Origin of the sequence: Streptomyces sp. WZ.A104 (genome assembly GCF_002382885.1) — a bacterium.
Lineage (GTDB): Bacteria > Actinomycetota > Actinomycetes > Streptomycetales > Streptomycetaceae > Streptomyces.
In genome coordinates this window covers 1-115,343 of the sequence record NZ_NWVL01000009.1, presented here as the reverse complement: position 1 = coordinate 115,343, position 115,343 = coordinate 1, and the positions used below count along the sequence as shown (strand labels likewise).

The window sequence follows — 115,343 nt, the reverse complement described above, 5'->3', positions numbered from 1 at the left end:
GCTCGCCGCTATCGGCATCACCCGCGACGCCGCCCGGGCGCGGATCGGCCCGCGTGACTCCCGCCGGCTGACCACCACCCCGCGCTTCGATACCGACGTCGCCCATGCCCGCTCGTACACGGCTCGGCACGGGCACCTCGCCACACGCTCGAGAGAGGAACACGAAGGGTTCTCGATCGGACGCTGGCTGGCCGAACACCGCCAACGCGCCCGTAAAAGAACCGGAACATCACCTCAAGCCCGGGTCCTGACCAGCCTGGACCCGTGGTGGAACCCACCCTGGCCGATGCGGTGGCAATACGCCTACCACCGCGCCCGCACCCACCCCGATACCTCACGCGCCACACGATGGATCACCGCCCAGCGCCGGGCGTGGCCGCTCCTGCACCCTGGCCAGCAGCAGCTCTTGTCCGACATCGGCATCAGCGCGGGCAGCTAGCTCTCGTTCAGCGGGGGCGCTCCTGTTCGCTGTGGTAAGCGCGAGCTAGGAGTCCAGCGAACGCAGCGGCCCTCTCGACGCTGTATCGGCCACCTCGGACCTGGAGAAGCAACGCCCGGCCTACCTGCTCGGGATTGAACCCGTTGCTCGCCAGCTCTTGAACGATCTCCTCGATGGACGGTGGTGCCTGCCGGTGGGCACGCTCGCTCACCGCACCAGGTGCAGTCCCGGCTAGGACGGGCCTTTGATCGGCAGATACAGCAGCCTGTACCGGAGCTTCGAAGAGGAGTTGCTGCTCTCTCGGGACGTCTGCAGCCCGCCGGCCTCGCGGTGGTCGCACGTCCCCCGGGAGCAGGTTCTCATCCAGTGGCCTGAGGTCCGGCCTTGCGCGGACAAGGACGCTTTGACCGAAAGGCAAAGCGCCCCACACATAGGTGGCCTGGTTGCCTGCTGTCGGTTTGTCCGCAGGTGTAAGGGCTCCCAGACCGGCCAATGCTGGCCCCGTTGGCGTGTGGCCCACGAGGTCGAGCGTTGCCTTGGGCGGACTCCACCGTAGAAGGTCTGGATAGGCGAACGTGGCGGCTTCGCGTCCTCGGGAGATATCCCACATGCGGCGTGCTTCGAGGTCGATGGTGTCAGCGTCTTGTACGGCACCGGGTGGAGGAGCTGCCGTGACAGCGCCGAGGAGAGCGCCGGCCATCGTGGCGATGGTGTCTGTGTCCGAACCGAGGGTGTTGGCGGCGAGGAGCAGCGCAACTTCTGGGGAACTGGCGTGAGCGTGGGCGAGCGCCGCAGCGAGCACAGTGGTGACTGTGCCTGACCCGCGCGTGGAACCGTCGAAGCCGCCCAGACGCTCCACCAGGGCCGCGTATGCCTCTGCGGTAAGAGGTGCTGCGGCGTCGACAGCTTCGAAGGCTGTGCGACATTCGTCCGCGACAGTGACGGCAGCTGACGCAAAGTCGATGCCAGCGGCGTCGGTCCAGGTAGGCAGCCAGAGGTACGCGAGTTCGTCGTCCTTTGCAATGACGTCCGGTACCTGCTCCAGCCAGTCGACCGCGGGGCGCCACTGCTTGGGTCCGGGGATCTCTTTGGTGTCCAGGGTGTGGGCCAGCAGGACAGCGTGCAGGACTGCGCCGAGAATGCCTCGCGGGTGCCCGTGGGTGCTGACTGCGTTGCGCACGACGTCGCGGGTGATGCTGTCCCAGTTGGCGAGGTCCCGCGCGGACCAGACGTGGGGCTGGATACGCATGGCTGCCCCGTTGCCGCCGATGTCGACGTATCGGGCGGCTTTGGTGGCGAAAATGTTCTGCGACCACTTGGCCTCGACCCGCATCAAACCGGTGGCTGCCGCTTTGGTCCCGCGGCCGGCGCCAAGGGCATAAGCCTGCCAGGCAACGACTTCAATCTTCGCGAACGCCTCGGCATCGAACTCCCCGTCCCCGCGGATGGCACGTGAGGTGGCCAGGCGCAGCTGGGTGTCGTCGGAATACGCGCCTGCCGGAAGGGGCATGTCGCGCCCGTAGCGTCCTCCGATGCGTCTCTTCCAGGGAACGGTGGTGGTGACCTCGTCCTGTCCGATGCGGCGGCGTACACCAGCGGCATCGGTCAGTTCGGTGATAAAGCCGAGTGCGTCTCCGTACGCAGCCCACTGGGCCGAGGCGCGTACTGCCTCCCATTGCATGGCGCTCACCGTAGTCCTTACCTGCCGAACGTGACCTGGTCGACGATGATGTCGACCTCATCATGTCCGCTGACACTGACAATGGCCTCAGCCTTCGCTGCGTCCTCGTCAGTGAGGACGAAAATGCGTTGCAGGTATCGGGTGGAGACGGCCTGCGGGTAGAGCACCTCGGCTTGAGGGTTCGTGGGCAGGTGAGGCTCGCGGTTGCCACGTGGCGGCGTGTTCTTGCCGAAGCCATAGGGGACGCGGTCGGCGAAGAGAGCTTCGGCCCCAGGCAGTCCTTCCACTGGCGTGATGCCTTCGTATCCCATGTTGCTTGGTGAGAACAGGACGCCTGGGTGCGTCATGATGACGGGATCGAAGCTGAGGACTGCCCAGAAGAGATCTTCGTTGGCCCACCACTTCTGGCTGCTGGTCCGTAGGAAGCTGTGGTTGGGTTCGCTGATGCTGAGGTTCACGTACCGCCAGTATTTCGGGTCTTCGCGGCGCCACTTGGCGTTCTCGTGATAAATGCTCTCTAGGTACTCATCTGTGGACAGAAGCGCCCGCGCCTTGCATTTTCGTTGCAGAAGCATGCCCAGCAAACCCCTGTTTGTCGTGAAGTGAACGACCTCCCTGATCTTGCGCTCCTGGACGAGGACGCTGATGCCGTGATCCTGTCCTTGGCCACCCGGTATAGCCGGGATCGGCTCCGCCGCGGTCATACGGCCTTCACCTCGTAGGTGTCCGGGTCCATGCAAGCGATGAGGTCGCTTGCCTCGGATGGCTTGTAGGTGATGGTCAACGTCTTGCGGGCGCGTCCGGCGGACATGGCCAGCAAGCGCAGGTGGGCGTCTCGTTCGCTGTCGCCGGGTTCGGTGGCGTGGGGCATGACTTCGCTGTTGAGACCGACGATGATCACGTGGTCGAACTCCAGCCCCTTGGCAGAGTGCATGGTCGACAGTGCAACGTTCACCGGCCCCGTCGGCCACTCGGCGTTGCGGGTGAGTTCGACGTAGGCCAGTCCGGCGGCGTTCAAACGGTTCTTGACCTCGCCGAACCAGCCCTTGGCATGGAGGATGGCGACGGATTCGTCGTTGTCAGGTCCAAGGCCGTTGAGAAACTGCACAACATGGTCCATCTGCTGGCTGAAGGTGCCCTGGACCAGCAAGGGCTTGTCGCCCTCCTCTTTGCAGGAGGTCAGATCGGGGATCGCGGCGTCGTCCGTTGTCTCTACGTCTTCGAGCAGCGGGGCGGCGAAGGCGGCGATCTGCCGAGTGTTGCGGAAGTTTTTGGACAACAGCTTGCTGTTGTGCGAGCCCACGCTCAGGCCGACTTCGCTCCAGGTGAAGCGCTGCGGATAGATGCGCTGAGCAGCGTCGAGGACGAAGGTGAGTGTGTATTCGTCGGTGAGGTGGTTGAGTACGGCCCGGACCTGGTTGGCGGAGAAGTCCTGAGCTTCGTCGACCACGACCACGTGGTAGGGGTCGTCGGCGCGCTTGGCCGCCATGGCATTCGCCAGGTCGGACCAGTCCCAGGCCTGCTGCTGCTTCTTCCACTCCTGGAAGGGGTGGATCACTTCTTCCAGCAGCCGACGTCGCAGCGGGGCCGGCATCCGCGGAGAGCGGCCACGACCCTGACGTTCGCACTCGATGTACTCGTCCAGGCGGTCGGGCATGAAGCGGCCCAGGACATAGTCCACCTCGGAACGCACGAAGTCGGCGGGCAACGGCAGAGGCTCGGCTAGAACCTCCAGCTTCCGACTGCTCTCCCGGTCCTGGAGGATCCGCTCATAGGCCACGCGGTCGGTGGCCCACTTTGCGAATGTGGAGATCGTCAGCTCGACGTCATTGCCCTTGAGCTGTTCCCGGGTGAGTTCCTCGATGTAGCCGCGCAACGTCCGGTTGTACGTGAGAACTAGGACACGGACGGGGCCGCTGATGAAACCGTCACGACGACGCCGCTGCCAGAAACCGACGGTGAACTTCAGCCGGTAGAGGGCGGTCGTGGTCTTGCCGCTGCCTGCGGCACCCCGTACGACGAACACCCCTGGCTTGTGATTGTTGATCACCGTGAGTTGCTCGCTCGTCGGCTGCTTCGGCCTGAGAACCTTCATCAGCGCGGTCCCTCCCCAAGAATCGCTTCCCCACACCTGATGCCATGTTAGAAGCACACGCTGCTGGCCGGGTTGAGGATCGGACAGGCAGTCTGTCGCACAAACTCGGACAGTGACACCATCAGTCACCCATTTGGGTGACGGACGTCAAGCGCGCGCCCAGGCGTCCGCCGGACTAATCACCCGGGTCTGCTGCAGCCCCCGGCGGATCCGGTTTCGCTTCGTCTGCTGCACATCTGTGAAAACGTGCGCCCCGGGCGGCAAGCACGAGACCGTGGTGGAGTGATCCTTCCTCCCGGCCTCCTACATACCGCTCCCCTGCACGGAGAGACGACGTCGTCGCTGATCTGCCGCATCGCCGGCCGCTACGGGCTCGAAGCGACGGCGTTGCGGTCCTGCTGGAAGTGGCGCAGCCACCAGCCTCGGCACGACGGAGGGGGCGCGCGGGCAGACGCCGAGGTGCTGTTAAACACGGCGGGGCGGCAGCTCCTGGCAGGCCTGTGCGGCGTCGAGGACGGTGTGCTGGCGCGGGCGTTGCCGTCCTGGGGGCGGGAGGATGCCAGGCTGCCGGCCGCGGATGCCGGGGAGCCGGTGGCGGCGTGGCGGATCGGTGGTGCGGTTGCCGGGCCGGTCGCGTTCGGCTGTCGTCTGTGCACGGCCCGGCGTACGGGGACGGCTGGGCGGGCGGTGCTGTACGCCCCGCGGTGGAACCGTGTGTGTGTCCGGCACGGGCAGTGGCTCCTGGACGCGGACGCCGACCAGCCTCACGAGCATCTGGACGTGCGGCGTCTGCCGGAGGTGGTCGCGGCGCAGCGGCGGTGGGCGGGGGTGGCGCGGCGGGCGGTGCGGGCGGGGGCCGAGCCGGAGAGGGTGTTCGCGCTGGCGCACGCGGTGGTGGCCCGGTGGTGGGAGCAGGCCCTGCATTGGGAGCGGGAGAAGGTCTGGCCGCGGCGGTTGCTTCAGGTCGCGGGCGGTGATGCCGGGGGTGATCTGGAGTGGTGGCGGATCGTGGGGCGGGACGCGGTCGTCTTTCCCGAGGTAGTGGCGGTCGCCGACGCGTTGCTGGATCCGGGCATGGGCGAGCTGGTGTGGGTGGACAGCGGTGCCGGGCAGCCGCGAGTGCTGTCCGTCGACGGGTTGTTCTGCCGTCGGCTCGGTGAGCGGGTGGGGCGGGGTTGGCTGGGGCCGTTGGCTGCGGCGGACCATGGCGGTCCGCTGATCGCGTGGATGGGCAGCGTGATCCGGCTGCGCCGTGGGGCCGGTGGGCCTCCCGGATATGACAACGACCCCTGGTGGCTGCGCCGGGAGCATCAGCCGGTGACGATGGCGGGGCAGTTGCGGGTGCTGGGCAAGGAGAAGAAGGCACCCGGTTCGGGGACGATGTGGCGGGCGGTGGTGCCGGCCGAGCAGCGGATGCGGATCGGCAGTCTCATCGGCAGTGCCGAGGAGCAGTTGCTGCAGCTGCGCGGCGTGCAGAGCGGGCCGACCGCCGAGGTCGCCCGGCAGCTGCTGCAGGGCCTCGGTCGCAGTGCCGGTCTGGTCGAGGCGGCCTGGAAGCGGACCGCGGTGGCGGCGGTGAACGGCGGGGTGCCGTTGGAGGAGGTGGCCCGGTGGGCGGATATGTCCCCCGGGACGCTGAGGAGGATGCTGACGGCGGGCGGGCAGGAAGAGGACGGCTGAGAGCAAGGTGGGACCGGGCGCATCACCTGTTAGCTGATACAGCACTCGTTTGTGGCAGAAACCCTGAAAACGACGATGCTTGTCGGCGGGAGCGGCTTGGCTGACGCGGGTGATCAGCACAGGAGAGGCCGCCCGTCCCGGGGGCCGGGCAGGGCGAGTGGCCGTGGATCGTCGCAGTGGGTTCGAGGCGGTGTTCCTCGATCCGGTGGGGCAGCCGGTTCAGCAGCGGTGGGCGGATGCCGCCATGACCGTGGGATTCGAGGAGTTGCCGCCGGTGTCGGCGTTCCCGGTGATCCCGGGGCGCCGCTGGGGGCCGGGTCTGTGGTGGTCGGCGACCACCGGGCGGCACGTGGCCGCGGGTTCGAACGCGATGCGTACCCAGCTGATGGTCCTGGACCGCGACCCCGATGTGACCGGGCTCGCGGGGCGTCCGGTACGCGTGTTGTGGCGCGAGGAGCGGGGCCGGGTGCGTTCCTGGGTGCCGCAGCTGTTCGCCCGGTACCGCGACGGCACGGGTCTGCTGGCCGACTGCCCCAGCCACCCGGAGGCCGGCGGCGACCGCGCCGTGAAGGCCGCCGAAGCGGTGAGCGCGGCGTGTGAGGAGATCGGCTGGACCTACCGGCGTCTTGCGCCGCTCGACGACGTCCGGGCCGCCAATCTGAAATGGCTGGCCGGCTACCGCCACCCCCGCAACGCCGGCCGCCCCAGCCTGACGCCCGCGGTGGTGGAGGCGTTCGCGCGGCCGCGGCCGCTGATCGAGGGCGTCGAAGCGGCCGGCGACCCGATCGAGGTCCTGCCGGTGGTCTTCCACGCCCTGTGGCACGGACGGGTGACAGCAGACCTGGAAGCGCCGCTGCACGAACGTGTCCTGGTCGGTCCTGCGGGCTGGAATGGCCCGGGTCCGGGCACTGTTGGAGGGGTCCGGTGACCGCGCGGCGCAACGCCCGGCCATCGGTGAAGGTCGGGGCGCAGGTCCGGTTCCGCGGTGTGAAGTGGCAGGTGGTCGCCCTGTCCGGGCAGACCATTCACCTCGTCGGCCCGGACGGCGGTGGCGAGGCGGTGCTCGCCGGGTACCTGTTCGCCGATCCCGGCTTCAGCGTCATCGGGGCCGACGTGCCGCAGGCGGCCCCGCAGTGGGGGCTGTTCGAGACCGCCCCCGCCGCGGCACGTGAGAAGGCTCTGGCCTGGCAGCGGCACGTGCGGGAAGTCGAATGCGGCCTTGCCGACGGGCCCGGCAGTGCTGGAGCGGTGCGTGAGCAGTACGACCCAGAGCGGCGCACGCTGGCCGAGCGGGAACAGGCCAAGGCCGAGGAGCTGACCGCGCTCGGCTTCGGCCGGGTGTCGCGCACCACGGTGCAGCGCATGCGGCTCGCTTATCGCAAGCAGGGCCTGTGGGGGCTCCTGGACCACCGCACCACTCGTGCCTCCAGCCCTACCGGGCGGTCCGACGAACGGGTCGTCGCCGCCGTCCATGAAGCGCTGCGCCGCCGGCGCGGGCGCTCCAAAGGCACCATCAACGGCCTGTTCCCGCTCATCAACCAGATCCTCGAAGATCAGCACGGCCCCGGTGCGGTGCCCGTGCCGTCCCAGGCGACGCTGTACCGGCTCGTCACCACGCTCGCCCGCCCCGGCGAACTGCCCAGCGGTCCGGTCCGCCAGGTGCCCGCGAGTGTCGAGGGGCGGGCCTTCGCCCCCGCTACGGCGCTGCGGCCGGGTGAGCAGGTCCAGATCGACACCACCCGCCTGGATGTTCTGGCCCTCTTCGACGACGGGCGCCTGGCCCGGCCCGAGCTGACCATCGCCGTCGACGTCGCCACCCGCGCCATCCTGGCCGCCGTGCTGTGCCCCAGCGCGACCAAGGCCGTGGACGCGGCCCTGCTGCTCGCGGAGATGGCGGTCCCGCACCCGGCCAGGCCGACCTGGCCGGACATCCTGCGCATGGATCACGCCCGCGCGCTCCCCCACCAGCGGCTGGTCACGCTGGACGGGCGTCTGGCCGGTGCGGCGGCCCGGCCGGTCGTGCTGCCCGAGACGATCGTCGTCGACCGGGGCAAAGTCTTCGTCTCCGCCGCGTTCACCGCCGCCTGCGAGAGCCTCGGCATCAGTGTCCAGCCGGCCCCGCCCCGCGCCCCCACCGCGAAGGGCATCGTCGAGCGCACCTTCGGCTCCATCAACGCCCTGTTCTGCCAGCACCTGCCCGGCTACACCGGATCCGACGTCACCCGCCGCGGCCCCGACACCGAGAAAGACGCCTGCTACAGCGTCACCCAGCTCCAGGACCTCCTCGATGAGTGGCTGGTGCACTACCACCACCGGCCCCACGAAGGGCTGCGCCACCCGATGATGCCCAGGAAGGCAATCACACCGAACCAGATGTGGGCTGTCCTCGTCGCGGTCGCTGGGTACGTGCCCGTTCCGCTGACCGGGCGCGACTACCTCGAACTGCTCCCCGTGCGCTGGCAGGCCATCACCCCCGGCGGCATCACCATCCACCACCGCACCTACGACGCGGACCTCCTCGCCCCACACCGCGGCCAGGCCTCCCCCGTCGCCGGACGCGGCGGGAAATGGGAGATCCACTACAACCCCCACGACGTGCGCCAGATCTGGGTCCGCCTTCCCGACGGTGAACTCACCGAGATTCCGTGGATCCACCGCGACCACGTCCACCGGCCCTTCGACGAACGCACCTGGCAGCACATCCGCACCCAGGCCGTTGACGGCAACCACGGTGACGCCGAGCAGCACGAAGCCGGCCTCGCCGACGCCCTCGACCAGCTCATGCGCCGCGTCCACAGCGGCCACGCCACCACAACGGAGCAGGCACTTCTGGCCCGCACCGCTCGCCTCCCTCTCCCTGCAGCCCGCGATGGGGACCCCGGCACCGAAGCACCCGCCGGCAGCCCGGCGCAGCAAGGCGACGAAGGCAACGACGACAGCATCGACGACCTCGACAACCTGCCCGACGACAACCTCAGCCCCGCCCCGGCCACCGGATTCGGGCTCTACAACGCACACGAGGAAGCCGCCACATGGTGACCCCCAGCCCGCCAAGCGCGAGCAGCACACCAGCCGGCGCCGGCGACAGCGGCGGAGCCGAGCTGTCCTGGCCGCTGACCACCTGGCAGGGCTGGCACCGCTTCACCACCACCGCCCCGCCCGCCCCTCCCCGGCCAGGTGACCCGCCCCGCAGCACGGAGGAACGCCTGGCCTACCACTCCAGCTTCGTCACCATCCGCACCCCCGCCATCCACACCCTGGCCACCCAGGTCCGCACCCTGATGATCCTCGGACGCCACCAGCAGACCACCGCACGGCCCTCCCTCATCGTCACCGGACCCGCCGCCGCAGGGAAAACCACCGCGCTCCTGAACGTCGGGCGTACCTGCCACCTCGCCCACACCCGCAAAAACCCGCCGCCACCGGGATCAGCACACGCCGCGGTACCCGTCGCGTATGTTCTGGTCCCGCCCGGCGCGACCGCGAAAACCCTCATCACCGAGTTCGCCCGCTACCTCGGCATCCCCGTGGCCACGCGCATGACCCAGACCCAGATCACCGAAGCCGTCTGCCACACCTACACACAGGCCGGTGTCCAGCTGGTGATGATCGACGAGATCCACCGCCTCAACCCCCGCACCACCACCGGCGCCCAAACCGCCGACCTTCTGAAAGACCTCAGCGAACGCCTGCCCGCGACATTCGTCTACGCCGGCATCAACGTCACCGACACCCCCCTGTTCACCGGCGTGCGAGGAGCCCAACTCGCCGGGCGCGCCACCCTCGTCGACTGCGGCCCCCTCTCCGCCCGCCACGGCAAGCGTGAACCCTTCCGCGAGTGCATCACCGATATCGAGAACGCCCTCGACCTCCAGCAGCACAAACCCGGCACCCTCCCACGCCACGCCCCCTACCTCCACCAGCGCACCGCAGGCCGCATCGGATCCCTCACCCGACTCATCCGCCAAGCCGCCATCAGCGACGGCACCGAACGCATCACCAAAACCACCCTCGACACCATCCGCCTCGACCACCTCGCCGAAACCCACCACCGCCCCCGCCGAGGCCGATAGGCACACCTGCCAGGCAGACAAAACAGCGCTGACCAGCACAAACACCAACTGGGCCTTTACACGCTAGAACTAACTACAACAGCCCCATCCCCGCTCAGCACAGAACACATAACCCCAGCTCAGGTACCCCAACCCACCTGTCCGGGCCGCCAATTCCACCTCTCAGCGAACCAGCAACACCCCAGACCAGCTACCTCGCTGTACACCAACAAACCCCCCTCCCAGCGTTACCACGTGGCGCACCGCTGTGGTACGCCGCTCACCAGCCCGTCCACAGGAGGTGGTTGATCAGCAGAGCCGGAACGGCCGACGCGACCAGCCAGTACCGCACCCTCCGGCGGGGGAGCAGCGCCGCAGCGGGCAGCAGCCACAGCAGGAACGGCTGCCAGATGCGTTCGGTCTCCGCCTTGCTCATGCCGGAGAGATCCGCGGCGAGCAGTGCCGCCAGCGCCGCCAGCACGAGCAACGCCAGTCGTCCTTCCGGGGAGGCTGTCGCGGGGCCGCTTCGCAGTGCCCGTACGGCACCGGGAGCGGCCACCGCGCTCCGGCGCAGCCCGGCGACGGCGGCGAGCCCGGCCGCGAGGGTCGCGCAGGCCAGGTTGGCCCAGACCCAGTAGCCGTACGGGCGGACACCGCCCGCGCCCTGGTAGTAGCGCTCGACCAGCAGGTGGTAGGCGGTCCACCAGTTGAACCCGGCGAACGTGAAGGCCACCGGGACCACCAGTGCGCCGAGCAGGAACAGCGGCACCGGGCGGGCGGTCCGGGTGAGCACCAGCACGGCCAGCAGCACAGCCGCCATCAGCCCCAGCCCGTAACTGAGGTAGCAGGTCCACCCGAACAGCAGACCCCCGCCGAGTGCCGCCACGGCCGGAAAGCGGACCCGGCCGGTGGCGGCCAGGGCGAGCAGCGCCACCGACCAGGCGGCGACCGCCGTGAAGTAGCCGTCGGCCGACACGCCCGCCCAGACGGCCGCCGGGGCGAGGACGAGGAAGGGCGCGGCGCGGCGGGCCAGGCGCTCGTCGGCCAGCACGCGCACGGTGATCAGGACGGCCAGCGCCGCCGAACTGCCCACCACGACACACCAGAGCGCCGCCCAGGCGCCGCCACCGAGACCGATGCGGTCCAGCCACACGAAGGTCAGCGTCGCGCCCGGCGGGTGCCCGGCGACATGGGCGGGCCAGTTGCCGGGCTCACCGATCACGATGTGGTTCGTGAAGTCGCGCAGGGTGGCGGGGATGTCCTCGAAGCGGTCGATGACCCGCAGATACTCGTGCTTCGTGGTGAGCCGCTTCGCGACGCCCCGGTGCCAGCCGTCGATCAGCGCCATCGAGAAGACCCAGGCCATCGACCCGCCCCAGGCCACCGCCAGCAGCCCGCGCCAGGGCAGCCGGGCGGCGAGCGGCGGGCCGTAGGAGACCACCAGGACCGCCATGATCAGGGCGGCCGGAGTGCCCGGACCCAGATGAGGGTCCCAGGAGGCCAGCAGCGGCGGCCACTGGGCGCGCAGACTCCCGTCCCGGTTCTGGATGACATGGCCGACGACCACCGCGGCCGCGATCAGCAGCACGCCCGCGGTGGCGGCGATCAGGTCCGACCGCCCCGCGCGCCGGGCGCGGTCGTGGTTGCGGTCCGGCGGTACGGGCGGGCCGTGCCCCGTGCCGCCGGCGGTGTCCGTGGGGGTGGCGTCCTCGGTCTTCACACTGGCACGCTATGCACACCGGGCGGCAATCGGGTGGTCCGGCAGGGCCGCGTCACCGAACCGTCAGATTCCTCCCGCCGGGATACCGGTTCCCCTCCTGGCCGCGGCCTCGGTCCTCGCTCCAGGCCGCGACGTCACATTTCCCCAGGTCTCCAGGGCCGCAACGTCACATTCCCCCAGGCATCCAGGCCCGCGACGCCAGAATTTCGTCAGGCATCCAGGCCGCGACGTCAGAATTTCGTCAGCAGCCACATCCGCCCGTCGACGGTGTTCCCCGCCTAGCGTCGGCCTCATGCCCGAACGCCGCCGGATGATCCGCTCCCTCCCCCGCCCCCTCCGTGCCCCGCGTACGCCCGCCGACCCGGGATTCTGGCGCAGCCCCGTGCGCGGGGTGCGCTTCACCGCCGTGCTCGGCGTCGTCCTGCTCGCCGGACTCACGCTGCTGTTCGTCACCGGTCTGCTCTCGTACGCCGCCTACAACCCGGACCTGAACCGGGTCAACGACAAGACCCCGGGCAAGGGGTGGCTCGGCTTCTACCTGTTCTCCTGGCCGACCGGCCCGCACTGGCTCTACCGGCTGACCCAGGGCCTGCACGTCACCGTCGGCATCGTGCTCGTGCCCGTCCTGCTCGCCAAGCTGTGGTCGGTGATTCCCCGGCTCTTCGCGCTGCCGCCCGCCCGTTCCGTGGGCCACGCCCTGGAACGGATCTCGCTGCTGCTGCTCGTGGGCGGAGCGCTGTTCGAATTCCTCACCGGGCTGCTCAACATCCAGCTGGACTACGTCTTCCCCGGGTCCTTCTATCCCCTGCACCTCTACGGGGCCTGGGTCTTCCTCGCCGGCTTCGTCACCCATGTGGCCCTCAAACTGCCCCAGGCCGTACGGGTGTTGCGCAACGGCATCCCGCGCGGCGAACCGGACACCCTCGCCGCCCCCGACCCGCTGCCGGCCACCCTGTCCCGGCGCGGCGCGCTGGCCATGGTGGGGGCCGGTTCGCTCCTTCTGCTGGTCACCTCGGCCGGTCGCAGCTCCGACGGGCCGCTGCGCAGCATCGCGCTCCTCACCCCGCGCGGCGGCACCGACCCGGGGCCGGGCCCGAACGCCTTCCAGATCAACAAGACCGCCGCCGCCATAGGGATCACGCCCGCGGACACCGGTGAGCGCTGGCGGCTGACGGTACGGGGGCCGGCCGGGGAGTTCCGCTTCTCCCGGGCCGAACTGCTGGCCATGGAACAGCACAGTGCGGCGCTCCCGATCGCCTGTGTGGAGGGCTGGTCGACCTCGGACCAGCTCTGGCGCGGGGTGCGGCTCTACGACCTGGCGGTGCTCGCCGGCTACCCGGACCGGCCGCCGGGCGTCTTCGTCGAGTCGCTCCAGCGCAGCGGCTCCTTCCGCAAGGCAGCGCTGCGCGACAACCAGGTCCGCGACGGCCGCTCGCTGCTCGCACTGGAGGTGAACGGCGCGCCGCTGTCACCCGACCACGGCTACCCGGCCCGGATCATCGTCCCCGCCGCGCCCGGGGTGCTGAACACCAAGTGGGTCCAGACCCTGACGTTCGGAGAGCTGTGATGTCCACCCGAGCCGTACCGCCCCTGTCCGCAGCACCCCGCCGCCCGCGTTTCTCGCCGCGCCGGCTCTACGGCGAGGGCCCGCTCCATCTGCTCCTGCTCGCCGCCACGTTCTGCCTGGCCGGCTACGCGGGCGTACGGCTGCTGGACGGGGACACCGTCGGCGTGCTGCTCTGGTTCGCGGGGTCGGCCGTTCTGCACGACCTGGTGCTGCTGCCGGTGTACGCCGGGGCCGACCGTGCGCTGTGCGCCGCGCTCGGCCCCCGGCGGGCCCTGGTGAACTTCGTGCGGGTGCCGGCGTTCCTCTCCGGGCTGCTCCTGCTGATCTGGTTCCCGCTGATCACCCGGCGGACCGAACGGCGGTACGAGGCCGCGGCCGGCACCAGCCCGGACGTCTACTTCGGCAACTGGCTGCTGATCACCGGCGCGCTGTTCGCGCTCTCCGCGCTCTGGCTGCTCGTCCGGGCGCTCCGCTCCCGTACGGGCCGGCGCAACGAGACGAAGGTCCGCCCCTGCGCACCCCACTGATCGGCCGTACGCCAGCCGCCCGCGCGGGCGTGCCGCAGCAGCGCCGGCGTCCCGATCCGCGCCCAGGGGAACAGCTCGGCGGCGCCGTCGTGCCCGGCTGCGTGGGCGGCCCTTCCGTCCGGTCCGCCCCGGCCGTCGTCGAGACGGACCCGGACCCGTTCGTCCACGTCGAGGGGGGCGGTCTCGGCGATCAGCAGCCCGCCGGCGCCGAGCAGACCGGCCGCCCGGTCCAGCAGGGCGGCCGGGTCGCCCCCGATGCCGATATTGCCGTCGAGGAGCAGGAGGGTGCCCCAACGGCCTTCCCCGGGCAGCGGTTCGAACACGCTGCGGAGCAGTGCCGCGCCGCCAAGACCGCGCGTACGGGCCACCGCCGCCTCGCTGACGTCGATGCCCAGCGCCCGGTGTCCGAGTGAGGCCAGCTCGGCGACCAGCCGCCCCGGCCCGCAGCCGATGTCCAGCACCGGCCCCTCGCACCGGTGCAGGGCGGACAGGTCGGCGGAGCCCGCCCCCGAGCACCAGCGCTCCACGTCCAGGGGCAGCAGCCAGCCGTCGCTGCGGCGCAGGAACAACGGACCCCGGCCGGTGCGCAGGGCGTTGGCGTACGGGTCGGCACCCCAGGGGGCGGCGTGGTTCACGCCCGACCGGGCCGGCGGGTCGGAGGCGTAGGCGCCGCCGGCGGTCGCCTCGTGCGTGTCGGGCACCTCGTACGTCTCATGTGCCCTGTGCGCCTCGTGCGCCCTGTGCGTGTCGGGGGCTTCGGCGGAGTCGGCGGGGGCCGGTGCGGTGAACCCGGACGAGGGCACGGTCGTACTCATCGCGCCCCCGCCCCGGTCAGCCGGCCGAGCGCTGCGGCGAACCGGCCGCCCGGCGCGGCCGACGCGACCCGGTGGGCGTCGGCCGCGGTGTCCACGTCGGTCAGGACCGGCAGATCGCGCACCACGAGCCCCGCCTCCACCAGCCTGCGCCGCTGCACCGCACCGGTCTCCGGGACGGACATCGGCACCCCGCGCAACAGGTCGGGATCGGGTTCCGCCAGGCCCAGGGCCCAGAAGCCGCCGTCCTCGGCCGGACCGAACCAGGCCCCGGTGCCCTCCCAGGCGTCCGGCCCGAGAGCGGGGGCGAGCAGCACGGCCGTGATCTGCGGCGTGTCCATGCCGACCAGGAGGGCCGGCCCCGTACACCCGCCGAAGGCCGCCGCGAGCCGCTCGTCGAGGCCGCCCGCGCTCTGCGGCACCACCTCGAACCCCGGCGGCAACCAGGGGCCCGGCCGCCCGTCGAGGACCAGGACGCGCCGCCGGGCGGGGAGGGCGAGCACGGCCTCCAGGGTGTCCGCGAGGGATGCGGCGGCCAGCTCGGCGGCCTCGGCGGGGGAAAAGGGCGGGCAGAGCCGGGTCTTGACCCGCCCGGCCACCGGTTCCTTCGCGATGACCAGCAACTCCGTGGGCCCGGGCGCGCTCGACGAACGAACCCTGTCTCCGGACATGCCCACCGGACGGTCCCTGCCCTCGGACGCGCTGGTCGAACGACCTCCGACTCCGGACGCGCTCATCGGGCAGTCCCTGTCTCCGCGCGTACGGCCCGGCCGGGCGCACGGTCCGCCGGTGGCTCCCGCAGGACGCCCCGCATGTCGCGCACCGCCTGCCAGGTCCCGCGCCAGGTGCCGGTCACCTTCGACCTGCCGGTGCGCGGCCGGTAGGGGACGTCGCTCTCGGTGACCCGCAGCCCGGCGTCGGAGGCCCGGACCACCATCTGGAGCGGATAGCCGCTGCGCCGGTCGGTGAGGTCCAGGGCGAGCAGGTCGCTGCGGCGGGCAGCCCGCAGCGGGCCGAGGTCGTGCAGGCGCAGGCCGGTGCGGCGGCGCAGCATCCGGGCCAGCGCCAGATTGCCCGCGCGGGCGTGCGGCGGCCAGGCGCCCCGGCCCTCGGGGCGGCGGCGGCCGAGCAGCAGATCGCACTCACCGTCCGCGATCCGCCGCACGAAGCCGGTCAGCAGCGCCGGGTCCAGCGAGCCGTCGCAGTCGCAGAAGCAGACGAACTCGGCCTCAGCGGCAAGCAGCCCGGCGTGACAGGCCGCGCCGAACCCCCGCCGTTCCTCCGTGACGACGCTCGCGCCGAGGGAGCGGGCGAGTTCGGCCGAACCGTCGGTCGAACCGTTGTCGACCACGATCGCGCGCCAGCCGTCGGGAATACGGTCGAGCACCCAGGGCAGTGCGGCCGCCTCGTCGAGACAGGGCAGAACGATGTCGGCCTTCGGGAGGCCGGTGTGCGGGGCGGGCGGGAACGGAACAGCGGCAGAAGAATCAGTCACCCGCCTCACTCTACGGAGACAACCCGGGCATTTCAGGCATCAGGTTCTTACGAATCATAGACATCGGGCGGATAAGGCTGACCGGCCCCCGACGCGCCGGGAGGCGGTTGCCACAACGGAGGCCATGAAGAACACCCCGCCCGCCCAGCACCCGCAGCCCACCCCTGAGACGACACGCGGCCGGGTCCTCGTCGCGGACAACGACCCAACCGTCACCGAGGTCGTCATCGGCTACCTGCACCACACCCACTACGCCATCGAGCAGGCCGGTGACAGACCCGCCGCACCACGACAGTTCGCAGACTGCCGACCCGACCTCATCACCCCGGACCTGACACTCCCCACCATCGACGGAATCAAGGTCCACCACCGGACGCACGCGTCCGGGCCGGTCCCCGTCATCATGCTCACCGCCCGCGGCGAAGAGGAGGACCGCATCCTCGGCCTGGAGACCGGCGCCGACGACTACGGCACCAAGCCGTTCAGCCCGCGCGAACTGGTCCTGCGGGTCGATTCCGTGCTGCGCCGCGCGCGGGCCGCCGCCCCGGCGGACGAGCCGGGCCCGCTGTCCGGTGCCGGGCTGAGCCTCGACCCGGCGGCCCGGCAGGCCTACCGCGACGGGCGCGGACTCGCCCTGACACTGCGGGAGTTCGACCTGCCCGCCTTTCTGCTCCGGCACCCCGGGAAGGCGTTCGGGCGGGAGGAGCTGATGCGGGGAGGTCTGGGGGTGGGACTTCGGTGATCTGTCCACGGTCACCGTTCATATCCGCAGGCTGCGCGGCGAGGTCGAGAAGGATCCGGCCAGCCCCCGGCTGATCCGCACCGTGTGGGGCGTGGGGTACCGCCTGGACCTGGAAGCGGGCGGACACGGAAGGGGGCCGCACCCAAGCGGGCCCCGACGGCCCGGAGACCAGCCCCGCTACCACCCCCGTCGAGCCGCCCGGGGGGCGGTCGCTGTAAACGACGTCCTGCTCATCGCGCTCTTCGCCTTTCTCGGAGCGGCGGCCGCCGGGCTCCTCTGAGCGGGCGTCCCGCGTCTCCTGCACCACCGTTCGCTGGTGGTCTCGCTGAGCATCGTCGCCGGGATGACCGTCACGGCGATGCCCGCCGGAACGCTGACGGTCGCCTACGCGATGCTCCTCTCGTCCCATGAGCTCCACGTCGTCACGACCGTCGCCGCCATGGCCGCCCCGGTCTCCCCGGCCACCGCCATCCTGCCGGGCCGCTGGGTGGCCGCCCAGAGCCGTGAACTGACCCTTGCCACACGGTCGTCCGGGGACGGCGCTACCGTCGCCGCGCCCGCCGGGCAGCCCACCGCCGAGCCGGCCGGGCTTGCCCGCGAACCGGCCGCCACCAGTGCCGAACCGGACAGCTCCCGGGTGCGCGAACGTGCTCTGGAGGCCGCGCGGCGCGCACTCGTCGCGTGGATCTCGCACGATCTGCGTACCCCGCCCGAAAGCCCCGCAGCCGACACGGCACACCACTCGGACGGGGGCGTCGTGCTGTCGGTGACCGACGGCTGCGGCGGCGTCCCGGAGGAGAACCTGCCACAGGTCTTCGACACCGGCCGGCGCGGCAGTCACGCCCGCACCCCGCCGGCCTGGGCAGGCCTCGGTCACACCATCGTGCGCAACATCGTCGAGGCACACGCCGTACGGGCCGGGGTGCGCAACGTACAGGGCGGCTGCCGCTTCTCGGTCACGCTCCCGACAGCGTGACGGCACCTTCCTCCCGGCGGCCCCCCGAACCGCGCAGCGGGGCCGCCGCGAAGTCCGCCATCCCCTCGGCGAAGGACACCCGGGGCCGCCAGCCCAGCTCCTCGCGCAGCGCCCGCGAGTCCGCCGTGACATGGCGTACGTCGCCGAGGCGGTACTCCCCGGTCACCACCGGGTCCGGCCCGCCGTGCGCGCCGGCCAGCGCGGCGGCCATCTCGCCGATGGTGTGCGGCTCGCCGCTGCCGGTGTTGTACGCGGCGAAGGACGCGGGCCGCCGCCCCTTCACCGCCGCCAGGGCCACCGCGTTCGCCGCCGCCACATCATGGACATGGACGAAGTCGCGCCGCTGGCCCCCGTCCTCGTAGACCCGGGGGGCCTCACCGCGGGCCAGGGCCGAGCGGAAGAACGAGGCGACACCGGCGTACGGGGTGTCGCGCGGCATCCCCGGCCCGTACACGTTGTGGTAGCGCAGGGACACCGCCCGGCCGCCCGTCGCCCGTGCCCAGGCGGCGGCCAGATGTTCCTGCGCCAGCTTGGTCGACGCGTACACATTGCGCGGGTCCACGGGCGCGTCCTCGGCCACCAGGCCCGGTGAAAGCACCGCTGCGCAGTCCGGACAGCGCGGCTCGAACCTCCCCGCCCGCAGATCGGCCTCCGCGCGCGGTCCGGGGCGGACCGTGCCGTGGCGCGGGCAGTCGTAGCGGCCCTCGCCGTAGACCACCATCGACCCGGCCAGCACCAGGTCGCGCACCCCGGCCGCGGCCATCTCCGCCAGCAGCACCGCCGTACCGAGGTCGTTGCACCCGACGTACAGCGGGGCGTCCGCGAAGTCCTTCCCGAGCCCGACCATGGCCGCCTGATGGCACACCGCGTCCACCCCCGCCAGCGCGTCCGCCACCGCCTCCCGGTCCCGGACGTCCCCGACGACCACCCGCTCGCCCGGCAGCTGCGGGGGCGTGCCGCCGGGGTGGGCCGAGGGCAGCAGGGCGTCCAGCACCACACTCTCGTGCCCGGCCGCGCCGAGGGCGGTGACGACATGTGACCCGATGAACCCGGCTCCGCCGGTGACCAGTACGCGCATGACCGCCACGCTAGGGCCCCGCGATCCCCCGGGCCGGGCACGGCACGCACACGTCACGGGTCCGTAAGGACGTGCGCGACGGGCCGGTCAGCGCAAATGCCAACCGGGGGCCGCGTCGAGCCGCACGAAGAGGAGGTACATGGTGGGCGGCGCGTCCCTCAGGTTCGTCAAGCGTCGGTGAGCAGGGGGTCATACGGGGTGTTCGTGCGTCGGCCTGACATGAAGGAGAGGAAGTCGCCCACGAAGGCGCTGCGGCCGTAGGTGGCGTCGGTGGTGGTGAGGTCGCGGTGGAAGGCGGTGCGGAAGAGCGTCCGGTGTTCGTCCGCGTCGATGGTGCCGCTGCCGTCCTTGTCGGTGACGTCGAAGAGGACCTCGGCGACGCGGATGAGCGCGGGCCCGGCGAGGGAGGGGACCGCGGAGGCGTACTCGTCGGCGCTGACGCGGCCGTCGCCGTCGGTGTCGAGGGCGGCCTGGAGCTCGCGCCACCAGGCGGCGAAGGCGTCGTAGAGCCGAGTTTCCTCAGGTTCGTCCAGGTCGAGGCGGGTGGCCAGTTCGCGTGCCATGGCGGCTAGGTCGGGCCAGTCGAGGTGGCCGTCGCCTGTCTGGTCCAGTACCTGGCGGAAGAACTCCTCTGCCGAGCGCCGGCCCTCTGCCGTGGCCGTCGACGGGGCCGGGACGGGGCCGGGTCCGGTGTCGCCGCCCAGTGGGGTGAGGAGGCGGAGCAGGGCCGAGGCCCGCTTCATGCGGGTGCGCAGCGCGGCCACGGTCCGGGCGCGGGGGTCGTCGCTTTCGGGGGAGAGGGAGAGGGTCTCGATGATGGTTTCGGCGTTGATCCAGCCCTCGGGCAGGAAACGGGTGAGCCCGGCGGTGAGGTAGGCGCCCTGCATGAGGGTCGAGGTGCCGGGCATCTCGGGCAGGCCGGCCTTGCGCCGGTAGGGCTCGGGGAGCGAGGCGACGGTGATCGCGCCGAGGAGCGGACCGACGACAGCCCGGCCGGCCGCCCACAGGGTCGGCATGCCGTCGAGCAGTGCCGGGGCGGGCAGGTGGTCGAAGAGCCTGTAGAGGATGACGCGGGCTGCCTCGGTGTTCTCCAGCTCGTCCTCGACGACCCGGTCGTAGTACCGCCAGAAGTCGTTCAGCTCCTCCGGTAGCGCCCCGGCGTCGCCGTCGAGCGCGGCGAGGAACGCACGGTACTCGGCGTACATGCGCTCCATCGTGTCCTGGTCGAGCGGCTGGCCGCTGAGTCGGCACATGGTGACGGCGCTCTCGAAGAGGGTGGCGACCACCCACGCACGGGCCGCACGGTCCATCGCGTCGTAGGCGCGGCCGCGGGGGTCGGAGCCGCTCATGCGGGCGTGCAGCCTGTTGAGCCGGGCGGCCTCGCGTTCGCGTACTGCCGGGTCGGCGTCGAACATGCGCAGCATGCTGAGGAAGGTGTTGCGCAGTCGGCGCCAGGGGTGGGTGATGAAGGTGGAGTTGTCGGCGAGGGCGGCGCCGATCTGCGGGTGGGCGGCCTCCAGCACGGTGGCGCGGATCATGGCCAGTGCCCAGCGCGGGTCGTCGAAGAAGGCACGGAACTGCGACTCCGGCCCGAACAAGGGTGTTTCTCCGGTTGTTGTGGTGGTTCCGGTCGTCATGACGGGTGTCCGTTCGTCTGGGGCGGCACGCCGCCGAAGCGGCGTTCACGGCGCCGGTAGGTGTGCAAGCAGGCAAGGAAGTCCGCCGCCCGGAAGTCGGGCCAGAGGGCTTGAGGGAAGACCCACTCGGCGTAGGCGACCTGCCAGAGCATGAAGTTGGAAATGCGCTGCTCGCCGGAGGTGCGGATGGCCAGGTCCACGTCGGGGGTGTCGGGAAATGGCAGGTGGTCCGCGAAGAGCCGCTCGCTCACCTCGTCGGCCGGCGTCCCGCTGCGAATCAGCGACCGGGCGGCCTCCACGATGTCCCGGCGTCCCCCGTGGTCGAAGGCGACGGTCAGCGTCATCCCCCGGCTGTCGGCGGTAAGCGTCGCCAGATCCTCGAAGTCCTGCGCGAGCTCAGGGGGGATGCGCGGGTCCGCAGCTCCCAGGAAGCGGCAGCGGATACCGCGGGCGAGCAGCAGTGGCGCGTGCTTGCGCACAACCCGACGCACCAGGCGCATCAGGTAGTCCACCTCGGAATCAGGACGGCTCCAGTTCTCGGTGGAGAAGGCGTACAGGCTGAGCCACTGCACGCCGGAGGCCCGGGCCGCCTCGATGATGTCGATGACGGTGGTCTCCGCAGCCCGATGGCCCGCCGTCCGGGGAAGCGAACGCGACTGTGCCCAGCGGCCATTGCCGTCCATCACGCAGGCCACGTGCCGCGGCACCGCACGTACCGGCCCGTCGGCTCGCCACAGCTCGTCGCTGTCCTGTCGCCCACTCACCCGGTCCCCCGTCACGGCGCATGCGCGGTGGATGCTGTGGCTCGTCACGCCCAGCTCCGTCTCGCCCTGAGCAGCACGGTCGTACCGTGCTCGGTCACACCCACTGTGAATCGCCCCCTGCACACGCCCCACCGGCGCGTCCCTCTCCAGGAGTCTGGCGGAATGGAAGGGGCCTGATCGATTGAACTGGGGCGCGTCACCCTTGGCTCATCTGCACGATTCTCTTTGGCATCGGCGCACTGGACGGGCTATGGGCAGCGCCGGTTCTTCCTACTCGGCCATTTCCAGATGTCCGGACCCGAACCCTGCCGCCCTCGCCTGGTGACACGCTTGTGGTTGACCGACTCACCTCTCGGGAATCCCGTATATCCGACATCAGAGGTTAAGGCCCGCTTGACGCGCACGGTCCACCTCGGCCATCCCATCGCCTCTCGTGCCTGCCCCCAGGAAGCTCCGCCGTGCGCCCGGGCACCAGGCTTCGGCGGCGTGGACCTCCCGATCGGAGAGCACCGCGTACCCTGCGGCTTCCAGGGTGATCCCGACGTCGGCGACGGCCAGGCGGTGCAATTGGCCTCGGCCATCAGCCGCACCCGCCGTGCAGCCTCGATCCGTCCATCCCAGCATGCGTACGCGGCCTGGTGAAGCGTCAACGTGCTGTACCGGGTGGCCAGTCTCAGCAGGTGCTCGTCCTCCTCGGTCCGCTGCCAGCCGTCGCCCCGGATCTCACCCGTGGCGTGCTTCCGCCGGCGGCGCTCCGCCCGTTCTTGATACACCCCCGGCAACCTGCCCCCATCTCCACTGCCTTGCCCTCTCCCTGTAGTTGGAGCGCCGCCACGCGAGTGCGGACGGCATGGGAGGGAGCGTGACCTGCGAAGCGGACACCGGCGGCGCAGTACGTCATGCACCGCCTGGCGGAGCACCGAGCGGCGGAACGCCCGGTGGAGCCGATGGGCAGTGAGCCGTTCAGGACTGTGGACCCAACCGCGCCAACTTGTCTCCGCCTGAGCCTGCCCAAACAGCGCTGGGCCCGCGATCAGGCCGAACTCGCCGCCGAGACCCGCCGCTCCTCCCGCCGACGCCAGCGTCAGCCGCACATCGTCCGCGGCTACTTCGGAGGCCCGCACGTCCGTTACGCCCTGGACGAGAACCCCCATAGGTTTCTGACTCAATAGACGGCTGCCTCACCGAGACCGGCGTGACCATCAGACCCGCCCGATCAGCAGCACGACATTCCGAGTTCGACTCGGTAATGGCCCCGTTCGGGACGAACTGTGGGGCTTCTCGCCCCACAGGTATCGCACCGGCACCGGAGGGGAAGGCCAGGTAGGCGGTCGCACGAAGCTCGCGGTTGGGCTTGCAGAGCGGACCGTCGGCTGTCGGTTGTAGCTATGCCGAGAACAAGGGGATCGCAGGGCCGGCATTGCTGCGTCGGCCCGCCATCAGGCAGGGCTGACCAGCGCCACGAGGTGCTGCCGGGAAGCGTGCCGCAGTCCACGATCACGTTCACCGTCTTTCTCAGAGGTGTGCCGGGGGTATCTCAATGAGTCCCTGACCGCGTATGGCAAGGTATGCCGACGACTCACGCCGGCCGGGCTCCGCGCGGGACTCCGCCCCGGCTGTTCTCCGGGCACCGGGACCCTGCGGCGCAAGGGGAGCCGGACAGCCGCAAGCCATACGGGACAGTTCCGTACGGTTCACGCCCGACCTATCAGGAGTACGCACGTGAACGGCAAGCGCCGCCGACTTCTTCTGGCCGCCATCGACCCCATGATCGAGCCCGGGGAGCAGGTTGAGGTGACGACCATCGTGAACCTGAGTTCCGTCACCGTGCGCCGGACGGCAGCGTTCGCGGCAGCCTCGGCCATCCTGAGCGGCGGTGGAATGGCCGTGATCCCGGCGCCGACCCCCATGTACCTGGCGATGACCGACCGCCGCATCTTCATCTTCCGGGCGAACCCGACGTTTGCCCGGCCCGAAGAACACCTGATGACGATCCCGCGCGCCGGTCTCGTCCGCTCGGAGATCAAGGAGCGGGTGCTCAACTCATCCTTCATCATCTCCTCGGCGGACAGCGAGCAAGGACTGAAGATCATCTTCCCGCTGGTCGGCCGCAAGGAGCGGAACGTGATAGCGGCCGCCTTGCCCCTGGCCGACTGACTGCCCGGGACAGGGCGGGAGCGGAGTGACTGCCAGGACCATGTGGACAGGACCGCTCGCCACCGCACCCTTCCATGTCCGGGCAGGGGCCGCTGCGACGGGCTCGATTGAGGTCAGTGCCATGGGCTCAATACCCATTCCCCCACCGCGGAAGTGTCACAGGACAGCACAGCCTCGGTGGTCCGTGGGGGGGCATGCCTGGGTGCGAACGACGGAACGCGACGCCAGATGATCAAGGTTACTGACACCGAAGATCGACCTGGAGCCGCGTCCGCGTGCCATCTTCTCTGACCGCCTTCCTCACGCGCCACCGCGAGGACGCTGCCGCACCCTGCCCGCCCACGAACCCCGGTGAACTGGCCACGCCGACGGCCTCTGCACGGGCTGACCATGGGACGCACCACATACGCGCCCGGGACTGCAAACACGGTCCCGGGTGCGTCGTACATGAACGTGCGCCGGGCACACCCATCGGCTTGTGACCTGCGCCGGAGCGGCATCGCCTCGCCCCTCCCGCCACCTCCATCGCTCCGATCGGCTGTTGGAAGCCCTATCCCAACCAAACGTGATCCGTTGATTTCTGCTGGTCAGGCATGGTGTGGCTCGGAATGAGAGTGACCTCCGGCGTCCTGTTTCCGCTCCGCGAGCGAGGGGTGCGCGATGGCGTCGGTGCTGGGAATGCTAGAGGAGGGGGAGACAGCGGCCCGTGTGCGGGTGGTAGGGCGACGGGAGGAAGTCACCCGGTTGGCTGAGGTGTTGGAGGCCGCCGAGATCGAGCTGGACTGGCGGGTGACCGCGCGGGAGGAACTGGTCGAGGCCCTGGCAGCCTCGGCTGCCGAGACCACCGCCGGGACCGAGGTCGAGGAGAATGCGGTGCTGTCGCTCGCGCCCGTGCCGGGATCGACAGTGCCGCCCTGGCGGGAAGGGCTGCCGGTGACGGTTTCGGCACCGGACTATCAGCGCATTCTGGGTGTGCTGGAACGGCAGCGATCCACGGGTCACGGACCGCTTCGGGCCAAGGAGATCGCGGTGGAGCTGGGCCTTGACGCGACGCCCGCGAAGGTCGAGGGGCTGCGGTCGAAGGCCTCGCGCCTGGCGGAGCGCGGGTGGCTCCTCCTGGAGGCGTCGGGGGCGTTCGGTGCCGTCCGGCGGGCCATGGCCGCCCGAGACGCCGGTTCATCCGCGTGGCCATCGACCACCGGATCATCGCCTCGCTGGTGGCGGGCAGGGTCTCGTAGGTCCGGGCCAGACGGCGGGAGTTCATCAACCACGCGAACGTGCGCTCTGTCACCCACCGTCTCGGCAGCACCACGAACCCAGCCGTGTCGTCGGTGCGCTTGACGATCTCCAAGGTCAGGGCGAGTTTGTCCCGGCACCAGCCGAGGAGAGAGCCGGTGCAGCCGCTGTCGGCCCACACGAGGGTGATGTCGCGGTGCAGATGGCGAAGCCGCATCAGCAGGCCCGCCGCGGCGTCCCGGTCACCGATGTTCGCAGCCGTGACCGCGACGGCCAGGAGCAGGCACACTTGGCCGGCGATCCGGGCGAAGGTGACTGGTCTTGCCGTCGGCGTCCTGGCATTGGCTGCCTTGGCGGTGGCCGAAGTGCGCTACGCCGCGGCGCCGCTCGTGCCGCCGCACTTGGTGCGTATGCGGCCCATCTGGGCGGGCAATGCGGTGATGCTGCTGGCCGTGGCCTGCTTCATCCCCATGTGGTACTTCCTCTCCCTCTACATGCCAGACGAGCTGCACTACGGGGCGCCGGCCACCGGCGTCGCCTTCCTGCCCCACACCTTGGTGGGCATCGCCGGCGCCCGCCTCGCCCCCGCCGTGATGCGCCGCACCGGGCCCCGGGCTCTGATCGTGCTGGCCGAGCTGCCCTCCGCGTCGGGGTTCGTGTGGCAGATCCAGACGCCGCCGTGAAGGTCGGAGTGGAGCTGGGCTAGGCCGCGGACTCCGAGCTCGCGCAGCAGGGCGTCGACTGTGAGCACCTGGACGTCGATGCCGGTGTGGTCTCCAGGGGCGACCTGGAGCTCTCCCATCTGATGACTCCCGCAAGGTCAAGCACTCGTTCATCGACACCCCGGATGGATGGACCTTCCCGAGGACGAGATGTGCTCGAAGGAGCAGGGCAGATCAGTGCCGACACGTTCCGACCACCAGGGTGCCCGTAGGCCGAGGTCCTGCGCGTCTCCGTTCCTGCGCCCTACTCCGGTGAAGGATCGGGGTAAGTGCCGAAGGTCCACAGGTTGCCCTCCGGGTCCCGCACCGTGCACACGTACGCCGCCGCACCCGACCCGAACCGGGTCTCATGCGGCGCTTCGACGACCTCGCCGCCGACGCCGACCACCCGCCGGTACACCGCGTCCACGTCATCGCTCACCACGTAGACCGCGCTGGTTCCCGCCCGCATCCGCCCGTGCACGCTGTCCGTGTGCCGGGTCGAACCGAACACCAACGCACCACCGCCAGTCCAGCGCAGCTCCGCGTGCCCGATTCCGCCGTACTCGTCCGGCACGGCGACCACCTGCTCGAACCCCAGCACATCGACCAGGAAGCGCAGCGCCGCCTTCGTGTCGTCGTAGTGCAGGACCGGCCATACAGAGGACAGGGAGGCATCGCGCGACATGCCGCTCATCGTAGACGTCTGGCTAACCTCGCTGTTTCAGTTGAGGCTGTTGGGTGGCTGAGCAGGGTTGCTTGGTGGGGTTTCGGTCGGTGGGCATGGCGGAGCCCCGGCGCGGTGGTCAGTTTCGGGACTGCTGCACGGATAGGTGAGACCTGACCTGGCTTGCTGAGAGGCGGCCTGGAGGATGTCGCAGTGCCCAAGCCGTATCCGAGGGAGTTCCGCGAGGACGTCGTGCGGGTCGCGCGTAACCGTGAGCCCGGCGTCACGCTGGAACAGATCGCCGCCGTTTTCGGCGTCCACCCGATCACGCTGCCGAAGTGGCTGTGCCGCGCCGACACCGACGAGGGCGCCAGGCCGGCAGCGGCGTCGGGTGAGTCGGCCGAGCTGGCCGAGGCCCGCAAGCCCGTCCGGCTGCTGGAGCAGGAGAACGAAGTCCTCAGGAGCGCTGCGGGGTATCTGTCACAGGCGAACCCGCCGACAGAATGACGAAGCGGTGCGTCGCCGGTGAGGCGATGGCCGAGCGGACCGCCTGGCGGATCTGCCGGGACAACCGCTGGTGGAGCGCGTTCGGCAAGCGCGAAGGCCGTGGGAAGAACGCCAAGGCCGGGCCGCCTGTCCATGACGACCAGGTGAGGCGGGACTTCGCCGCATCCGGGCCGAACCGGCTGTGGCTGACCGACATCACCGAGGACGCAACCGGCGAGGGCGAGCTGTATCTGTGCGCGGTCAAGGACATGTACTCCGGACGCATCGTGGGCTATTGCATCGACGCCCGGATGAACTCGCCCAGTTCCGCTCACCGAAGTTCGTGTCCGTTCTCGCACGTCACGACCTGGTCGGCTCCATGGGCCGGGTCGGTGCGGCCGGAGACAACGCCGGCATGGAGAGCTTCTTCGAGCTGCTGCAGAGGAACGTCCTCGACCGCCGCACCTGGGCCACCCGCCAGGAACTGCGGATCGCGATCGTCACCTGGATCGAGCACACCCACCACCGACGCCGACGTCAGAGACGCCTGGCCGAATTGACCCCAGTCGAGTACGAGACCATCATGACCCCACCCGCAGCTCTGGCTGCATAAACCCCACCGTCACCCGATCATGCAGCAGTCCCGTCTGGCGCGCCCCTCAGAAGTGACACCACCACTGGGCGGTGCGCATCGTGCAGGCGCGGGTCGCAATTCTGGCGTGCGTTGTGCCCTTGGCGTACTCGTGCTGGTCATGGGCGGCAGTCTGAGGCATGGATCGTCTGGCAGGTGCGGGTTCTGCGACTTCTCGCCCGCCGTCTCGGGTTGCGCTCGTACGCTCTGGCGTATGGCGGACCCCGAGCTGCGTGAACGGATCACCACGCGCCGCGCGGAATGCGGGGCACGGAAGCTGCTGGGCTATTGCGGGAGCAGAAGCTGTTGGTCGGACCGCTGCGGGAGCAGCGGCCCGACCGGTTAATCGGTTGCGGACCTTCGGTATAGCGTGTGTGATCCCGGCTATGACGATTGTGCTGGGTACGCCCACTGTCGACGGGGTACGCGAGGCCATGGCTGCGCTGCGGGAGTGGCAGTACGACGAAGCGCCGATGCAGTTGCATTCCGGGGACCTCGGCTGGAACTACCGGTTCGGAGCGGCCGAGACGGCCGCGGTGGTCCGGACCTGGAGTCGGGGCGGGCGGATTCTCGCGGTCGGGATGCTCGACTCGCCGACGCTGGTGCGGATGACGGTCGCTCCGGACGCTTTCCAGGATGAGGAGTTGGCGCGGCGGCTTGTCGAGGACTTCTCGCTGCCTGAGCGCGGCGTGCTGCCGGAAGGAGCGGTGTCCGTCGAAGCTCCGCTGGGACTGCTGGTCCACGATTTGCTGAGCAAGGAGGGCTGGGGCGTCGACGAGCCGTGGACGCCGCTCTACCGCGACCTCACCCAGCCGGTGGAGGACCCCGGCGTGCGTATCAAGTCGATCGGCCCGGAGCAGGCGCAGGACCTCGCTGACGTCCTGCGGTCGGCGTTCAACACCTCGCGGCCTACGCGTGAGTACTGGCACTCGATGTCAGCGGGACCGTTCTACGCAGACGCCCGCTGCCTGGGCGCCTATGACGACCAGGGAAGCGTGGCGGCGGTGGTGACGGTGTGGTCGGCCGGCCCGGGGAAGCCGGGGCTGGTCGAGCCGATGGGCGTCCACGAGGACCTCCGCGGTCGCGGCTACGGCCGGGCGATCACCTTGGCCGGGGCGGCCGCGCTGCAGGAGATGGGCTCGTCGAGCGTACGTGTATGCACGCCGAGTTCCAATGTCGGCGGCGTCGCCACGTACAAGGCAGCCGGGTTCGAGGTGTGGCCGGAGGTGCGGGACCGGATCCGGACGGCCTGACGCCGGGGCTGCTCACTTGGGCGGCAGCCTGGGGCATAGACCGTCTGGCAGGTGCGGGTTTCCGGATTCTCATCCGCCCTCTCGAATTGCGGTTGTACGACCCGGCGCACGGCGGACCCCGAGGTGCCTGAGCGGATCACCACGCGCCGCGCAGGGCTGGATGAACTCGAAGAGCAGCCGGCCAAGCAGCCGTCCGAGGTGCGGGCCGAACGGGACAAGCCGGCCGTGGCGGTGCGGGGGTGGCAGTGCGGGCGTGGCAGCGGATGAGCGAGCAGACCGTGCGCCCGTAAGCGCCGGAGCCGAGAGCGCGTGAGGGTATCCGGCGTTCCCCCGGCGGCAGTTGAGTTCGGTGTGAAGAAGAACAACGAAACCGTCGAGGCCCTGACGGCCTTGTCTACACCGCCCGCCTGACCACTGTCGAGCGCCACCTTGAACTATCTCTCAGCTTGCTGGCCGCGGTTCGCGCCTCGCGCCTGTACCGCACGCTCAAGAAGATCGCCCGAACGGGCGGCGGCACCGGACTGCTGGACGGCTCGCTGATACGCACCCGCCGCCGCACCGGAGACGCGAACCGGAAGAGCTACTCCGGTACGAGCACATGCCCAGGGACTGCTCGGATCGCACTCACCGATGATCGTGGCCCACTGCTCTGGCTCTGCGCAGCCCGACCGGGGCACACCTCGGAAATCACCGCCTGTCGGCACGACGACCTCACCGCACATCTTCGCGCGACCGGCCTCGGCGCCATCGTCGACCTGGGCTTCATCGGCCTCGACTACAACGACGACCCGGACGCCGACCGGCCGTGATCACCGGCCACGAGGCCGCCCGCAACCGGTCCCTGACCACCGGCCAGAAGCTATCGAGCACCGGGTCGGCCGCAGTCCGATCCCCGGGCAAGCACGGCTTCGCCCACCTTTAGAACTGGCGCGTCCTCACCCAGCTCCGCACCGACCCGAAGTCGGCGACCGCCCTGGTCAGAGCCTGCTGGTGCTGACCAACCATGAACTGGCCACGGCTTCGGTGATGCCGTGGGCGGAACCGCCCTCCAACTTCACCGGGACTCGGACGCATCGTCGAACGCACTCGTCACCAACCCCCCTTCGCCTCTGCACCGTGGACTCGCTGCACCCAGCCGACGCCAGTCACCAGCCCCAGACGTCGTATGTGACATCCACTCCCACCCGCAGGAGTGACCCGCGCTGTCGCCCCTCTCGCAAACGACCGTCTATGAGAGCGGCCTCTACCGGATCGTCAAGCAGGGTCTCCTTCAGGGCGACTGCGGTCCCCGCAGCCCTTGGAGGAGCAGGTCGATCAATCGGCGGGGGTCGTAGCGGGGGTCGCTGTCGTGCCCGATGCAGAGGTTGCCGATGCCGCGCATCAGTTCGTAGGCGTGCGTGCCGGGATTGATCTCGTCGGCGTCGGCTGCGGCATCGAGCAGTTGCGTGCAGACGGGCACCAGGCGGTCGAGGAAGTAGGCGTGGAGCGCGTCGAAGCCGCCGCTGTCCGATTGCAGCGCACCCGCGAGTCCGTGCTTGGTGACCAGGAAGTCGACGAAGAGGTCGACCCATTGGCGGAGCGCCGCAAGCGGGGAGTCGGCGCTGGCGAGCAGATTCGGACCGGCCTCGGCACAGGCCTCGACCTGGTGGCGGTAGACGGCGATGACGAGATCCGCGCGCGTCGGAAAGTGACGGTAGATCGTTCCCATCCCGACGCCCGCTCTGGCGGCGATCTCCCGGATGGGCGCGTCGACGCCGGAGCTGACGAACACCTCGGCGGCGGCTTCGAGCAGCGTCTGCTGGTTGCGCACCGCGTCGGCCCGCTTGCTGCGCGCCGACACCCCCCTGGACTGGCCTGTAGTGGGCACCATGTTCTCCTTCCTGCCGCCATTGACAATACGGAACACTGTTCCGTATATTAAACGGAACGATGCTCCGCTTAAGGATAGCCGAAAGCAGGGCACCCCTGCCCCCCCCCCCCCCCCCCCCCCCCCCCCCCCCCCCCCCCCCCCCCCCCGCCTCGCCCGCTGCCCGGCTGCATGAGCCGACGCGGCAGAGGCCATCGAAGGGAATATGCGCGTTATGAGTGAATCGACTTACATGGCCGACACATTCAGCTCGCCCACCCCAGTCCTCTCGGTCAGTCCGGTCGCACTGCCGGCCCCCGGCCGAGCCGTGGACCTTCAAGTGCGCGTCTCCGCCCCGGTAACCGGGACCGAGCTGCCAGTCATCCTCCTCTCGCACGGCCTCGGCTTCTCGAACAGTCTCTCCTCGCTGAACGGCTATGCCCCCCTCGCCAACTTCTGGGCGGCACACGGCTTTGTCGTCATCCAGCCCACCCACCTGGACTCCAGGACACTGAGCCTCAATCCCGACACCCCTGGCGCTCCCCCGCACTGGCGCTCACGGGCCGATGACATGACGCGCATCCTCGACCAACTCGACGTGATCGAGGCCGCCGTCCCCCAGCTAGCCGGGCGCCTGGACCGGAGCAAGGTCGCCGTGGCCGGGCATTCGATGGGTGGGCACACCGCGAGCCTGCTCCTGGGCACCCGGCTCATCGATCCCCACGACGGAACGGAAGTGAACCTGGTCGAGCCCCGGATCAAGGCGGGTGTGCTGCTGGCCGCGCCCGGCCGGGGCGGCGACGCCCTCACCGAGTTCACGGTCGAGAACTACTCGTTCTTCCTGACCACGGACTTCTCCGAGATGACCACGCCCGCGCTCGTGGTCGCCGGCGACAAGGACGACTCCGCTTTCCTGACGGTCCAGGGCCCGGACTGGCATGCCGATCCCTACGTCCTGGCCCCGGGCCCCAAGTCCCTGCTCACCCTGTTCGACGCGGAGCACGGTCTCGGCGGGGTCTCCGGATACGACGTCGCCGAGACCACGGACGAGAACCCCGAGCGAGTCGCCGCGATCGGACGGCTCACCTGGGCCTACCTCCGCACCCAGCTCTATCCCGCGGACTCCGCCTGGCAGGCGGCGCGTGACGCACTGACGGCCGACCCCAACCCGCTCGGACGAATCGAATCCAAGTAAAGCCAACACCACCCTCGCGACGCTGCCAGGGCCCGGGGCCGCCGGTCAGCTGATGCCCCCCGGCGGGCCTGGGCCCTCTCCGTGATCAAGCCGCCTGGCCGCAGTTGTCCGTGCCGGGCGGACCGTCGCACGATCTCGGCGATGTCCGGGGCGTTGTGGAAGATCACCGCGTTCGCGAGCAACACGTTGAATTTCGCGGCCCTCTCCTGCTCGAAGGGGTCGTTGTCGGTGATGACACCGCCGTCGCCGGACCCGATCCGCTGGGAGAAGCCGTTGAACGCCTTGGCCTTGTTGGTCGCTGCGGCCACCCGTCGCTGTAGCGGGGCGTCGGAGAGGTAGCGCAGCAGCTGAACGGTTCGGATGACGCGGCCGACCTCGCGCAAGGCGGTATAGGTGGCGTTCTCGCGGGAGCCCGCGCGCAGGCGACGCAGCAGCAGGGTGGAGGAGATGGCGCCCTCCCGTACGGAGATCGCCACCCGCGTCAGCTGCCGGAACTGGGACTCCATCGGGTCGAAGTCGATGACGTTGCGGCCGCTCTCGCCGCACACGGCATCGATAGGGGCGTACTCGGTCTGCTTCGCAGGCCGGTAGAGGCTGAGGTCCTTCCAGTTCCTGGTCCTGGGCATCAGGTCGAAGCCCGGCAGGTGGGCCAGCGCGAAGACCGGGCACGACTGCTCCTGCGTATCCGCGTACACGGTGCTCGGCTTCAGCTCGGAGGTGTTCTTGAGCAGGCCCTCGATGATGTAGACGGCCTCCCGTACCCGCACGGGATGAAGTGCGTGAACAGCGCCATGTACGTGTCCGAGATGCCGTGGTGGGCGATGCCGCCCGGCTTGCCGTGGCGCATGGGCGTCTCGGACAGCAGGTTGTTGAGGTAGGTGTCCATGCGCGTGCCGTCCGACGCGACCGTCGAGCCGTCGCCCCGCGCCTGGGCCCCTTGGCATCATCTGCGGCCAGACCGGCATCGGCGCCTGGCGCAGCGGGCAGAACGAGTACACACGCAACACCATGCGAGGCTTCCAGCTCTGGTGCTCGGCCAGCAATCTCACCTGGCCCTTCCGGCTGCCCCCAGTCCAGACCCGCCGGGCCAACCCCGATGCCGCAGCCCGCACGGCTGGAGCTGATCGAGCACTTCCTCACCGACCCGGACGGCCCCGCCACGGCCGTAGGTGTGGTTGACGCGCATCGCCCCGGCCCGGCCTGGAGCGAGGGTCGGGTGACATCGGCAGCGGGCCTGGACCGAGGTCTCCTCGTCGCTGGAGATCACGTACTCGTCCGGGCCGAGGGGTTCACCCTCGTAGGGGCGGACGTAGAGGTCAAGGATGCGCTGGGCCTTGGCGCGGAAGTCCCGGTCCCGGATGAAGATCCAGGACTGGTACTGCCAGGGCTTGAGCGCGTCCTGGCGAAGCCAGCGGCGCACGGTGGACGCCGAGACGGTGTCGGTGACGCCGCGCGCGGTCGGTTCGGCGGCCAGGTCCGGGCACGACCAGCGCGCCAGCGGCACCCCGGTCTCGGCCGGGAGCTGGCAGGCCAGGGCCCTGGCCTCGGTGACCTGCACGGGCGGCAAAGTGGGCCGGGCGCCCGCTGCGCCTGCGGTCGGTCAGGGCCGGCAGACCGCCCCCGGCGAACCGGCCCCGCCAGGTGCGCACAGTGTCCACGTGCACTCCCACCTCGGCAGCAATCCGCGCGTTGGACCTGCCCCGGGCCGCCAGGAGCACGATCTGCGACCGGACCCTGCTCTGGTGCGGAGTCTTGTGTCCGTAGGCCGCCTTCTTCAACCGGTGCCGCTCGGCGGCAGTCAGGGCTATGCGGCGGGCGACAGGAACTGGCACAGCAGACAGGCCGATCAGCAGAAGTGGATCACAGCGCCATGGGGATCTTGCTCATGCGGCTTCCTGGTGGAGTGCGCCCAAAGCGGTGAGTTCGTCCTCGGACAGGCTCAGGGAGCCGACAGTCACGTTCTGGGCGAGGTGGTCGAGGTCGCCCGTGCCGGGGATGGCCAGGACGTGAGGGCCCTGGTGGAGGGTCCACGCGAGCCGGATCTGGGCCGTGCTCACGCCGTGGGCGCGGGCGATGGCGACCACCTGCGAGTTGGTGTCGGTGGTCGCGCCGCCTTCGCGTCCGGTGCCGGCGATCGAATAGAACGGCACGAACGCGATGCGCTGTTCGCCGCAGAGGTTCAGGAACTCCTTCTGCTCGGGTGATGCGCCGATGCCGTACATGTTCTGGACGCAGACCACGGGCGCGATGGCCCGGGCCTCGGCGAGGTGGTGGGGGCGGATGTTGGACAGGCCCAGGTGACGGATGAGTCCGGCCTCGCGCAGTTCGGCGAGTGCGCCGAAGCGTTCGGCGATCGAGTCGGTGCCGACGATGCGCAGGTTCACCACGTCGAGGTGGTCGCGGCCGAGCTGGCGCAGGTTCTCCTCGACCTGGCCGCGCAGTTGCTCGGGAGTGGCGTGCGCCACCCACTGGCCCGCAGGGTCGCGGCCCGGTCCGACCTTGGTGGTGATGACGAGGTCGTCTCCGTAGGGGGCCAAGGCGCGGTTGATCAGCTCGTTGGCGGAGCGCAGCGGCGAGAAGTAGAACGCGGCGGTGTCGATGTGGTTCACGCCGAGCTCGACCGCACGGCGCAGCACATGGATCGCCTGGTCACGGTCGCGGGAGACGGCGTTGGGCGCGAACGCCTCGCCGTGCTGGGGCAAACGCATCGCGCCGAAACCGATTCGGTGGACCGTCAGGTCGCCGAGTTTCCAGGTGCCCGATGTCGCTGCGGTGATCGTCTGTGAGGTCATGGCGGGATGATCTCCACTCGGTAGGCTGGCCCGCCACTCATTCACACATACCTGAATCCATTGAGGAGTGGTCGTCCTGGCAGAGTTGGCGTTCTCGACGAGCGATCTGGCGCAGGTGCGGTTCGCCGTCTCGCCGATGTGGGAGATCGCGCCCAGCTTCCGGCTGCTGACATCCACCGCCGCACATCCAGTCCACCGGGCCTGGGCCGACCAAGTACGCCCGCGCCTGGTGGCCGCCGGGCTGGACCGGGGCTGGCTGGCCGAGTTGATCCCGCCCACCGGCGGATACATCCCCGACTTCCTCAACCCGGCCCCCGCCGGACCGGCCCCCAGGCCGGCGGCAGAGTGGGATGCGATCCTCGCCTCACCCGCCGACCGGGTACGCCAGGACCTCGACCACCTGGCCCGCCACCAGGGGTATCTCGGCCCCCGGCTACGGACGCTGCGGGCAGACCCGCAGACCCGCCTGGCCAAGGTCACAGAAGAGATCGAAACGTACTGGGAACTGGCACTCGCCCCCTACTGGGCGCGAATCCAGGCGGTGTTGGACACAGACATCTTCCACCGGGCCCGCATGATCGCCGAGCACGGCGCGGGCCGTCTCTTCAACGACCTGCACACCTCCGTGAGCTGGGACGACAACGGGCTGCAGCTGGCCCGCCGAAAGCAGCCGCTGACCCGTAACACGGCAGGTGCAGGACTGCTGTTGATCCCCTCGGCCTTCACTGGTCCAGGACTGCGCACCCGGACGACGCCTCCGGACCCGCCTCAGCTCGCCTATCCAGCGCGCGGTGTGGGCTCACTGTGGAAGACGCGGCCCGCGCCCCGGGCCGACGCTCTCGCCGCCGTACTGGGCCGCTCGCGGACTCTGCTGCTGATCGAACTGGAGACCCCGGCCTCCACCACGCAGTTGGCCCACCGCACCGGGCTGTCCCCGGCCGGGGTATCCCAATACCTAACCGCGCTACGCAACGCGGGCCTGGTCAGCGCCCACCGCGCGGGCCGCTCCGTCCTCTACGCCCGCACCACCACCGCCGAGACTCTCCTTCAAACCGCCTCGGACTGAGGCTCCGAAAGTCGACCCCCGAAGGACTTCCGGGGCCGCCCCCTAGGTTCCCGGCCGGGGGTTCCGGTGCGCTGCGGGGCGGTCTCGCCTCCTTCGCCACCGAGGTGGCCGTGCTGCCCTGCGCGGTTCCTTCCGGGGCCTGGCTGGACTGGGCGGATGGCGTCGTTCCGAACCACTCCTGTGACACGTCTCCGGCCGCCGACAGGTCACAAATGCCCTGGGTATCGGCTCCGGCACCCACAGAGCCGAGCTGATGCGGTATGAGTCGCCTGCGCGCGCAACACATCAGCCAGATCCCCGTCGCCCCGCGGACCAGTCGGGTCACCCGCCGGTTGCGCGGTTCGACGGCGGGGGCCGATGTGTTCGCAGGGCCCGGGTCCGATCGTCGTACAACCCTGGGTCTTTCTTGATCGTCTTACCACTGCCGGTGGCGTACCAGCCACCAGCGGGAGTGCACAGTGCCCAGTTACTGGAGAGCCATGAGACCCGTCACCATCCACCCCTTCGTACGCCTCGGCGCCAGTGTCGTCGCCACCGCCGGAATCCTGCTGGCAGGCTTGTCCGCACCGGCGTCCGCCGCGGAGTCCGACCAGCTGTGGATCGAGGCGCCGTACGAGACCAGCCTGCAGACAGGCGCCGAGACCGGCACCCCGGTCGATGTCGGCCTCTACCACGACAACGACAACTTCACCGTCACGGACGGGCGTCTCACCGTCGACGTCTCCGGCATCGCCGACGTGGGCGAGGTGACCTGGCCCGAGAACTGCGTACCGAGCGGGACGACCGCCGTGTGCACTGTCGCTCAGGTGCCCACGATCGGTCCGGAGTACAGCCCTCAGGTACGGCTCGATGTCCGTGCCGCCGACGGTGTCGAAGCGGGTGCCCAGGGCCGTATCACCTACGCCGCGACCGCGATGGGCGGGCCGGAGGGATCGTTGGAAGCGCCCCTGGACTCCTTCGAGACGACGCTCACCGTTACCTCCGGCCCGGATCTCGTCCTGGGCGGGGTCACCTCCATCGAGAACACCGCGCCGGGCACCGTCCACACGGTCCCGCTCACGGTGACCAACAAGGGCAAGGAGCCCGCCCAGGGCTTCACCCTCGACATGACCGCCTCGTACGGGCTCGGATTCGGCTCCCGCCACGACGCGTGCGCCTACACGCAGACGGGCGGTGACTACGCCCCCATGGCCCGCGCCCAGTGCGCCTTCGACCAGGTGCTCCAGCCCGGTGACACCGTCACCCTGCCCCAGCCGCTGAAGATCTCCGTCGCGGGCCACGCGCTCAAGGAGCGCCTCGACATCAGCGTCCAGCCCGGAGGCGGTGCCCCCGACGCCGACGAACAGGACAACTACGAGTCCCTCACCGTGAACGTGCCCAACACCGCCGACTTCGCCGTGCGCGGCTCCCGGGTCAGCGGTGCCGCCGGGGACACCGTCAAGGCCGCCCTCACCTTCCGTAACAAGGGGCCGGGCTGGGTCGGCAACCTCGGTTCCGGTGACTCGGTCGCCCTCGTCGACTTCACGGTTCCCGAAGGCGTCACCGTCACCCGCGCGCCCACAGCGTGCCAGCCCCGCACGGAGGCCGGCGGTTCCCGGACGGACCGCGTCGGCGCTCCCCGCTACATCTGCGAAATGCCGTACTGGGTGCTGGAGAACACCGTCCGCACCTTCCGCTTCGATCTCCGCATCGACACCGTCATCCCCGACGCCAAGGGCCGCGTGAGCCTCCAGCCGGTGATCACGGGCACCGGCTTCCCGCACGATCCCAAGCCCGGCAACAACAAGGGCTGGGTGACCGTCAACCCGACCCCCACCGCGTAGCAGCCGATACCCGATGAGGGAACCCCCGCCCCACCCCACCCCGGAACGCCCACCTGGGCCTCCAGTCCGCCGGACGGGTGGGGTGGGGTGGGGTGGGGTGGAGGTCCGGGAGGGGCGGCGGGGCGTCCCGTCGCTCAGCTGCGGGGAGCAGCTGAACATCGTCAGCCCGGCACCGCTCAGGCTCCCCCGGAGGCCGGGCCAGAGATCCAAGCGCACCATGGAAGTGAGACCCGCGGAAGGCCGATCATGGACCCGGCACAGCGACGCTGGGGTGGCGAGCCCGAACCCGAACCGCCTACCCCCCACTGGGAACAAGGCGCTCGTCCAGGCGGCCCGGCACCTCCGGCAGCAGCCCCGCCCAGCCGGAGGAAGCACCGCGTCTTCTTCTGGTGCTTCCTGGCCGTCCAGATCCTCTTCATCGTCTGGATCGTCACCGGTATCGCCGCGGTCAGCGGAACACCGGCCGAATGCCAAGGACTCACCGGCAACGACCTGCAACTCTGCAAGGACGCCCGTGACGTCGGTGCCGCCATCGGCGTCGGGTTCATCGTCGGACTCTGGGTAGCCGTGGACTTCATCCTCGCCCTCACCTACTCCATCCACCGGCTGACCCGCCGGTAGCCCCACGCCACCGGCTCGCCGCAAGGCAGCACGGGCAGCCCCTTCCGCAGTCGTACGCAGGCCCCATCGCACCGCGGCCCGATGTGGCCTGCCCCTGCCCTGCCCTGCCCTGCCCTGCCCCTGTCCTGTCCTGTCCTGCCCTGACCTGCAGAGGCTGACGTCCCTGATCGCGTCGCGCACCGCCACCACCCGCACGACCGCCCGGCACGGACGGCACGTACGGTACGGCAGGTGAACCAACCGCCCGACTCCCTGGCCGGCCCCTCTTCAGACGTCCCTGCCCGGACCTCGACAACCCGCGTGTTCCTCGCACTCGCCCCGCCCGACGACGCGAAGGACGAACTGGCACAGGCCTTGCGCCCGGCCTACGACGCCTACCCCCGCATGCGGTGGAACCGCATCGAGGACTGGCACATCACCCTGGCCTTCCTCGGCGAGATCCCCGTCACCACCGTCCCGCCCCTCATGCCTCCGCTCGCCCGGCTCGCCGCACAGCACCAGCCGCTGCAACTCGCGATGCACGGCGGAGGCCACTTCGACCAGCGGGTCCTGTGGAGCGGGGTCACCGGGAAACTCGAAGGGCTCCACCGGCTCGCCGACGACGTACGCACGACTGTCAGGGACTGTGGCGTCCGGTTCCCCGAGCGGCCGCTCCGGCCCCACCTCACCCTCGCCCGCTCCCGTCGGGGCGACCACACCACCGCCGCCGAGGCCGCCGCCACGCTCACCTCGTTCTCCGGCCACACCTGGCAGGCCCGGCACCTCCATCTGGTCGGGAGCAACACCGGCCGGGGCCCCGGCCCCATCCACTACCGGACCATCACCACCTGGGACCTCGGCCACAGCGTCTGACACTCAGTAGGTGTCGGCGGCCTTCCCAAGAGTCGCCGTGAGGCGGCCCAGTACCTCCTGCAGTCCGAGCACCTCCTCCACGGACAGGCCGGTGGCGGCGAGCACGCCTCGGGGCACGGACAGGGCCCGGTCGCGCAGTTGCGTGCCGTCTTCGGTCAGGTCGATCAGGACGGAGCGTTCGTCCTCACGGCTGCGTTCGCGCCGGACCAGTCCGGCCGCCTCCAGTCGCTTCAGCAGCGGCGAGAGCGTCCCGGAATCCAGGTGCAGCCGCTCCCCGATGGCCTTGACCGGCTGCGGGCCGTCCTCCCACAGGACCAGCATCACCAGGTACTGCGAGTAGGTGAGGCCGAGGTCCTTCAGCGCCTGCCGGTAGAAGCCGCCGAACGCACGTGACGCGGCATGCAGCGAGAAGCAGACCTGGTGGTCCAGCCGCAGCAGTTCCGCGTCGGGGACCGCCGAGAGGTCGGGGACGGCGGAGGGGTCGGGAGGCGAGGCCTTCGCGGTGGCGGGCGCCTTCGGGGCAGCGGTCATGAAACCAGCGTACCGCCGACCATGTCATTTGATTGCACGCAATTTAGTTGTGTGCAATCTTTATGGCGGCAGCCGCGACCACCCCGGTCGCAGCCCCAGAGAAGGGTCACCCATGGACGCGTTGTACACCGCCGCCGCCACCGCCAACGGCCGCGAGGGCCGGGCCGTGAGCTCGGACGGCCAGATCGACCTGCCCCTCGCCCTGCCCCCGGCCCTCGGCGGCAACGGCAAGGGCACCAACCCCGAGCAGCTCTTCGCCGCCGGCTACGCGGCCTGTTTCGCCAGCGCGATGGCGGCGGTCGGCCGCGAGCTGAAGGTCGACACCAAGGACGCCTCCGTGACCGCCGAGGTCTCCATCGGCAAGGACGGCGACGGCTTCGGCCTCTCGGTCGTCATGCGCGTGGAGCTGCCGGACTCCCTCGCGGGCGAGGCCGGCCGGAAGCTGGTCGAGGCCACCCACGCCTACTGCCCCTACTCCAAGGCCACGCGGGGCAACATCGACGTCGAGCTGGTCATCGAGTAGCCGTAACCGTCAGGCGGGCCAGCACCGCGGCCACGGCGCGGTGCACGGCCTTGCGAGCGTCGTCGTCGGCCGGGTCGAGCGTCTCGAAACCGTGACGCCCCCGCGGTACGTCGATGACCTCGACGTTCGCCCCGCAGCGCTCGGCCTCCTTGAGGAACTCCTCGACCGTCGCGGCGATCGCGGCGCTCTCGCGTCCCGCTCGGACCAGCACCACCGGCAGCTGCCCGGCGTGGGCCACCGCCCGGACCGGATGGAAGCGGGGCTCCGCCAGCCCCCAGCCCGGCAGCGGCGACAGGATCGGATAGTTCGCCGCCACGCAGCGCAGCCATGCCGGACGCGCCGTCAGCCAGTCCGCGACCAGCGGGCCCCCGCCGGAGAAGAACCACAGGGCGACCCGGTCCGCGTCCACCCGCGGGTCGGCCCGCACGCGCTCCACCGCGTCGGCCACGTCCGCGGCCGCCCGCTCGTAGTCGGTCACCGCGTGCAGGCGGTGGTCGAGCGTCACACCCACGGCTCCCAGCCCGGCGACGTGGCGTGCGTACCCCTTCAGGGTCGGCCAGTCCCGAGGGGTGGGCCGCGCCTCGGCGGGCACCGGGCCGCCGTGCACGAACAGCACGGCCGGGTGTGGCCCCGGGCCGTCCGGCAGGTAGAGGTCGGTGTTCCCGGTCCGTTCGCGGGGGCGTTCGGGTACGTCGAGGAGGAACGGGCGCAGATGGGCGGGCGGGCCGGCCGCATCGGCGGAGCTCAGCCGGTGGCCCCCGCCCGCCGCCGCCTCCGTGAGGACCTCGGCCAGCCGCGTCGGGCAGGACAGCATCGGCCAGTGTCCCGTGGGGAGTTCGAAGAAGGTCACCCGCGGCTCGGCCAGCGCCTGGAGGGCCGGTTCGCCGACGTCCACCATCATCTGGAGCATCTCGATTCCCGGTCCGTTGCCGGTGCACAGCACGCCGGTCACGGGCACCGCTGCCACGGCTCCGGTGAGCCTCATCGGCTGGAGGAGCGTGCCCAGCGGCTGCGGCGCCGCGAGGGCGGTGAGCCCGTCGAGCGCCGCTTCGGAGAGCCCCGCGGTGCTCCCCCAGCGGGACCAGTCGTCCCGGGCCGGGGGCGGCAGCTCACCGGTCGTTCGCCCTCCGGCCCCGGCCAGCTCCTCGCGCAGGCGCCCGTCGGGTACGGCGGCCAGCGCCGGGACGCCGTCCTGCGGCATCCCCGCGTCCAGGTGGACGATCCGGGCGATCGACCGCGGGCGCCGGTCTGCCGCGCCCAGCACGGGATGGATGCCGTAGTCGTGACCGACGAGGACGATCTCCCGGCCCGGCTCCGCTCCCTCCCGCGCCTCCGTATCCGCAGCCTCCCCCTTCGCTTCCACTGAGTCGATCACCGCCAGCACGTCCGCGACATGGGTCTCCAGGTCGACGACCGCGCCGGGATCCTCGGGGCGCCTGCCCAGTCCGGTAAGCGCCACCGTGTGCACCTCGGCGCCGTCCGCGGCCAGTCGCGCGGCTGTGTCCCGCCATACGTACGGGCCGGTGAAAGCCCCTGCCACCAGAATGAATACGGCCATGGCCCCTCCTCGTCACGCTGTCTCCCGCATACCGGCCCGATCTCCGGCAGCGCTCGCCGGTACCGTAGGAACTCCCCCTGAGGGAGGTTCAAGTGTTCTCGTCGTACGACGGCCTGTGCACCATCGGTGAACTGGCCGAGCACGCGGGCGTCAGCGTCAAGACCGTCCGCTTCTATTCGGACAGCGGACTGCTGCCGGAGGCGTCCCGCAGTGCGGGCGGGCACCGCAGGTACGCTCCGGAGGCCGTGGAGCGGCTGAGCATGATCCGCTCCCTGCGCGGCCTCGACCTGGCGCTTCCCGACGTGCGCCGCATCCTTGACGGACAGCAGGATGAACAGGACGGGGCGGGGGGCGTTCTGGAGGACGCCGTGGCCGGTCGGCTGCGTGCCCTGGGCTCCGAGCTCGCGGCGTTGCGCTGGCGGGTGGCCGCACTCCGGCTGGTGCAGGAGTGCCCGGCCGCCGAGCGGGCCGCCCGGCTGCGGCTGGTGGGGGCGGTCGCAGCCCCGCCGAGCACCGCGTCCCTGGCCCGTTTCTGGCGTGCGTGGCTGCCGCCCCGGATGCCCGCCCGGTCCGTCAGCGCGTTCCTGGAGGCGGCGGTGCCGCAGCCGCCCGAGGACCCCCGGCCGGCGCAGGTCCTCGCCTTCGCCCGGCTGCACGCCTTCGTGACCCGTCCGTGCGGGGACCGCGGCAGCGGCCCCTGCCAGCCCCGGGCACACCGCGGCGCGGGGGCCCGTGCGTCGGCGCTGCTGTACGCGGGGCTGGCCGAGGCGTACGGGCTGGCGGGCGGGGAGATGCGGCGGGGTGCCAAGCCCGCGCCCGGTGAGGCGCTGGACGGTTTCGTGGACGCGTACGCGAGCACGTACGGCACCCACGACAGTCCGGGCTTCCGCCGCGTTCTGGCGGGCCGGCTCGCGGCCGATCCGCGCATCGACCGGTACTGGGAGCTGACCGCCGAGGTGATCAGTACTCCCGGCGGCCGTCCCGAACCGACTTCGGGGTCCGCGCACGCCTGGCTGCTCGACGCCCTGGACGTACAGGTGAGGGAGACGGCCGGGTAGTGCGGACGCGCATCGGCGGAGCGTCGGGCTCCGGCGTCCCCTCCGCCGCACAAGGCCCTCATCCGTTCATCCGTACCAGGGGCCCTCCGCCGTACGCGACCCTTATCCGTTCATCCGCACAAGGGCGCCTCCGCCGTATGCGGCCCTCAGCCGCCATCCGCGCAAAGGCCCTCAGCCTCACAGGGACTCTCAGCCGCCGAGGGGGGGTCAGGCCGGCCAGGCGGAGCGGCCCGAGAGCAGCGAACGTGCGGCTTCCTCGGTGGCGTCCCGGTCGAAGTGCTCGGTCCGCCAGGTGGTCGAGCGCATACTCCCCCGGTCCCGGTAGGAGCGCATGATCCTCCCGTGGTCCTTGCGGGCCACGAAGGCGTAGAGGTCCCGTTCGGCCCGCCACACGGAGACGGAGCCCGAGCGCGGGCGCAGCAGATGGGGGTCCGCCCACAGCCAGAGGCCGACCGCGCCTTCGAGGTCCTGCCAGACCTGCCGCAGGGCGATTCCCGCGACAGTGACGCCCGGCGCCGTCCACGGGCGGTGCGGGGTGAATTCGGTGACGCTCACGACGGCCTCGCCGTCCGCTGAGCCCCCGGACGCGGGCTCCCCTGCCGGGCCGGGCTTCCATGGCGTGAACCAGATGGTGGCCGACATGGCGTTCCCCTCGTGAGTGGCCGGCTGCGGCTCTTATAAAAGCACGTCCGTTCGTGCTAACATATCACGCTCCTGATGCCGACCGAGGAGTTCCGAGCATGGCTCGCACCGAGGCACTTGCCAGCACCGCGCTCAACATCGCCTCCCGAGTCTCGGGACGGCTTGCGGGCGCGGGCGCCTACGCCCTTTTCCACATGCCGCTCGCCCGGAGCAGGATGCGGACGAGTGAACGGGAGCTGTTCGGCACGGCGGAGACCACACGGCTGAAGGTCAGCGGCAAGTCAGCGGTGGTCTACCGCTGGGGCGACGGCGAGAGGCCCGTGCTCCTGGTGCACGGCTGGCAGTCGCGCGGCTCGCGGTTCGCCGACTTCATTCCCGGGCTTCTGGAACGCGGCTACAGCGTCATCACCTTCGACGCGCCCGGTCACGGCGACGCGAGCGGCCGCAGCACCACCATCCTGGAGTACCGCCACATTCTCACCGAACTCCACAAGCAGTACGGTGAGTTCGAGGCCGTGGTCGCGCACTCGCTCGGCGCCCTGGGCTCGATCTTCTCCTTGGCGCACGGGGTGAAGGCGAAGCGGATCGCCACCATCAGCGGGGTCTGCGACTTCGAGTATCTGATCGAGGAGTTCTGTGCCGCCGTCCCCCTGCGCCCCCAGCTCAAGGCGCTGCTGCGCGAGCGTGTCGGGGAGAACCTCTTCTCCGTCCTGCCGGTCGAGGAGCGGCCGTTCTCCGCGGTGAACGCGGTCACGGCCCTGGACATGCCCCTCCTGGTCGTGCACGACGAGGACGACCCCAGGATCCTGGTGGAACAGGGGCACCGGCTCGCCGGTGCGTTCGGCGATCAGGCTCGGCTCGTCGTGACGAGTACCCTCGGGCACCGTCGGATCCTGGGCGACCCCGATGTCGTCCGGACCGTCCTGGACTTCGTCGCGCAAGGGCCGGACCGGGCCGCCGAGGCGGGCACCGAGGCTGCCGCGACCTCCTGAGGCGCCCTGGGCGGCGCGTGCCGGACCTCACGGCACCCGCTTCTCGCGTCTCCCGTTCTTCCCCTTCTCCCGTCTCCCCAGCCCTACGCGCGGCTGGACCCCGGAGGGCTCGGCCTCCGGGGTCCAGCCGCGCGTCGTCACCTGTGTTCGTCGAGGAACTCCAGGATGTGCCCGAACACGTCCAGCGCGGCGCCCCGTCCGATGAACGCGTCGAGGTGGCCGTAGCCGGGGATCTCCGTGTACCGCACGTCCAGTTGCGGCTGACGGGCCGTGAGGACCTGGTGGCAGAGCTTCTGGGAGTCCAGCCACATGCCGTTCTCGCTGCCGGAGATCAGCAGCACGGGGCAGTCGATCCGGTCGGCGTGGTCCAGGGCGTTCTCGGGCAGTGCCCGGTAGCGGTCGTCGTTCTGGTGCCAGCGCACCATGCTGCGGGCCAGGGCGACCCGTCGCAGATGCGGCAGGATCCACAGCGGGGCCGGGCCGAGGAGCTGGGCCAGCCGGTCGTGCGTGGTGTCGTGCAGATTGTCGTGCACGTACAGCGAAGCACCCACGCCCCAGGCTGAGTTGCACAGGATCTGGCAGGTGGGATCGGGGCAGTCGGCGCCTCTGGACGCCAAGGCGAACAGCGGCGTGTAGCGCGACCAGAATCCGACCTTGCGGAAGTCCACCGGGATGTGGTCGAAGCGGGACCGGAGCAGTTCACCTGCCATCGTCATCTTCAGCGACGTCCGGCCGGCCAGCTTGGGCGTCAGGAACACCCCTTGCGCCACCACGCCCGCGAGACCCGGCACCAGCCCGGCGGCCATGCTCATCGACAGCGAGAGCGCGCCGATGCAGTGGGCAACGGCGAACAGCGGCCGACCGCCGATCTCCCGGCGGATGTGCCTGACCGCGGCGGGGATGTCGTAGAGGGCCACGTCGTCGTACGTGTACCGGCGGCCGGTCTCGTTCCACGGGAGTCGGCAGCTGCCCCGCCAGTCGAGCAGCCACGGCTCGTAGCCCTCGTCGAGCAGGACCTCGACCATGTTGCGGGTCTCGGGCAGCAGGAACATGTCCGAGGACGCGGTGTGGCCGTGCAGGAGCAGCACCGCGGGCCGGTCCTCGCGGACGCCGGGCCGGACCCTGGTGAGCCCCAGCCGCAGGCCGTCGTCCGCCCGGAAGGGTGTCTCCTCGATGTGCGCTCCGTCGAGGCGCGCGTACAGAGGCCGCAGGGTCATCGCTTGCGCTCCCTCGGGGTCGGGGATGGGGGCGGGGTCGGGGTCCGGCGCAGGTCGAGCAGGTCCGCGCCGACCCGGGCGAACGGGCCTGCCATCCCGCGGCCGATCTCCAGGCCGAACCAGGTGAGCCAGCTCATCTTCGCGAGCCGCTTCTCCTGGCCGGACAGGCGGGGATCGACGCGGATGCCGTCGATCTGGTCCCGTAGGTAGCTGTCGGTGGGAACGACGATCTCGCCGTGCAGCGTGGCTGGTTCGCCCTCGCGGCCGATCTCCACGGTCAACGCGCGTGTCTGCCGCCACAGATCGCGTCGCGCCCGGGCGAACTTCCGGCCCTCCAGCCACCACCGGCCGCCGTCGCCGTCGCACAACCGCAGCCGGTAGCGCAGCAACGGGTGCCGCAGGCCGTGGTCGAGCGGGATGCCATCCTCGGGGCGGACCCACAGGTCGCCGTGCTCGACCACAAGGGGGTCCGGGTGCAGCAGCGGGCAGGAGATCTCCCCGCGGACGTCCACCCGGCGCTCCTCGGCCAGCTGGTACATACCGGCGATGGACAGGGTGAACGCCGCCGAGCACGGGGTGCGCGCGGCGCCCCCGACCGGGCCCAGAGCCCCTTCCATGGTCTCGGGGAACCACAGATAGGGCTGGTCGGTGCGGGCCGGGAGCCGGGCGAGGCCGTCCCGGGCCAGCTTCTCGAAGGTCCTCAGCTGCTCCTGCATGCCGTAGCGGGTCGAGGCCGGCAGATTCTGTTCGGCCACGAACGCGTCGGTGCGCTCGGCGGTGGCCGCGGGCGCCGTCAGGGACGCCTCACAGAGCTTCGCGGCGGTGGGGCTCGCCAGGACCCTCGCCAGGAATTCGAGTTCGGGGACGGGGTCGGCCCGGAGCCGGGCCACGACGTCGCTCCGCCACTCCTCCCAGCCCTGGACCCGTACGTTCATGCCGCCGAACCGCATGTCGTGGACGACGTCCGCCAGGGAGTTCGGCGTGCCGCTGAGGTGGTAGGTCCGGCCCCAGGCTTCGGGTTCGCAGATCGCGGCCACCGCCACCCGGCTCACCCAGTCCACCGGGGCGGCGTTGAGAAACCTGAACGCGGGGACCGTACGGAACCGGCTGAACACCGACATCATGCCGCTGCTGAGGTCCTGGGGGTTGCTGGCCCCGGTCCTGGTGTGGCCGCCGATGCCTCCCGGGCGCAGCAGCGTGACGGCCAGCCCGTGCTCCCGGGCCCGCCGCAGGACCGCCTCGGCGGCCCACTTCGACTTGTCGTATCCGGCGACCAGGGCGTCGATGTGGGCGACGGGGTCGTCCTCCCCCATGGACTCGATGCCGACCTCGTTGAAGACCGCGATGGAGGAGATGTGGTGCAGGGGCTTGGGCCGTCCGGCGGCCGCCAGTTCCGCGAGCGTCAGCGGTCCGAGCACGTTGCTGGCGCGCAACGACCGGTAGCCGCGCAGGAAGTCGACCGCCGCGGCCACGCTCACCACTGCGTCCAGTCCCTCGGCCAGCGCCTCCCAGCGTTCGTCCGGCAGCCCGAGGTGCGGCTGCCGGATGTCCCCCGGTACGACCGTCACGCGTCTGCGGATCTCCCCGGACCACGGCAGGGCGAAGCGCTTGAGCGCCTCGCCGAGGCGCCGGGTGCCTTCCTCCTCGTCGGCGGCCCGCACCAGGCAGTGCACGTGCGCTTCGCTGTGCCGCAGCAGATCGAGCAGCATGTGGCCACCGAGGAACCCGGTCGCCCCGGTCAGCAGGACCGTGCGGGGTACGGCGGGCTCCGGCCGACGCACCCAGGGCAGGCCGTCGGCGCGGGCCAGGTCGGCGAGGATCAGCTCCAGGTCCTCGTCGGCTCCGGTCGGCGCGGATGCGGGGGCGGGGAGGGTGGTGTTCCTGGCCTGCACCGCGAGCGGCACAGACGCCGACACAGGCACAGGCACAGGGGACGCAGGCACAGGAACAGGCAGGTTGGCCGGCTCCACCGGTACGGGCAGGGCGGCTCGCTCGGGCGATGGCGGTGGTGCGGCACGCTCGGGCGGGACCGGCAGCGACGCTTCGTCGAACGTCGGCGGTTCGGCTCGGTCCGCCGGTATCCGTACCGGCTGTGCGTCTCGCTCCGCCGACTGCGCTCCCGCCCGCTCAGGCCGCATCGGCTCGGTCTGCGGCCGGATTCCGTTCGTCCGGAGCGCTCGTTCGGCCAGGCGTCGGGGCCGGGCGTCGGCGAACACGTCGTCGAGGCTCAGCTCCAGGCCGAGGTCCCGGGACAGCTTCGCCACGAGCGCCACGGCGTCGACCGACGTACCGCCCGCGTCGAAGAAGTCGGTGTCGGGTGCCATCTCCGCGCCCGGCAGCAGACGGGCCGCCTCGGCGGTGATGGCCCCGGCCAGCCGCTCCGTCTCCCCAGTGCCGCCGACCGCCGGAGGCTGCACCGGGTCCTCCTGGCCCGCCCGGTCCGCCGCGTCCGCCGGTTGTGCCCCCGGTCTGACTCTGGCCAGCAGCTCGGCCACGCTGAGCGGGCCTCCGCCGCTCTCGGCCCGCTCGCCGGTCCGCTGCTGCCCGGTGCCCGGGCGGCGGGCCGGCGTGTCCTCGTTCAGTTCCCCCATGGTGTGCCTCTCACGGTGTGGGCTGCCTTCCGTCATCACTGCCGCCAGGACCGGAACGCCCGCAGCTGCCGCGGAGTCGTCTCGGCCTCGACGCCCGGGCCGTCCGGGGCTCCGCCGCCGAGCGCCGCGATCAGGCGCCGGGCCGGAAGGTTGCGAGGGGTGGGCTCCGCCGTCAGCCGCACGGTGGCGCGGCCGAGGGTCTCGGCCCGGTCGGCCAGCCACTGGAGCAGCCGCTCCTCCACGCCGCGGCCGAGCACGCGGCAACTGAGCAGCCAGGCCAGGACGTCCAGGCGGGAGGCTTCCTGACGCAGCGCCAGCAGGCCGATCTGGCCGTAGTCGCCGAACCGGTCGCGGGCCGCGACGGTCCAGACCTCGCCGTCCTCCCGCCACCGCTGAAGGTCGCCGCCGTCGGCCGACCGCTCGCGCAGCGTGAACTGGTTGGTACGCCGGATGAGCTGGGCCGCCCGCTGCGTGTCCGGCTCGGCCAGCGGACGGATGTCGAGCTCCAGCTCCAGCTGTTCGAGGAACTCCTCGAACCCGGCCTGTTCCCGGGCCGCGTCGCGGGCCCGCTCCTGGCGGTAGAAGTCCGCGCGCAGCCCGTCCTCGGCCGTGGCCGCAGCGGGTATCAGGGGCCACAACCGGGCCAGGAACGGTTCGAGTTCGCCGGCCGCCGGGCAGGTCACGGAGAGCACTTCGGGCAGCGCGGACCGCATGGCGGCGATCTCCGCCGGGTTGTCGTCGAGGAAGAGGAAGCTGTCCGGTCCCAGGTTCATGGTCCGGGCGGCCGCCTCCAGGCGGTCGGCTTTGCGGCCCCATCCGGCGTCAAGCACGCTGAAGTGTTCCGCCCGCAGCACGCTGTCGGGACGCTCCAGGACGGCCCGTACGGTGGCTTCGTCGTTGTTGCTGATCAGGACCAGCAGGGTCCCGGCGGCGCGCCACCGCAGCAATCTCCGGGCCAGGAGCGCCCGGGCTCCGCCGAGGTCCACGCCCTGCGGTCCGCTCTCCCCCGCCACTCCGCTCCACAACGTCTCGTCGCCGTCCACCGCGATCACCTTCGGCGGGGTACGGCGGACCGTCGCGGCGGTCTCGGCGAGCGTGAGGGCGACGGCCGCCTGAAACTCGGGGGTGAACGGCAGGTGGGCCAGCGTGTCCGTACGCTCGTCGAACCGCTCCTCGACGACATGGTGGCGGGTCCAGTCCTCGGGGCGCAGGACCGCGATCCCGGGCAGGTCCGCGAGCACGGCGGCGACGTCCCGCTCCCACCGCTCGTACCGGGCCTCACGCCGTCCGGACGGCAGGAACCCGACGATCAGCGGCAGCCGCGTCCGCTCCGACAGGGCTCGCAGGGCGTCCGGATAGGCCGTGCGGAGTTCGTCGAGCAGTTCCTCGCTCACCGGCCCGAACCGTTCCAGGTCGACCGCCCGCACCAGGACGGTCCCGATCTCCGCCGAGGGGTCGGCGAACACCCCGGACGGGTCCTTGAGACTCGCCAGCACCTGGTGGTAGGGCGCCTCGACGACCTGGGGCGGGGTGCTCGGCGCCCCGTCGGCGGGGTCTGCGGCCCAGGCCGCCGCGCAGAGCAGGGGGAGGTCTCCCAGTGCGAAGGTCGCCGCGACGGGGAGCGTACGGGGCCGGGCGGGCAGCGGGGCGGTCGCGGTCACGCTCTTACCCGCCGCCGGGTGCTCCGGCCGGACCGGGGCGGCCGGGTCGTCGGCCACCTCCTCCAGGAGCTGGAGGAAGTCGGCGGCGAGCGCGGCGCAGGCCGCCTCGTCGATGATGTCGAGGTTGTGGTCGAAGCGGAGCTGACCGGCGTCCGGCGTCATGATGATCATGAGGTCGAGGTCGGAGTGCCCCGTCCCGACCGGAAGGATCTCCAGGGCGTCGAGTTTCGCAGAGGACCGGATGTAGTTGAAGTAGACCTCGACCATCGGAGCGTTCTCCCGGTGCAGTCCCTGCTCGGCGAGCACGGCCAGGGTGTCGGAGAACATGGCGCCCTTCGCCAGCACCCGGTCGAGCCGGCTGTCGGTGCGGCGCAGCACCTCCTCGATCCGCTCCCCCGCCGTGGCCTGCGCGGGGAAGGGCACGGGCACTCCGAAGAAGCCGACGGCACCGGGGGCGTCGACATGGATGCGGGTGTCCACCGGGACGGCCAGCACGAACCGGTCGCGCTGCTGCTTGCGGGCGAGCAGCACCGTCAGTACGCCCAGGGAGAAGGCGGCCGGGGTGATCCCGAGCTGTCGCGCCCGGGACGACACACGCGGCATGAGTCCTTCGGGTATCGCCAGGGTGAGGCTGCCCGCCCGGAACGACCGTACGGCCGGGCGGGGGTGTGTGAGCGTCAGGTCGAGACGGCGGCTTCCGGCGAACTCCTCGCGCCGGGCGGCCGCGTCCGGCGCCCCTGCCGAGGCGCGCGACGGGTGCGGGGACGTGGGCTGTGCCTCCAGCAGCAGGTCGATGTCACGGTTGGAGACCCCCTCCCCGAGGGGTGTACCGGACAGCTCGGCGTCGATCTCGGCGGCGACGATCAGAAGCGACTGCAGATCGCTGACCGCGTGATGGGCTCCGAGGAGCAGTGTCTGTCCCGCTTCGGCACCGTCGATCAGCTCGAACCGCCACAAGGGTGCGGTCGTGACGTCGAAGGGTGCGCCGAGCAGTTCACTCAGCCGGTGCCCTGCGTCCAGCTCGGCGTCGGGCGCCAGGTCCGACCATCGGAGCGGGGAACGGGCCGGGGCCCTCTCGGTTCTCATCCGCCGGTCGGAGCCGGTGTCGTTGACGATGGAGGTACGCAGTGCGGCGTGCCGCCCCGCGAGGCGGGTGAGGATGTCCGTGAGCCGGGCGCGGGTGGTCGGCTCGGTGAGCCGGAACGCGAGGCCGATCGTGTGCGCGGCGCTCGGGGTGCCGTGCTGGGCCGCGCGCAGGAGCCGGACGACGTCGCGGGTGGCGGGCCTCAGCTCGACGTCGCGGGTGGCGGGCCTCAGCTCGACGTGGTGTGTGTGCGGGTCGGTCTCCGGGTCTGTGCCCGACGCCGGGCGTCCGAGGCCGGTGTCCGACGTGGGGTGTCCACGGCCGGTGTCCGATGTGGGGCGGCTCCCGGAGGTGTTGCCGGTGGCGGGCTCCGCGGCGGAGTTCCGCGCGGACAGCGCGGTGTGCAGTTCCTCGGCGAGACCGCGGATGTCGGCCGCCGAGAACACGGCGGACGCGGACAGTTCCACACCGAGGTCACGGCCGAGGGTGTTGCGCAGGCGGACGATCATCAGGGAGTCGAGCCCGAGCTCCTTCAGGCCCTCGGTCGCGGCGACCTCGTCGGCACCGCGACCGGTCAACTCGGCGACCGATGACCGTACATGGGATTCCAGGAGGCCGGTCCGCTCCGTGTCCGTCCGGGCTGCCAGCACCTCGCCGAGCACTCCTGCGACGGCCACGGCGGCCACGGGTGCGGCGACAAGGCCGTGCAGGAGGGGGCGGGTCCGCACCGCGTCCGGGTCGCGGGCGAGGGCATCCCGGTCGAGGGCGAGGGGCACGAGCTGGCGGCGAGCGGTAGACAGCACCCGGTCGAACATCTCGCCGCCCTGCTGCGGGGAGAACGGGACGAGGCCCGAACCGCTGGTCGTGGCGGTGCGCTTCGCCGATCCGGCGACCATGCCGATGTCGGCCCAGGTCCCCCAGTCGAGGCTGAGGGCGGGCCGGCGGACGAGGGAGAGGTGGTGCGCCCAGGCGTCCATGAAGGCGTTGGCCGCGGAGTAGGGGCTCTGCCCGGCCGAGCCGAGCAGCCCGGCGGCCGAGGAGAACAGGACCATGGTCTCCGCTTCGGGGACCAGCTCCGTGAGCAGTGCGGTACCGAGCACCTTGGGGGCCATCACGCGCCGGATGCGCTCCGGGGTCAGGTGGTGCAGGGTGGCGTCGTCGAGCACGCCCGCGGTGTGGATGACCCCGGTCACGGGGCCGCCCTCCGCGCGGAGGGCGTCGAGGGCGGCCCGCAGTGCGTCACGGTCGGCGACGTCGGCCCGTACGAGCCGGACGGCGGTTCCGCGCCGGCGCAGGCTCTCGATCCAGCGTGTCGCGGCCGCGTCGGGTGCGCTGCGGCTCAGCAGGGCGAGCTGCCCTGCCCCTCGGCCCGCCAGGCGGTCGGCGACGACCCGGCCGAGACCGCCGAGTCCGCCGGTGATCAGATACGTTCCGTCGCGGCGGACCGTTCCGGTCCCTGCCTGGTCGGGACCGGTGTGCACGAGGCGCGGTACGAGACGGCCGTTGTCGCGCAGGGCCACGAGGTGTTCGTCGTCCGCGTGCCGCAGCTGGGTCCACAGCGCGTCCTCGCCTCCGTGGGACGGGAGGTCGACGAGAGTGGTGTTCAGTTCCGGGTGCTCCTGGGCGACGGCGGTGCCGAAGCCCCAGCCGATGGCCTGCTGGGGGTGCGTCACCTCCGTGCTTCCACCGGCTGCTTGGCTGCCCCGGGTGATCAGGAAGAGCCGTGGGGACGGGTGGTACGCGCGTCCGGAGAGCGCCCGCACCAGGTTCAGGGTGCTGACGGAGCAGAGCAGGGCGGCTTCCGCGGCCGTCCCGGCCGATTCGACGGCCGGGGCGTCCAGGGCGAAGAGATGGACCACCCGCGTGGGCGGTCCCTCGGCGAAGGCCTCGTCGAGGAGCCGCGGGAAGTGCTGCGGGTCTCCCGGGTCGACGGTGTACCGTCCGGGTGCTTCGACGGTGTAGGCGCCGCCCTTGCGGGCGATCACGTGCGGGGTGGCGCCGAGGCGGCGGGAAAGGCCGTCGGCCACGCCCGTGTCGTCGGCCAGGATCAGCCAGCCGCCCGGGACGGGCTGTTCGTGCGCGGACTGTTCCCGTGCGGGCTGTCCCTGTGCGGACTGCGTCTGTGCCGGCTGTCCCTGTGCCGACTGTCCCTGTGCCGACTGTCCCTGTGCCGACTGGCTCTGTGACGGCTGTCCCTGTGCGGCGGGGCGGGGCTGCCAGCGCACCTCGAAGAGCGCTCCGTCCAGGGTGGACAGCGCGGCGAGCTCGACCCCCTCGATCTCCAGGAGCAGTTGTTCGTTCTCGTCGAGGAGCCGGACGTCCAGGGTGACGGCGTCGTCGTCCACGGCGCGCAGTCGGCATGCCGACCAGACGGGCGCGGTACGCAGGCCGGTGAGGCGCAGCCGCCCGGCCCTGCGCGGCACGAAGGCCCTGCCCTTGAGGGCGTCCCCCGCCAGGGCCGCGGTGTGCAGGGCCGCGTCGATGAGGACCGGGTGCACCAGATGCCCCGCGCGGGGTGTCCGCGCCAGCCTGCCCAGCGCCCCCGACGGCCCGCCCCAGCCCCCCTCCAGCATGCGGAAGGCCGGGCCGTAGTCGATGCCGAGCGCCGCGAGGGCCGTATAGGCGTCGGTCACGTCCGCCTCTCGGGCGCACTCCTCCCGCAGCCCGGCCGGGGTCATGGCCGGCTCGTGTCCGGGTTCGCCGGTGGCGGGGACGACGCGGCCGCCGACGTGCCGGACCCAGGGTGCTCGCCGGTCGCCGACCGGTCGCGAGGCGATACCGAAGGGCCGGGCACCGTGTTCGTCGGCGGGTTGCAGGACCAGCTGGAGCTGTACGGGGACGTCGTCCGTCAGCTGGAGCGGCCGCTCGAACGCCACGTCGTGCAGTTGGACGTCCGACGCAGTCTGGAGCACCGACACCGCTTCGAGGGCCATCTCCAGGAAGGCGGCCGCGGGCAGCCAGACGGCCCCGGCGACCCGGTGGTCCGACAGATAGGACGAACGCCGGTCACGCAGGTCGATACGGGTGTCGAACAGGTGCCGGTCCGGTACGTCGCTGGACTCGACGTGGACGTCGACGAGAGGTGTCCCGTGGGGCCCGGTGGGCGCGGTGTCGGTCCAGTGGCGCCGTTCGGACCATGCGTAGGTCGGCAGGTCCGCCCAGGGTCCGTCGGGCATGAGGCGCGGCCAGCTGATCCTGCCGCCGGCGGTGTGCAGTTCGGCGGCGGCCCGGTCCAGGCAGCCGGGTCCGTCCTCGCCGCGCTTCAGGGAGCCGACGGAGATCAGGTCGTGGCCGGTCTCCTCGGCGACGGCCCGGGTGGCGGTGATGAGGGCCGGGTGCGGGCTGAGTTCGACGAAGTGGCGGTAGCCGTCGGCCGCCATGCGCTCGACGGTGGCGGCGTAGCGGACGGGTTCGCGCAGATTGCGGTACCAGTAAGCGGCGTCCAGCGGCTCGCCCGAGACGCGTTCGGCCAGGACGGTGGAGTACCAGGCGACGTCCGTGGGACGGGTCTCGATGCCCTCCAGGTCGTCCAGGAGGGACGTGCGTACAGGGGTGACCTGGGCGCTGTGCGAGGCGTAGTCGATCTTCACCTTTCGGGCGAAGATCCGTTCGCCCTCCAGCTCGGCGAGCAGTGCCTCCAGGTCCTCCGCATCGCCGGACACCACGGTCGAGGTGGAGCTGTTCACCGCGGCGACGGACAGGCGGCCGCCCCACGCGTCGAGACGGGCCTCGACGTCCGCCCGGGACAGGGCCACCACGGCCGTCCCGCCCGTCCCGGAGATCGTCGTGAGGGCCTGGGCGCGCGTCGCGATCACTGCGGCCGCGTCGTTGAGGCTGAGCGCCCCGGCGACGCAGGCCGCGGCGGCCTCGCCCTGGCTGTGGCCGACCACAGCGTCCGGCCGCACGCCACGGGACCGCCACACCGCCGCGAGCGCCACCATGACGGCGAACAGCGCGGGTTGCACGACATCGACGCGGTCCAGGGACGGCGCGCCCGCGTCGCCGCGGAGCACCGCCAGGACGGACCAGCCGGTGTGCGGGCGCAGAGCGGCGTCACAGCGGTCGATCTCGTCGGCGAACAGCGGGGACGCCTCCAGCAGATCGCGCGCCATGCCCGCCCACTGGGTCCCCTGGCCGGGGAAGACGAAGGCCACTTTGCCCTCGGTTCGCGCCTGCCGGGGCCCCACGACCAGCTCCGGCGACGCCTGCCCGGCGGCCAGCGCGCGCAGTCCGGTCAGCAACTCCTCGCGCTCCCGTGCCACGAGCACCGCACGCTGCTCGAAGTGGGTACGGCGGTGGGCCAGGGTGCGGGCGACGTCGGGCAACGCCAGTGCTGGGTCGGCGGACAGCGCGCCGAGGAGCCGGTCCGCCTGCCCGTACAGCGCGGGCAGGGTGCGAGCCGACAGCGGGAAGAGGGTGACGGGGCGCTCGGGGGCAGGGGGGTGTCCGGCGGCCGGGGCGGGCGGTTGGCCGGAAGCCGGTACGGGCGCTTGGCCCCTGGCCGAGGCGTACACGCGTCCGGTGGCCGTGCCGTGCGCTTCTTCGGCGGCCGGTGCGGGCGGTTGTCCGGACGCCTGTGCGGCAACGCGTCGGGCTGCCGTGGCGTACGGCCGTTCAGGGTCCGAAGCAGCCGGTCGCTCCAGGGCCGGAGCGGCTGCTCGCCCGAGAACCGCGTCGGCCGTTCGCCCGGACGCCGCGTCGTCCGGCCTCCCGGAAGCCGGTTCGGCCAACCGTTCCTCCGGGGCCTCTTCCAGCACCACGTGGACGTTGGTACCGCTGATTCCGTAGGCGCTCACCCCCGCCCGGCGGGGCCGTGGGCCGCGTGGCCAGGGGCGTGGGCGGGTGCACAGTTCCAGGCCGCCGCCCTCCCAGTCGATCTGCCCGGTCGGGGTCTCGGCGTTCAGGGAGGCCGGGATCCGCTCGTGCTGCAACGACAGCACCGTCTTGATGACGCCCGCGATGCCCGCCGCGGCCTGTGTGTGGCCGATGTTGGACTTCAGCGACCCCACGGCGAGCGGCCGGTCGGCGGGGCGGCCGGGGCCGAAGACCCGGGCCAGGGCCGTGCCCTCGATGGGGTCGCCCAGTGGCGTGCCGGTGCCGTGCGCCTCGACGTAGTCGACCTCTTCGGGGCGCAGCCCCGCGGCCTTCAGCGCGGCCCGGACGACGCGTTCCTGGGCGGGCCCGCTGGGGGCGCTGAGCCCCTGGCTGCGGCCGTCCTGGTTGGCGGCGGAGCCCTTGACGACCGCGAGCACCCGATCGCCGTCGCGGCGGGCCTCGCTCAGCCGTTTCAGCAGGACCAGGCCGCTGCCCTCGCCCCAGACCACGCCGTCGGCGTCCTGGGCGAAGGGGCGGCACCGGCCGGACGCCGACAGGCCGCGGAGTCTGCTGAACTCGACGTGGCCGCGCGGACTGACCATCAGCGTCGCGCCCCCGGCCAGAGCCAGGTCGCAGGTGCCGTCGAGCAGTGCCTGTGCGGCCAGGTGCAGTGCGACGAGCGAGGAGGAGCAGGCGGTGTCGACGGTGATGGCGGGGCCCTGGAGGCCGAGGTGGTAGGCGATGCGGCCGGAGGCCACGCTGGAAACCGTGCCGGTGCCGACGTACCCGTCCAGTTGCTCCATCCCGGCCGCGCCCAGATAGCCACTCTGGTAGAGGCCGATGTAGACGCCGGTGGCACTGCCGTTCAGTGACGCGGGCAGGATTCCCGCCCGTTCGACCGTCTCCCAGGCGGTCTGAAGCAGCAGACGCTGCTGGGGGTCCATCGCGGCCGCCTCCTGGGGCGGGATGCCGAAGAACTCCGCGTCGAAGCCGTCGATGGCGTTCAGGTATCCGCCGCGCAGCGAGTACGCCTTGCCCGGGGCGTCCGGATCGGGGTCCAGGAGTGCCTCGGTGTCCCAGCGGTCGCCGGGGGCGTCGGAGACGAGGTCCGCGCCAGCGGCCAGCCGCCGCCACAGAGCCTGCGGGTCGTCGGCCCCGGGGAAGCGGCAGGCCATCGAGAGGACCGCCACCGCGTCGGTTTCCGGCGGTGCCCCCGTGTCCCGCTCCGGTGGGCCGGACACCGGCGATGCCCCCGCTTCCCGCTCGCGTGAGCCGGACGTCGTCGTGGCGGAGGGGCTGTGCGGGGCGGAGCCCCTGGCTGCCGACGGAGGCGGCAGGTCCGGGGCGTCGACGCTCGCGGCCGCCCGGGCGATCGAGGCCACGGTGGGGTGGTCGTAGACGAGTGTCGGACTCAGGGGCCAGCCGAGTTCCTCGGAGAGCCGTACGCCCAGCGTCACCAGTTCCCGTGATCCGAGGCCGAAGTCGGCCATCGGCCGGTCCCGTTCGACCTGTGTCTCTTCGAGACCGGCCGCGGCGGCGACGGCCCGGGTCAGCCAGGCCTCGATCCTTTCGGGCGTGGCGGCCCGGAGTGGTGCGGGCGGGGTCTCGATGGGCTTCTTCGCGGGCATGAGGGCAACCGTCTCCGCAGGCTGGGGTCTGGGGATTCTTCTTCGCGCCCGGTCGGCGGGCCGTGCGCCGCCGGTCCGTTCGGGTCCGCCGTGGGCGGGGCCGGGCAGCGTCGGTCCTCCGTGGGCGGAGCCGGGCATCGCGCGGCGGGCGCCGGCGTACGGTGCCGGGGCGCGACCGGGTCTCCGGACCGGGATTCCGGACCGGGATTCCGGTCAGCTCGTGGCGGCGGGCGGCTGGGCTTCCGCGACCGTCGCGAGCGTCCCGTCGAGATAGGCAGCCCGACAGGCCTTGCGCTGGATCTTGCCGCTGGAGGTCTTGGGGAGGGTCCCGGGACGGATCAGGACGGCCTGCCGCAGTGACAGCCCGTGGGCCTCTCCGACCGCACCGCGGATCGCCGCCTCGACCTCGGCGCACTCGGGGCGGGTCGTCGCTGTCGTCTCGGCGACGACGACCGGGTGTTCGCCGTCGGTCCCGCCGTCGACCGAGAACGCGGCGATGCAGCCCGGGCGGATCGCCCGGTGGGCCGTCTCAGCCGACAGTTCCAGGTCCTGGGGGTAGTGGTTGCGCCCGTCGATCACGAGCAGGTCCTTGAGCCGACCGGTGATGTACAGCTCCCCACCGCGGAGGAAGCCAAGGTCGCCCGTGCGCAGGAAGCCGCCCCGGCCGTCCTTCAGGGAGGCCCGGAACGCCTCGCGGGTCGCCCGCGCGTTGCGCCAGTACCCCTGGGTGACGCTCGGCCCGGCGACCCACACCTCCCCGATCCCGCCCTCGGGGCACTCCTGTTGCTCGTCGTCGGCGATGACCACGGTGAGGCCGGCGCCGGGCGGGCCGCAGCTGACCAGCTCGCTGCCCGTCTCCGTTCGCTCTCCGGGCCGCGGGGCCGTCATCGGCTCCAGGCCGACCGGTCCGCCGCTCACCATCAGCGTCGCCTCCGCGAGGCCGTAGCCGGGGTGCAGTGCCTCTCGGCGGAACCCGGCCGGGGCGAAGGTGTCCGCGAACCGCCGCAGCGTCGCGGCCCGCACCGGCTCGGCCGCGTTCAGCGCCACCCGCCACCGGCTCAGATCGAGGCCTTCGAGCAGCCCGGGCGTGGCGTCGCGCAGACAGAGCTCGTACGCGAAGTTGGGCCCGCCGCTGGTGTGCGCCCGGTACCGCGACAGCGCCGTCAGCCAGCGCTCGGGCTTCTGCAGGAAGTGCAGCGGGGAGAAGAGGGTGGATGTCCCGCCCAGGAAGAGGTTGTTCAGCACCGGGGCGATGAGGCCGAGGTCGTGGTGGACGGGAAGCCAGCTGACGTAGAGCTCCCCGCCCCACTCCTCGACCGTCTCGGGGGTGTGGCCCATGCCCCGGGACAGGACGCGCTGGTTGTCCATCAGGTTCGCGTGGCTCACCATCACTCCGCGCGGGGCGGAGGTGGAGCCCGAGGTGTACTGGAGGAAGGCCAGCGAGTCCGGTGCGATGGCGGGCGGGCGCCAGGCGTCCTCCGCCTCGTCGGGGATGTCCTCCGTGGCGATGCAGAGGGCGGTGTCCAGCTCCGGGAGGTGTTCGGCCATCGCGCCGAGCTCGGCGATCACCTGTTTGCTGCCCAGGATCACCGTGGCGTCCGCGTCGGCGATCAGTCGCCGTACCCGGGCGACGGCCCGTTGGCTCTGCTTGCGGCCCTGGGGCGGCAGGCCGGGTACCGCCACGACGGCGGCAGCCAGGCAGCCCAGATAGGTGCCGATGAACTCCAGGCCGGGCGGATGGAGCAGGATCGCCCGGGTTCCGGCGAGGCCCTGCTCCTGCAGATGGCCGCCGATTGCCCGGGAGCGCCGGGCCAGGTGGCCGTAGGTCCATTCCTGGACCTCGCCGTCGCAGTCCCCGTCGGCCAGGAAGCGGAAGGCGATCTTCTCGGGGTGCAGCGACGCCTGCGTCAGCAGTACGTCGACCATCGAGCGAGCCGATTCGGGCATCGGTTGGTCCCTCCCCCATTGCACGGCGTACCGGCGGTGAACGGAACGGACGGTAATATTATCGCACGACCGTTCGCACACTTACACTCTCACACACTGAACGCACAGTCGTCTACTTTCTCAGTACACTGAACCTTGCACGGCACCACGAGGGTCCGGCCCAGGAAGGGTAGGCAGACATGGCAGCGGCACACACCGACGGGCGGATCGCGCGCGGGAACCAGACGCGTCAACTGATCCTCAAGCGCGCCGTGGACATCGCCTCCGTCGACGGCCTGGAAGGCCTCTCCCTGGGGCAGCTCGCGACCGAGCTGAAGCTCAGCAAGAGCGGGGTGTTCGCCCTGTTCGGCTCCAAGGAGGACCTCCAGCTCGCCACGGTCCGGGCCGCCATCAAGGTCTACCTGGAGCACGTCGTCCAGCCGGCCCGCGATCTGCCGCCGGGGATCGGCCACCTGTGGCGGGTGTGCGACGGCTGGCTCGACTACTCCCGGCAGCGGGTGTTCCCGGGCGGCTGCTTCTTCTACTCGGTCTCGGCCGAGTACGACGCCCGGCAGGGCAAGGTCCACGACATCCTCGCGGCGGCACGCACCAACTGGGTCACGTTCCTCGAACAGTCCGTGCGGGACGCGCAGGTGGCGGGCGAGATCGACGCGGAGGCCGACGTGCCCCAGCTCGTGTTCGAGCTCGCCGCGCTCATGGAGATGGCCAACGCCGAGTCCGTCCTGCACGACGAGTTCAGCAGTTACGACAAGGCGGCCAAGGCCATCCTCAACCGTCTGCGCGGGGTGGCGACCGACCCGTCCCTGGTCCCCGACTCCCCCTGACACGACGGCCGTCACGCGGTCGGCGAGGACCCGGAAACGAAGCCCTCGCCGACTGCCGCCGAAGGACGGCGTCACGCCCCGATGGCGTGCACCCCTCCGTCGACATGGACGATCTCGCCCGTCGTACGGGGGAACCAGTCCGAGAGCAGCGCGACGACCGCACGGGCCGCGGGCTCCGGGTCGGACAGGTCCCAGCCGATGGGGGCCCGGGCGTTCCACACCTCGCGGAACGTCTCGAACCCCGGGATGGACTTGGCCGCCATCGTCTTGATCGGCCCGGCTGCCACCAGGTTGCAGCGGATGCCGTGCGGCCCGAGATCCCGGGCGACATAGCGCGAGGTGGATTCGAGGGCGGCCTTGGCCACCCCCATCCAGTCGTACGCGGGCCAGGCGACCTGCGCGTCGAAGTCCAGGCCCACGATCGACCCGCCGCGCTCCTCCATGAGAGGCAGGGCCGCCACGGCCAGGGCCTTCAGGGAGTACGCGGACACCTCGACGGCCGTGGCGACGGAGTCCCACCCGGCCTGGAGGAAGTTGCCCCCGAGCGCGTCCTGCGGGGCGAAGGCGATGGAGTGCACCACCCCGTCGAGCCGGGCGTCCGGGCCGACACTCTCCCTGATCCGGCCCGCGAGGCTCTCCAGGTGCCCCTTGTCCTGGACGTCGAGTTCGATCAGCGGCGCAGGCCGGGGCAGCCGCCTGGCGATGCGTTCGACCAGACCGAGCCGGCCGTACCCGGTGAGCACCACCTCGGCGCCCTGCTCCTGGGCGATCCGGGCGGTGTGGAAGGCGATGGAGGACTCCATCAGCACCCCGGTCACCAGAATCCGCTTGCCCGTGAGTATCCCGCTCATCGCGCCGCCACCTCGGCCTTCCGCTCCCGCACGCCCTCGCCCGCCGTGACGAAGTCCGCTATCTCCTGGACGACTTGGGGAGCGCCCAGGATGCGCTGGTGCCCCAGCCTGCGCGTGACGACCAGCCGGGCCCGGTCGCCGAAGGCCTCGGCGATGCGCCTCCCCTGGCCGACGTCGACCATGGTGTCGTCCTCGTCGTGGATGACCAGGAGCGGAACCGTCACGTTTCCGGAGCCGCGGAAGACCGAGAAGCGGGACCACATGTCCGCCTCCCCCGGGTACACCTGCCTCTCCAGGCGGCCCCGCACCTCCGCGTCGAGGTGCGGTTCGAGGTTCAGCCCGACGGTGAACGCGTCCACCAGGTAGGCGAAGTCGGGGACCGCGCTGATCGCCACGACCCGGCGGGCGCGCACCCCTTCCTGAAGGGCGACGAAGGTCGCCGTGGCACCGAAGGAGTGCGCCACGATGGCCTCGAACTCGCCGTGCACTCGGTGGAGTTCGGTGATGATGTCGAGGTAGTCCAGCATGGTGGCGGTCTCGCCGGTGGCCTCTCCGTGGCCGGGCGCGTCGAACACCACCGGACTGAAGCCCAGCTCCAGCAGCCGGTCGACGGCCTTCGCGTAGCGCGACGCGCGCGACTCCCAGCCGTGGATGAGGAGCACCGGACGCTCACCGTCGCCCCACCGGTGGACGACCGCCACCTCGCCATTGACGGTCAGTTCGCTCGTCCGGGCGCGCTCCATGACGCTCCGCTCGTCGGGCCTGGGCCTGCTGCGGCCCTGAGGCCGCCGAAAGAGGTCGAACAACTGCTCACCCCGGTCGCTCAGGGCCACGCCTGCGGCTGCCGTAGCGGGATCCATTCCACACCCTCCAGATCGATCGCGAACGGCCGAGATATTAGCACGATCGTTCGCTCATATTTAGCGATCAACCGCACGGAACCATAAACATGCACGGACGGTCGTGCTAATGTCTCCACGGTCAACTCTCCCCTTTTGGAGGCCGGTATGACGCCCCCGCACTCCGCTTCCCCCGTCGGCGAAGCGCTCGACACCAGCCCCGGCCCGAACCAGTGGATCAAGGACCACTTGGACGGCCTGATCGATGAGCACCTGCTGCCGGACAGCCCCTCGTCCGTCACCGCCACCCCGTCACCGACCGAGGAGAAGCTGCTGCCATGACCGATGCGGACACCACACAGCGCCTGGGTATCGCCGTCGCCTCCGGAATGCTCAAGGGCGTGTACGGCCACGGCGTGCTGTCGGCCTTCGAGGAGCGGGGGCTGCGCGCGCAGGTGTACGGGGCGGCCTCCTCCTCCGGGCTCTCCGGGGGCCTCGCCGCGATCGGCCACGCCCGGCAGACCGGCGTGGACTACTGGATCGGTGCGGCCGGGGGCGTGGCGGAGAAGGGCATGAGCCGCGTCGCGCTCGACAGCATCGAGGAATACGGCCCCCTGCTGCGCGAGGGGCTCTTCCGCCCCGGGGCCCCGGAGTTCCTGCTGGCCACCAGCAAGGTCACCAACGCGGCGGCAGCCGAGACCACCCAGGGGCCGGGGGCCAAGGCGCTCGGCAAGGAGCTGCTGCGCAACGTCTTCTCCGGGGACCGGAGCTGGGTCCAGGAGAACCTGGCCGCCGCCGTGTTCTCCTCGCACGCCGAGGCGGGGGGCGAGGAGCCCCGGCTGACGGCGGAGAACTACGACTCGGTCGCCTACGCCTCGACGCGCATGCTGCACGCCTGGGCCGTGCCGGCCGAGGTCGGCGGAGAGGCCTACGTCGACGCCTCCTACACCTGCTCCTGCCCGGCACGGGAGGTGGCGGCCAAGGGCGTGTCCGTCCTGATCGCGGTCGGCAACGACCCCTTCCCGCTGTTCCGGGACCTCTACGCCTCCGAGGAGGTCGCCGACGGCTCCGTCCTGGACGGGGCGCGGGTCCTGGTGATCAAGCCGGAGGAGGACCTCAAGCACCTGGGCGTCGACTACGCGGCGGCGTCCCCGGAGGGCCTGGTCAAGGCCTACGAGCGCGGCCTCGACGAGGGACACCGCTTCGTCGAGCGGCACGCCGGACTGCTCGGCGCGTTCATCGCGGGCAGCGGCGGCCGGGCGGACGGGGCAGAGGAGGCCGGAGCGTGACGCACGTGGTCACCGAGCAGTGCGTCCACTGCAAGTTCGCGGAGTGCATCACCTACTGCCCGGTCGCCTGCTTCCGCGAGGCGGGGACGTTCCTGGTCATCGATCCCGACGAGTGCATCGACTGCGGGAACTGCGTGGAGGCGTGTCCCGCCGACGCGATCTATCCGGAGGACGAGCTGCCGCCCGAGCTCATGCCCGCCCTGGAGTGGAACTCCCGCCTGTCGGCCGAACTCCCCCTGGCCACCACGCGCGTTGTTCCGCTGCCGGACGGCGAGGAGTGGCGGGGGAAGCCCGACAAGTGGGCCTCGCTGCCGACGGAACAGGCACCGGGTGTCCTCCTTGAGTGAGCACAGCTTCGCCTCTCTGCTGCGCGAACGGGCGCTCCTGCGGCCCGATGCCGTCGCCTACCGGTTCGTCGCGGACGACGAGTCCGCCGAGGAGATCACCTACGGCGAGCTCGACGAGCGGGCCCGGGCCGTCGCGGCTGCCGTGCTGGCGGCGGACCGGGGGCGGACCGGCCCGGCGCTGCTGCTCTTCGCTCCGGGGCTCGACTACCTCGCGGGCCTCTTCGGCTGCTTCTACGCGGGGGTGCCCGCGGTGCCCGCCTTTCCGCCGGACGCGAGCCGGCTGTCCCGTACCCTGCCGCGGCTCGCCGCGATCATCGAGGACGCCGGGGCCGATGTCGTCCTGACGACCTCGGATCTCGCCGCGCTCATGGCGGACTGGCTCGCGACGGCGGTCGACGGGCATGTCCCGCAGGTGATCACGACCGACGCACCCGCCGAGGACGGCGGGCCCGTCCCGGCGGTCCGCCCGGACGGCCTCGCACTGCTCCAGTACACCTCGGGCTCCACGGCGCTCCCCCGCGGCGTGATGCTCAGTCACACCCGGCTGCTGGCCAACTGCCAGGAGATCGCGCGCGCGTTCGGGATGCACCCGGGCAGCTCGGGCGGGCTGTGGCTGCCTCCGTACCACGACATGGGGCTGATCGGCGGAATCCTCGCCCCGCTGGCCGCCGGGATCCCGGTGACCCTCATGTCGCCGGTGACCTTTCTGCGCCGTCCGACGGCGTGGCTGCGCATGGTCTCCCGGTACGGTGCGACGATCACCGGCGCGCCGAACTTCGCGTACGACCTCTGTGTGCGCCGGGCCACGGACGCCGAGGTGGCCGAGCTGGATCTGTCCGGCGTCGAGGTCGCCTTCACCGGCGCCGAGCAGGTACGCGCCGAGACGATGGAGCGCTTCGCCGGGCGTTTTAGGCAGAGCGGCTTCCGGCCCGCCTCGTTCTACCCGTGCTACGGGCTGGCCGAGGCCACCCTGTTCGTCACCGGCGGCAAGCCGCTGGACGGCTGGCGCACGGTGGAGGTGGCCCGGGACGCGCTCGCGTCGGCTGCCGCCGCCGTGCCCGCCGAACCCTCGCAGAGCTCCCGTTCGCTGGTGGGCTGCGGGTACCCGGGGCCCGGCACCCGGCTGCTGATCGCCGATCCGGCCACCCGTGAGCCGCTGCCGGACGGCGCGGTCGGCGAGATCTGGGTGGACTCGCCCGGGGTCGCCGACGGCTACTGGCGGCGCCCGGAGGAGAGCGCCAGGACGTTCGGCGCGAGCGCGACGACCGGGGACGGCCCCTATCTGCGCACCGGTGACCTCGGGTTCCTCCGGGACGGCGAGCTGTTCGTGACGGGACGGCTCAAGGACCTGATCGTCGTCAACGGGCGCAACCTCGATCCGGTCGACGTCGAGCGGGTCTGCGAGGCGTCCGTGCCGGGCATCCGCCGCAACTGCGGAGCTGCCTTCGCGGTGGACGGCCCGGACGGGGGCACCGAGCGCCTGGTGGTGGTCTACGAGACCGGCACCGGCGACGAGGAGGGGCACCGGGCGGCCGTCGACGGCATACGGCGGGCCGTCACGCGGGAGTTCGGCATTCCGCCGTACGCCGTCGTCCTGATCGCACCGCGGACGATCCCCAAGACCTCCAGCGGGAAGGTGCAGCGTCGGCTGACCCGCCGTATCTGTCTCGCGGGCGGGCTCCAGGAGCTCTTCCGCGACGAGCGGGCGCCGAGTCCCGCCACCGGGCCACACGATCGCATCGACGAAAGAGCCGCACGATGATCTTCAAGGTGAGGGGCGTCCTGCTCCGGTTCACGGACTACGAGAACGAGATCGAGATCGAAGCGACGACGGTCCGGGCCGGGCTGGCCGGGCTGACCGAACGCTACCCCCACCTGGGCGAGGTGCTGCTCGACCGCACGGGCGAGGTGCGCCCGACACATCTGATCGCTCTGAACGGCGAGCGGCTCACCAGGAGCGAGCTGGAGCGCGAGGCGGCCGAGGACGACCGGGTGGACATCGTCACCGCGGTCTCCGGAGGCTAGGGATGGCGCGCAGCTCCGCCTACGAGACCGTGCTCGACGCGGGTCTTTTCACCCCGGACCAGTTGCAGCCCACCGCGGTCGGCCGGCTCGCCTTCCAGGCGGGGACCCGCTGGATGCGCGATCACGTGTGCAGCCATCGCACGCTGGTGAGCGAGCACCGGGTGGGGTTCGTGCTGTGGTCCTACCAGCTGGAGTACGTCCAGCCGCTGCGGTTCCCCGACGCGGACGAGGCGCTCGTCGAGGTCACCGCGCGCGTCCGCGGCCCGCGCGCCTCGCAGCTGGAGGTCACGATGACGCTCGAAGGGCCGGCCGGAGTCGCGGTGCGCACCCGGGCCGCGTCCGTACCGCTGGGGCTCAGCGGCGACGCGGCGCTCTCCGGCGCCCCCGTGCCGCTGCCCGCCGCGCTCGTCGCCGCCTTCCGCGACGACGAGATCGAACGCGCTCCGCACCGGTCGCGGGTCCCCGCGCTGCGGGCCGGTTTCGAGCGCGACGGGCAGCGACTCGCTGTGGATGTCTCGGAGTTCCGTGTGCACCGCCATCACTGCGAGGTCGCCGATCAGTGGTACTGGGCCGAGACCCTCGGCTTCGCGGCGGGCGCGCGCGAGGAACTCGTGCGCAGGCACGGCAGGGCGGTTCCCGAACTGCGCCGGGCGCAGGCCGGGCCGGTCCGCCGGATCGATGTGACCTGGCTGCGGGCCGGACAGCTGTGGGACCTGATGCGGGTGCGCACGAGCGCCCACCGGACCGCTGAGGGGCTCGCCTTCGTCCATGAGCTGGGGCTCGCCGAGGACGAGGGCGGACCCGGCGGTCCGTACGCCGTGGTGGTGGAGCGAATATGACCCTCCTGGACGACGGACCGCAGACCGGGCCCGGGACGGCACCGCCCGTGTTCCGCGCGGCGGAGCGGATCGAGCGGGCGCTCGGCTGCCCCTTCGATCCGGGCAGCGGGATGTCCCTGGTCGGCGGCGTGCGCGCCGACGAGCTGGAGGCCGAGCCCGTCGCGGCGTACGAGTCCGCTTGGGAGGCCGGGCTGCACCGGCATCTGGTCCCCGTGTCCGAGGGCGGCCTGCTCACCTCGTTCGAGTCGCTTTCGGCCGTGGTGCGGGCGGTCTCGCGCCGCGATCTGGCGGTGTCCGTGGGGCTTGGGTCGACGCTCCTGGCCGCGACGCCGGTGTGGGTCTGGGGGGACGCCGCTCAGCGGGCGCGGGTGGCCGGTCAGATCCTCGGCCGCGCCTGGGGCACGGCGGGCATCAGCGAGGAGTCGGCGGGCAGCGATCTGCTCGCCACCACCACCCGCGCCGCCCCGGTCGCGGGCGGATATGTGCTCGACGGGGAGAAGTGGCTCGTCGGCAACGGGCGGCGCTCCTCGTTCGCCACCGTCCTGGCCGCGTCCGATCCGTCGTACGGACTGTTCCTGCTCGATTTCGACGCCCTCGGCGGCGACGGGGTGAAGCGCCTCGACAAGGTGCGTACGCACGGTCTGCGCGGCCATGATCTGAGCGGCTTCGCCCTCAGCGGCTGCCGGGTCGGCGACGAGGCCCTGATCGGGCGGCCGGGGCGTGGCATCGAGATGGTCTCCGGAATGCTCCAGTTCACCCGGACCCTGGTCGGTGCGGGCAGCCTCGGTGCGGCGGACACCGCACTGCGGATCGCGCTGCGGCACGCCCGCGGGCGCATGCTCTACGGACGTCCGGCGCTCGCCATGGCGCCGGTGCGTTCCCTGCTCGCCGGTGGCTTCGCCGATCTGCTGGTCGCGGAGTGCACCGAGCTGGCCGCCGCGCGCGGGCTGGATGTGGCGCGGCAGCGGATGGCGCTGTGGTCCGCGGTGGCCAAGTACGTGGTGCCGGGGCTGTGCGTGGACACGGTGGACGCCTGCGGTCAGGTGCTGAGCGCCCGCGCCCATCTGCGCCAGGGGGTTGCGGGCGGCGCCTTCCAGAAGCTGCTGCGCGATGTCGCGGTCACCCCCGTGTTCGAGGGCACCGAATTGGTACAGCTCGACACGGTTCGGGCCCAGTTGGCGGGTGCGGCGCGGCGCCGCGGGGCGCCCGCCGGGCTTCCGCTGTCGCTGCTCTTCGGGTTCGGCGACCCGGCGGGGTCGCCCGCGCCGCGGGAGCTGCGCCCGTCGATCACGTTCGGGGGCACCGACGAGGTGGTCGGTCTCCTGGACGGGGCGGTCGAGGAGCTGGCCGAGGACCGGGAGCTCTTCGCCCTGGCCCGGCAGGTCCTGACGGTGCGTGACCAGACCCGGCAGGCGTTCTCGCGGCTCGGCACGGCACGGACGTCCGAGGCGTACGAGACCGCCCGTCGGCACTGCCTGGTGCACGCGGCGGCCTGCGCTCTGCACACGTGGCACCAGCGCCGCGACACGTTCGGCCACCTGGCCGCCGACCGGGCCTGGCTCTCGCTCGCGCTGCGCCGCATCCTGACGCGTCTGGGCCTGCCGACGGAGCCCGACCCCGAGGCGGAGGAGGCGCTGGTGCGCCGGCTCGAAGAACTCGACGACGCCGACCAGGCCTTCTCGCTCGTACCGCTGCGGCTCGCACCGCAGCACCGTGACCCGGCACCCCGGCGGAGCTGAGTGCCGCCCCGATCCCACCAGGAGTACGCCATCACCACCGCACACCTCGACCGTCCGGACGCCGCCCCCGAGCCCCTGACCGGCTGGCTTTCCTCCCTCATTACGGAGCTGCTCGGCCTCGAAGGGCAGCTGCCCGCCGATCAGCCGCTCGGTGAGATCGGCATCGACTCGCTCACCGCCGCACAGCTCTCGGTCGAGGTCGAGGAGCGCACCGGCGCGTATGTGGCACTTGAGCGCTTCCTCGGCGACGAGACCCTCGACGATCTGGTCGCGTCGGTGGCCGACGGCGTGACCCCCCGGGCGTCGGCGTGACGGCCCGGCCCCGTGCGGCCGACGTGATGAACCGGGCGGGCGCATCACGCCCCGGCCGGGGGCATCCCACGCTCGACGCGGAGGTGGAGCACGTCCGGCGCGAGGCCCGGCACCGGTTCGCCCGTTTCGTCCTCGACTCCGCCAACCCGGGCTCGTACTTCCGCAACCAGGCGCGGCGGCCCCTGGACAGAGGGGTGTTCGAGGAGGCGGGCGGCCTCGGTCTGATGCGGTTCTCGCTGCCCGTCGAGGCCGGGGGCGAGGGGCGGGACAAGCTCGCCTGGGGTGTGGTGGTGGAGGAGATCGCCCGGCTCTCGCGCGATCCCGGCTTCGCGGTGCTGCTCGACATCACCGTCGAGATCACCGAGCTCATCATCTCCAGCGGCACACCGGAGCTGATCGAGCGCTACGTCCCCGATCTCCTGGCGGGCCGCCGCTTCGCGGTGCAGGGCGCCTACGAGAACCGGGACCCGTACGACTTCACGACCACGGCCCGTCCGGAGGACGGGGTCTGGGTCCTCAACGGTGCCAAGCGCTTCCTCGCCGGGGCGGCCTTCGCCGATCTGTTCGTCCTGTTCGTGCGTGACGAGGCGTCCAACGACATGCTCGCCTTCGTGGTCGAGAAGGACGATCCGGGTGTGGCACCGGTTCCCATGGACACCATGGGCCTGCACACGATGGGCCTGGGCCAGGTGCTCCTGCACGACGTACGGCTGCCGCCGTGGCGGCTCCTGTGGCGCGCCGACGCGTTGAGCGAGCTCAACACGTACGCGCGCATCCGCCGGACGATGAGTGCGTGCGGTGTGCTCGGCGCCCTGGACGCGGTCGTCGACCAGTGTGTGGACGCGCTGGCCGGGCGCAGGCGCGGCGGGCGGCCGGTCCTCGACCACACCAATGTGGAGCGTTCGGTCGGTGAGATGCGCATGCTGCTGCAGAGCGCCCGGGCGAGCGTCTACCGGGCCCTGGACGGCACCCGTTCGGCGGACCGCGACCCGTACTTCGACGAGCTCGCCACCGTCGCCAAGCACCAGGCCGCCGAAAGCGCTCTGCACGTGGGCCGGTTGGTGATGGGGTTGCAGGGCGGTGAGGCGTACATGGCCACGTTCCCCTGGGAGCGTTTCATGCGCGACATCCTCGGGCTGGTCTCCGGTCAGGGCTCCCAGGAGACGCTTCTCATCCAGCTGGGCCAGCGCTCGATCGTCGGCCGCGAGGGCAGGCAGGTGCGCGAGGACGCCGCCGAGCGCTCCGTCGCCGGGCTCGCCGATTCCTGGTGGGCGATGCACGCCCTGGCGGCGAGTGGCGGTGCGGACGGGTTCGCGGGCCCCGTGGCCGAGGTGGTGTCGGCGGCCGGGCTCGACCCGGCCGGGCGGGCGTCGCGCGAGGAGGCGGCGGCGCTGCTCGGTCGTGCTCACGCGCTGTGGGCGGCCGTCTGCGCGGGTGCCGCGCCCGACGCGCTGCCGCAGGGTCCCGCGGGCCCGGCGGAGGGACCGTTCGCTCGGCATGCGACGAGGGCATGGGCACTGCTGGCGTGTGCTGTCGCGGAGCGGACCGGGCTGCTCGCCCGGCTCCTCGCACCCCGCACGGTGAAGGAGGCCGCCGGGGAACTGCCCGTGGTCCTGGCCGAAGGGCTGCTGGAGGTTCTGGTGGACGCCGGGGTGGCGCGGCGCGACGGCGAGGGCCGCTACGCGGTCGACCAGGGCCTGGAGCGCGTGCTCATCGGCGGTCCGCGGTCCGCCGCGTTCGCCGCGCGGCTGCGGCGGGCGGTGACCGGGGGCGCCCGGCTGCTGTCCCCGGCGGGGGTCCTGGGGCGGGAGTCGGCGCCGGGTTGCGGGGACGAAGCGGCGGCCCTGGTGGACGCGTTGGTCCACTCCCTGCTGGGGCGGCTGGAGGGTTTGCCCGGGGTGCTGGAGCGGCCGGGCGCGGCGGTCGGGTGTGCGGCCGGTGACGGGGGCCTGACCGCGGCCGCGCTGTCCCGGCACGTCCCCGGTGTTCCGGTACTCGGCGTGGAGGAGGCCGACCGGCTCGCTCTCGTCTGGCTCCCGGTCGCCGGACTGCCGGGCGAGGAGCTGCGCCGGGCGGTCGTCTCGGCCGCGGCCGCGCTGGTGCCCGGCGGGTGGGTCGTGCTGCCCTGTCCGCTTCCTCCGAAGCGCCCCCTGGGGGCGGCGGTGGTGCGCCTCGGCCTTGCCGTGGCCGGTGGCGCCGTGCTCACGGACGGCGAGGTCGAGGGGCTGCTGCGGGCGGCGGGGCTGAGCCATGTGCGGACGGCCTGGGAGGACCCGGCCCTCGGTATCCGGCTGGTCGCGGCCCGGCGCCCTTAGGGCACCAGGCCCCGGGCCGCCCGCCGGAGGGGCGGCCCGGGGCCTGACCGCTGTGTCAGTCCCGGCCGAAGAGCGTCGAGGAGAAGTACTCGGTGTCGAAGTACTCGCGCATGCTCCGGATCTGCCCGTCCCTGACGGTGAACTGGGCGCTGATGGGCAGGACGTAGGGGGCGCCGGCCCGTGTCGTGGCTCGCGTGACGCACTCCACGGCGACCTCCTCGCCCTCGGCGATCACATGGTGGACGTCGACCGTGTAGTCGGCCGTCGGGTCGAAGAGTTCGCCCATGGGGATGAGGAACTTCCCGGCGATCTCCGCGAGTCCGGTCCAGGTTCCCGCCACCGGGTGGCTGCCGGGTATGCGGTAGACGGCATCGGTGGCGACCAGTTCGCCGATCGCCTCGGCGTCACGGTCCCGCAGGGCCTGGAGGTAGCGGTGCACCACGCTCTTGGCGTCACGGTGTGCCTCGGCGCGGATGGCGGTGGTGGTCATCGTCTCTCCTTCAGTTCGCCGGTGCGTCGTCGAGCAGCCGGGGCGTCAGTGCCCGCTGGAAGGGCTTGAACAGGACCGATTGCGGTGCGTGGCGCAGGTAGGCGTCACGTACGGCGCGCAGCACGGGGTTCTCCAGTTGTTCGAAGCCGCCGAACCGGCGGGAGACCTCGACCATTTCCCGGGTCCGCTCGCGCCGCAGGTTCTCGTAGCGGCGCAGCGCCGCGACGGTGTCCGTCCCGGCGGCCAGGCACTGCGCGAGCACCACGGCGTCCTCGATGGCCGTGCTGCCGCCCTGTCCGAGGCTGGGCAGCATCGGGTGGGCGGCGTCGCCGAGGAGGGTCACCGGGCCTTCTCCCCACTGCTCCAGGAAGGGGCGGTCCTGGGCGGGTACGGCGACGATGTCCTCGACGGGGGTGGTCGCGATGGCCTCGCACACCTCGTCCGCCCACCCCGTGTAGGCGCGGACGATCCGGTCCTTGTCGCCGTCCCAGCGGCGTGCCTCGTCAGCGGGCATGTTCAGCGTGCCCCACCAGTAGGCGCGGCCCTGGCCGACGTCGTGGATGCCGAAGCGTTTTCCGAGGCCCCAGTAGTGGGCGTTGAACCCCTGGGTGATCTTCGGGTGGGCGAAGGGGGTGACGGAGAGCCAGCAGAGGAATCCGCCGTACCGCGGGCCGCTGTCGTCGGCGGTGCGTCGGCGGCGGACGGCGGAGTTGATGCCGTCGGCGCCGATCAGGATGTCGCCGGTGTCCTCGCGGCCGTCCTCGAAGCGGACCCGGACGCCGTCCCCGGTGATCTCGTAGTCGGTGGCGGCCGCGCCGAGCGAGACGGGCAGTCCGCCCAGTGCGTCGAGCAGGGCGGCCTGGAGGTCGCCCCGGTACATCGCCACGCTGGGCGCGCCGAGGCGGTCGCCCGCGGTCTCGACGGGCAGGGACCGCAGGGTGCGGCCCTTGTCGGTCATGATCTCGGTGTGCAGGATCCTCTGGCCGCGCTTCTCCAGCCCGAGGTCGATGCCGAGGGCCCGCAGGGCGGCCACGGCGTTGCTCATCACGGAGATGCCGAATCCGGCGGGGCGCAGGTCGGGGGCCCGTTCGTGGACCGCCACGTCGATGCCGACGCGGCGCAGGGCCACGGCCGTCGCCAGGCCTCCGATGCCGGCTCCGATCACGATGGCCCGGGGGCGGGTGCGCTGTGACACGTCAGTGTCCCTTCTCGGCGGTACGGGATGGGGAGGGGAGGGCCGTGGGGTGCGGTGTGCCGTCGCTCGTGTGCCGTGCCGCCTCGGCGACGGCCCGGGCGAGGTGCGCCACGTGCGGCTCCTCCATGATCGAGAGGTGGTCGCCGGGCACGTGGACGACCTCGACCGGGCCCGCGGTCATGGTGTGCCAGCCGTTGGCGGGGTCGGTGTGCCGGGTGCTGCCCGCCTCGTGCATCGCGCGCAGGACCCGCGGCAGCGGTTCGGTGGCCCGGATCAGGGTGAGGCCTTCGGTGGCGGGGCCGGGCTCGTAGTCCTGGGTGGCCCGCCAGTTGGACTCGTACACCCGGAAGAGGCGGCCGACGAGCGACCCCTTGCTGTCGGGCGGGAGGATTCCCTCGTCGGCCGCGACCCGGGCGATGTAGTCGAACTTCTCGTCGAGTGAGCTGAGTTCGGCGGGGATGGTCTCCAGCGGCGAGTCGCCGCCCCGGCCCAGCAGCAGGAGTTCCCAGAAGAACCAGCCGAGCAGTGCCTCGTCGGTGTAGGCGCGGCGCTCCTCCACCGGTCCCAGGGCCACGGTGTCGAGGAGGATCACCGCGGCGACCTCCGCTCCCGATGCCCTCAGCCGGCGCGCCATCTCGAAGGCCACGAAGCCTCCGAAGGACCAGCCTCCGATGGTGTACGGGCCCTCGGGCCGTACCCGGCGCATGGCCGCGATGTAGCTCTCGGCGATCTCGGGGACCGTGCGCAGGGGCTCGGTCCCCGGGTCGCCTCCGGCTGCCTGGAAGGCGTACAGCGGCTGGTCGTCGGGCAGATGGCGGACCAGCGGCAGGTAGCAGAGCACGTTGCCGCCCATGGGGTGGGCCAGGAACAGCGGCGGCCGGTCGCCTTCGCGGCGGATCGGCACCAGCGGGTCGAAGCCGATCTCGGCGCCGCCCGAGCGCAGCTTCGCGGCGAGAGCGGCCACGGTGGGTGCGGCGATGAAGCCGGAGATGGGGAGGGAGACGCCGTATCGCTGCTCTATCAGGACGACGAGCCGCATGGTGGTGAGCGAGGTGGCGCCCAGGGCGAAGATGTCGTCGTGGATGCCGATCCGGTCGAGGCCGAGGAGTTCGCCGAGCAGTTCCGCGAGGGTGCGTTCGTACGCGTCCCGGGGCGCCTGGCCGTCCTGGGCGGTCCGCCGGGTCGGGGGCAGGGCCCGCAGGGCCGCGTCGTCGCGTTTGCCGCTCGGGGTCAGAGGCAGGGCGGGCAGCCAGGTGAAGTGCTGCGGGACCATGAACTCGGGCAGGGTGGAACGGAGTTCGGAGGTCAGCAGGTCCAGGTCGGTCCCCTCCTCGTCACCGACCAGGAAGGCGGCCAGGACGGTCTGCCCCTGCGGGGTGCCGCGGGCGACGACCGCGGCCTGCCGGACGTCGAGGTCCCGGTGGCGTGCCGCGAGGGCGACGAGGGCGATCTCGGCCTCGGCGGGCTCGACCCGGTAGCCGCGGATCTTGGCCTGGGTGTCGGACCGGCCCGCGTAGGCGAGGGAGCCGCCGGGCAGAACGCGCCCCAGGTCGCCCGTGCGGTACGCGGTGGTCTCGCCGTCGGGTCCCTCGACGCGGACGAAGCGTTCGGCGGTCGCGGCGGCGGCGCCGAGGTACCCGTCGGCGAGCGCCGCTCCGGTCAGGTACAACTCGCCCAGGACGCCGGTGGGTACGGGCCGGCCGAGGGCGTCCAGGACCTGTGCGCCGGCCCCGGGCAGGGGGGTGCCGATCGGCACGAGTGCCGGGAAGGCCGCCGGGTCGCCGGAGAGGGTGTGGCGGGTGACCACGTGCGTCTCGGTGGGACCGTACTGGTTCTCCAGGATCGCCCCCGGCAGTGCGGCGATGAGGGCGCGGATCTCCTCGGTGACCCGCAGTTGTTCGCCGGAGGACACGATCACCCGCAGTCCTCGCGGGGCGGTGCGGAGTGCCCCGTACGCCTCGGCGAGCTGTTGCAGGGCCACGTACGGCAGGAAGATCCGTGCCGCCCCGCTCTCGTCGAGCACCTTCAGCAGCAGCCTCATGTCCCGTCGTTCGTCCTCGGTGATCAGGCGCAGGGTGCCTCCTGAACAGAGCGTGGAGTAGATCTCCTGGAAGGAGACGTCGAAGCTGAGGGGTGCGTACTGGACGGTGGTCCGCCCGGCGGCCGCGCTCGCGGCCCGGATCTGCCAGCCGGTCAGGTTGGCGAGCGAGCGGTGCGGCATCACGACGCCCTTGGGGCGGCCGGTGGAGCCGGAGGTGAACAGGATGTACGCGGTGCTGTCGAGGCCGACCGTCCCCGGCAGGACGCTCGGCGGTTCCGCGTCCGTGCCCTCGTACTCCGTGCCGAAGAGCGACTCGGCGCTCAGGAGCAGGTTGGGGTCCGGCAGCAGTCGGGCGTCCTCGGTGCGGGCGATGATCCGGAAGGGTTCGGCCTGCTCGACCATGGCGGCGAGCCGGGCCGGGGGGTAGGCGGTGTCCAGCGGGACGCAGGCGGCGCCCGCCTTGGCGGTGCCGACGATGGCGGCGACGGCCTCCGGCGAGCGGCCCATGGCGATGCCGACGCGCGCGCCGGGACGGGCGCCGAGGGCGAGCAGCCTGCGGGCCACCCGCTCGGCCCGCTCCCGGAGCTGGCGGTAGGTCCAGGTCCGGTCGCCGGTGGTGACGGCCAGTGCGTCGGGGGTGCGGTCGGCCTGCCGGTCGAAGAGCCGGACGACGTCCTCGGTGTACGCCGTGCCGTCCTGGTCCCTATCGTGCCGGGGGCGCGGTGGCCGTCCGGCCAGGGAGGCGAGGTCGGGCTTCTCCTCGGGCCGGGTGACGAGCCGGCGCAGCACCTCGCTGTAGGTGTCGGCGAACAGCTCGGCCTGGGCGGGGGTGATGCTGCGGCCGTCGCCGTCGATGCGCAGTCCGAGCGTGCCGTCCACGGGGTGCAGGAAGGCGTTGACGAGGACCTGGAAGTCGGTCTCCTCCCAGGTCGTGAACTGCTCCAGGTGGACGTCGGGCAGGCGCAGTACGTCGGTGAGCGTGTGGAAGTGGACGTAGTTGAACGCGGTGTGGAGCACCGGGCCCCCGCCCTGGTCGGTCTGCATCGCGCTCAGCGGGTAGCGCTGGTGGGGGCGGCCTGCGGTCTCCTGCCGGAACAGGTCCCGGGCCACGTCGATCCAGCCGGGCCCCGCGGTCGCGGGGGTGAAGCGCACGGGGACGGTGTTGAGGAAGAGGCCCACCATGCGGTCGGCGTCGGCGCGTTCGGGCCGTCCGTGGGTGATCACGCCGGTGGTGAAGTCGTCGGCGCCGGAGAAGAGGCGCAGGGTGAGGCAGTGCGCGGCGAGCAGCACGGACTTCACGGGCAGGGCGTGCTCCTTGGCCACCGCGCGGGTCCGGCGGGTGAGGTCGTCGGGCAGGACCGTGCGGTGGGCCACGTGGGTGGCCCCGCCCGGGGGTTCGTACGGTCCGAAGCCGTCGAGCCGCAGGGCGTGCGCGCCCGCGATCCGGCGCCGCCAGTGTGCACGGGCGGCGGGGTCCGCCTCTGATTCCCGTTCTTCTCGCACGTGGTGGGCCGGGGTGGGCAGTTCGCTGTCGGGAACGGCGGCGGTGTCCGCGCCGAGGTGGTGCAGGTAGTCCTGGAGGAGCTCCCGCAGCAAACTGGCGACGCTGCCTCCGTCGAGCAGCGCGTGGTGGAAGCTGAGCACCAGGTCGACCGCGTCGTCGCGGACATGGGCGCGGAACAGGTGGAGCGGTGCCCGCTCGAAGACGTAGCGGTGGAAGCGGCGTTCCTCGATGTGCCGGGCGATCTCGGCTTCCGCCTCGTCGTGGGCGCGTCCCCGCAGGTCGGCGATGTCCAGGCCGCCCGGCGCGCTCGCGTGCACGATCTGCATCGGCTCGCTGAGGCCGCCGAGGTCGAAGGAGGAGCGCAGAGCGGGGTGGCGGGCCACGAGGCGTTCGAAGGCGTCGCGGAAGTGTGTCTCGTCCCAGTTCATGACCAGGCGGTAGCGGAATACGTCGTGGTAGACGGCGGAGTGCTCGTCCCGGCGGCTGTGGTAGGCGAGCCCCAGTTGGAGCCGGGTCAGCGGGAAGGCGTCGACGGCTCCTTCGAGGCGGGCCCGGTCGACGTGGGAGACGAGGGCGAAGGGAGGCAGCTGGGCCTTGGGGGCCGAGGTCTCGGTGCTGTGCGCCGCGAGCCGCGCGACGGTGGGGTGCTGTACAAGGTCGTCGAGGGAGAAGTGGAGGCCCTGCTGTTCGGCGAGTGCGCGGATGCGGAGCATCAGGAGCGAGTCGCCGCCCAGGGCGTGGTAGTCGTCGTGGATGCCGACCCGGGGTGCCTGGAGCACCTCGGCCCAGACGCCCGCGAGCAGCTTCTCGGCCGGGGTGCGGGGTGCCGCGCCCGGGGGTCCGGGCGGGGCTGTGTCGGGTGCGGGGAGCCTTCGGCGGTCCAGCTTGCCGTTCGGGGTGAGCGGGATGGCGTCGATACGCTGGAAGTGGGCCGGGATCATGGCCTCGGGGAGGGTTCCGGCCAGCCGGTCGCGCAGGAGGGCGGCGCTCAGGTCGTCCTCGGCGACGTAGTAGCCCGCCAGGAACACGCCGCGCCCGGGAGCGGTGCGGTCCACGACGGCGGCGTCCCGCACCCCGGGTATGCGGCACAGGGCGTCCTGGACCTCACCCGGCTCGATGCGGTGGCCGCGTATCTTGACCTGCCCGTCGATCCGGCCGAGGTACTCCAGGGTGCCGTCGGCGAGCCAGCGCGCGAGGTCGCCCGTGCGGTAGAGGCGGCCGCCGTCGACGAAGGGCGCGTCGGTGAACTTCTCCCGGGTCAGTTCGGGCCTGTTCAGATAGCCGCGGGCCACGCCGACGCCGCCGACGCACAGCTCGCCGGGGACGCCGACGGGCTGCGGTTCACCGGACCGGTCCAGGACGTACAGCTCGATGTTGTCGATGGGGCGGCCGATGGGGACCCGGGTGACGGGTGCGCCGTCCGGTGGGGCGCAGGTGTGCGCACAGACATCGACGGTGGCTTCGGTCGGGCCGTACAGGTTGACCAGGCGGGGCGCGCCGTCGGAGCCGAAGACCCGGTGGAACTGCTCCACGCGGCCGGGTGACAGGGCCTCGCCGCTGCAGAAGACGTGCCGCAGCGTCCCGGCCGCGGGAAGCAGCCCGGGCGACTCCTCCAGCAGGTCGAGGAACGGTCCGAGCATGGAGGGGACGAAGTGCAGGACGGTGACCTGCCGTTGGCCGACCGTGCGCAGGATCTGCCGCGGGTCCTTCTCGCCGCCCGGCGGCAGCAGCGCGACGGACGCTCCCTCCAGGGCCCACCAGAACAGCTCCCACACCGATACGTCGAAGGAGATCGGGGTCTTCTGCAGCAGCACGTCGTCCGCGCCGACCGGGAAGGTCCGCTGCATCCAGGCCAGGCGGTTCACCACGGAGCGGTGCTCGACCATGACGCCCTTGGGCCGGCCGGTGGAGCCGGAGGTGTAGATGACGTAGGCGAGGTCGCGTGGGCCCGCCTCGGCGCGTACCGGGTCGGTGGGGCCGTGCAGCAGTTCGCCGACCGGGCAGAGCACTGTGTCATCGGGCACCGGTACGGGCGGGGCCGCCGAGTCCGTCACGACGGCCCTGGCCGCGCTGTCCTCGATGATGAAGGCGATGCGCCGCTCGGGGTGTCCCGGGTCCACCGGGACGTAGGCCGCGCCGGACTTGAGGATGCCGAGGACGGCGGGGAGCAGGTGCGGGCCGCGTTCCATGAGGACGGCGACCCGGTCGCCCGTCCGTATGCCGCGGGCGCGCAGGGACCGCGCGACCTGGTTGGCCCGGGCGTCGAGTTCGGCGTAGCCGATCGGTTCCTCGCCGTCGGCGGCGAAGACGGCGGCCCTGGAGGGTGCGCGGACGGCCTGTTCCTCGAAGAGTGCGTGCAGGGTCGTGTCGTCGGCGAACGGGATTCGGGGGCCGCGGGCCAGGCGCCGCAGCTCGTCCTGTTCGCGTTCGCCGGTCATCAGCAGTTCGTTCGCCGGTCGTTCCGGCTTGGCGAGGCCGTTGGCGATCAGGGATGTGAGGTGCTCGACGAGTGAGGTGATGGGCAGATCGTCGTCGAACACGTCGGTGGCGTAGCGCAGTTCGACCTGGAGGTCCGCGCTGCCGCGGGTGGTGACGATGCTGACGACCAGCGCCTCGTCCTGGTGCGGCGGCGCGGTGAACGTCACTCCCCCGCGTACCACGCCCGTCACCTCCAGCGGTTTGCGCAGGGTCATGTAGGTCAGGGTGACGTCGAAGAGCCGTCGTTCCCGGGACCCGTCGGCGGGCAGCTCCCGCAGTACGTCCCCGACGGGCAGCCGCTGGTGCTGCGTCAGCAGACCGGCCGACTCCCGCACATCGGCGGCGATGGCCAGGAGGGGCTTCCCGTCGGGCACCTCGATGCGCAGCGGCAGCGTGTTGGCGTACTGCGCGACGGTGGTCAGCTCGGTCCTGGTGCGCCGGTTGAGCAGGGGTATGCCGATCACCGCCTGCTCGGTGCGGTGCACCCGGGCGAGCCAGGCGCCGAGTGCGGCGGCGAAGAAGGGGAAGGGGGCGCTGCCGTGTTCCTTGAGGGTGTCGGCCACCTCGCCGGGGAGCGTGAAGGTGTGGAAGCCGAAGGCGGGAGTGCCCTCCTGCCGTCGGCGGGGGAAGCAGTGGAGGTCGGTCGCCGCGAGTTCGGCACGGTGGAAGGCCCGGTCGTCCGCCTCCTCCCGGGAGCCGAAGTAGGTGTCCCGGCCGGTGACGACGGTCAGCGCCGAGGGGGCGGGGGGCCGGTCCCGGGGTTCCTGGCCCCGGGAGAGGCGGGCGTAGTCCTCCAGCACTTCGGTGTGGAGGATCTCCGCGCCCCGCCCGTCGAGGAGCAGGTGGTGCGCCTTCAGGAAGAGGTGGAGCACCTGCTCGCTCTCGCGCAGCAGCACCGCGTGGAAGAGCCGCCGGTCCCGCAGCTCGAACGGGACGGCCATGGCCCGCTCGCGCCAGGTCCGGCACGCGGCGGCGGGGTCGGGCTCGGCGGAGAGGTCGACCAGGTCGACGGCGGGCTCGCCGTCGACCGTCAGCGTGTCGGCGAGCCACTGCCGGGGCACGCCGTCGAACTCGTCGAACCGGAGGCGGAAGGTGTCGTGCCGCGCCAGTGCACGGGTGAAGCAGGTGCGCAGCAGTTCGCCGTCCAGGGCGCCCGTGAACCGCTCGAAGACGGCTCCGTTGAACTGGGGGCTGCCCGGTGTCCGGGATTCCGCGAGCCAGATGTCCCGCTGGTACGGAGACAGCTGCACGTTCTCAGCGCTGATGAGCTTGTCCGTTCGTGAGCGGGTGCCCTGCCGGGCACACCGAAGGCGTCCGGGCGCGGATCGGCCCGGTCCTCGGAAAGCCCTTATTGGCTGCCCCGTGGGCGGAACACCGGGGCGACCGCGGCGGCGGCCACGGCTCCGATGGCGCAGGCGAGGAAGACCTGCAGATATCCCTCGGCATCGAGGACGTCGTGGCGTTCGATGATGGCGGCGAGGGCGGCGATGCCGAGGGCTCCGCCGACCTGGCGCGTCGTCATGAGCAGGCCGGTGCCGGAGGCGAAGCGCTGCGGCTGGAGCGAGGCGGTGGCCGCGTTGGAGATGGCGGTCAGCGCGGCGCCGATGCCGAGGCCGGCGACGATGCCGATGGGGAGCCAGAGCGCCAGGTAGGCGCGCTCGGCGTCGAGGAGCAGGTACATCGCGGCGCACGAGGCGCCGAAGAGCGTGGAGCCCACGGCGAGCGCGGCCCACTGGGCGCGGGGGCCGACCCGGCGTCCCACCACGATGGCGCCGACGGCGGCGCTGAAGGCTCCGGGGGTGACCGCCAGGCCCGCCTTGAGCTCCGAGTAGCCCCAGACGGCGTTGAGGAAGAGGAGGGTGCTGAGGAGGTAGGCGTACATGGCCGCGCCGAAGAGCAGCGAGGAGACGTTGGTGGCGGCGAAGACGCGGTTGCGCCACAGGTCCCACTCGATGGCGGGTGCGGGGTGGCGCCGGGAGAGCAGCAGTGCGGTCACGACGAGCACGGCGCCGCCGGTCATCAGGGCGAGGACCCTGCCGCTGCCCCAGCCCCATTCCGTTCCCTGGGTGACGCCGAAGACGACGCCGCCGATGCCGAGGGCGAGGGCGAGGGTGCCCACCGGGTCGGGGTAGCGGCGGCCGCTCGGTGCATCGGCCGCGAGCCGGGCGGCGATCACGACGATGGCCAGGCCGATCGGCAGGTTGATCAGGAAGACGCTGCGCCAGCCCCATACGTCCACGAGCAGCCCGCCGAGGCTCGGTCCCACGGCAGCGGCCATGCTGCCGACCGCTCCCCAGACCCCGACGGCGATCTGGCGGCGGGCCGGGGGTGTGTGCTGGAGCACCAGTCCGAGTGCGGAGGGGATCATCCCTGCGGCCGCCACTCCTTGCAGGGCGCGGGCGGCGACGAGCATCGGCACGTCGACGGCGAGTCCGCTCAGTACCGAGGCGAGGGTGAACAGGGCTGTGGACCAGAGGAAGAGCTTCTTGCGTCCGATGACGTCGGCGACCCGGCCCGCGACGGCGAGCAGCGCGGCGAACACCACGGTGTAGGAGGTGACGACCCAGGTCAGCTGGGACAGGGAGGCGTCGGGGAAGTCGACGCGCAGGTCGGAGAAGGCGATGTTCACGACCGTGGTGTCGAGCACCGCGAGGAAGGTCGCGCCGGAGGCGACGAACAGTGCCAGCTTCGCGGCGGGTGAGGCACCCGAGGAGCCCTGCGGCCGCTGCCCGTCGGCCGGTGCCGCGTCGTCCGCCGGGTTCGCCCCGGCCGACTGCGGTGAAGCGGTGGTCATGCGTAGCCCCTTCGTCAGTGGGTCCACGGCTTGGACCCGGGGATGAATATAAACGATCGTGCGTGCATTTAAAGGGGCGAGCGAGGGGCAGGTCCGTGGCGCGCGGGTGTTGATGGGGCTCCCTCCCCCGGCGAGGACAGACCGCCCTCACCGGGGGGGCGAGCGCCTGTCTACGGGGTGTCGGACATGCTCTGGCGCGGGGCGTAGTGCCGCAGCGCCCGTGCCGTCAGTTCCTCGGCGGCGCCGGTGTATCCGGCCGGGTCGAGCAGCCGCTCCAGGTCACGTACGCCGAACCGCTCGGCGATCACGTCCTCATTCAGGAGGACCTCGGCGAGCGGCAGACCCGAGGCGGCCGCCCTGCGCGCGGCCCGGCTGATGACGTCCTTCGCGGCGGCCTTGCCGAGCACGGGTGCCAGGACGGCCGCCAGCCGCTCCGAGACGATCAGGCCACCGGTCAGGTCCAGGTTGGCCCGCATGCGCCCGGGCGAGACCTCCAGACCGGCCACCAGCTCGCGTGCGGTGTGCGCGGCCCCTCCGGCGAGCCGCAGACACTCCCGCAGCGGCTGCCATTCGGCGTGCCAGGCGCCGGCCGAGCGCTCGTCCTCGGACAGCATCGTCTGCGCCAGCACACCGGCGTACGCGGGTACTTGCAGGGCCGCCGAGCGGATCAGCGTGGCGAGGGCGGGGTTGCGTTTCTGCGGCATCGCCGACGAGACCCCCCGGCCCGCCGCGGCGGGCTCCGCGAGCTCGGCGGTCTCGGTCCGGGCGAGCGACTGGACGTCCACGGCGATCTTCCCCAGCACGCCGGTGGCCAGGGCCAGTTCGGCGCCCAGCGCGGCGATGGGGGCGCGGTGGCTGTGCCAGGGCAGGGCCGGGGCGGACAGACCCGTCTCCGCGGCGAACCGCTCGGCCAGCCGGGCCGCGTAGCCCTCGGCCACGGTCTCCTGCCGCGCTTCGCGGTGCAGCCGTTCGTATTCGACGTAGCCCGCCAGCGTGCCCGCCGCGCCGCCGAGTTGGACGACCAGGCCGTCGGACCTGAGCCGGCGCAGCCGCTCCCTCGTGTCGCAGACCGCCGCCAGCCAGCCCGTAGCCTTGAGGCCGAAGGTCGTGGGCACCGCGTGGAGCGCCAGCGTGCGCCCGGCCATGAGCGTCTGCCGGTGCTCGTCGGCCAGCGTCCGCAGGGACGCGGCGATGCCGTCCAGATCCGCCGCCAGGAGGTCCAGGGTCCGTCCGGCGACCAGCATCAGCGCGGTGTCGAAGATGTCCTGGCTGGTCGAGCCCCGGTGGACGTAGTCGGCGGCGTCGGGGGCCTTGTCCGCCACCAGGGCGGTGAACGCCTGGACCACGGCCACCACCGGGTTGGCCGCGCCCCGGCTGAGCAGGGCGATCTCCCGCAGGTCCAGCCGCTCGGCACGGGCCAGCTCGGTGATCGCCTCTGCCGCTGCGCCGGGTACGTTGCCGAGGCCCGCCTGGGCCCGTACCAGCGCGGCCTCCGCGTCGAGCAGCGCCTGGAGCCAGGCTCCGTCGGACGTGGCCGCCTCCGCCGGAGTCCCGGCCCGCACCGGGCTCAGCAGCCCGGCGTCGATGGTGTCAGCGGCGTGTGCGGGCGGGGTGGTGGCGTTCACCTTGTCAGTTCTCCCATCATCTCGCTGTCCTGACGAAGACCCTGGGCCAGCGCCAGTACGGCGTGCGCGATGGCGTCCGAGTCCTGGAGTGTCACGGAGTTCACCCCGGGACGTATCCCCGCCGCCGTGGCCCAGTGCACGGACTCGGTCGGCACCCCGAAGGCGAAACGACGCGGATGCGCGCGGCCCTCGGCGTCGATGACGTGGAACGGAGCGTCGGTGACGGCGAGTCCGCCGGTCTCGTACACCGTACCGTCGGGGCCCGCGACCTCGTAGGGGCGGCACTGGCCGGTGTCCAGGAGCTGGAGCAGCAGCGGGTCAGCGGTGGTCCGCAGATCGATCTCCGGCAGACGGGCCTCGACCAGTGTGGTGGCCCGGGTCAGCGAACCGGGGACCGCGGCGGACTCGATGGTGAACGCCCGGGCGTCCTCGTCCGTGCCGGAGCGGACGTCGGGGCCGAGCACCCGCAGGACACCGGCCTCGATGAGGGCTATCGCCTCCTCGATCCGGCCGGCGGGCGGGCCGATGGAGAGGAACGCGTTGAGCGGTGTGTACCAGCCGTCCAGGTGCTGCCGGTGCGAGCTGCCCGTGAGACCGCCGTGGTCGATGATCAGCCGGAGTTCGTTGCGCAGATCGCGCAGTACGTCGAGGGCGGCCTTCAGCGGTCCGGCCACGTTGCCCTCGCGCGCGGCCCGCAGGTCCTCGCGCAGATGGCCGAGCAGCCAGTCGTGGAAGTCGCGCGGCGAGGCGAACTCCCGGTCCGCGTGCGGGCGGGCGATCCGGTCCCAGTTCCAGTGGTCGTGCGGACCGATGCCGAACTCCGCGAGGACGTCGAGCTCCTGGCCGCTGCCCGGCTTCGCCGCGAGGTAGCGCGCCCGTAGCCGTTCCGCGTCGCCGGAGCGGCCGTCGGCGGTGAGCAGCGTGGCGTAGTAGACGGTCTCGACCTCCTTGCTGACCAGCGGCCAGACCGTGGCCTGGAAGTCGATCCCCTCGTGCCGCCGGGCCTGCTCCCGCAGCTCCCGGATCACCTCGTCGGTCAGCACGGCGGGCTCGTGTCTGCCGTGGGCGCCCTTCTGGTTCTCGCCCCGGGAGTGGAAGGGAAGACCTCGGCGGGAGCCTGCGACGAGCCGGGGTTCGCGGCCCGAGGGCAGATAGACCAGCCGGTCCGAGCGGCGGACGAAGCGGCCGCCGCGGCCGTGGGTCAGCAGTGCCATGTAGTCGAAGAAGTTCAGACCGAGTCCCAGCAGCGCGACGGTCTCGCCCGGCTCCACCGGCGACAGGTCCACGTCCGCCGGGTTGGCGGGCACCACGTAGCGCAGACCGTTGGCGTGGGCGAAGCCGCCGAGTTCGGTCTGCCGGCGGGACCGGCGTACGGGCAGGTGCCCCTGGGCGAGGACCACCGCGTCGAGACCGTCGATGAGCACCCCGTTGTCGAGCAGGACGCTCTGGAGGCAGCCCGCCTTCCCGCTGTGGGGCTCCTCCTCGATCGCCACCGCCCGGGCCCGGTGGACGACGGTGGTCAGCCGTCCCGGCGCGGTCCGGGTGACCCGCTCGAAGACCCACTCCAGATAGTGCCCGTAGAAGGCACGGGTGGGATAGGAGTCGGGGCCGAGCGCACGCGCCTCGTCCAGCAGCCGCTCGTCGCGCTGCCGGTCGTCCATGGGGCCGACCAGGGTCAGGAAGCGCGCCCATTCGTAGAGGCTGGGTCCGGGGGCGAGCACCCCGTCGATCCGGACGCTCTCGTCGGTGAACATCGTGACCTGGGAGGCCACGGTGTTCATCAGCAGGTGCTCGGGCTGGTCGGTACGCCACACCTGACCGGCCCCGGGCGGATACGGGTCCGCCACATGCACCGTGATCGGCACCTCGTCCGGCGCCGACCCGGCGTTCGCGCACAGCCGTTCGAGGACGGAGAGCCCTCGGGGCCCGGCACCGATGAGGCAGACGTCGAGCCGTCGGCTGGTCATAGTCAGTCTCTCCACTGAATCGGAAGTCATGTAGGTCCGCGCCCCGGCCGCGGGTGGCCGTGGGTCAGTTGGCGGCGGCCACACCGCTCAGCCGCAGCCCGCCCGGGGCCTTCGCCGGAATCCGGCCCCGGCCCTGTACGCCGCGGACCAGGGCCGTGGTGAGGTGCGCCCGGCTGGTGAGGTGGCGCTCCGGCGCGTCCGAGCCGAGGTCGCGCAGGGCGTCCACGACCGTGCGCAGTTCGAGGGCGACCTCGCCGAGCACCTCGGCGACGGCGCTCGCGTTGGAGCCGACGATGTCGGTCCACAGCTCGGCGTCTCCCGCCGCGATGCGGGTCGCGTCGCGCAGCCCCTGCCCGGCGAGCTGGAGTTCGCTCTCGTCACCGTCCAGCAGCCGGGCGGCCAGCAGGCTCGCCACCATGTGCGGGGCGTGCGAGATCAGGGCCACCGCCCGGTCGTGCTCCTCGTGGCCCATCACGACCGGGCGGGCGCCGCACAGCTCGGCGAGTTCCGTCGCCCGGCCGACGGCCCGGCGGCCGACGCCCGCCGCCGGGGTGAGCACCCAGGGGCGGCCCTGGAAGAGGTCACCCTGGGCCGCGAGCGGGCCGGACTGCTCCCGGCCCGCCATGGGGTGTCCGCCCACGTAGCGGCTGAGGTCGCAGCCCAGGGCGGCCGCCTCCGCCTGCGGCTTGGCCTTGACGCTCGCCGCATCGGTGTAGTCCTCGGCCAGACGCAACTGCTGGTGCTCGTGCAGAGCCGATGCCACGTGCTGCGGAGGAACCGCGAGGACCGCCAGGTCCACGGGCGTACGCGGGGCGCCCACCAGACCGGCGCCGAGGTCGGCCGCGGTGCGGGCCGCCTCCGGGTCCCGGTCCAGCAGATAGGTGGTCACGCCCCGGCCCCGCAGGGCCAGGGCGATCGACGTACCGATCAGGCCGGTACCGACCACTGCGGCACTGCGCATCAGCGGCTGCTCCACAACAGCGGCAGGTACTCGGGGTCGCTGTAGTCCGGGGTGCCCTCGGCGGTCCTGCGCACCAGCACGTCGTGGTTGTACGCGACCTGCGTACCGTCCGAGCGGCGGAAGTCGCGGTAGCGGTTCCCGCCGTCCTGGAGGTGGAAGGAGATGGCCCGGCGCGGCCGGTCGCTGACGTTCGGCCCGCTGCCGTGGTAAGTGCGGCAGTGGTGGAAGTTGACGTGGCCCTTGGGGATGCGGACGGGGATCTTGCGGACCTCGACGCCGTTGTAACGGGCGTTCTCCTCCAGCATGACCTCCAGCTCGCTGCGGTCGCGCTCGGCGAAGTGCAGGGAGGTGGCGTCGTTGTCCGCGGTCTCCTTCCAGTTGTGGCTGCCGTCCACCATGGTGATGGTGCCCATCTCCTCGTCGCAGTCGTGGAAGGGGATGAACGCGGTCAGCATCCGCTCGGAGGTGGACGTGGACCAGTAGTGGCGGTCGAAGTGCCAGGGCACGATGTTCGACGCCTCCTCCGCGACCGGCGGCTTGAAGATCAGCGTCGACTGGAAGACCCGGATCTCCTCGGCCTCGGCGAGCCGGGCGGCCACCGCGCCGAGCAGCGGCTTGCGCAGGATGCGGCCGATCGTGTCGTCCTCGTAGTGGATGTAGTCGTTGTGCCGCTGCACATCGCCGTGCTCCGGCTCCCAGTAGGCGAGCTTGGGCGGGCGCACGGGCAGCGTGCGGTCGCGGTGGCCGGCGTAGAAGCGCTCGCTGGCCGACTCCAGGAGGTCCACCTCCTCGTCGGTGAACAGCTTCTTCGAGAGGAACCAGCCGTGCTCGGCGTAGAAGAGGACGTCCTCGTCGGAGGGGAGCAGCTCCCGCTCCTCGTCGGTCAGGGTGAAGGCTGCGGATTCCTGAACAGTCACGGATCTTCCTTCGGTGCGAGTGACACGGTGCGTACGGGCGGGGCGGCGGATCAGGCGGTCGTCGCCTTCTCGCGTGCCACCGCCTCGTAGAGGGCCTTGATGTTGCCGCTGCCGAAGGTGCGGGCCCCGTGCCGGTCGATGACCTCCCAGAAGAAGGTCTTCCGCACGTGCAGCGACTGGGTGAAGATCTGGAAGACCTGGCCCCAGTGGTCCTGGTCGACCAGGACGTTGGTGCGCCTGAGGTCCTCGATCTTCAGTTCGGGACGCCCGAGGCGCGCCTCCAGCTCGTCGTAGTAGGTGTCCGGGGTCTCCAGGAACTTCACCCCGCGGGCCTCCAGCGCGGGCACCGCCTTGACGATGTCGTCGGCGAGCAGGGCGAGATGCTGGACGCCGGCGCCGTTGTGGCGGGCCAGGAAGCCGTCGATCTGGCCGGGCTTGCGGTCGGTGACCGGCTCGATGAGGGTGAAGGTGACCTTCCCCGAGGGGCTCTGCACCACCTTGGAGTCCATGGCCTGCTCACCGACCTCGATGAACTCCTCGAAGATCTGGTTGAAGCCGAAGACCTTCTCGTAGAAGGCGACGGTGGGCCGCAGCAGGCCGGCGGGCAGGCAGATCGCCGCGTGGTCCACGGTGCTCAGCAGCTCTTCGCTCCGGTCCGGGTCCTCGGCGAAGATGTCCATCACGCCGGGCAGGAACTGCTCCCGGTCCCCGGAGCGCTGGACGAAGCGGTGGGCGACGTCCCCGAAGCCGAGCACTGAGGCGGTGACGACCTCGGTGCCGTCCTTGCTGTGCGTCTCGGGCTCCTCGACGGCGGTGGCGCCGCGCTCGATCGCCAGGGCGAACGCCTTGGCGGCGTCGGTGACCTCGAAGGCGATGTTGGCCACCCCGTCGCCGTGCTGGGCCACGTAGGCGGCCGCCGGGTGCTTCTCGCTCAGTGCCGAGGTCAGGACGACATCGATGCCGCCCTGGCGCAGCAGCAGGGAGCGCCGGTCGGCCTGGCCCGTCTCGGGGCCGGCCTGGCCGCAGACCCGGAATCCGAACGCGGTGCAGAGGAAGAACGCCGACTGCTGTGCGTCCCCGACGTAGAACTCGACATGGTCGACGGCTCCGATTTGCACGTCTGTTTCCCTTTCTCTAGCGCTTCTTGCGGGTGCTGGCCGTACCGAGCAGCAGGCTGACGTTGTGGCCGCCGAAGGCGAACGAGTTGGAGATCGCGGCCTCGATCGGCTGCGCTCTGGCCTCGCCGCGCACGTGGTCCACATCGCAGGCCGGGTCGATCTCGTCGAGGTTGTGGGTGGGCGGCAGCTGGCCGCGCGAGATGGCGAGGGCGGTGAAGGCCGCCTCGACCGCGCCGGATCCGCCCAGGAGGTGACCGGTCATCGACTTCGTGCTGCTGACGGCCGGGGAGCGGTCGCCGAAGACGGCGCGGACCGCCTTCGTCTCGGCGATGTCGCCCAGTTTGGTCGCGGTGCCGTGGGCGTTGACGTAGCCGATGTCGTCGGGGACGAGCCCGCCGGTGGCGAGCGCCCCGCGCATGCTCATGGCGGCGCCCTCGCCGTCGGGCCGCGGCGCCGTGGGCCGGTACGCGTCGGTGGTGGCGCCCCAGCCGAGGAGGTCGGCGTAGCCCGCCGCGCCGCGCGCGTCGGCGTGTGCGGCGCGCTCGACGACGAGCACGCCCGAGCCCTCGGCCAGGACGAAGCCGTTGCGGCGGCGGTCGAAGGGGCGGCTGGCCGCCTCGGGGTCGTCCCAGCTGTGGGCGAGCGCCCTGGCGTGGGCGAAGGCCAGTGCGGAGGTGGGGTTGAGCGGGGCCTCGGCCCCGCCGCAGACCACCACGTCGGCCTCGCCGTACCGGATGAGCCGGGCGGCCTCGGCCACCGCGTGGGCGCCGGCCGCACAGGCGGTGGCGATCGCCGAACTCCAGCCCCGGATACCGTACTTGATAGCGATACGGGCGGCCGCCATGTTCGGCAGCATGCCCGGGAGCAGGTAGGGGCTGACGGCTGTGGGGCCGCGCTCGGCGCGGGCCTGGGTCTGTGCCTCGTACGTCGTCAGGCCGCCCGCTCCGCTGGAGATGACGACGGCGACCCGGTGCGGGTCCACGTCCTGTCCGACGACGAGGCCCGCGTCGAGCAGCGCGTCGTCCGCCGCGGCCAGGGCCATCAGGGCGTAGCGGTCGACGAGGCGGCCCTCGCTCGGCGGCAGTACCTCGCGTGCCTCGATGTCCGGTGCGATGCCCGCCACGTCGACGCTGCCGTCGAGCAGGTGGCCCTCCGGAGGCCTGCGCAGCCCGGACTTGCCGTGGAGAAGCGCGTCGAAGGTGGCCGCCGCGCCACGGCCGAGCGGGGTGAAGGTGCCGAGTCCGGTGATGACGGCTTTCCCGTCCGCGGTGGGGCCGCTCATGCCGCCACCTCCCCGGCGGTCGTCGCGGTGCCGAACAGCTCGCCGTCGAGGAACCGGCGGCGCAGCAGGATCTTGCGGACCTTGCCGGTCGCGCCGAGCGGGATGCGGTCCGGGCTCACGGCGACGACGCGCTCGACGGTGCGGGCCACCCGGGGGTCGAGGGCGGCGAGGATCTCGTCGGTCCGGTCGGCCTCCTGGTCGGCCCCCGGGTCGAGGAAGAGCAGGACGGAGGTTGCGACCCCGTCATCGGTCCGTACGGCGACGACGGTGCATTCCAGGACGTCGGCGCACTGGGCGAGGACCTGCTCCTCACAGAGCATGGTGTAGAGCTTGTGGCCCTCGCCGATGTCCACGGCGTCCACCAGCCGGTCGACGTGGTAGTAGTAGCCCTCCTCGTCGCGGTAGACGAGGTCGCCGGTGAGGAAGTAGCCGTCGCGGCGGGTGCGGTAGGTGGTCACCGAGTCGTTCCAGTAACCGAGCGACAGGGTGGGGGCGTTGATGGCGAGCTGGCCCACCTCGCCGGTTCCGAGCTTCTCGCCGTCGTCGTCGACGACGGCGACGTCCGAGAAGGCGTGCGGCTTTCCGATGCACCGGCCGTAGCGGGTGGTCTCGGGGGTGTGCGTGATGAAGAACTGGGAGTGGCCCATCTCCGAGGAGCCGAGGCCGTCCACGAAGAACGAGCCGGTGCGCCGCTCGCGGCCCTTGGCGGTGATGGTCTGCCGTGAGCCGACGGCGATGAGCTTGCGGATGTGGGCCTCGTGCGCGCAGTCGCCGGTGTTCCACCAGGTGCTCACGGAGGCGAGGTCGCGCTGCGAGAGGTCCTCACCGGCCAGTTCGGACCAGGTGGTGGCGAAGCCGAGGACGCTGTGCGGCTGCCAGGACTCGATGGCGTCGAGCACCGGGCCGCCGGCCTGCTGGGAGAGAACGGCCAGCTGGGCGCGGTTGGTGAGGGCGAGGTTGACGGCGATGACGGTGGCCGCGTGGGCGGACGGCAGGGCGCCGAGCATCCGGTCGATGCCCTGGCCCTTGGGCAGTGTCAGCCGGTGCCGGATGGCCGCGAAGAGGCTGTGGTGCGAGTGGATGACGGCCTTGGGCAGGCCGGTCGTTCCGGAGGAGTGGGTGATGACCACGGGCTCGTTGCCGTGGTGCCGGTAGGGCTTCGGGGCGGCTGCGGGGTCGCCCTTGCCGAGGTCGGCGGGGTCCGCGAGCAGCGGGGTGGCGCTGCCGACGGAGGTCAGGGCGTCCCAGTGCGGGACGTCGGCTATGACGCCGACCGCACCGAGGCGCCTGATGTATTCGCCGACCTGGTCGACGGGGACCTTGCCGTTGATGAGCGCCGGTATCGCGCCGAGCCGGACCAGGGCCAGATAGCTGAGCACCTGGTCCGCGCCGGCCGTCACGAAGACGGCGACCGGGTCTCTCGGCTTGACTCCGAGGTCGTGCAGGGCGGCCGCCCGGGCTGCCACCCGCTCGCCCAGTTCGGCCAGTGTCAGGGCCTGCCAGGCCGGGTGCCCGTCCACCTCGGTGTCGAAGGTGAGGGTCGGTGTGTCCAGACCGGTGCCGCGGGCGAGGAGCTCCGTCAGCACGTTGCCGACGCCCAGTCTTTGGTCGGCCGCGAGTTCGGCGCGCTCGTTCTTCGGATTCATTCCCCGGTGTCCTTACTTCCTGGATCAGACTCGTTGCGTACGACGGGCCCTGGGGCGGTACGGGCGCGCCCGGTCCACCCGCCTCAGCGGTTCCGGGCCGCCCTCTCCCGCCCGTGCCCGGAGGCACGCGGGCAGGAAGGGCGCGCCCCGTGGGCCGGAACCGGCCCTGGACTCACTTGGCCGCGGCAGCGACGGACGCCCGCTCGACGATCTCCTTGACGAGGCCCGCGACGGTGAACAGCGCGACGGTCTCCATCTCGTCCTCCTCGAACTTCACGCCGTAGGTGTCCTCCACCTGGATGGCGACCTCGGCGACGGAGAGCGATTCGAGGTCGAGTCCGGCCGGGCCGAGCGGGGTCTCGCCGGTGACATCCGTGACGTCGTAGTTCATGTTCTTCAGCGCCTCGATGATGAACTTCTCAACTTCGGTGGACATTTGGTTGACTCCTCTTTCATGGACAGGCACCCGGGACTGGCCCCGGACACGGTGACGGTGCTGTGGTGCACCACGGATGGCGACGAGCGTCGGAAGGCGCACACCTTGCTGGTGCGGGCCGCGGCCGGAATGCTCGATGTCCCGCTATCCGAAATCTGGTTGGAGCATGAGGAAGGCGGCCGCCCGCTGCTCTGCGGGGCCGGGAAGCCGGTGCAGGTCAGCGTCACGCACGGACGCGGGTCACTTGCTGTCGCGCTGACTGGCGGGCCGTCTGTCGGGGTGGATGTGGAGGTCGTACGCCCACTGCGTGCCGAGGCGATGGCCCGGGCGTGGCTCGACCCGGTCGAGACGGCCTGGGTGACAGGGCTCGCCGAGGAGGAACGGTCGACCGCGTTCCTGTGGTTGTGGACGCAGAAGGAGTCGGTGGGCAAGGCGCTCGGCCGGGGCCTGCGCCGGGGCGGGATGAGCCGCCGGGTGCCGCTTCCGGAGGCCTGGCCCCCCGGCGGGGGCCTGCCGCCGGTGCTACGCCCGCTCCCGGCCGATCGGGAGGTGGCCTCCGCCGCCGTCCTCGTCGACGGCGGGCGCCGTGTCATCGGCGTCGCCCAGTGCGTCGGGACAGGGAGCGAGGGGCGCTCCGCCGCGACACGCGTCAGGGTTCAACGGGTCTCTCCCGCCGTGTGCAGCTGAGCCGGTGGCTCGGCGGCCGCGGATCTCACCGCGGCGCGGAGGATCTCCGCGTTGCGGACCGGCTTGCCGGTCGCGGTGCGCGGGAGTTCCGTCAGCAGGTTCAGCGAGCGTGGCCGCTTGTACGGTGCCAGGCGGGCCGCGAGGCTGTCGGCGAGGCCGTCGAACACGGCCTGCTCGTCGACCATCACGAAGGCCTCGATTCCGGTGCCGTGCACCACGACGGCCTCGGAGACGCCCGGCAGGGCCGAGATGGAGGCCTCGACCTCGGAGAGGTCCACCTTGAGTCCGCCGATGGACACTTGCGAGTCGAGCCGGCCATGGACGGTGAGCAGTCCGGTCACTTCGTCGACGCTGCCCGCGTCCTTCGTGCGCAGCCAGCCGTCCACGTAGCGTGCGGGGTCGGTCAGACCCACATAGGGGCTCTCCGGCAGGCCGAGGAGGATCTCTCCGTCGTCGACCCGCACCCGCATGCCGGGGGCCGGGGTCAGGGCGGGGCGGTCGGCCCCGGTGAGGTCGGTGGCGATGACACCGGCCTCGGTCATCCCGTACATGACGCCCAGTTCGGCGCCGTAGCCGGTGGTGAACCGTTCCCGGACGCTCTCCTTGACCAGTTCGCCGCCGGTGATCATCCGTCGTAGCTGGGGCAGCCGGGGCGGCGTCCGGGCCGCGGCGAGCACCGCTGTCTGGGAGGGGACCCCGAGGACGGTCGTGGGCCGGTCCCCCGCCGCGACGGCCTTGAGGATGCCGTCGACGGACTGCCAGGCGGGCAGGACCACCTGCGCCCCGGCGGCGAGTCCGTGAAGCAGTCCCCCGACCAGGCCGAGCACATGGACGATCGAGGCGAGCACCACGGTACGTTCGCCCTGGCGCGGGAACCCGTCCAGCCGGGCGTACCGGTCGAGCTCCGCGAGGAGGCTGCCGGCCGTGCGGCCGATGACCTTGGAAGGGCCCGTGGAGCCGGAGCTCAGTTGCAGCAGAGCGTGTTCCGAAGCGGCCGGTCGGCCGCCGCGCAGTGGGGTGATCCGGGCGTCGACGTCGAAGAACCCGCGCAGGGTGCCGGTGACGTCGACCGCCGGTTCGATGACCAGTTGCGGCGCCAGCCGCGCGACCGCCTTGCCGACCTCATGCGTCGTCAAGCGGTAGTCGAGCAGGGCGACCTGGGCTCCGCTGCGCCATCCGGCGAGCATCGCGACGATACAGCTCAGAGAGGGCGGCAGCCGTACGGCAACGGTGCCTCCGGCGACCAGGCCGGCCACCGCCAAGCGCTGCTGCTGTTCCCCGACGAGCCTCCTGAGCTCGGCTCGGGTCACCGGTCCGCTCAGATACAGGGCGATTTCCCGCCCGTCCCCCTTGAGTAATACATCGTCGACCCAGTCGCCCTCGGCGCAAACGGGCCTTATAGGCGCCGTTCCCCCCACAGGAATCCCCACCCATCCAGAGTTCTCGGAAAGAGCCGATGAGCCGTCGGACAACTACGTCCTGGACGTATCGGCCATTCATCGCCGCGCTCATTTCCTCGTCGGCAGATCCATCGTCACGCATTACCTCTCAGTAATCAAGCGAAACCTTCTACGGATTCATACTTGCGAGTAGAAAATCGCCCGGCCGCACGGAGTGCCGATTTTTGACACGTCGAATCGCCCTTCGGCACCGAGAAAGCAACGAAGGGCGTCCAGTCGCGCCCAAGCGAAATTCAGTTCAGAAATGAACAATTCTTGAACTTATGAAATCCTCGACACGCGGCGCGCCCATGAGGGCCATCACCTCGGCGAACTCGTCCGAAAGCAGCCGCAGGACGGCCTCGACGCCCTCAGCCCCGGAGTGCGCCAGACCCCACAGGGCAGGGCGGCCGACGAACACCGCGTCCGCGCCCAGGCACAGCGCCTTCGCGACATCGGCGCCATGCCGGATCGAGCCGTCGAGAATCAGCCGACATCGCCCGTCCACCGCTTCCGCGATCTCCGGAAGGGCCTCGGCCGCAGGTCTCGCGAAGTCCAGCTGCCGCCCGCCATGATTCGAGACGACCAGCGCCTCGACCCCGTGTTTCACTGCCAGCTCGGCATCTTCTCCGGTGAGCACGCCCTTCAATACGAGCGGCAGTGACGTACGCTCCCGCAGCCACTCAAGATCAGCCCAGGTAATGGAAGGGTCGAACTGCTCCGCCGAATGCCGGGCGATAGCGGACTGTCCCGCCTGCCCGCTGTGAGAGGCGGACATGACGGAGGGATCGACGTTGACCGCACGGATTCCCTCGGGCAGGGAGAAGCCGTTACGGACGTCTCTCGGCCGGTACGCCACGCGCGGAGCGTCGACCGTCAGGACCAGCGCCCGGTAGCCGGCCTCCTCCGCTCGTCGGATCAGCTCCAGCATCGGCTCCCGCCGCCTGAGCCAGTAGAGCTGCAGCCAGAGCGGACCGGTCGCCTCGGCGGCGATGTCCTCCAGACTCCGGCTGGCGAACATGCTCACGACCACAAGGGCGCCCGCGGCGCCCGCCGCACGTGCGGTCGCCACCTCGCCCTCGGGGTGCGCGAGCCGGTGATAGGCCATGGGCGCGATGCCCAACGGGGCCGCCAGTCCCGCCCCGAGAAGCGACGTACCGGGATCACACACCGAGACATCGACGAGACAGCGAGGCCGCAGCCTGATCCTGTCGAGCGCCTCGCGGCCCGCCGACAGCATCGACTCGGCGCCGCTCCCGCCCTCGATGAAGTCCCACACCGGGCGGGACAACCGCTCCCTCGCCACAGCCTCGTACTCGTCAAGCGCCAACGCCGCCATCCTGCTCCCCCGCCGATGGTTGAATCCGCGTGCCCCAGTTAACCGCACGACCGTACGCTTACCGTACTCTCGCACAATGACAGCACGGTCGTCCACTTTGTACAGTGACCGGGCCCTGTCACGGGCCCGGATGGGAAGATTGAGGAGGTCGCGTGACTGCGACACACGCCGACGGACGGGTCGAACGGGGCAACCAGACAAGGCGGTTGATCCTGCGCCACGCTGTCGGCATTGCATCGGTCGAAGGCCTCGAAGGCCTGTCCTTAGGGCGACTGGCGAATGAACTGGGGCTCAGCAAGAGCGGGGTGTTCGCCCTGTTCGGCTCCAAGGTGGAGCTACAGCTGGCCACCGTGCGCGCCGCCATCAAGGTCTACATCGAGCATGTGGTGCAGCCCACCCGCGAACTGCCCCCGGGCCTCGGCCGGGTCTGGCTGCTCTGCCGCAACTGGCTCACCTACTCCGAGCAGCGCGTCTTTCCCGGCGGCTGCTTCTTCTACTCGGTCTCCGCCGAGTACGACGCCCGCGAGGGCAAAGTGCACGATACGGTCGCCGGGGCGCACGGCAGCTGGTTCTCCCTCCTGGAGCACACGATCGACGACGCCAGGCGCGCGGGTGAGGTCCGGGACGACACCGACATCCCCCAGCTCGCCTTCGAGATCGTCGCCCTCCTGGAGATGGCCAACGCCGAGTCCGTCCTGCACTCCAACTTCACCTGCTACAGCAAGGCGGCGGGCGGAATCCTCAACCGCCTCCGAGGCGTCGCGACCGACCCCTCGCTGCTGCCCGACACCCCGGACGCCGTCCCTTCCGACACCGTCCCCTCCAGCACCGTCCCTTCCGACACCGCCCCTTCGCGGTCCCGCTGACCGCGCACCACGCCCGGAGGCACCATGCCCTTTGATCCGCAATTCCAGGAGCTGTACGACCGGCTCGCAGCCGAGGACGTCCGGCCGCTCTACACGATGACGCTCGACGAGGCCCGGGCCGCCGACCTCGCCGCCATCCAGGCCGGCGCGGGGACCCCCGAGCCGGTGCACCAGGTGACCGACGAGACGATCGCCGGCCCCGGCGGGCCGCTCCCCGTCCGGATCTACCGGCCGTCCGGCGAGGGCCCCTTGCCGGTCCTCGTCTACTTCTTCGGCGGCGGCTGGACACTGGGTTCCATCGAGACCGGCGACGCGATCTGCCGGAGTCTGGCCAATGCCGTCGGCTGCCTCACCGTCGCGGTGGGCTACCGGCTCGCGCCGGAGAACAAGTTCCCGGCGGCCCCCGATGACTGCTTCGCGGGCGTGCGGTGGGCCGTCGAGCACGCCGAGCGGTTCGGCGGCGACAGCACCCGAGTGGCCGTCGGCGGCGACAGCGCCGGGGGCAATCTCGCCGCCGCCGTCACCCTCATGGCCAAGGAGGCGGGCGGCCCGGAGCTGCTGGCCCAGCTGCTGGTCTATCCGAACACGGACCAGTTCGCGGACACGCCCTCCCTCCGCGAGAACAGCGATCGGCTGCTCTTCAACCGCAAGTCCGTGCAGTGGTACTGGGAGAACTACCTGGCATCGCCCGAGGACGGCGGCCACCCCCTGGCATCGCCCCTGCGGGCGCCTGATCACTCCGGGCTGCCACCCGCGCTGGTGATCACCGCCGAGTACGACCCGCTGCGCGACGAGGGGGAGTTGTACGCCGACCGGCTGCGCGAGAGCGGCGTACCGGTCGAGTCGACCCGCTACCCGGGCGTGGCCCACGGCTTCTTCGCCATGGCGGGCACCCTGGACGCGGGCCGCAGCGCCGTCGGACAGGCCGCGGAGTATCTGCGGAAGACCTTCGCCCTCGCCGCGACGGGAGGCTGATCCGATGAGCGAGACCACCCCTGCGGCGGGGCGGCCCCGGGCGCTCGACCTGAGCGGTCTGCACCCGTCCCTCACCGATCCGGTGCTCGACGCGATGAACTTCCTCAACGAGGTCGTCGCGCGCTTCCCCGACGCGCTCTCCTTCGCTCCGGGCAGGCCGTCCGAGGGCTCCTTCACCACGGAGGACCTGGCGCGCTATCTGCGGATCTACACCGAACACCTGGAGCGGGAACTCGGCTGGTCCGCGGACCGGGTGCGCACCCAGCTCTTCCAGTACGGGCGCACGAACGGCATCATCCACGACCTCATCGCCCGGACCCTCGCCAACGACGAGGGCATCCACGTCGCCCCGGAGTCGGTCGTGGTGACGACCGGCTGCCAGGAGGCGATGCTGCTGGTGCTGCGGGCGCTCTTCGCGCGGCCCGAGGACACGCTGCTCGTCAGCTCGCCCTGCTACATCGGGGCCACAGGCGCGGCCCGGTTGCTCGACATCGCGATGCGCCCGGTCCCGGAGGGCCCCGACGGACCGGACCCGGAGGCGGTTCTGGAGGGTGTCCGGCGGACCCGCGCGGCCGGGGGAAGGCCTCGTGCGCTGTACATCGTGCCGGACTTCGCCAATCCCTCGGGCGCGAGCATGACCCTCGCCGCCCGTGAACGGCTCCTGGAGATCGCCTCCCAGGAGGACCTGCTGATCCTGGAGGACAACCCGTACGGCTTCTTCGTACGGGTGGGAACTCCCCGGCCCACGCTCAAGGCCCTGGACCGGGAGCGGCGGGTGCTGCACCTCGGATCGTTCGCGAAGACCGCGCTGCCGGGGGCCCGCGTCGGCTATGTGGTGGCCGATCAGGAAGTCATCGGACCGGCGGGCGAGCGGTCCCTGCTGGCCGACCAGCTCTCCAAGATCAAGAGCATGACCACGGTCAACACCTCGGCCGTCAGCCAGGCCGTCGTCGGCGGACTGCTCATCGATTCCGGCTGCCGGCTGCGCGAGGCGAACGCCGCGGCCATCGCCTTCTACCGCGCCAATCTCAACACCCTCCTGGCCGAGCTGGACCGGCACTTTCCCGCCGAGCGGCGGGGCGCGCTCGGTGTCGACTGGAACCGGCCGGACGGCGGCTTCTTCCTCGTGGTGGATGTCCCCTTCCTCGCCGACGCCAAGGCCCTGGAACATTCCGCACGGAACTTCGGCGTGCTCTGGACGCCGATGAGCGACTTCTACCTGGGGGGCGGCGGCGAGAGCCGACTCCGCCTCTCCTGCAGCTCATTGACTCCCGACCAGATCATCGAGGGCGTGAGCAGACTCGCCGCCTTCATCACCGCACAGGCCGCGGAGGCGGGCCGGTAGCGACCGGTCGGCACGGACGGCGAAGGTGCCCCGGCCCGATCGGGCCGGGGCACCTCTCTTTCACGCCATCCCACACTAACTAAACGTACGGTCGTGCTATTGTTTTCCTGCTCGCGCACTCCGTCAGGAGACGCCTGCGTGGGCCCGCACTCGCCGAAAGGTTCCGCATGGACATCCGGAAGCTGGACCGAGCCGCCGTGCTGGAGACCGTACGCATCCTGGAGCAGGCGGATCCTCAGGACTGGGACCTGCCCACCCCGTGCGCCGACTGGACGCTGCGTCAGCTGGTGGCCCATATGGCGGGCCAGCACCACGGCTTCGCGGCAGCCGCCGCGGGAAACGGGGCCGACCTCTCCGTATGGCGGCCCGCCGCACTCGGTGACGATCCGCTGACGGCCTATCGCACGGCGGCCGACACGGTCCTCGACGCCTTCGCCCCGCCCGGCGTGCTCACCCGGGAGTTCGTCCTCCCGGAGATCAGCGACACCCTCGGCTTCCCCGCCTCGGTCGCGATCGGGTTCCACTTCCTGGACTACGTGGTCCACGGCTGGGACCTGGCCCGCGCCCTCGGGGTGAGCCTCGACCTGGACGACGCGACCGCGGAGGCCGCCCTGGTGTTCGCCCTGCGCGTCCCGGACGACGAACGCAGGGTCGGCCCGGCGGCGCTGTTCCGCCCGGCCCTGCGCGCGACGCCCGGCGCGGATGTGCTCGACCTGGTACTGACCGCCCTTGGCAGGTCCCCCGACTGGACCGCCGAAGCGGCCCGCCGACCGTTCACCGCTCCGCGGGGCTGAGCACACACAACCCCGGCCCTCGCCCGTACGTACCGACCTCAACAGGGAGACACGCATGCTCGCCGACATCCGAGTCAATGTCGCACGCCGTCTGGGCCTGACCCAGGAAGAGGTGTTCGCCGGCCAGCCGCTGTCGGCCGTGCTGGTCGCCTCGCCGAGCGCGATCAACTCCATCGACCTGCTCGACGCGTTCGCCGGAGCGCTCGCCGACGCGGGCCTCGACGACGACGTCGAACTGCCGACGATGACCCTCGACCACACCGCCGAGGACGTCGTCTCGGCTCTCGGCAAGCAGCTCGCCACCACCTCCTCCTGACCGGAAGGCGCGAACCGTGCTGATCATGACCGACATCGTCAAGGAGCTCCGCACCGGAGCCACCGTCACCGACGTCCTGCGCGTCCAGCAGAGCTATCACGAGCAGCGGCGCTGGGGGACGGACAGCCTCTTCGAGGGCCGCCGTCTGGAGCGCCCCAAGGACGGTGACCGGGCCGCCCTGTGGCACGCCTCCCGTGCCGAACTGACCACCCAGCCGGCCGGTATCCGGCTGGCCGTCGACGGCGTCAAGCTCGCCAACGAGATCCGCGAGTCGAACCCGCTGGGCTCCGACATCCTGCACATCGCCGCCGCCTGGTCGGCCCGCTACTGGCTGGAGGAGGAGGCGCACCACGAGATCGCCTTCGGCCGCCTCATGGAGATGGCGGGCATCGATCCGATCGACGAGGAGGAGGTCATCGAGTGCCGGGGCCCGCTCCCGATGGACAACTACGCGCGGGTCTGCATGCTCCAGGCGTGCGTGGAGATCGAGGCGTGCGTCTCCTACGGCTGGCAGTCGCGGACCACCGAGGACCCTCTGGTGCGGGACGTCTTCCACACCGTCATGAAGGACGAGGTGCAGCACCGCCAGTACTTCGCCTCGTTCGCCAAGGCCCTGGTGGACTCCGGCGTCTATCCCCTCAAGGACGTCCTGTCGATGGCGTACACCTGGGTCCGGCCCGACGGCGGCGAGACCTTCGGCGCCGCCCGGGAGGCCCAGACCGAGCGCGATGGGCACGTCAACTGGTGGGAGCGGACCCGTAGCGGCGACGAGGAGTTCGCTCTCGCCGACGACGCCCTGCACGAGGGATCGGTCCACGCGAAAAAGCTGACCAGCGTGTTCGCCCTGGTCCGCGAGGTGACCGGCATCCAGATCACATCGTATGAGGACCTCAAGCGTGCCTACTTCGCCAGCCTCCGTACGAACGATGTCGACCGGATTCGATCTGCAGTCCGTGGCGGAGCTTCGCGCGAAGCCGCACTTGCTCGATAGCGGCGCCCTGTTCACCGCCGGGGAGCGGGCGCACTGCCGCTCCCGGCCCGACCCCTGGGCGTCGCTGGCCGGGCTGTTCTCGGCCAAGGAGGCCTTCGTCAAGGCGCTCAGCTCCCTGATCGGTGCACCGGACCACACCTTTCCCGAGGTCGAGGTGGTGCACGGCCCCGCCGGGCAGCCACGGATACGGCTGCACGGGGCCATCGCCCGGTGGCAGCGGCAGCAGTGCCTCGCGATGGAGGTGTCGATCAGCCACACCGGTGACATGGCCGGTGCGGTGGTCGTCCTCCTGGCCGAGCCGACGAGGAGAGGAGGGCAGGCGCCATGAGCGTCCGCACACCGCTGGACTTCGCGCACGCCTGCGAAGTCGCCCTGCGGCCCAACGACTTCGACTGGGCCGGGCATCTGAACAACAGTGTCCACGTCCAGATCCTTGAGGCGGGCCGCTGGCAGTGGGGGCTCGCCCAGGGGGTCGACCTGCGGGACAGCACCCTGGTCGCGGTGGTTCTCCAGCTCCAGCTGGACTACCTCAAGGCCGTCGACTGGGACCCGGTGGGGCGTGTCGTCGTCCGCACGGCGTTCGCGGAGCAGTCCACGTACAGCTTCACGCTCACCCAGGACATCGAGCAGCCGGACGGCACCGTGGTCGCCCGGGGCCGGGTCCGGCTGGGGCTCGTCGACCGTGACACCAAACGGATCCACCGGGCCGATCTCCAGGCGCTGCTGGACATCCCGGGGAGAGCGGCATGATCGTGAACACGCTCCAGGAAGCGGTCGCCGGGCAGGCCCACCGGCACGGCGCGACGGTCACCTTCGGCACCTCCGCCAAGCGGGAGAGCCTGTCCTACCCCGCCTTCGCCGAGCAGATCGCGGCCGCCGCCGGTGGCTTCGCCCAGCAGGGGGTACGTCCCGGGGACCGGGTGATGCTGCGCATCAGCAGCTCCCGTGAAGGGGTGCTGGCCCTGCTGGGCCTGATGCACCTCGGCGCGGTCCCGGTCTCCGTGAAGCCGCGCGTCCCGGGGGCGATCCTCGGCCAGTACTTCGCCCGGGTGATGCGGCAGCAGAGCGTCCGCCATGCCTTCCGCATCTCCGGGCACGGGCTGAACGAGCTCCGGCTGGTACTCCGTCCGCGCTCCTCCCCGGAGCCGGCGCCGGGCGACCGTGACGGCCTCGCGTTCGTCCAGTACACGAGCGGCTCCACCGGGATGCCCCGCCCCATTCCGCTCAGCCACCGGGCCGTGCTCGGAAACATCGACGCGATCAGCGTCATCGCGGGCATGAAGCCCGGCCATGCCGGGCTGATCGCCCTGCCGCTCCATCACGACATGGGGCTCATCGGGGTCCTGACATCGCTCGTCCAGGGGATCGACCTGGTCGTCGAGGAGCCGGGCACCTTTCTGCGCAGGCCCATGGCCGCCCTGCGGCTGCTGCGTGACGCGGAGAGCGTGCACAGCGCCTTCCCCGACTTCATGCTGCGCTACCTCGCGGCCCGGATGACGGAGGCGGCCGCGGGCCAGGAGGCGCCCGATACCCGGTTGCTCAGCACCTGGAGCACCGTGTTCTGCGGGGCCGAACCCATCCGCCCGCAGTCGGTGCGCACCTTCCTCGACGCCGTCGAGCCCTGGGGCTTCGACCCGACGGCCCTGGTGTTCTGCTACGGGCTCGCCGAGGCGGCGCTGATGGCCACCTCTCACCGCTATGTGGACGCCGCCACCGGCTTCCGTACGGACGGGCCCACCACCACCGCGTGTCTCGGCAGCACCATGCCCGGCCTGGACCTGCGCATCGTGGACGAATCGGGCCGCGACTGCGCGGACGGGGAGGTCGGCGCCGTACAGCTGCGCGGGGCGACGCTGTTCGACGGCTACGACGGGGCCACCGACCATCGCGCCACCTGGTTCGACACCGGCGACCTGGGGTGCCTGCGCTCGGGACATCTCCATCTGAGCGGCCGCAGGGGCGACCGCATCTCCGTCAACGGCGCCAATGTCTTCGCCACGGACGTCGAACAAGTAGCGGCGACGGTTCCGGGCGTCGCCGAGTGCGTGGTCCTGCCGTACGCCGGATCGTACGCCGTCGTCATCGTGCCGGAGCGGGCGCGGGAGGTCGACACGGACCAGCTGGCCGCCCTCGTCGCCACCGAATTCGGTGCGGCTCCGGAGCGGGTTGTGCAGGTGACGCACAGCGCCGTCGCCCGCACGGCGAGCGGGAAGCCGGCCCGTACCCATATGGTCGCGCAGCTCGAACAAGGAACGCTCGGCTGATCGGCACGTCTGCTCGAACAACGCTGCGGGAGGACCTGAGGTCCAGCGCGTCGGCGGCATGAGGAATCCCCGGACCGCAATTGCGGTCCGGGGATTGTCCCGCGTATATTGGATTCTTCTGCGCTCATGCAGAAAGGCCCCGCTCGGGGGCCTTATAGGAACGAATATATCCGGCGGGGAGCCATTTTGTCAAACCGGGAAAGCGACGAATTGCGGGAAGAGCAGGTATTCATCGACCGGCTCCATGCCCGGGTCGACGCGCTGCGCGGCGGCGCGGCCCAGGGCGTCGAGCACGCGCTGACGCCGGTCGGTACGGGACAGCAGGCGCGGCTCGAACGCGACATCCTCGTCGCGGAGCGCTCGGGTCTGCTGGCGGCGCTCAACGCCGTGGACGGCTCCCTGTGCTTCGGCCGCATCGATCGCACCGACGGTCTCGCGCACCACATCGGCCGCATCGGGATCCGCGAGGACGACACCGACCGTACGCCGGTCCTCATCGACTGGCGCGCACCGGTGGCCCGTCCCTTCTATCTCGCCACCGGACACACCCCGATGGGGCTGCGCCGTCGCAGACACATCGCCACCGAGGGCCGCACGGTCACCGAACTGCACGACGAGATCCTCGACCTGGGCGACGACGACCGCACCGGCTTCGAGGACCCGAACGGCGACGCCGTCCTGCTCGCGGCGCTGAACTCCGCGCGCACCGGGCGTATGGGCGACATCGTGCGCACCATCCAGGCCGAGCAGGACGCCATCATCCGCGCCCCGCACCACGGAGTCCTGGTCGTCGAGGGCGGCCCGGGCACGGGGAAGACGGCCGTCGCGCTGCACCGGGCGGCGTTCCTGCTCTACGAGCAGCGCGAGCTGCTGGCCAAGCGCGCCGTGCTGATCGTGGGACCCAACCCGGCGTTCCTGCGCTACATCGGGGAGGTCCTGCCCGCTCTCGGCGAGACGGGGGTGCTGCTCTCGACGCAGGCCGAGCTCTTCCCCGGCGTGCACGCCACCGGTACGGACACGGCCCGTGCCGCCGCCGTCAAGGGCGGCGATCAGATGGCCGAGGCCCTCGCCCTCGCCGTACGCGACCGGCAGCAGCTGCCCGAACCCGGCGCCCCGGTGGTCATCCCGCACGACGACGGCGGTGAGCTCGTCCTCGACTGGGAGATCGCCTACGAGGCGCGGCAGGCGGCACGGGACACCCTGCTCCCCCACAACCTCGCCCGCCCGCACTTCGTCTTCCGGATCATCGACGCCCTCACGGCCCAGCTCACCGAGCGCATCGGCGCCGACCCCTACGGCGGTCCCAACTTCCTCGGCCCGGACGACATCGCGCTGCTCGGCCGGGGCGTCGCCCTGAGCAAAGAGGTGCACGCGGCGGTCGACGAGCTGTGGCCGCCGCTCACCCCCGAGGCGTTCCTCGCGGACTATCTGGCCGCGCCCGTGTACGTACCGGACGAGGACGCCGACGCCATCCGGCGTACGGCGGCCGGGAGCGAATGGACCCCCGCCGACGTACCGCTCCTGGACGAGGCAGCGGAGCTGCTCGGCGTCGACGACAGCGCCGAACGGGCCGCTGCCGAGGCCGTCCGCCAGGAGCGGATCGGTTACGCGCAGGGCGTGCTGGAACTGTCGCGCGGGTCGGAGAGCTACGAGTTCGAGGACGAGGAGTCCGAGCTCCTCGCCGCCCACGACATCATCGACGCCGAACGGATGGCGGAACGGCACGAGGAGGCCGACCACCGCACCGCCGCCGAGCGGGCCGCGGCGGACCGTACCTGGGCGTTCGGGCACATCATCGTCGACGAGGCACAGGAGCTCTCGCCGATGGCGTGGCGGCTGCTGATGCGCAGGGTGCCGACCCGCTCACTGACCCTGGTCGGCGACCCGGCCCAGACCTCCGAGGAGGCGGGCGTCGGATCGTGGCGGAAGATCCTCGATCCGTACGTCGGCGACCGCTTCGAGCACGTCACGCTGAAGGTCAACTACCGTACGCCCGCCGAGATCATGGAGCTGGCGGCCGGGGTCGTACAGGAGCAGGACCCCTCCTTCACCGCGCCCGTCTCGGTGCGGTCGACCGGTGAGAGGCCGTGGACGCGCGACGCGGGCGACGACCTCACGGGCGCGGTGGCCGGGGCGGTCGAGGAGCTGACGCCCCGGGAGGGACGACTCGCGGTCATCGCGCCCCGGGCGCTGCACGAGGAGATCGCCGCCCCGCTGGAGGGGGTCACGGCGGGCGCCGCGCCCGACCTCACCCGCCCGGTGGTGCTGCTGGATCCGCGCCAGGCCAAGGGGTTGGAGTTCGACCATGTGCTGGTGGTGGAGCCCGCGCGGTTCGGGACGAGCGATCTGTACGTGGCGCTGACGCGGGCGACCCAGCGCCTGGGCATCGTCCATCGGGAGGAACTGCCCCGGGCGTTGAGGTGAGAGCGGTCCGGGCCCGGTGCGGGAGGGGTTGGGGAGCAGGCCCGGGGAGCCCATAGGGTGACGCCATGTCTTCGCCCCTGAGTTCGACAAAGACGGCCGCCGCCCTGCGCACATCGGCCCGTGTCTCCGCCGAGTTGCTGCTGGTCCTGGTGATGGCCGCGGTCGCTCTGTGGGTTCTCGGCCGGATGTGGTCGGTCGTGTGGCCGCTGATGGTCGCCCTGTTCCTCACCACGCTGACGTGGCCGCTCGCCCGCTTCCTGCGTCGGCGCGGGTGGCGGCCGGCCCTCGCCGCCGCGGCGGTGACCGTGCTCTTCCTGCTGCTGGGGATGGGCGTCGTGGCCCTGATCGCGGTGCCGGTGGCGAACCAGTCCGGTGAACTGGCCGACGGGGTGGTCGAGGGCATCCAGCGGCTGCGCGAGTGGGCGGCGGGGCCGCCGCTGAACATCGGCGACGACGAGATCACCGGTGCTCTCGACACCGCGACGACCCGCATCCAGGACAGTGTCGGCAGCATGGTCACCACCGTCGTCAGCGGGGTGAGCACGGTGGTCAATGGTCTGGTCACGGCCGTTCTGGCCGTGTTCCTGATGTTCTTCTTCCTCAAGGACGGCCCGCGGTTCCTGCCTTGGCTCACCCGTCAGCTCCCGGGCCGGCTCTCCTACGACGTGTCGGCCGTGGCCGAGCGCGGCTGGAACACCCTGGGCGCGTTCGTGCGGTCCCAGGCGTTCGTCGGGCTGCTCGACGCGGTGTTCATCGGGATCGGCCTGTGGGTCCTGGGAGTGCCGCTGGTCCTGCCACTGGCGGTGCTGACCTTCGTCTCGGCGTTCGTACCGATCGTGGGCGCGCTGTTCGCCGGATTCGTCGCGGTGGTCATCGCGCTGGTCTCCAACGGGCTGACGGACGCGCTGATCGTGCTGGCGATCATCATCGTGGTGCAGCAGCTGGAGGGCAATGTGTTCCAGCCCATGATCCAGAGCCGGGGCCTCGGTCTGCACGCGGCGGTGATCCTGCTCGCGGTGACACTGGGCGCCAGTCTGGCCGGGGTCGTGGGCAGCCTGCTCGCGGTGCCGTTCGCCGCGGTGCTCGCGGTCGTCTGGAACTACGTCCGCGAACAGCTCAGCGTTCCCGGACAGCCGGAGGACCCGCAGGGGACTGAGGGCCCGGACGGGCCGGAGGGCCCGGACGGGCCGGAGGCGGGCGCCCTGCCCGCCGACGCGCCTGCCCCTTCGTGACGACCGCCCGGCACACGTCGTAACAGCCGGCCCGGCGCCGGGAGTTCAGGCGCCGGGCCGGATCGCCGCCATCAGGCGGCCGCGTCTGCGCTCCCCCGGGGCCGGAACCCTGCTGATGCCGCGTCGGCCGCCTTTCGCCGTTGTCGGCCGACGCGGGGCCGCCCGTGCGCGATGCGGGGGCGGCCCCGTCGGGCGGTCAGACCTTGGCGGGGCGGCGGCGCACCACGGCGTAGCCGTACGGGTCGGGCCAGCGCGGCTCGGCCCCCAGGGCGTCGGCGGCGTGGTGGGCCCAGTGCGGGTCGCGCAGCATCTCGCGGCCGATCATGACCGCGTCGGCCTGCCCCGTGGCGACGATCTCCTCGGCCTGGGCGGGTTCGAGGACGAGGCCCACGGCGGAGGTCGGGGTGCCGGTGGTCCGCCGGACCTCTTCGGCGAAGGGCACCTGGTAGCCGGGGTGCGCGGAGATCGCGGCGTCGCGGACCAGTCCGCCGGTGGAGACGTCGAGCAGGTCGACGCCGTGGGCGGTCAGCTCCTTGGCCAGGCGTACGGTGTCGGCGCCGGTCCAGCCCTCGCGCGGGTCCTCGGGGTTCTCGGTCAGCCAGTCGGTGGCCGAGGTGCGGAAGAGGACCGGCAGGTCGTCGGGCCAGACCGCGCGGACGGCGTCGACCACCTGGAGCGGGAAGCGCAGGCGGTTCTCCCAGCTGCCGCCGTAGGCGTCGGTGCGGTGGTTGGCGACCGGGGAGAGGAAGGAGTTGATCAGGTAGCCGTGGGCGCCGTGGATCTCGACGACCCGGAATCCGGCTGCGTGGGCGCGCTCGGCGGCCGCGGCGAAGTCGCGTACGAGCTGCTGTATCTCGTCCTCGGTCAGCTCGTGCGGGACGGGCAGTCCGTCGAAGGCCACGGCACTGGGGGCGACGGACGTCCAGCCGCCCTCGCTCTCCGGGACGTAGCGGTCGCCCAGCCAGGGCCGGTCGGTCGACGCCTTGCGCCCGGCATGCGCGAGCTGGATGGCCGGAACCGATCCGTGGGAGGTGATCGCCGCGGCGATCCGGGCGAAGGCCTCCTGCTGGCGGTCGTTCCACAGGCCCAGGTCCCACGGGCTGATCCGGCCGTCCGGGTGCACGCCGGTGGCCTCCACCATGACGAGCCCGGCGCCTCCGGCGGCGCGGCCCGCGAGGTGGGTGAGGTGGAAGTCCGTCGGAACACCGGTTTCCGGTCCTTCGCCGGCCGCGGAGTACATGCACATCGGAGACATCCACACGCGGTTCGGGATCTCCAGGGACCGCAGGGTCAGAGGCGTGAACAGAGCACTCACCGGTATGTCTCCTCGGGTTCGTGGCGTAGCTGCCGGGGAGCAGCGACGATGCAGGTACGATAGACATCGTAGTACGGCAGTTGTCAAACTACGAGGAACTTCGTACTTTGGGAGCGCGACCAGAAGGAGGTCCCCATGCCCACCACCGAGCGCGGAGCCGCGTCCGGGCGACAGCTCGCCCATCCACCCCGGGAGGAGATCCGCCTGGAGGCCGTCCTGCACGCGCTGTCCGACCCCATCCGGCTGCGCATCACCCGGGAGCTGGCCGAGGGACACGACGACATGGCGTGCATCGCGTTCGATCTTCCGGTGAGCAAGTCCACGACCACTCACCACTTCAAGGTGCTGCGCGAGGCGGGCGTGATCCGCCAGCACTACGAGGGAACCTCCCGTATGAGCCGGCTGCGCGCGGACGACCTGGAGGAGCGCTTCCCCGGGCTGCTGCCGGCCGTCCTGGAAGGTGCGCGACGGGCCGCCGTCGGCTTCTCCGCCCCGGCATGAGGAGACGCGTCGGCCCCGAGCCCTTGAGGAGGCTCGGGGCCGACGCGTACTCCGTTTCCGTCCGTTCCGGTCGGATCAGATCGTCGCTGTGTCGATCACGAACCGGTAGCGGACGTCGCTCGCGAGAACCCGCTCGTACGCCTCGTTGATCCGGTTCGCCTCGATCACCTCGATCTCGGAGCCGAGCCCGTGCACGGCGCAGAAGTCCAGCATCTCCTGGGTCTCCGCGATCCCGCCGATCGCCGAGCCGGATATCGACCTGTTGCCGCTGATCAGGGAGAACAGGTTCAGCGTGATCGGCTCTTCGGGGGCGCCGACGTTGACCAGCGTGCCGTCGGTCCGCAGCAGGTCGAGATAAGCGCCGAAGTCCAGCGGGGCCGAGACCGTGGACAGGATGATGTCGAAGGTTCCGGCCAGCTCCTCGAAGGTCGTGGGGTCGCTGGTCGCGTAGTAGTGGTCGGCGCCCAGCTTCAGCCCGTCGTCCTGCTTCCGCAGCGACTGGGAGAGGACGGTGACGTCCGCACCGAGGGTGTGCGCGATCTTGACGGCCATGTGGCCGAGGCCGCCCAGACCGACGACCGCGACCTTCTTGCCGGGGCCCGCGCCCCAGCGCTTGAGCGGGGAGTACGTGGTGATGCCCGCGCACAGCAGGGGCGCGGCCTCGTCGAGGGCGATGCCCTCGGGGATGCGGACGACGAACGCGTCGCGCACGACGATGTGCGTCGAGTAGCCGCCGTACGTCGGCTCGCCGCTCCGGTCGAGCGCGTTGTACGTCTGCGTGTTGCCCTCGGCGCAGTGCTGCTCGCGGCCCGTCAGGCAGGCGTCGCACCTTCCGCAGGAGTCGACCATGCAGCCGACGCCGACGCGGTCGCCGACCCTGAACCTGGTGACGCCGGACCCGGTCTCCGCGACGACACCGGCGATCTCGTGGCCGGGCACCATCGGGAAGATGCCCTCGCCCCAGCCGTCACGGGCCTGGTGGATGTCGGAGTGGCAGATACCGGCGTACTTGATGTCGATCAGAACATCGAACTCGCCCACCGGGCGGCGCTCGATCGTGGTGCGCTCCAGCGGGGCCTTGGCACGGGGAGCGGCGTAAGCGGCAACGGTGGTCATGCCGGAGGTTCTCCTCTGGGTGGTGCGGTCAGAACATCTCCAGCATCACTCTGCGGCCGGCCTTTACCCAGGTCACCGCTTTGCCTACGCCCACTGGTCCTACCACTGGCGGGGACAGGCTCCTGGGCGTACGACCAGGAATAATGGGAGCCATGGACGATCAGCCCGCAACCTCCGCCCCCGAGCCGCTGGACCGTCGCGCCGAGCTCAGCGAGTTCCTGCGCACCCGGCGGGCCCGGCTCCTGCCGCAGGACGTGGGGCTGCCGGAGTTCGGGCGGGCCCGCCGGGTGCCGGGGCTGCGACGGGAGGAGCTGGCGCAGCTGGCGGGGGTCTCCGTGGCGTACTACACCCGCCTCGAACAGGGCAACGGCCGCAATGTGTCGACCGGGGTGCTCGACGCGATCGCCCGTGCGCTGCGGCTCACCGACGCCGAGCACGCGCATCTGACGCACCTGGCCAAACCGGGGCAGCACAAGAAGAAGCGCCGCCCGGCGCGGGTCCAGCAGGTGCGGCCAGGGCTGCGGCATCTCCTGGACGCGATGGACGGCGTCCCGGCGTACGTCTCCGGGGCGCGCTCCGACATCCTCGTCTGGAACCCCATGGCGGCGGCCGTGTTCGGCGACTGGGGCGCCCTGCCGCCCGCCGAACGCAACTGGGCGCGGCTCGTGTTCCTCTCCCCCGGCTACCGGGACCTGTTCGTGGACTGGGGCTCCAAGGCCTCGGACATGGTCAGCTATCTGCGGCTGTACGCGGGCTGCCACCCGGACGATCCGGAGCTGTCGGCCCTGGTGGGCGAACTCTCCGTCAAGAGCGAGGAGTTCCGGCGGCTGTGGGCCACGCACAACGTGAAGGAGAAGGGCCACGGCGTCAAGGTCATCCGGCACCCCCTCGCCGGTGAACTGACCCTGTCCTACGAGACGCTGAACCTCCCCGACGACGAGGAGCAGTACCTGGTCACGTATCACGCGGAGCCTGGTTCCGAGTCGGCCCAGGCCCTGCGCCTCCTGGCGAGCTGGGGAGCGGACGCGGCCCGGGGAGCGGAGTCGTCGGGGCGGGTGTGATCAGTCGACCGTGATCAGCGACGCTGACCGGGGGCGGCCGACGGGCCACCCGGCCGGTCGGGGATCGCGCGCCCCGCGGCGACGGGAGAAGGCCGCTACGCGGCGGCTGCGCGACCGATACCCCGGAACTCCCACGCTGTGGGCGGCTCGCCCCCTTCGGGTCCGTGCGCGTTCCGAGCGGCCGTCAGCGCCGCGCGACCGGTTCCGGAGCCCCGGCCTCCCCCGCCCCCTCGCGGACGGTGTGCCCGGCAGTGGCCGTCGTCGCCCGGGTGCCGGACGGGTCCAGCCGTGTGAGGGCCTGCGGGGTGGCGAGCCGGGGCAGCAGCAGCCGCCAGAAGCCCGTGAGCGTCCGTGGGGACAGCCAGGCACCGTCGTGCCGGCCCAGCACCTCGAATCCGGCCGTCGCCGCGACGATCGCGGCGACGGCGTCCTCACGGGACACGCCATCGGCGAGGGTTCCGGCTCCGGCGGCCTCGGTCAGCAGGTCCTGGACGCGGCGCTGCCACTCCGCGCGAAGGTCCGGTGCCTCGGAGCGCTCCCCGTCGCAGCTCAGCCGGAACCCGGCCCGGGTGACCGGGTCGTCGCGGAGCAGTTCGGCGACGGTGTGCGAGGTGTCGACGAGGGCCTGGAGGGCGGTGTCCGTACGGTGGCGGATCGCGCCGGACGCCTCGTGCAGGCCGCGTGACGCCTCGGCGACCACGGCCTCCGCGACGGCTGCCTTGTTCTCGAAGTGGAAGTGCAGTGCGCCCGTGCTGACGCCCGCGCCGGAACTGATCAGGACCAGTCGCGCCTCCGCGTAGCCGTGCCGCTCGATCACGGTGGCGGCGGATCGGATCAGCGCCTGGCGGGTACGGGTGGCACGCTCCTGCTTGGTCACCGGAGCCTCCGCTCATGAACGGCGTCGGGGGATATCAAACCAACTTACCGGTTTTGTTCCCGGAGAACCGGAGAAGGACGGAGCGCGGCACACTGCGGGAGCGGGGCATCACCGCTGAACCGGCGCGAACGCGTCCTTGTGGTCGGCCGCCCAGGTACGGAAGGGCCGGGCCTCGCTGCCCGTCACGTCGTGGACCGTCGGCACGACCGCCGCCTTGGCGCCCGCGAGCTGCCGCTCCGCGCTTTCGAGGAAGGCTTCCGCCACCGGCCGGGGATACTTCGCGAGCAGTGCCGCGCGCGCCGCGTCCGGGCCCAGTTCCTCGAAGCGCAGCGGCCGCCCCAGTGCTCGGGAGAGCTGGGCCGTCTGCTCACGTGCGGTGATCGCCTCGGGACCCGAGACGGCGTACGCCTTGCCCTCGTGACCCCTACCGGTCAGGACGCCGACGGCGACCGCTGCGACGTCGCGCGGGTCGATGCAGGCGACCGGCGCGTCGCCGTACAGGGCGCGCACCACACCCGACGAGCGGATGCCGGGTGCCCAGGACAGGGTGTTGGACATGAAGGTCCTGGGGCGGACGAACGTCCACGGGACGCCCGACTCCCTGACGGCCTGTTCGTTCTCCCGCTGGCGCCGGGTGATGAAGTCGTCGGCGCCGGGCTCCTCCACGGCCATCATCGACAGCTTCACCAGGTGGCGGACGCCCGCCGCGGCCGCGGCCGTCGCGACCCTCTCGTCGTCGGGCTCCGTGGGGCTGTTCGTCACCAGGAACACCGACGTGACGCCGTTCAGCGCCCGGTCGAGGGCGCGGCGGTCCGCGTACTCACCCGCGACGACCTCGACCTCCGGTCCCCGTACGGTCAGCCGCTCGGGGCGGCGCGCGAGAATCCGCACCGGCCCGGTCGCCGCCAGCAGTCCGGCGACCTCGCGGCCCACCGCTCCGGTCGCACCCGTCACCAGAATCACTCGGAACCCCTCAACACCCTTGTCGACAGCCGTAGCCCTTCTGGGTCGGCTGCCCGTCAGGCCCTGACCAGTGGACCGGACAGGAGCGTGGAGAACACCGGCTTGCCGTCCTGGTTGCCCGTCACCCTCATGGTCACCGTATCGCCGGCCGACTCGGGCAGGACCACCGCCCTGATCCAGCACGGGCTGCCGAACTCGGCGTACCGGTGGAAGCGGGTGCTCGCCTCCGCCGGGACCATCCCGCCGCCTCCGGCCACCAGGCACGCGGCCTGCCGGGCCGCCTCCAGCAGCAGCATGCCCGGGACGTGGTCGTTGGGGCGCTGGAACAGCGTCGGATGCCGGGTGTCCACGCGCAGTCCCCAGACGCCGTCCCGTCCGGTCTCCGACAGCACCACGTCCTCGGCCCTGGTCCGGCCCGCCCGGGTGGCGGGGACCGGGTCGGTCCGCGGTATGGATATACCTTCGGTGGGCACGTCCTGACGGATCCGCCGGTACGCCTTGGGGGTGGTGAACCGGGTCGCCCCCGTGCCCGTGGCGGCGAGCCGACCGTCCCGGTGCACCGCCCAGCCGACGCGCCCCTGCGCCGGGAGCCCGCCCCGCCACTTCAGGTCGGAGCAGTACACCTCCACGTCGATCGCGGTGGGCCCGTCGCCGACGGCCAGGTGCTCCGGGTGGCACACGTACTCCAGGTCCGCCATCAGGAAGTGGTGGCCGAGAGGCACTCCGTACCCGGCGTGGAAGGCGAGCATGGCCGCCTGCCGCATCACCTCGGCGACGAGCAGCGGGTCGTGCCGGTCCTCCGCCACGGGGGCGAAGAACGGGTGGTCGTGCGGGAGAAGCGCCTCCACCGAGAACCGGTCATGCCCCAGGCGGACCCAGTTCCGGGGAAAGGCGTCCTCCGGCCGGCTCCGGTGCACCATCTCGATCCCCACGGGATGCACCACCGCGGCCTCCGAATCCATAGCCGGCACCGGATCGATCAAAACTGCTGCTTCGGTCATAACTCCCCCCAGGGGTCATGTGATGGCGAGCCGTTCCTGCGATGCACGCGCGCTGATAAGATACAGACTAAGCGGTTTTTTTTCTATCCCCGGCAGGGTGGGCCCCCCACACCGACCCGGCCGTTCACCGGCCCCCGCCCAGCGAAGGAGACAGAATGGCCAAGCAGGACCGGGCGATCCGCACACGCCAGACAATTCTGATGGCGGCAGCCCAGGCCTTTGAGAAATACGGTTACCAAGCAGCCACCATTACCGAAATACTGAAAAGCGCCGGCGTCACGAAAGGCGCCCTCTATTTTCATTTTCCGTCGAAGGAAGATCTCGCACTCGGTGTCCTCGATGCCCAGGAACCACCGAGGGCGGCCCCGGACCAGACCCTCAAGCTCCAAGAACTCATCGACGTAGGGATACTTTTCAGCCATCGGCTTCAGACCAGCCTCCTCGCCCGAGCGGGTGTCCGCCTCTCGATGGACCAGCAGGCTCAGGGCCTCGACCGCAGTGGCCCCTTCCTCCGCTGGCAGGAGGCCACCCACGCCCTCCTCGCCCAAGCCAAACACAACGGCGAACTGCTCCCTCACGTCAACCCCACCGAGACCGCGGATCTCTATGTCGCCGCCTTCGCGGGCACCCAGGCTGTCTCCCAGACCCTCACCGACTACCGGGACCTCCAGCGCCGCCACATCACGCTCCAGCAGCACATCCTCCCCAGCATCGCCACGCCCTCGATCCTGACCGCCCTCGATCTGACCCCGGAGCGCGCGGAGCGCCTCAGCCGCCTCGATCCCGTCGCCTGAGCCCGCCGGGCCGGGTTCAGGCTCCCAGGGCCAGCTTCGCACCGAGGCCGATCATCATCACGGCGACGAGACCGTCCAGCACCCGCCACGACGAAGGGCGTGCGAGGACCCCGCTCAGCAGCCGGGCGCCGTAGCCGAGGGCGGCGAACCAGCACGCGCTGGCGAGGATCGCGCCGAGCCCGAAGGTCCAGCGCAGGGACCCCTGACCGGCCGCGACGGAGCCGAGCAGGAAGACGGTGTCGAGGTACACGTGGGGGTTGAGCCAGGTCATCGCGAGGCAGGTGAGCACGACGCCCCGCTTCGTCGCGGCCGGGGCGTCGTGCGTGTGGAGCGCGGCCGGGCGCAGGACACGGCGCGTGGCGAGGAGGCCGTAGCCGATCAGGAACACGCCACCGAGCAGCCCCACCACGGTCAGGGCCGTCGGCCAGGCCACGACGACGGCGCCGACCCCGGCGACGCCGAGCGCGATGAGCGCCGCATCGGACAGGGCGCAGATGGCCACCACCGCGAGCACGCCGTCGCGGCGGACGCCCTGGCGCAGCACGAGGGCGTTCTGGGCGCCGATGGCGACGATGAGGGAGAGGCCGGTGCCGAAGCCGGCGGCCGCGGCGGTCAGGGCGTTGGTCATGGGAGCACCGTATGAACGCGGGCATCCTGATGTACAGCTAATGATTCTTACGTATCATTAGCTCACATGATGTCGGAGCTTCCTCTCGATCAGGTGCGGACGCTGCTGGCCGTCGTCGACGAAGGCACGTTCGATGCGGCCGCGCAGGCCCTGCGGGTCACACCGTCGGCGGTCAGCCAGCGTGTGAAGGCGCTGGAGCAGCGCACGGGCCGGGTGCTGCTGATGCGGACGAAACCGGTCCGGCCCACCGAGTCCGGCGAGGCGGTGGTGCGTTTCGCCCGGCAGCTGGCCCGGCTGGAGCGCGACACCCGCGCGGCGCTCGGGATGTCCGGGCCGGGCGAGTCGGCGCGCCTGGCGATCGCGGTGAACTCGGACTCGCTGGCGACCTGGTTCCTGCCCGCCCTGCGGCGCGTGCCCGAGGAGCTGGACCTCTGCTACGAGCTCCGCCGGGAGGACCAGGACCACACCGCCGCGCTGCTGCGGGAGGGGCTGGTGATGGCGGCCGTCACCTCGTCGCCGAAAGCGGTGACGGGCTGTTCGGTGCGGGGGCTGGGCCGGATGCGGTATGTGCCGGTGGCGACGCCGGGTTTCGCGGACCGGTGGCTCGGGCGGGGCACGGGGGCCGAACTGCGCGAGCTGCTCGCCGACGCACCGGTGCTCTGCTTCGACCGGCGGGACGACCTCCAGGACTCCTTCGCGCGCGGGCTCGGCCTCCCGGCCGGAGCGGGCGCACGGCGGCACTCCGTCCCCACCTCCGAAGGGTTCGTGGAGGCCGTGGCGGCGGGCATGGGCTGGGGCATGCTGCCCGAGGTCCACGCGCGACCGCTGCTCGGCACCGGCGAGCTGGTGACCCTCACCCGGGATCGCGTCGTCGACGTCCCGCTGTTCTGGCAGCAGTGGAAGCTGGACTCCCCGGCCCTGGCGGCCGTTGCCGAGGCGGTGGCGGCCGAGGCCGCCGAGACCCTGCGCGGCACCCGGTCCGGCTGACGCCCGCGCGGCGCGACGGGAGCGGTGCGAGGACAGCCGTCCGCCACCCCGGCCAACCGAGGTCAAGCGGCGCCGCTACCCTCCCGGGCCCCTCGGCCCCCATCAGGAGGCGACCCTGCGCCTGCCGCGCGCCCCGGCAGGACTTGACCTGCTCACCGGGACGGAACCGGGCGTCTTCCGGACCCTCCGCCTCCGCCGCCGGTGACCTCCCGCGTACGGGCAAGCCCGGTCCGACGGTCGCCATGACGCGGATGTTCACCGATCCGGTGATGCCGCGGGGCGGGGCGGGCCACCGCGCTCACCGCCGTCACCGTGCCGCACCGCTTCGGATACGGGCGCTTCGGTACCGTCGCGGACATCGGCGACGGGGACGGCGTGCGATGCGCGACCGTCCTCCGGCATGTCCGCGACGTCATCCCCGCCGACGGCACGCCGCTGGTCGTCCAACCGGTGCTGCCCGCCACCGTTCCGGCCGACCGCCCGGAGGACGACCGCCTCGGTGACCTCAATATGCTCGTCAACGTCGGCGGCCGCGAACGTACCGCCGGCGTTTTCGCCGCCCTGTGCACGGCGGGCGGCTGCGCCCTCCGCGCCATCACACCGCCGCCCGTACCGAACATCTTCCAGATCATCGAGGCCTCACCTCCTAATGATGTTGTCAAGCCGCGACCGTGACAGGGAGTTCGCGTTGGAAGCACCGTCCGTCACGTATCAGGGCCCACAGGACGTTGACCCGTCGTCGGGCCAGCGCGAGGA

89 protein-coding genes and 5 pseudogenes (1 of these 94 running past the window's edge) are annotated in these 115,343 nt (G+C 71.6%); 48 read left to right on the top strand and 46 right to left on the bottom strand.

Going from position 1 to position 115,343, the window contains the following annotated elements:
- Window positions 1-439 carry the 3' end of a helicase associated domain-containing protein gene (locus tag CIB93_RS07380; RefSeq protein WP_257002078.1) on the top strand. 1,985 nt of this gene lie to the left of the window's left edge, so only the last 439 of its 2,424 coding nucleotides appear in the window; its start codon lies beyond the left edge, outside the window; it ends in the stop codon at window positions 437-439.
- Window positions 440-446: 7 nt separating this feature from the next.
- On the opposite strand, the gene CIB93_RS07375 is transcribed toward CIB93_RS07380, so the two are convergent.
- Genes CIB93_RS07375 through CIB93_RS07365 form a run of 3 tightly spaced genes read right to left on the bottom strand, consistent with a single transcriptional unit; the run spans window position 447 to window position 4,215 of the window.
- Window positions 447-2,120 carry an ADP-ribosylglycohydrolase family protein gene (locus CIB93_RS07375; protein ID WP_257002084.1) on the bottom strand — a complete coding sequence of 558 codons (1,674 nt, stop codon included), beginning with the start codon at window positions 2,118-2,120 and terminating at the stop codon, window positions 447-449.
- A 17-nt stretch (window positions 2,121-2,137) separates the two neighbouring features.
- Complete coding sequence (locus CIB93_RS07370; RefSeq protein WP_096625253.1) at window positions 2,138-2,824, bottom strand: DarT ssDNA thymidine ADP-ribosyltransferase family protein; 687 nt, start codon at window positions 2,822-2,824, stop codon at window positions 2,138-2,140.
- The gene (locus CIB93_RS07365) at window positions 2,821-4,215 is read right to left on the bottom strand and encodes a 3'-5' exonuclease (RefSeq protein WP_096625251.1); all 1,395 of its coding nucleotides are present in this window, start codon (window positions 4,213-4,215) and stop codon (window positions 2,821-2,823) included. Before CIB93_RS07365 ends, CIB93_RS07370 begins: the two co-directional genes overlap by 4 nt.
- Before the next feature lie 282 nt (window positions 4,216-4,497).
- Here CIB93_RS07365 and CIB93_RS07360 point away from each other — a divergent pair, with 282 nt between their 5' ends.
- The 4 genes from CIB93_RS07360 (at window position 4,498) to CIB93_RS07345 (ending at window position 9,968) form a co-directional block, all read left to right on the top strand.
- Complete coding sequence (locus CIB93_RS07360; RefSeq protein ID WP_373558720.1) at window positions 4,498-5,895, top strand: DNA-binding protein; 1,398 nt, start codon at window positions 4,498-4,500, stop codon at window positions 5,893-5,895.
- Window positions 5,896-6,058: 163 nt separating this feature from the next.
- Window positions 6,059-6,823, top strand: coding sequence for a TnsA-like heteromeric transposase endonuclease subunit (locus CIB93_RS07355; protein WP_096625309.1), 765 nt, complete (start codon window positions 6,059-6,061; stop codon window positions 6,821-6,823).
- Window positions 6,820-8,934: a Mu transposase C-terminal domain-containing protein gene (locus CIB93_RS07350; RefSeq protein ID WP_096625249.1), complete on the top strand. Its 2,115-nt coding sequence runs from the start codon at window positions 6,820-6,822 to the stop codon at window positions 8,932-8,934. Before CIB93_RS07355 ends, CIB93_RS07350 begins: the two co-directional genes overlap by 4 nt.
- Window positions 8,928-9,968 (top strand): TniB family NTP-binding protein, encoded by a 1,041-nt coding sequence (locus tag CIB93_RS07345; RefSeq protein ID WP_096625247.1) that lies wholly within the window; start codon window positions 8,928-8,930, stop codon window positions 9,966-9,968. The genes CIB93_RS07350 and CIB93_RS07345 overlap by 7 nt, the downstream gene beginning before the upstream one ends.
- 259 nt (window positions 9,969-10,227) lie before the next feature.
- On the opposite strand, the gene CIB93_RS07340 is transcribed toward CIB93_RS07345, so the two are convergent.
- Complete coding sequence (locus tag CIB93_RS07340; RefSeq protein WP_096625245.1) at window positions 10,228-11,667, bottom strand: hypothetical protein; 1,440 nt, start codon at window positions 11,665-11,667, stop codon at window positions 10,228-10,230.
- 292 nt (window positions 11,668-11,959) lie between these two features.
- On the opposite strand from CIB93_RS07340, the gene CIB93_RS07335 reads away from it, so the two are divergent.
- Complete coding sequence (locus tag CIB93_RS07335; protein WP_096625243.1) at window positions 11,960-13,234, top strand: molybdopterin-dependent oxidoreductase; 1,275 nt, start codon at window positions 11,960-11,962, stop codon at window positions 13,232-13,234.
- A 394-nt stretch (window positions 13,235-13,628) separates the two neighbouring features.
- Here the strand turns inward: CIB93_RS07335 and CIB93_RS07325 are convergent, their stop codons facing one another.
- The 3 genes from CIB93_RS07325 to CIB93_RS07315 form a co-directional block, all read right to left on the bottom strand.
- The gene (locus CIB93_RS07325; protein WP_179500012.1) at window positions 13,629-14,576 is read right to left on the bottom strand and encodes a class I SAM-dependent methyltransferase; all 948 of its coding nucleotides are present in this window, start codon (window positions 14,574-14,576) and stop codon (window positions 13,629-13,631) included.
- Window positions 14,573-15,244, bottom strand: a complete 672-nt coding sequence (locus CIB93_RS07320) for a DUF2064 domain-containing protein (RefSeq protein WP_096625303.1) — start codon at window positions 15,242-15,244, stop codon at window positions 14,573-14,575. Before CIB93_RS07320 ends, CIB93_RS07325 begins: the two co-directional genes overlap by 4 nt.
- A 62-nt stretch (window positions 15,245-15,306) precedes the next feature.
- Complete coding sequence (locus tag CIB93_RS07315) at window positions 15,307-16,068, bottom strand: glycosyltransferase family 2 protein (RefSeq protein WP_096625241.1); 762 nt, start codon at window positions 16,066-16,068, stop codon at window positions 15,307-15,309.
- 124 nt (window positions 16,069-16,192) lie between these two features.
- Here CIB93_RS07315 and CIB93_RS07310 point away from each other — a divergent pair.
- Both CIB93_RS07310 and CIB93_RS07305 read left to right on the top strand, forming a co-directional pair.
- Window positions 16,193-16,931, top strand: a pseudogene (locus CIB93_RS07310) (winged helix-turn-helix domain-containing protein); the annotation flags it as partial.
- Between the two features lie 105 nt (window positions 16,932-17,036).
- Window positions 17,037-17,786 (top strand): annotated as a pseudogene (locus CIB93_RS07305) (ATP-binding protein).
- Here the strand turns inward: CIB93_RS07305 and CIB93_RS07300 are convergent.
- The 3 genes from CIB93_RS07300 to uppS form a co-directional block, all read right to left on the bottom strand.
- Entirely contained in the window at window positions 17,767-18,864 is a 1,098-nt protein-coding gene (locus CIB93_RS07300; RefSeq protein WP_096625237.1) for an NAD(P)-dependent oxidoreductase, read from the bottom strand. The pseudogene CIB93_RS07305 and the gene CIB93_RS07300 sit on opposite strands and share 20 nt — an antisense overlap.
- A gap of 167 nt (window positions 18,865-19,031) precedes the next feature.
- On the bottom strand, window positions 19,032-20,501 hold the full coding sequence (locus CIB93_RS07295) for an oxygenase MpaB family protein (protein ID WP_096625235.1): 1,470 nt from the start codon (window positions 20,499-20,501) through the stop codon (window positions 19,032-19,034).
- Window positions 20,498-21,238, bottom strand: a complete 741-nt coding sequence (uppS, locus tag CIB93_RS07290; RefSeq protein WP_096625301.1) for a polyprenyl diphosphate synthase — start codon at window positions 21,236-21,238, stop codon at window positions 20,498-20,500. The genes CIB93_RS07295 and uppS overlap by 4 nt, the downstream gene beginning before the upstream one ends.
- Before the next feature lie 1,749 nt (window positions 21,239-22,987).
- On the opposite strand from uppS, the gene CIB93_RS07275 reads away from it, so the two are divergent.
- Window positions 22,988-23,422 carry a hypothetical protein gene (locus CIB93_RS07275; RefSeq protein WP_096625231.1) on the top strand — a complete coding sequence of 145 codons (435 nt, stop codon included), beginning with the start codon at window positions 22,988-22,990 and terminating at the stop codon, window positions 23,420-23,422.
- A 736-nt stretch (window positions 23,423-24,158) separates the two neighbouring features.
- Here CIB93_RS07275 and CIB93_RS38715 read toward each other — a convergent pair.
- Window positions 24,159-24,947: a transposase gene (locus CIB93_RS38715; RefSeq protein ID WP_257002076.1), complete on the bottom strand. Its 789-nt coding sequence runs from the start codon at window positions 24,945-24,947 to the stop codon at window positions 24,159-24,161.
- Here CIB93_RS38715 and CIB93_RS38710 point away from each other — a divergent pair.
- Window positions 24,919-25,341, top strand: coding sequence for a hypothetical protein (locus CIB93_RS38710; protein ID WP_257002086.1), 423 nt, complete (start codon window positions 24,919-24,921; stop codon window positions 25,339-25,341). The two genes, CIB93_RS38715 and CIB93_RS38710, sit on opposite strands and share 29 nt — an antisense overlap.
- 283 nt (window positions 25,342-25,624) lie before the next feature.
- Here CIB93_RS38710 and CIB93_RS07255 read toward each other — a convergent pair whose 3' ends face one another.
- A complete protein-coding gene (locus tag CIB93_RS07255; protein WP_096625227.1) occupies window positions 25,625-26,047 on the bottom strand; it encodes a VOC family protein in 423 nt (140 codons plus the stop codon).
- Between the two features lie 192 nt (window positions 26,048-26,239).
- Here CIB93_RS07255 and CIB93_RS07250 point away from each other — a divergent pair.
- From CIB93_RS07250 to CIB93_RS38705, 3 genes and pseudogenes are all read left to right on the top strand, one after another.
- Window positions 26,240-27,125: pseudogene (locus CIB93_RS07250) on the top strand (DDE-type integrase/transposase/recombinase).
- A gap of 404 nt (window positions 27,126-27,529) precedes the next feature.
- On the top strand, window positions 27,530-28,396 hold the full coding sequence (locus tag CIB93_RS07245) for a GNAT family N-acetyltransferase (RefSeq protein ID WP_096625225.1): 867 nt from the start codon (window positions 27,530-27,532) through the stop codon (window positions 28,394-28,396).
- A 446-nt stretch (window positions 28,397-28,842) separates the two neighbouring features.
- Window positions 28,843-29,205 carry a transposase gene (locus tag CIB93_RS38705; RefSeq protein ID WP_257002075.1) on the top strand — a complete coding sequence of 121 codons (363 nt, stop codon included), beginning with the start codon at window positions 28,843-28,845 and terminating at the stop codon, window positions 29,203-29,205.
- A 461-nt stretch (window positions 29,206-29,666) separates the two neighbouring features.
- Here the strand turns inward: CIB93_RS38705 and CIB93_RS07235 are convergent, their stop codons facing one another.
- A complete protein-coding gene (locus CIB93_RS07235) occupies window positions 29,667-30,266 on the bottom strand; it encodes a TetR/AcrR family transcriptional regulator (RefSeq protein ID WP_218839759.1) in 600 nt (199 codons plus the stop codon).
- 211 nt (window positions 30,267-30,477) lie between these two features.
- On the opposite strand from CIB93_RS07235, the gene CIB93_RS07230 reads away from it, so the two are divergent.
- A complete protein-coding gene (locus CIB93_RS07230) occupies window positions 30,478-31,437 on the top strand; it encodes an alpha/beta fold hydrolase (protein ID WP_096625223.1) in 960 nt (319 codons plus the stop codon).
- Here CIB93_RS07230 and CIB93_RS07225 read toward each other — a convergent pair.
- The 4 genes and pseudogenes from CIB93_RS07225 to CIB93_RS07215 form a co-directional block, all read right to left on the bottom strand.
- Window positions 31,353-32,323: pseudogene (locus tag CIB93_RS07225) on the bottom strand (Tn3 family transposase). The gene CIB93_RS07230 and the pseudogene CIB93_RS07225 overlap by 85 nt on opposite strands.
- Window positions 32,324-32,482: 159 nt before the next feature.
- Window positions 32,483-32,995: a hypothetical protein gene (locus tag CIB93_RS38700; RefSeq protein ID WP_257002085.1), complete on the bottom strand. Its 513-nt coding sequence runs from the start codon at window positions 32,993-32,995 to the stop codon at window positions 32,483-32,485.
- A 70-nt stretch (window positions 32,996-33,065) separates the two neighbouring features.
- A pseudogene (locus tag CIB93_RS38695) lies at window positions 33,066-33,155 on the bottom strand (helix-turn-helix domain-containing protein); the annotation flags it as partial.
- 165 nt (window positions 33,156-33,320) lie between these two features.
- Window positions 33,321-34,229 (bottom strand): aldo/keto reductase, encoded by a 909-nt coding sequence (locus CIB93_RS07215; protein ID WP_096625219.1) that lies wholly within the window; start codon window positions 34,227-34,229, stop codon window positions 33,321-33,323.
- A 67-nt stretch (window positions 34,230-34,296) separates the two neighbouring features.
- Between CIB93_RS07215 and CIB93_RS07210 the strand changes: the two genes are divergently transcribed.
- The 4 genes from CIB93_RS07210 (at window position 34,297) to thpR (ending at window position 38,591) form a co-directional block, all read left to right on the top strand.
- The gene (locus CIB93_RS07210; RefSeq protein ID WP_257002073.1) at window positions 34,297-35,295 is read left to right on the top strand and encodes a helix-turn-helix transcriptional regulator; all 999 of its coding nucleotides are present in this window, start codon (window positions 34,297-34,299) and stop codon (window positions 35,293-35,295) included.
- 479 nt (window positions 35,296-35,774) lie between these two features.
- Complete coding sequence (locus CIB93_RS07205; RefSeq protein WP_096625217.1) at window positions 35,775-37,118, top strand: hypothetical protein; 1,344 nt, start codon at window positions 35,775-35,777, stop codon at window positions 37,116-37,118.
- 246 nt (window positions 37,119-37,364) lie between these two features.
- Entirely contained in the window at window positions 37,365-37,739 is a 375-nt protein-coding gene (locus tag CIB93_RS07200; protein ID WP_179500011.1) for a hypothetical protein, read from the top strand.
- A gap of 231 nt (window positions 37,740-37,970) precedes the next feature.
- Complete coding sequence (gene thpR, locus CIB93_RS07195) at window positions 37,971-38,591, top strand: RNA 2',3'-cyclic phosphodiesterase (protein WP_096625215.1); 621 nt, start codon at window positions 37,971-37,973, stop codon at window positions 38,589-38,591.
- A 3-nt stretch (window positions 38,592-38,594) separates the two neighbouring features.
- Here the strand turns inward: thpR and CIB93_RS07190 are convergent, their stop codons facing one another.
- Window positions 38,595-39,122, bottom strand: coding sequence for a MarR family winged helix-turn-helix transcriptional regulator (locus tag CIB93_RS07190; protein WP_179500010.1), 528 nt, complete (start codon window positions 39,120-39,122; stop codon window positions 38,595-38,597).
- 112 nt (window positions 39,123-39,234) lie between these two features.
- Between CIB93_RS07190 and CIB93_RS07185 the strand changes: the two genes are divergently transcribed.
- The gene (locus CIB93_RS07185; protein ID WP_096625213.1) at window positions 39,235-39,645 is read left to right on the top strand and encodes an Ohr family peroxiredoxin; all 411 of its coding nucleotides are present in this window, start codon (window positions 39,235-39,237) and stop codon (window positions 39,643-39,645) included.
- On the opposite strand, the gene CIB93_RS07180 is transcribed toward CIB93_RS07185, so the two are convergent.
- Window positions 39,635-41,203 carry an alpha/beta fold hydrolase gene (locus tag CIB93_RS07180; RefSeq protein ID WP_096625211.1) on the bottom strand — a complete coding sequence of 523 codons (1,569 nt, stop codon included), beginning with the start codon at window positions 41,201-41,203 and terminating at the stop codon, window positions 39,635-39,637. The two genes, CIB93_RS07185 and CIB93_RS07180, sit on opposite strands and share 11 nt — an antisense overlap.
- 92 nt (window positions 41,204-41,295) lie before the next feature.
- Between CIB93_RS07180 and CIB93_RS07175 the strand changes: the two genes are divergently transcribed.
- A complete protein-coding gene (locus CIB93_RS07175) occupies window positions 41,296-42,261 on the top strand; it encodes a MerR family transcriptional regulator (RefSeq protein WP_096625209.1) in 966 nt (321 codons plus the stop codon).
- Window positions 42,262-42,468: 207 nt separating this feature from the next.
- Here CIB93_RS07175 and CIB93_RS07170 read toward each other — a convergent pair whose 3' ends face one another.
- Entirely contained in the window at window positions 42,469-42,903 is a 435-nt protein-coding gene (locus CIB93_RS07170; protein WP_096625207.1) for a hypothetical protein, read from the bottom strand.
- A gap of 98 nt (window positions 42,904-43,001) precedes the next feature.
- On the opposite strand from CIB93_RS07170, the gene CIB93_RS07165 reads away from it, so the two are divergent.
- Window positions 43,002-43,895, top strand: coding sequence for an alpha/beta fold hydrolase (locus CIB93_RS07165; RefSeq protein ID WP_096625206.1), 894 nt, complete (start codon window positions 43,002-43,004; stop codon window positions 43,893-43,895).
- 137 nt (window positions 43,896-44,032) lie between these two features.
- On the opposite strand, the gene CIB93_RS07160 is transcribed toward CIB93_RS07165, so the two are convergent.
- From CIB93_RS07160 to CIB93_RS07145, 4 genes are all read right to left on the bottom strand, one after another.
- Complete coding sequence (locus CIB93_RS07160) at window positions 44,033-45,112, bottom strand: alpha/beta fold hydrolase (RefSeq protein WP_096625204.1); 1,080 nt, start codon at window positions 45,110-45,112, stop codon at window positions 44,033-44,035.
- Window positions 45,109-47,703 carry a thioester reductase domain-containing protein gene (locus tag CIB93_RS07155; protein ID WP_096625202.1) on the bottom strand — a complete coding sequence of 865 codons (2,595 nt, stop codon included), beginning with the start codon at window positions 47,701-47,703 and terminating at the stop codon, window positions 45,109-45,111. The genes CIB93_RS07160 and CIB93_RS07155 overlap by 4 nt, the downstream gene beginning before the upstream one ends.
- A gap of 35 nt (window positions 47,704-47,738) precedes the next feature.
- Window positions 47,739-56,891, bottom strand: coding sequence for a type I polyketide synthase (locus CIB93_RS38410; RefSeq protein ID WP_257002072.1), 9,153 nt, complete (start codon window positions 56,889-56,891; stop codon window positions 47,739-47,741).
- Window positions 56,892-57,104: 213 nt separating this feature from the next.
- Complete coding sequence (locus CIB93_RS07145) at window positions 57,105-58,838, bottom strand: fatty acyl-AMP ligase (RefSeq protein WP_096625198.1); 1,734 nt, start codon at window positions 58,836-58,838, stop codon at window positions 57,105-57,107.
- A 179-nt stretch (window positions 58,839-59,017) separates the two neighbouring features.
- Here CIB93_RS07145 and CIB93_RS07140 point away from each other — a divergent pair, with 179 nt between their 5' ends.
- The gene (locus CIB93_RS07140) at window positions 59,018-59,662 is read left to right on the top strand and encodes a TetR/AcrR family transcriptional regulator (protein WP_096625196.1); all 645 of its coding nucleotides are present in this window, start codon (window positions 59,018-59,020) and stop codon (window positions 59,660-59,662) included.
- A 71-nt stretch (window positions 59,663-59,733) separates the two neighbouring features.
- Here CIB93_RS07140 and fabI read toward each other — a convergent pair whose 3' ends face one another.
- Complete coding sequence (fabI, locus tag CIB93_RS07135; protein WP_096625194.1) at window positions 59,734-60,513, bottom strand: enoyl-ACP reductase FabI; 780 nt, start codon at window positions 60,511-60,513, stop codon at window positions 59,734-59,736.
- Window positions 60,510-61,373, bottom strand: coding sequence for an alpha/beta hydrolase (locus tag CIB93_RS07130; RefSeq protein WP_096625192.1), 864 nt, complete (start codon window positions 61,371-61,373; stop codon window positions 60,510-60,512). The genes fabI and CIB93_RS07130 overlap by 4 nt, the downstream gene beginning before the upstream one ends.
- Before the next feature lie 147 nt (window positions 61,374-61,520).
- On the opposite strand from CIB93_RS07130, the gene CIB93_RS37755 reads away from it, so the two are divergent.
- Genes CIB93_RS37755 through CIB93_RS07090 form a run of 9 tightly spaced genes read left to right on the top strand, consistent with a single transcriptional unit; the run spans window position 61,521 to window position 70,218 of the window.
- Window positions 61,521-61,694, top strand: coding sequence for a hypothetical protein (locus CIB93_RS37755; protein ID WP_179500009.1), 174 nt, complete (start codon window positions 61,521-61,523; stop codon window positions 61,692-61,694).
- A complete protein-coding gene (locus tag CIB93_RS07125; protein WP_096625190.1) occupies window positions 61,691-62,641 on the top strand; it encodes a hypothetical protein in 951 nt (316 codons plus the stop codon). The genes CIB93_RS37755 and CIB93_RS07125 overlap by 4 nt, the downstream gene beginning before the upstream one ends.
- Window positions 62,638-62,988 (top strand): 4Fe-4S dicluster domain-containing protein, encoded by a 351-nt coding sequence (locus CIB93_RS07120; RefSeq protein WP_096625188.1) that lies wholly within the window; start codon window positions 62,638-62,640, stop codon window positions 62,986-62,988. Before CIB93_RS07125 ends, CIB93_RS07120 begins: the two co-directional genes overlap by 4 nt.
- Entirely contained in the window at window positions 62,981-64,750 is a 1,770-nt protein-coding gene (locus CIB93_RS07115; protein WP_373558719.1) for a fatty acyl-AMP ligase, read from the top strand. The genes CIB93_RS07120 and CIB93_RS07115 overlap by 8 nt, the downstream gene beginning before the upstream one ends.
- The gene (locus CIB93_RS07110) at window positions 64,747-65,013 is read left to right on the top strand and encodes a MoaD/ThiS family protein (protein WP_096625184.1); all 267 of its coding nucleotides are present in this window, start codon (window positions 64,747-64,749) and stop codon (window positions 65,011-65,013) included. The genes CIB93_RS07115 and CIB93_RS07110 overlap by 4 nt, the downstream gene beginning before the upstream one ends.
- Before the next feature lie 2 nt (window positions 65,014-65,015).
- On the top strand, window positions 65,016-65,852 hold the full coding sequence (locus CIB93_RS07105) for an acyl-CoA thioesterase (protein ID WP_096625182.1): 837 nt from the start codon (window positions 65,016-65,018) through the stop codon (window positions 65,850-65,852).
- Window positions 65,849-67,591 carry an acyl-CoA dehydrogenase family protein gene (locus CIB93_RS07100; RefSeq protein WP_096625180.1) on the top strand — a complete coding sequence of 581 codons (1,743 nt, stop codon included), beginning with the start codon at window positions 65,849-65,851 and terminating at the stop codon, window positions 67,589-67,591. The genes CIB93_RS07105 and CIB93_RS07100 overlap by 4 nt, the downstream gene beginning before the upstream one ends.
- On the top strand, window positions 67,592-67,903 hold the full coding sequence (locus tag CIB93_RS07095; protein WP_096625178.1) for an acyl carrier protein: 312 nt from the start codon (window positions 67,592-67,594) through the stop codon (window positions 67,901-67,903).
- On the top strand, window positions 67,900-70,218 hold the full coding sequence (locus CIB93_RS07090; RefSeq protein ID WP_257002070.1) for an acyl-CoA dehydrogenase family protein: 2,319 nt from the start codon (window positions 67,900-67,902) through the stop codon (window positions 70,216-70,218). The genes CIB93_RS07095 and CIB93_RS07090 overlap by 4 nt, the downstream gene beginning before the upstream one ends.
- A gap of 55 nt (window positions 70,219-70,273) precedes the next feature.
- Here CIB93_RS07090 and CIB93_RS07085 read toward each other — a convergent pair whose 3' ends face one another.
- The 12 genes from CIB93_RS07085 to CIB93_RS07030 all read right to left on the bottom strand — a co-directional run bounded on the left by CIB93_RS07085 (window position 70,274) and on the right by CIB93_RS07030 (window position 90,672).
- Entirely contained in the window at window positions 70,274-70,708 is a 435-nt protein-coding gene (locus CIB93_RS07085) for a nuclear transport factor 2 family protein (RefSeq protein ID WP_096625176.1), read from the bottom strand.
- A gap of 10 nt (window positions 70,709-70,718) precedes the next feature.
- A complete protein-coding gene (locus tag CIB93_RS07080) occupies window positions 70,719-71,903 on the bottom strand; it encodes an FAD-dependent monooxygenase (protein ID WP_096625174.1) in 1,185 nt (394 codons plus the stop codon).
- Between the two features lies 1 nt (window position 71,904).
- Window positions 71,905-79,176, bottom strand: a complete 7,272-nt coding sequence (locus CIB93_RS07075; protein ID WP_257002069.1) for a non-ribosomal peptide synthetase — start codon at window positions 79,174-79,176, stop codon at window positions 71,905-71,907.
- 98 nt (window positions 79,177-79,274) lie between these two features.
- The gene (locus CIB93_RS07070; RefSeq protein ID WP_096625172.1) at window positions 79,275-80,720 is read right to left on the bottom strand and encodes a DHA2 family efflux MFS transporter permease subunit; all 1,446 of its coding nucleotides are present in this window, start codon (window positions 80,718-80,720) and stop codon (window positions 79,275-79,277) included.
- A 170-nt stretch (window positions 80,721-80,890) separates the two neighbouring features.
- Window positions 80,891-82,345, bottom strand: coding sequence for an adenylosuccinate lyase family protein (locus CIB93_RS07065; protein ID WP_096625170.1), 1,455 nt, complete (start codon window positions 82,343-82,345; stop codon window positions 80,891-80,893).
- Complete coding sequence (locus tag CIB93_RS07060) at window positions 82,342-84,312, bottom strand: FAD/NAD(P)-binding protein (protein WP_096625168.1); 1,971 nt, start codon at window positions 84,310-84,312, stop codon at window positions 82,342-82,344. Before CIB93_RS07060 ends, CIB93_RS07065 begins: the two co-directional genes overlap by 4 nt.
- Window positions 84,313-84,376: 64 nt before the next feature.
- A complete protein-coding gene (locus CIB93_RS07055; protein WP_096625289.1) occupies window positions 84,377-85,273 on the bottom strand; it encodes a prephenate dehydrogenase in 897 nt (298 codons plus the stop codon).
- Window positions 85,273-86,190, bottom strand: coding sequence for a phytanoyl-CoA dioxygenase family protein (locus CIB93_RS07050; protein WP_096625167.1), 918 nt, complete (start codon window positions 86,188-86,190; stop codon window positions 85,273-85,275). Before CIB93_RS07050 ends, CIB93_RS07055 begins: the two co-directional genes overlap by 1 nt.
- A 50-nt stretch (window positions 86,191-86,240) precedes the next feature.
- A complete protein-coding gene (hppD, locus tag CIB93_RS07045; protein ID WP_096625165.1) occupies window positions 86,241-87,308 on the bottom strand; it encodes a 4-hydroxyphenylpyruvate dioxygenase in 1,068 nt (355 codons plus the stop codon).
- Window positions 87,309-87,324: 16 nt separating this feature from the next.
- Window positions 87,325-88,590 carry a beta-ketoacyl synthase gene (locus tag CIB93_RS07040; RefSeq protein WP_096625163.1) on the bottom strand — a complete coding sequence of 422 codons (1,266 nt, stop codon included), beginning with the start codon at window positions 88,588-88,590 and terminating at the stop codon, window positions 87,325-87,327.
- The gene (locus tag CIB93_RS07035) at window positions 88,587-90,236 is read right to left on the bottom strand and encodes a class I adenylate-forming enzyme family protein (RefSeq protein ID WP_096625161.1); all 1,650 of its coding nucleotides are present in this window, start codon (window positions 90,234-90,236) and stop codon (window positions 88,587-88,589) included. Before CIB93_RS07035 ends, CIB93_RS07040 begins: the two co-directional genes overlap by 4 nt.
- A 172-nt stretch (window positions 90,237-90,408) precedes the next feature.
- Entirely contained in the window at window positions 90,409-90,672 is a 264-nt protein-coding gene (locus CIB93_RS07030) for a phosphopantetheine-binding-protein (RefSeq protein ID WP_096625159.1), read from the bottom strand.
- Window positions 90,673-90,690: 18 nt separating this feature from the next.
- Here CIB93_RS07030 and CIB93_RS07025 point away from each other — a divergent pair, with 18 nt between their 5' ends.
- Window positions 90,691-91,359 carry a 4'-phosphopantetheinyl transferase superfamily protein gene (locus CIB93_RS07025; protein ID WP_143660004.1) on the top strand — a complete coding sequence of 223 codons (669 nt, stop codon included), beginning with the start codon at window positions 90,691-90,693 and terminating at the stop codon, window positions 91,357-91,359.
- Here the strand turns inward: CIB93_RS07025 and CIB93_RS07020 are convergent.
- Window positions 91,329-92,669, bottom strand: a complete 1,341-nt coding sequence (locus CIB93_RS07020; protein WP_257002068.1) for a class I adenylate-forming enzyme family protein — start codon at window positions 92,667-92,669, stop codon at window positions 91,329-91,331. The two genes, CIB93_RS07025 and CIB93_RS07020, sit on opposite strands and share 31 nt — an antisense overlap.
- Window positions 92,670-93,057: 388 nt before the next feature.
- On the bottom strand, window positions 93,058-94,137 hold the full coding sequence (locus tag CIB93_RS07015; RefSeq protein ID WP_096625153.1) for an alpha-hydroxy acid oxidase: 1,080 nt from the start codon (window positions 94,135-94,137) through the stop codon (window positions 93,058-93,060).
- A gap of 152 nt (window positions 94,138-94,289) precedes the next feature.
- Here CIB93_RS07015 and CIB93_RS07010 point away from each other — a divergent pair, with 152 nt between their 5' ends.
- The 11 genes from CIB93_RS07010 (at window position 94,290) to CIB93_RS06960 (ending at window position 105,344) form a co-directional block, all read left to right on the top strand.
- Entirely contained in the window at window positions 94,290-95,003 is a 714-nt protein-coding gene (locus CIB93_RS07010) for a TetR/AcrR family transcriptional regulator (RefSeq protein ID WP_107470946.1), read from the top strand.
- A gap of 24 nt (window positions 95,004-95,027) precedes the next feature.
- Window positions 95,028-95,978, top strand: a complete 951-nt coding sequence (locus tag CIB93_RS07005; protein ID WP_096625151.1) for an alpha/beta hydrolase — start codon at window positions 95,028-95,030, stop codon at window positions 95,976-95,978.
- 4 nt (window positions 95,979-95,982) lie between these two features.
- Entirely contained in the window at window positions 95,983-97,323 is a 1,341-nt protein-coding gene (locus tag CIB93_RS07000) for a PLP-dependent aminotransferase family protein (RefSeq protein WP_096625149.1), read from the top strand.
- Window positions 97,324-97,490: 167 nt separating this feature from the next.
- Complete coding sequence (locus CIB93_RS06995) at window positions 97,491-98,117, top strand: TIGR03086 family metal-binding protein (protein WP_096625147.1); 627 nt, start codon at window positions 97,491-97,493, stop codon at window positions 98,115-98,117.
- A gap of 55 nt (window positions 98,118-98,172) precedes the next feature.
- Window positions 98,173-98,433 carry a hypothetical protein gene (locus CIB93_RS06990; protein ID WP_096625145.1) on the top strand — a complete coding sequence of 87 codons (261 nt, stop codon included), beginning with the start codon at window positions 98,173-98,175 and terminating at the stop codon, window positions 98,431-98,433.
- A gap of 25 nt (window positions 98,434-98,458) precedes the next feature.
- Window positions 98,459-99,424, top strand: a complete 966-nt coding sequence (locus tag CIB93_RS06985) for a hypothetical protein (protein ID WP_143660003.1) — start codon at window positions 98,459-98,461, stop codon at window positions 99,422-99,424.
- Window positions 99,414-99,752, top strand: coding sequence for a holo-ACP synthase (locus CIB93_RS06980; protein ID WP_179500008.1), 339 nt, complete (start codon window positions 99,414-99,416; stop codon window positions 99,750-99,752). Before CIB93_RS06985 ends, CIB93_RS06980 begins: the two co-directional genes overlap by 11 nt.
- A complete protein-coding gene (locus CIB93_RS06975; protein WP_096625139.1) occupies window positions 99,749-100,174 on the top strand; it encodes a thioesterase family protein in 426 nt (141 codons plus the stop codon). The genes CIB93_RS06980 and CIB93_RS06975 overlap by 4 nt, the downstream gene beginning before the upstream one ends.
- Window positions 100,171-101,688: an AMP-binding protein gene (locus CIB93_RS06970; protein ID WP_096625137.1), complete on the top strand. Its 1,518-nt coding sequence runs from the start codon at window positions 100,171-100,173 to the stop codon at window positions 101,686-101,688. Before CIB93_RS06975 ends, CIB93_RS06970 begins: the two co-directional genes overlap by 4 nt.
- 210 nt (window positions 101,689-101,898) lie before the next feature.
- The gene (locus CIB93_RS06965) at window positions 101,899-104,112 is read left to right on the top strand and encodes an AAA family ATPase (protein WP_179500016.1); all 2,214 of its coding nucleotides are present in this window, start codon (window positions 101,899-101,901) and stop codon (window positions 104,110-104,112) included.
- 65 nt (window positions 104,113-104,177) lie between these two features.
- Window positions 104,178-105,344: an AI-2E family transporter gene (locus tag CIB93_RS06960; RefSeq protein WP_096625133.1), complete on the top strand. Its 1,167-nt coding sequence runs from the start codon at window positions 104,178-104,180 to the stop codon at window positions 105,342-105,344.
- 196 nt (window positions 105,345-105,540) lie between these two features.
- On the opposite strand, the gene CIB93_RS06955 is transcribed toward CIB93_RS06960, so the two are convergent.
- Window positions 105,541-106,659 (bottom strand): NADH:flavin oxidoreductase/NADH oxidase, encoded by a 1,119-nt coding sequence (locus CIB93_RS06955; RefSeq protein ID WP_096625131.1) that lies wholly within the window; start codon window positions 106,657-106,659, stop codon window positions 105,541-105,543.
- 135 nt (window positions 106,660-106,794) lie between these two features.
- Between CIB93_RS06955 and CIB93_RS06950 the strand changes: the two genes are divergently transcribed.
- Window positions 106,795-107,160 (top strand): helix-turn-helix transcriptional regulator, encoded by a 366-nt coding sequence (locus tag CIB93_RS06950; protein WP_096625129.1) that lies wholly within the window; start codon window positions 106,795-106,797, stop codon window positions 107,158-107,160.
- A gap of 75 nt (window positions 107,161-107,235) precedes the next feature.
- Here the strand turns inward: CIB93_RS06950 and CIB93_RS06945 are convergent, their stop codons facing one another.
- Window positions 107,236-108,276 carry an NAD(P)-dependent alcohol dehydrogenase gene (locus CIB93_RS06945; protein WP_096625127.1) on the bottom strand — a complete coding sequence of 347 codons (1,041 nt, stop codon included), beginning with the start codon at window positions 108,274-108,276 and terminating at the stop codon, window positions 107,236-107,238.
- 152 nt (window positions 108,277-108,428) lie between these two features.
- Between CIB93_RS06945 and CIB93_RS06940 the strand changes: the two genes are divergently transcribed.
- Complete coding sequence (locus tag CIB93_RS06940) at window positions 108,429-109,337, top strand: helix-turn-helix domain-containing protein (RefSeq protein WP_096625125.1); 909 nt, start codon at window positions 108,429-108,431, stop codon at window positions 109,335-109,337.
- 184 nt (window positions 109,338-109,521) lie between these two features.
- Here the strand turns inward: CIB93_RS06940 and CIB93_RS06935 are convergent, their stop codons facing one another.
- From CIB93_RS06935 to CIB93_RS06925, 3 genes are all read right to left on the bottom strand, one after another.
- Entirely contained in the window at window positions 109,522-110,214 is a 693-nt protein-coding gene (locus tag CIB93_RS06935; protein ID WP_096625123.1) for a ScbR family autoregulator-binding transcription factor, read from the bottom strand.
- Between the two features lie 108 nt (window positions 110,215-110,322).
- Window positions 110,323-111,177: an NAD(P)H-binding protein gene (locus CIB93_RS06930; protein ID WP_096625121.1), complete on the bottom strand. Its 855-nt coding sequence runs from the start codon at window positions 111,175-111,177 to the stop codon at window positions 110,323-110,325.
- 56 nt (window positions 111,178-111,233) lie between these two features.
- Window positions 111,234-112,178 carry a ScbA/BarX family gamma-butyrolactone biosynthesis protein gene (locus tag CIB93_RS06925; RefSeq protein ID WP_096625119.1) on the bottom strand — a complete coding sequence of 315 codons (945 nt, stop codon included), beginning with the start codon at window positions 112,176-112,178 and terminating at the stop codon, window positions 111,234-111,236.
- Window positions 112,179-112,333: 155 nt separating this feature from the next.
- On the opposite strand from CIB93_RS06925, the gene CIB93_RS06920 reads away from it, so the two are divergent.
- Window positions 112,334-112,972, top strand: coding sequence for a ScbR family autoregulator-binding transcription factor (locus tag CIB93_RS06920; protein ID WP_096625117.1), 639 nt, complete (start codon window positions 112,334-112,336; stop codon window positions 112,970-112,972).
- Window positions 112,973-112,988: 16 nt separating this feature from the next.
- Here the strand turns inward: CIB93_RS06920 and CIB93_RS06915 are convergent, their stop codons facing one another.
- On the bottom strand, window positions 112,989-113,600 hold the full coding sequence (locus CIB93_RS06915) for a LysE/ArgO family amino acid transporter (RefSeq protein ID WP_096625115.1): 612 nt from the start codon (window positions 113,598-113,600) through the stop codon (window positions 112,989-112,991).
- A gap of 66 nt (window positions 113,601-113,666) precedes the next feature.
- Between CIB93_RS06915 and CIB93_RS06910 the strand changes: the two genes are divergently transcribed.
- Together CIB93_RS06910 and CIB93_RS38690 are read left to right on the top strand one after the other, a co-directional pair.
- Window positions 113,667-114,587, top strand: a complete 921-nt coding sequence (locus CIB93_RS06910; protein ID WP_096625113.1) for a LysR family transcriptional regulator ArgP — start codon at window positions 113,667-113,669, stop codon at window positions 114,585-114,587.
- 312 nt (window positions 114,588-114,899) lie between these two features.
- A complete protein-coding gene (locus CIB93_RS38690; protein WP_257002066.1) occupies window positions 114,900-115,262 on the top strand; it encodes a methyltransferase in 363 nt (120 codons plus the stop codon).
- Window positions 115,263-115,343: the final 81 nt, after the last annotated feature.

Coding starts and splice junctions, on each gene's coding strand:
- fabI (WP_096625194.1), bottom strand. CDS start 60,513: ATGAGCGGGATACTCACGGGCAAGCGGATTCTGGTGACCGGGGTGCTG.
- CIB93_RS07125 (WP_096625190.1), top strand. CDS start 61,691: ATGACCGATGCGGACACCACACAGCGCCTGGGTATCGCCGTCGCCTCC.
- CIB93_RS07255 (WP_096625227.1), bottom strand. CDS start 26,047: ATGTCGCGCGATGCCTCCCTGTCCTCTGTATGGCCGGTCCTGCACTAC.
- CIB93_RS07030 (WP_096625159.1), bottom strand. CDS start 90,672: ATGTCCACCGAAGTTGAGAAGTTCATCATCGAGGCGCTGAAGAACATG.
- CIB93_RS07185 (WP_096625213.1), top strand. CDS start 39,235: ATGGACGCGTTGTACACCGCCGCCGCCACCGCCAACGGCCGCGAGGGC.
- CIB93_RS07130 (WP_096625192.1), bottom strand. CDS start 61,373: ATGGATCCCGCTACGGCAGCCGCAGGCGTGGCCCTGAGCGACCGGGGT.
- CIB93_RS07025 (WP_143660004.1), top strand. CDS start 90,691: ATGGACAGGCACCCGGGACTGGCCCCGGACACGGTGACGGTGCTGTGG.
- CIB93_RS07070 (WP_096625172.1), bottom strand. CDS start 80,720: ATGACCACCGCTTCACCGCAGTCGGCCGGGGCGAACCCGGCGGACGAC.
- CIB93_RS06940 (WP_096625125.1), top strand. CDS start 108,429: ATGGACGATCAGCCCGCAACCTCCGCCCCCGAGCCGCTGGACCGTCGC.
- CIB93_RS07190 (WP_179500010.1), bottom strand. CDS start 39,122: ATGACCGCTGCCCCGAAGGCGCCCGCCACCGCGAAGGCCTCGCCTCCC.
- CIB93_RS07110 (WP_096625184.1), top strand. CDS start 64,747: ATGATCTTCAAGGTGAGGGGCGTCCTGCTCCGGTTCACGGACTACGAG.
- CIB93_RS07205 (WP_096625217.1), top strand. CDS start 35,775: ATGAGACCCGTCACCATCCACCCCTTCGTACGCCTCGGCGCCAGTGTC.
- CIB93_RS07200 (WP_179500011.1), top strand. CDS start 37,365: ATGGACCCGGCACAGCGACGCTGGGGTGGCGAGCCCGAACCCGAACCG.
- CIB93_RS07035 (WP_096625161.1), bottom strand. CDS start 90,236: ATGAATCCGAAGAACGAGCGCGCCGAACTCGCGGCCGACCAAAGACTG.
- CIB93_RS07215 (WP_096625219.1), bottom strand. CDS start 34,229: ATGACCTCACAGACGATCACCGCAGCGACATCGGGCACCTGGAAACTC.
- CIB93_RS06985 (WP_143660003.1), top strand. CDS start 98,459: ATGACCGACATCGTCAAGGAGCTCCGCACCGGAGCCACCGTCACCGAC.
- CIB93_RS07145 (WP_096625198.1), bottom strand. CDS start 58,838: ATGCCCGAATCGGCTCGCTCGATGGTCGACGTACTGCTGACGCAGGCG.
- CIB93_RS07345 (WP_096625247.1), top strand. CDS start 8,928: ATGGTGACCCCCAGCCCGCCAAGCGCGAGCAGCACACCAGCCGGCGCC.
- CIB93_RS07235 (WP_218839759.1), bottom strand. CDS start 30,266: ATGGTGCCCACTACAGGCCAGTCCAGGGGGGTGTCGGCGCGCAGCAAG.
- CIB93_RS07055 (WP_096625289.1), bottom strand. CDS start 85,273: ATGCGCAGTGCCGCAGTGGTCGGTACCGGCCTGATCGGTACGTCGATC.
- CIB93_RS07085 (WP_096625176.1), bottom strand. CDS start 70,708: ATGACCACCACCGCCATCCGCGCCGAGGCACACCGTGACGCCAAGAGC.
- CIB93_RS07325 (WP_179500012.1), bottom strand. CDS start 14,576: ATGAGTACGACCGTGCCCTCGTCCGGGTTCACCGCACCGGCCCCCGCC.
- CIB93_RS06945 (WP_096625127.1), bottom strand. CDS start 108,276: ATGACCACCGTTGCCGCTTACGCCGCTCCCCGTGCCAAGGCCCCGCTG.
- CIB93_RS07140 (WP_096625196.1), top strand. CDS start 59,018: ATGGCAGCGGCACACACCGACGGGCGGATCGCGCGCGGGAACCAGACG.
- CIB93_RS06910 (WP_096625113.1), top strand. CDS start 113,667: ATGATGTCGGAGCTTCCTCTCGATCAGGTGCGGACGCTGCTGGCCGTC.
- CIB93_RS07005 (WP_096625151.1), top strand. CDS start 95,028: ATGCCCTTTGATCCGCAATTCCAGGAGCTGTACGACCGGCTCGCAGCC.
- CIB93_RS07320 (WP_096625303.1), bottom strand. CDS start 15,244: ATGTCCGGAGACAGGGTTCGTTCGTCGAGCGCGCCCGGGCCCACGGAG.
- CIB93_RS07375 (WP_257002084.1), bottom strand. CDS start 2,120: ATGCAATGGGAGGCAGTACGCGCCTCGGCCCAGTGGGCTGCGTACGGA.
- CIB93_RS06920 (WP_096625117.1), top strand. CDS start 112,334: ATGGCCAAGCAGGACCGGGCGATCCGCACACGCCAGACAATTCTGATG.
- CIB93_RS06995 (WP_096625147.1), top strand. CDS start 97,491: ATGGACATCCGGAAGCTGGACCGAGCCGCCGTGCTGGAGACCGTACGC.
- CIB93_RS07160 (WP_096625204.1), bottom strand. CDS start 45,112: ATGACCCTGCGGCCTCTGTACGCGCGCCTCGACGGAGCGCACATCGAG.
- CIB93_RS06925 (WP_096625119.1), bottom strand. CDS start 112,178: ATGACCGAAGCAGCAGTTTTGATCGATCCGGTGCCGGCTATGGATTCG.
- CIB93_RS07060 (WP_096625168.1), bottom strand. CDS start 84,312: ATGACCAGCCGACGGCTCGACGTCTGCCTCATCGGTGCCGGGCCCCGA.
- CIB93_RS07000 (WP_096625149.1), top strand. CDS start 95,983: ATGAGCGAGACCACCCCTGCGGCGGGGCGGCCCCGGGCGCTCGACCTG.
- CIB93_RS07105 (WP_096625182.1), top strand. CDS start 65,016: ATGGCGCGCAGCTCCGCCTACGAGACCGTGCTCGACGCGGGTCTTTTC.
- CIB93_RS06970 (WP_096625137.1), top strand. CDS start 100,171: ATGATCGTGAACACGCTCCAGGAAGCGGTCGCCGGGCAGGCCCACCGG.
- CIB93_RS06915 (WP_096625115.1), bottom strand. CDS start 113,600: ATGACCAACGCCCTGACCGCCGCGGCCGCCGGCTTCGGCACCGGCCTC.
- CIB93_RS06975 (WP_096625139.1), top strand. CDS start 99,749: ATGAGCGTCCGCACACCGCTGGACTTCGCGCACGCCTGCGAAGTCGCC.
- CIB93_RS07300 (WP_096625237.1), bottom strand. CDS start 18,864: ATGCGCGTACTGGTCACCGGCGGAGCCGGGTTCATCGGGTCACATGTC.
- CIB93_RS06950 (WP_096625129.1), top strand. CDS start 106,795: ATGCCCACCACCGAGCGCGGAGCCGCGTCCGGGCGACAGCTCGCCCAT.
- CIB93_RS38410 (WP_257002072.1), bottom strand. CDS start 56,891: ATGCCCGCGAAGAAGCCCATCGAGACCCCGCCCGCACCACTCCGGGCC.
- CIB93_RS07370 (WP_096625253.1), bottom strand. CDS start 2,824: ATGACCGCGGCGGAGCCGATCCCGGCTATACCGGGTGGCCAAGGACAG.
- CIB93_RS07165 (WP_096625206.1), top strand. CDS start 43,002: ATGGCTCGCACCGAGGCACTTGCCAGCACCGCGCTCAACATCGCCTCC.
- CIB93_RS06990 (WP_096625145.1), top strand. CDS start 98,173: ATGCTCGCCGACATCCGAGTCAATGTCGCACGCCGTCTGGGCCTGACC.
- CIB93_RS07040 (WP_096625163.1), bottom strand. CDS start 88,590: ATGAGCGGCCCCACCGCGGACGGGAAAGCCGTCATCACCGGACTCGGC.
- CIB93_RS07245 (WP_096625225.1), top strand. CDS start 27,530: ATGACGATTGTGCTGGGTACGCCCACTGTCGACGGGGTACGCGAGGCC.
- CIB93_RS06960 (WP_096625133.1), top strand. CDS start 104,178: ATGTCTTCGCCCCTGAGTTCGACAAAGACGGCCGCCGCCCTGCGCACA.
- CIB93_RS07155 (WP_096625202.1), bottom strand. CDS start 47,703: ATGGGGGAACTGAACGAGGACACGCCGGCCCGCCGCCCGGGCACCGGG.
- CIB93_RS07180 (WP_096625211.1), bottom strand. CDS start 41,203: ATGGCCGTATTCATTCTGGTGGCAGGGGCTTTCACCGGCCCGTACGTA.
- CIB93_RS07230 (WP_096625223.1), top strand. CDS start 30,478: ATGAGTGAATCGACTTACATGGCCGACACATTCAGCTCGCCCACCCCA.
- CIB93_RS07170 (WP_096625207.1), bottom strand. CDS start 42,903: ATGTCGGCCACCATCTGGTTCACGCCATGGAAGCCCGGCCCGGCAGGG.
- CIB93_RS37755 (WP_179500009.1), top strand. CDS start 61,521: ATGACGCCCCCGCACTCCGCTTCCCCCGTCGGCGAAGCGCTCGACACC.
- CIB93_RS07100 (WP_096625180.1), top strand. CDS start 65,849: ATGACCCTCCTGGACGACGGACCGCAGACCGGGCCCGGGACGGCACCG.
- CIB93_RS07365 (WP_096625251.1), bottom strand. CDS start 4,215: ATGAAGGTTCTCAGGCCGAAGCAGCCGACGAGCGAGCAACTCACGGTG.
- CIB93_RS07015 (WP_096625153.1), bottom strand. CDS start 94,137: ATGGCGGCGTTGGCGCTTGACGAGTACGAGGCTGTGGCGAGGGAGCGG.
- CIB93_RS07295 (WP_096625235.1), bottom strand. CDS start 20,501: ATGACGACCGGAACCACCACAACAACCGGAGAAACACCCTTGTTCGGG.
- CIB93_RS07335 (WP_096625243.1), top strand. CDS start 11,960: ATGCCCGAACGCCGCCGGATGATCCGCTCCCTCCCCCGCCCCCTCCGT.